The 98,499-nt window shown below is 49.0% G+C and carries 85 protein-coding genes, 2 pseudogenes and 2 riboswitches; of the genes and pseudogenes, 29 read left to right on the forward strand and 58 right to left on the reverse strand.

The features are described from left to right. Positions 1-102: 102 nt before the first annotated feature. Entirely contained in the window at positions 103-3,393 is a 3,291-nt protein-coding gene (locus DW826_RS08425) for a DUF5107 domain-containing protein (RefSeq protein WP_117484694.1), read from the reverse strand. A gap of 365 nt (positions 3,394-3,758) precedes the next feature. Here DW826_RS08425 and DW826_RS08435 point away from each other — a divergent pair, with 365 nt between their 5' ends. Then, positions 3,759-4,616 (forward strand): AraC family transcriptional regulator, encoded by an 858-nt coding sequence (locus DW826_RS08435; protein ID WP_117484692.1) that lies wholly within the window; start codon positions 3,759-3,761, stop codon positions 4,614-4,616. A gap of 89 nt (positions 4,617-4,705) precedes the next feature. Here the strand turns inward: DW826_RS08435 and DW826_RS08440 are convergent, their stop codons facing one another. The 3 genes from DW826_RS08440 to DW826_RS08450 all read right to left on the reverse strand — a co-directional run bounded on the left by DW826_RS08440 (position 4,706) and on the right by DW826_RS08450 (position 8,381). Beyond that, positions 4,706-5,782 (reverse strand): arabinose ABC transporter substrate-binding protein, encoded by a 1,077-nt coding sequence (locus DW826_RS08440; protein ID WP_242994067.1) that lies wholly within the window; start codon positions 5,780-5,782, stop codon positions 4,706-4,708. Positions 5,783-5,889: 107 nt separating this feature from the next. Continuing rightward, complete coding sequence (locus tag DW826_RS08445; protein ID WP_117484691.1) at positions 5,890-6,876, reverse strand: ABC transporter permease; 987 nt, start codon at positions 6,874-6,876, stop codon at positions 5,890-5,892. Beyond that, positions 6,873-8,381, reverse strand: coding sequence for a sugar ABC transporter ATP-binding protein (locus DW826_RS08450; RefSeq protein WP_117484690.1), 1,509 nt, complete (start codon positions 8,379-8,381; stop codon positions 6,873-6,875). The genes DW826_RS08445 and DW826_RS08450 overlap by 4 nt, the downstream gene beginning before the upstream one ends. 246 nt (positions 8,382-8,627) lie before the next feature. Here DW826_RS08450 and DW826_RS08455 point away from each other — a divergent pair, with 246 nt between their 5' ends. Continuing rightward, on the forward strand, positions 8,628-9,758 hold the full coding sequence (locus DW826_RS08455) for an aldose epimerase family protein (RefSeq protein ID WP_117484689.1): 1,131 nt from the start codon (positions 8,628-8,630) through the stop codon (positions 9,756-9,758). Positions 9,759-9,951: 193 nt separating this feature from the next. Here DW826_RS08455 and DW826_RS08460 read toward each other — a convergent pair whose 3' ends face one another. The 13 genes from DW826_RS08460 to DW826_RS08520 form a co-directional block, all read right to left on the reverse strand. Next, the gene (locus tag DW826_RS08460) at positions 9,952-10,266 is read right to left on the reverse strand and encodes a hypothetical protein (RefSeq protein WP_117484688.1); all 315 of its coding nucleotides are present in this window, start codon (positions 10,264-10,266) and stop codon (positions 9,952-9,954) included. A gap of 222 nt (positions 10,267-10,488) precedes the next feature. Next, positions 10,489-10,983, reverse strand: a complete 495-nt coding sequence (nrdG, locus tag DW826_RS08465) for an anaerobic ribonucleoside-triphosphate reductase activating protein (protein WP_117484687.1) — start codon at positions 10,981-10,983, stop codon at positions 10,489-10,491. Positions 10,984-11,157: 174 nt separating this feature from the next. Beyond that, on the reverse strand, positions 11,158-13,290 hold the full coding sequence (nrdD, locus tag DW826_RS08470) for an anaerobic ribonucleoside-triphosphate reductase (protein ID WP_117484686.1): 2,133 nt from the start codon (positions 13,288-13,290) through the stop codon (positions 11,158-11,160). After that, complete coding sequence (gene scpB / locus DW826_RS08475; protein ID WP_117484685.1) at positions 13,287-14,048, reverse strand: SMC-Scp complex subunit ScpB; 762 nt, start codon at positions 14,046-14,048, stop codon at positions 13,287-13,289. The genes nrdD and scpB overlap by 4 nt, the downstream gene beginning before the upstream one ends. Positions 14,049-14,136: 88 nt before the next feature. Beyond that, positions 14,137-14,928, reverse strand: coding sequence for a segregation/condensation protein A (locus DW826_RS08480; RefSeq protein WP_117469603.1), 792 nt, complete (start codon positions 14,926-14,928; stop codon positions 14,137-14,139). A gap of 123 nt (positions 14,929-15,051) precedes the next feature. Then, on the reverse strand, positions 15,052-15,939 hold the full coding sequence (locus DW826_RS08485; protein WP_347472308.1) for a metallophosphoesterase: 888 nt from the start codon (positions 15,937-15,939) through the stop codon (positions 15,052-15,054). A 6-nt stretch (positions 15,940-15,945) separates the two neighbouring features. After that, positions 15,946-16,149, reverse strand: coding sequence for a hypothetical protein (locus DW826_RS08490; protein WP_015554108.1), 204 nt, complete (start codon positions 16,147-16,149; stop codon positions 15,946-15,948). 21 nt (positions 16,150-16,170) lie between these two features. Further along, complete coding sequence (locus tag DW826_RS08495) at positions 16,171-17,550, reverse strand: D-alanyl-D-alanine carboxypeptidase family protein (protein ID WP_117552492.1); 1,380 nt, start codon at positions 17,548-17,550, stop codon at positions 16,171-16,173. Between the two features lie 151 nt (positions 17,551-17,701). Next, positions 17,702-20,908: a DEAD/DEAH box helicase gene (locus tag DW826_RS08500; protein WP_117484683.1), complete on the reverse strand. Its 3,207-nt coding sequence runs from the start codon at positions 20,906-20,908 to the stop codon at positions 17,702-17,704. A gap of 199 nt (positions 20,909-21,107) precedes the next feature. Further along, a complete protein-coding gene (argS, locus tag DW826_RS08505; protein ID WP_117484682.1) occupies positions 21,108-22,874 on the reverse strand; it encodes an arginine--tRNA ligase in 1,767 nt (588 codons plus the stop codon). Between the two features lie 396 nt (positions 22,875-23,270). Next, positions 23,271-25,763: a homocysteine S-methyltransferase family protein gene (locus DW826_RS08510; RefSeq protein ID WP_117552493.1), complete on the reverse strand. Its 2,493-nt coding sequence runs from the start codon at positions 25,761-25,763 to the stop codon at positions 23,271-23,273. Between the two features lie 23 nt (positions 25,764-25,786). After that, positions 25,787-26,428, reverse strand: coding sequence for a vitamin B12 dependent-methionine synthase activation domain-containing protein (locus DW826_RS08515; RefSeq protein ID WP_117513920.1), 642 nt, complete (start codon positions 26,426-26,428; stop codon positions 25,787-25,789). Positions 26,429-26,639: 211 nt separating this feature from the next. Next, the gene (locus DW826_RS08520) at positions 26,640-27,542 is read right to left on the reverse strand and encodes a LysR family transcriptional regulator (RefSeq protein WP_015554102.1); all 903 of its coding nucleotides are present in this window, start codon (positions 27,540-27,542) and stop codon (positions 26,640-26,642) included. A 308-nt stretch (positions 27,543-27,850) separates the two neighbouring features. Here DW826_RS08520 and DW826_RS08525 point away from each other — a divergent pair, with 308 nt between their 5' ends. From DW826_RS08525 to DW826_RS08560, 8 genes are all read left to right on the forward strand, one after another. Next, positions 27,851-29,068, forward strand: a complete 1,218-nt coding sequence (locus DW826_RS08525) for an ABC transporter substrate-binding protein (protein ID WP_117552494.1) — start codon at positions 27,851-27,853, stop codon at positions 29,066-29,068. Positions 29,069-29,216: 148 nt separating this feature from the next. After that, positions 29,217-30,101, forward strand: coding sequence for a branched-chain amino acid ABC transporter permease (locus DW826_RS08530; protein WP_117552495.1), 885 nt, complete (start codon positions 29,217-29,219; stop codon positions 30,099-30,101). 9 nt (positions 30,102-30,110) lie between these two features. Continuing rightward, the gene (locus tag DW826_RS08535; protein ID WP_117552496.1) at positions 30,111-31,187 is read left to right on the forward strand and encodes a branched-chain amino acid ABC transporter permease; all 1,077 of its coding nucleotides are present in this window, start codon (positions 30,111-30,113) and stop codon (positions 31,185-31,187) included. A 1-nt stretch (position 31,188) separates the two neighbouring features. Then, positions 31,189-31,950, forward strand: a complete 762-nt coding sequence (locus DW826_RS08540; protein ID WP_181968029.1) for an ABC transporter ATP-binding protein — start codon at positions 31,189-31,191, stop codon at positions 31,948-31,950. A 13-nt stretch (positions 31,951-31,963) separates the two neighbouring features. Further along, the gene (locus DW826_RS08545; protein ID WP_117552497.1) at positions 31,964-32,674 is read left to right on the forward strand and encodes an ABC transporter ATP-binding protein; all 711 of its coding nucleotides are present in this window, start codon (positions 31,964-31,966) and stop codon (positions 32,672-32,674) included. Positions 32,675-32,844: 170 nt separating this feature from the next. Then, positions 32,845-33,447 (forward strand): cytidylate kinase-like family protein, encoded by a 603-nt coding sequence (locus tag DW826_RS08550; RefSeq protein ID WP_021903917.1) that lies wholly within the window; start codon positions 32,845-32,847, stop codon positions 33,445-33,447. Positions 33,448-33,923: 476 nt separating this feature from the next. After that, positions 33,924-34,934 (forward strand): 3-deoxy-7-phosphoheptulonate synthase, encoded by a 1,011-nt coding sequence (gene aroF / locus DW826_RS08555; RefSeq protein ID WP_117552498.1) that lies wholly within the window; start codon positions 33,924-33,926, stop codon positions 34,932-34,934. Between the two features lie 129 nt (positions 34,935-35,063). Then, a complete protein-coding gene (locus tag DW826_RS08560) occupies positions 35,064-35,420 on the forward strand; it encodes a cupin domain-containing protein (protein WP_117469330.1) in 357 nt (118 codons plus the stop codon). Here DW826_RS08560 and DW826_RS08565 read toward each other — a convergent pair. After that, a complete protein-coding gene (locus DW826_RS08565; RefSeq protein ID WP_117552499.1) occupies positions 35,417-36,787 on the reverse strand; it encodes an MATE family efflux transporter in 1,371 nt (456 codons plus the stop codon). The two genes, DW826_RS08560 and DW826_RS08565, sit on opposite strands and share 4 nt — an antisense overlap. A gap of 182 nt (positions 36,788-36,969) precedes the next feature. Here DW826_RS08565 and DW826_RS08570 point away from each other — a divergent pair, with 182 nt between their 5' ends. From DW826_RS08570 to DW826_RS08580, 3 genes are all read left to right on the forward strand, one after another. Next, positions 36,970-37,812, forward strand: coding sequence for an RNA methyltransferase (locus DW826_RS08570; RefSeq protein WP_117552500.1), 843 nt, complete (start codon positions 36,970-36,972; stop codon positions 37,810-37,812). After that, positions 37,809-39,314: a hypothetical protein gene (locus DW826_RS08575; protein WP_117552501.1), complete on the forward strand. Its 1,506-nt coding sequence runs from the start codon at positions 37,809-37,811 to the stop codon at positions 39,312-39,314. The genes DW826_RS08570 and DW826_RS08575 overlap by 4 nt, the downstream gene beginning before the upstream one ends. A gap of 286 nt (positions 39,315-39,600) precedes the next feature. After that, positions 39,601-40,569 carry an L-lactate dehydrogenase gene (locus tag DW826_RS08580; protein WP_117552502.1) on the forward strand — a complete coding sequence of 323 codons (969 nt, stop codon included), beginning with the start codon at positions 39,601-39,603 and terminating at the stop codon, positions 40,567-40,569. A 153-nt stretch (positions 40,570-40,722) separates the two neighbouring features. Here the strand turns inward: DW826_RS08580 and DW826_RS18955 are convergent, their stop codons facing one another. From DW826_RS18955 to DW826_RS08590, 3 genes and pseudogenes are all read right to left on the reverse strand, one after another. Then, a complete protein-coding gene (locus DW826_RS18955; protein WP_347472310.1) occupies positions 40,723-40,884 on the reverse strand; it encodes a DUF3877 family protein in 162 nt (53 codons plus the stop codon). A 38-nt stretch (positions 40,885-40,922) separates the two neighbouring features. Beyond that, positions 40,923-41,249 (reverse strand): annotated as a pseudogene (locus DW826_RS18960) (DUF3877 family protein); the annotation flags it as partial. A gap of 21 nt (positions 41,250-41,270) precedes the next feature. Beyond that, entirely contained in the window at positions 41,271-42,380 is a 1,110-nt protein-coding gene (locus tag DW826_RS08590) for an aldo/keto reductase (protein ID WP_117552503.1), read from the reverse strand. 322 nt (positions 42,381-42,702) lie between these two features. On the opposite strand from DW826_RS08590, the gene DW826_RS08595 reads away from it, so the two are divergent. After that, on the forward strand, positions 42,703-43,377 hold the full coding sequence (locus tag DW826_RS08595) for a TetR/AcrR family transcriptional regulator (RefSeq protein WP_117552504.1): 675 nt from the start codon (positions 42,703-42,705) through the stop codon (positions 43,375-43,377). Here the strand turns inward: DW826_RS08595 and DW826_RS08600 are convergent. Then, on the reverse strand, positions 43,367-44,281 hold the full coding sequence (locus DW826_RS08600; protein WP_117552505.1) for an AEC family transporter: 915 nt from the start codon (positions 44,279-44,281) through the stop codon (positions 43,367-43,369). The two genes, DW826_RS08595 and DW826_RS08600, sit on opposite strands and share 11 nt — an antisense overlap. Before the next feature lie 669 nt (positions 44,282-44,950). Between DW826_RS08600 and DW826_RS08610 the strand changes: the two genes are divergently transcribed. Together DW826_RS08610 and DW826_RS08615 are read left to right on the forward strand one after the other, a co-directional pair. Further along, positions 44,951-45,520, forward strand: a complete 570-nt coding sequence (locus DW826_RS08610; RefSeq protein WP_117552507.1) for a GNAT family N-acetyltransferase — start codon at positions 44,951-44,953, stop codon at positions 45,518-45,520. Positions 45,521-45,975: 455 nt separating this feature from the next. Further along, positions 45,976-46,656 (forward strand): DUF6198 family protein, encoded by a 681-nt coding sequence (locus tag DW826_RS08615; protein ID WP_117552508.1) that lies wholly within the window; start codon positions 45,976-45,978, stop codon positions 46,654-46,656. 90 nt (positions 46,657-46,746) lie between these two features. On the opposite strand, the gene DW826_RS08620 is transcribed toward DW826_RS08615, so the two are convergent. Together DW826_RS08620 and DW826_RS08625 are read right to left on the reverse strand one after the other, a co-directional pair. Then, the gene (locus tag DW826_RS08620) at positions 46,747-48,234 is read right to left on the reverse strand and encodes an RNA-binding domain-containing protein (protein WP_117552509.1); all 1,488 of its coding nucleotides are present in this window, start codon (positions 48,232-48,234) and stop codon (positions 46,747-46,749) included. A gap of 300 nt (positions 48,235-48,534) precedes the next feature. Then, positions 48,535-49,017, reverse strand: a complete 483-nt coding sequence (locus DW826_RS08625) for a hypothetical protein (protein WP_015554084.1) — start codon at positions 49,015-49,017, stop codon at positions 48,535-48,537. Between the two features lie 546 nt (positions 49,018-49,563). Here DW826_RS08625 and DW826_RS08630 point away from each other — a divergent pair. The 6 genes from DW826_RS08630 to DW826_RS18065 all read left to right on the forward strand — a co-directional run bounded on the left by DW826_RS08630 (position 49,564) and on the right by DW826_RS18065 (position 56,379). Next, the gene (locus tag DW826_RS08630) at positions 49,564-49,986 is read left to right on the forward strand and encodes a MarR family winged helix-turn-helix transcriptional regulator (protein ID WP_117552510.1); all 423 of its coding nucleotides are present in this window, start codon (positions 49,564-49,566) and stop codon (positions 49,984-49,986) included. 97 nt (positions 49,987-50,083) lie between these two features. After that, positions 50,084-51,817 (forward strand): ABC transporter ATP-binding protein, encoded by a 1,734-nt coding sequence (locus tag DW826_RS08635; protein WP_117552511.1) that lies wholly within the window; start codon positions 50,084-50,086, stop codon positions 51,815-51,817. Continuing rightward, positions 51,814-53,718: an ABC transporter ATP-binding protein gene (locus tag DW826_RS08640; RefSeq protein ID WP_117552512.1), complete on the forward strand. Its 1,905-nt coding sequence runs from the start codon at positions 51,814-51,816 to the stop codon at positions 53,716-53,718. Before DW826_RS08635 ends, DW826_RS08640 begins: the two co-directional genes overlap by 4 nt. 569 nt (positions 53,719-54,287) lie before the next feature. Then, positions 54,288-55,037 (forward strand): methyltransferase domain-containing protein, encoded by a 750-nt coding sequence (locus DW826_RS08650; RefSeq protein WP_015554079.1) that lies wholly within the window; start codon positions 54,288-54,290, stop codon positions 55,035-55,037. 318 nt (positions 55,038-55,355) lie between these two features. After that, positions 55,356-55,727, forward strand: a complete 372-nt coding sequence (locus tag DW826_RS08660; protein WP_117552514.1) for a DUF2500 domain-containing protein — start codon at positions 55,356-55,358, stop codon at positions 55,725-55,727. Positions 55,728-55,743: 16 nt separating this feature from the next. Continuing rightward, positions 55,744-56,379: a hypothetical protein gene (locus DW826_RS18065; RefSeq protein WP_147327137.1), complete on the forward strand. Its 636-nt coding sequence runs from the start codon at positions 55,744-55,746 to the stop codon at positions 56,377-56,379. A 797-nt stretch (positions 56,380-57,176) separates the two neighbouring features. Here DW826_RS18065 and DW826_RS18070 read toward each other — a convergent pair. The 8 genes and pseudogenes from DW826_RS18070 to DW826_RS08720 all read right to left on the reverse strand — a co-directional run bounded on the left by DW826_RS18070 (position 57,177) and on the right by DW826_RS08720 (position 62,162). After that, positions 57,177-57,467: a hypothetical protein gene (locus DW826_RS18070; protein WP_147324218.1), complete on the reverse strand. Its 291-nt coding sequence runs from the start codon at positions 57,465-57,467 to the stop codon at positions 57,177-57,179. A gap of 233 nt (positions 57,468-57,700) precedes the next feature. Beyond that, the gene (locus tag DW826_RS08680; RefSeq protein WP_117504723.1) at positions 57,701-58,498 is read right to left on the reverse strand and encodes a hypothetical protein; all 798 of its coding nucleotides are present in this window, start codon (positions 58,496-58,498) and stop codon (positions 57,701-57,703) included. Positions 58,499-58,670: 172 nt separating this feature from the next. Further along, on the reverse strand, positions 58,671-58,955 hold the full coding sequence (locus tag DW826_RS08685; RefSeq protein WP_117471232.1) for a hypothetical protein: 285 nt from the start codon (positions 58,953-58,955) through the stop codon (positions 58,671-58,673). 163 nt (positions 58,956-59,118) lie between these two features. After that, on the reverse strand, positions 59,119-59,928 hold the full coding sequence (locus tag DW826_RS08690) for an epoxyqueuosine reductase (RefSeq protein ID WP_117471233.1): 810 nt from the start codon (positions 59,926-59,928) through the stop codon (positions 59,119-59,121). A gap of 103 nt (positions 59,929-60,031) precedes the next feature. Further along, the gene (locus DW826_RS08695) at positions 60,032-60,220 is read right to left on the reverse strand and encodes a hypothetical protein (RefSeq protein WP_181968030.1); all 189 of its coding nucleotides are present in this window, start codon (positions 60,218-60,220) and stop codon (positions 60,032-60,034) included. Between the two features lie 558 nt (positions 60,221-60,778). Next, complete coding sequence (locus DW826_RS08705; protein ID WP_117552517.1) at positions 60,779-61,153, reverse strand: hypothetical protein; 375 nt, start codon at positions 61,151-61,153, stop codon at positions 60,779-60,781. Positions 61,154-61,189: 36 nt separating this feature from the next. After that, positions 61,190-61,333: pseudogene (locus DW826_RS08710) on the reverse strand (transcriptional regulator); the annotation flags it as partial. Between the two features lie 103 nt (positions 61,334-61,436). Further along, a complete protein-coding gene (locus tag DW826_RS08720; RefSeq protein ID WP_117552518.1) occupies positions 61,437-62,162 on the reverse strand; it encodes an aldo/keto reductase in 726 nt (241 codons plus the stop codon). A 106-nt stretch (positions 62,163-62,268) separates the two neighbouring features. Here DW826_RS08720 and DW826_RS08725 point away from each other — a divergent pair, with 106 nt between their 5' ends. Continuing rightward, positions 62,269-62,670: a MerR family transcriptional regulator gene (locus DW826_RS08725; RefSeq protein WP_117552519.1), complete on the forward strand. Its 402-nt coding sequence runs from the start codon at positions 62,269-62,271 to the stop codon at positions 62,668-62,670. A gap of 383 nt (positions 62,671-63,053) precedes the next feature. On the opposite strand, the gene fliB is transcribed toward DW826_RS08725, so the two are convergent. The 11 genes from fliB to thiE form a co-directional block, all read right to left on the reverse strand. Next, positions 63,054-64,229: a flagellin lysine-N-methylase gene (fliB, locus tag DW826_RS08730; RefSeq protein WP_117552520.1), complete on the reverse strand. Its 1,176-nt coding sequence runs from the start codon at positions 64,227-64,229 to the stop codon at positions 63,054-63,056. Positions 64,230-64,302: 73 nt separating this feature from the next. Continuing rightward, on the reverse strand, positions 64,303-64,818 hold the full coding sequence (locus DW826_RS08735) for a hypothetical protein (RefSeq protein WP_117552521.1): 516 nt from the start codon (positions 64,816-64,818) through the stop codon (positions 64,303-64,305). Between the two features lie 111 nt (positions 64,819-64,929). Then, positions 64,930-66,636, reverse strand: a complete 1,707-nt coding sequence (locus DW826_RS08740) for an AAA family ATPase (protein WP_117552522.1) — start codon at positions 66,634-66,636, stop codon at positions 64,930-64,932. Between the two features lie 50 nt (positions 66,637-66,686). Beyond that, positions 66,687-67,223, reverse strand: a complete 537-nt coding sequence (locus DW826_RS08745) for a methylated-DNA--[protein]-cysteine S-methyltransferase (RefSeq protein WP_117552523.1) — start codon at positions 67,221-67,223, stop codon at positions 66,687-66,689. 54 nt (positions 67,224-67,277) lie between these two features. Next, positions 67,278-68,498 carry a hypothetical protein gene (locus tag DW826_RS08750; protein WP_117552524.1) on the reverse strand — a complete coding sequence of 407 codons (1,221 nt, stop codon included), beginning with the start codon at positions 68,496-68,498 and terminating at the stop codon, positions 67,278-67,280. A 560-nt stretch (positions 68,499-69,058) separates the two neighbouring features. Next, positions 69,059-70,138: an ABC transporter substrate-binding protein gene (locus tag DW826_RS08760; RefSeq protein ID WP_242994068.1), complete on the reverse strand. Its 1,080-nt coding sequence runs from the start codon at positions 70,136-70,138 to the stop codon at positions 69,059-69,061. A 73-nt stretch (positions 70,139-70,211) separates the two neighbouring features. Next, the gene (locus DW826_RS08765) at positions 70,212-70,952 is read right to left on the reverse strand and encodes an ABC transporter permease (protein ID WP_117485407.1); all 741 of its coding nucleotides are present in this window, start codon (positions 70,950-70,952) and stop codon (positions 70,212-70,214) included. 68 nt (positions 70,953-71,020) lie between these two features. Beyond that, a complete protein-coding gene (locus tag DW826_RS08770) occupies positions 71,021-71,773 on the reverse strand; it encodes an ABC transporter ATP-binding protein (RefSeq protein WP_117471241.1) in 753 nt (250 codons plus the stop codon). Between the two features lies 1 nt (position 71,774). Beyond that, a complete protein-coding gene (gene tenA, locus DW826_RS08775) occupies positions 71,775-72,437 on the reverse strand; it encodes a thiaminase II (RefSeq protein ID WP_117552526.1) in 663 nt (220 codons plus the stop codon). Beyond that, entirely contained in the window at positions 72,434-73,243 is an 810-nt protein-coding gene (gene thiD, locus DW826_RS08780) for a bifunctional hydroxymethylpyrimidine kinase/phosphomethylpyrimidine kinase (protein WP_117552527.1), read from the reverse strand. The genes tenA and thiD overlap by 4 nt, the downstream gene beginning before the upstream one ends. A 213-nt stretch (positions 73,244-73,456) precedes the next feature. Next, positions 73,457-74,092, reverse strand: a complete 636-nt coding sequence (thiE, locus tag DW826_RS08785; protein WP_015554065.1) for a thiamine phosphate synthase — start codon at positions 74,090-74,092, stop codon at positions 73,457-73,459. Between the two features lie 68 nt (positions 74,093-74,160). Then, positions 74,161-74,268: riboswitch (TPP riboswitch) on the reverse strand. 636 nt (positions 74,269-74,904) lie between these two features. Here thiE and DW826_RS08795 point away from each other — a divergent pair. The 3 genes from DW826_RS08795 to phnE all read left to right on the forward strand — a co-directional run bounded on the left by DW826_RS08795 (position 74,905) and on the right by phnE (position 78,466). Beyond that, positions 74,905-76,008 (forward strand): phosphate/phosphite/phosphonate ABC transporter substrate-binding protein, encoded by a 1,104-nt coding sequence (locus tag DW826_RS08795; RefSeq protein WP_117552529.1) that lies wholly within the window; start codon positions 74,905-74,907, stop codon positions 76,006-76,008. Positions 76,009-76,057: 49 nt separating this feature from the next. Then, positions 76,058-76,816, forward strand: a complete 759-nt coding sequence (gene phnC / locus DW826_RS08800; protein WP_117552530.1) for a phosphonate ABC transporter ATP-binding protein — start codon at positions 76,058-76,060, stop codon at positions 76,814-76,816. 87 nt (positions 76,817-76,903) lie between these two features. Next, complete coding sequence (gene phnE / locus DW826_RS08805) at positions 76,904-78,466, forward strand: phosphonate ABC transporter, permease protein PhnE (RefSeq protein ID WP_181968031.1); 1,563 nt, start codon at positions 76,904-76,906, stop codon at positions 78,464-78,466. A 194-nt stretch (positions 78,467-78,660) separates the two neighbouring features. Here phnE and DW826_RS08810 read toward each other — a convergent pair whose 3' ends face one another. The 15 genes from DW826_RS08810 to DW826_RS08885 all read right to left on the reverse strand — a co-directional run bounded on the left by DW826_RS08810 (position 78,661) and on the right by DW826_RS08885 (position 95,998). Continuing rightward, entirely contained in the window at positions 78,661-81,444 is a 2,784-nt protein-coding gene (locus DW826_RS08810) for an S-layer homology domain-containing protein (RefSeq protein ID WP_181968032.1), read from the reverse strand. Positions 81,445-81,460: 16 nt separating this feature from the next. After that, positions 81,461-81,760 carry a hypothetical protein gene (locus DW826_RS08815; protein ID WP_117552533.1) on the reverse strand — a complete coding sequence of 100 codons (300 nt, stop codon included), beginning with the start codon at positions 81,758-81,760 and terminating at the stop codon, positions 81,461-81,463. Positions 81,761-81,915: 155 nt separating this feature from the next. Then, positions 81,916-82,539, reverse strand: coding sequence for a PrsW family glutamic-type intramembrane protease (locus tag DW826_RS08820; protein ID WP_117552534.1), 624 nt, complete (start codon positions 82,537-82,539; stop codon positions 81,916-81,918). Continuing rightward, on the reverse strand, positions 82,536-83,162 hold the full coding sequence (locus tag DW826_RS08825) for a histidine kinase (RefSeq protein ID WP_117552535.1): 627 nt from the start codon (positions 83,160-83,162) through the stop codon (positions 82,536-82,538). The genes DW826_RS08820 and DW826_RS08825 overlap by 4 nt, the downstream gene beginning before the upstream one ends. Beyond that, positions 83,146-83,514 (reverse strand): DUF4179 domain-containing protein, encoded by a 369-nt coding sequence (locus DW826_RS08830; RefSeq protein WP_117552536.1) that lies wholly within the window; start codon positions 83,512-83,514, stop codon positions 83,146-83,148. Before DW826_RS08830 ends, DW826_RS08825 begins: the two co-directional genes overlap by 17 nt. Continuing rightward, positions 83,504-84,049, reverse strand: coding sequence for a sigma-70 family RNA polymerase sigma factor (locus DW826_RS08835; protein ID WP_117552537.1), 546 nt, complete (start codon positions 84,047-84,049; stop codon positions 83,504-83,506). Before DW826_RS08835 ends, DW826_RS08830 begins: the two co-directional genes overlap by 11 nt. A 67-nt stretch (positions 84,050-84,116) precedes the next feature. Then, positions 84,117-84,938, reverse strand: a complete 822-nt coding sequence (gene thiM, locus DW826_RS08840; RefSeq protein ID WP_117552538.1) for a hydroxyethylthiazole kinase — start codon at positions 84,936-84,938, stop codon at positions 84,117-84,119. 13 nt (positions 84,939-84,951) lie between these two features. Continuing rightward, positions 84,952-85,470, reverse strand: a complete 519-nt coding sequence (thiW, locus tag DW826_RS08845; protein WP_015554054.1) for an energy coupling factor transporter S component ThiW — start codon at positions 85,468-85,470, stop codon at positions 84,952-84,954. Between the two features lie 435 nt (positions 85,471-85,905). Beyond that, positions 85,906-86,012: riboswitch (TPP riboswitch) on the reverse strand. 46 nt (positions 86,013-86,058) lie between these two features. Beyond that, complete coding sequence (locus tag DW826_RS08850) at positions 86,059-87,318, reverse strand: DNA polymerase IV (RefSeq protein WP_117552539.1); 1,260 nt, start codon at positions 87,316-87,318, stop codon at positions 86,059-86,061. Between the two features lie 122 nt (positions 87,319-87,440). Continuing rightward, a complete protein-coding gene (locus DW826_RS08855) occupies positions 87,441-88,781 on the reverse strand; it encodes an MATE family efflux transporter (RefSeq protein ID WP_117552540.1) in 1,341 nt (446 codons plus the stop codon). A gap of 202 nt (positions 88,782-88,983) precedes the next feature. Next, on the reverse strand, positions 88,984-91,923 hold the full coding sequence (locus DW826_RS08860) for a response regulator (protein ID WP_347472313.1): 2,940 nt from the start codon (positions 91,921-91,923) through the stop codon (positions 88,984-88,986). A gap of 47 nt (positions 91,924-91,970) precedes the next feature. Then, the gene (locus tag DW826_RS08865; RefSeq protein WP_347472314.1) at positions 91,971-93,680 is read right to left on the reverse strand and encodes an extracellular solute-binding protein; all 1,710 of its coding nucleotides are present in this window, start codon (positions 93,678-93,680) and stop codon (positions 91,971-91,973) included. 580 nt (positions 93,681-94,260) lie between these two features. After that, a complete protein-coding gene (locus DW826_RS08875) occupies positions 94,261-94,674 on the reverse strand; it encodes a hypothetical protein (protein WP_002566031.1) in 414 nt (137 codons plus the stop codon). A 38-nt stretch (positions 94,675-94,712) separates the two neighbouring features. Next, positions 94,713-95,513 (reverse strand): helix-turn-helix transcriptional regulator, encoded by an 801-nt coding sequence (locus tag DW826_RS08880; protein WP_117552542.1) that lies wholly within the window; start codon positions 95,511-95,513, stop codon positions 94,713-94,715. A 41-nt stretch (positions 95,514-95,554) separates the two neighbouring features. Continuing rightward, positions 95,555-95,998, reverse strand: a complete 444-nt coding sequence (locus DW826_RS08885; protein ID WP_117552543.1) for a hypothetical protein — start codon at positions 95,996-95,998, stop codon at positions 95,555-95,557. 380 nt (positions 95,999-96,378) lie between these two features. Between DW826_RS08885 and DW826_RS08890 the strand changes: the two genes are divergently transcribed. The 3 genes from DW826_RS08890 (at position 96,379) to mobV (ending at position 98,427) form a co-directional block, all read left to right on the forward strand. Further along, positions 96,379-96,792: a cysteine-rich VLP domain-containing protein gene (locus DW826_RS08890; RefSeq protein ID WP_117552544.1), complete on the forward strand. Its 414-nt coding sequence runs from the start codon at positions 96,379-96,381 to the stop codon at positions 96,790-96,792. Positions 96,793-96,903: 111 nt separating this feature from the next. After that, on the forward strand, positions 96,904-97,299 hold the full coding sequence (locus DW826_RS08895) for a replication initiator protein A (protein ID WP_117552545.1): 396 nt from the start codon (positions 96,904-96,906) through the stop codon (positions 97,297-97,299). A gap of 183 nt (positions 97,300-97,482) precedes the next feature. Next, a complete protein-coding gene (gene mobV / locus DW826_RS08900; RefSeq protein ID WP_117552546.1) occupies positions 97,483-98,427 on the forward strand; it encodes a MobV family relaxase in 945 nt (314 codons plus the stop codon). Positions 98,428-98,499: the final 72 nt, after the last annotated feature.

A 98,499-nucleotide genomic window follows, 5' to 3' on the forward strand; every position in this document is an offset into this window, starting at 1 on the left:
CTAATGTTTTATACGCTATACCCAAAACTCAGAAAGAACCTTGCACAAAATCCATGTCTCTTCTTTTTTCTGTTATGCCTGCGGTAAGACTTTTTCCGGCTTCTATTCTTCCGCCATCTTCAGATAACGCCCCGCATTCAAATGCGTCGGATCAAGCTGCATCGCGTTCCGGAATGCCTCTGCTGCCTTTTCCTTATCTCCGAGTCCCAGATATCCGAGTCCCATCAGATAATAGCAGTGCGTCTTGTTTCTCTTATCCAGGTCATCATCAAAGATCATGAAATCCGGGAGGGAAACTGCAAAGTACTCAACGCGCATCTTGTCATACAGATGGCGCTCTCCGTAGTCGAGCAGACGGTAATATCTCGATTTTGCCTCCACCGGCAGACCAAGTTTCTCTTTTGCAAGTCCCTGATAGTAGATCATGTCGGCCGGCTGGTCATTGTAGTACATCATTCCTGCCGGTTCATCCGTTCCGATCGAAGCTGCCTCATACTCTTCCTTCGCCTCATCGTTCTCCCCGAGATGCTCTTTTGCAAGTCCGAGATAATAATGGATGTGGTTATCCTTCGTTCCTTCCAGCTTTCCTTCCCCGAGGTTCTCCGGATATACCAGCGCCTTCTCAAGGATCTCTTTTGCCTCGCTCCAGTGCTCTTTTGCGATTTCCGCTTTTCCGAGCTCCAGGAGAGAGGTCGTATACTGGGTCGTAACCTTTCCTTCTCCGCCTTCCCACGGATGGAACCGGTGCGCCATGATAAAGTCATATGCCTCTTTATAATGGCCAGAGAGATTTAAGAGCGTGACATATTCGATCATCAGATCATCCCGCTGCATAAAGATCTCTTTTGCCTTTTCATAGCGGGAAAGTCGCTCAGCGACCGGCATTTCCAGTTTCCGGTACAGCTGGTCAAGCTCCAGGAAGATTCTCGCATCGTTCGGTGCAAGTTCTGCTGCCTTTTCCAACGCTGCCTTTGCCTTTTCCGGATCTTCTCTCTTGTTGTAATATGCCAGGGAGAGATTTCTCCATGTGATCGCAAATCCCGGCTTCTTCTCCGCCGCAGTCTCCCAGCAGCTGATCGCCTGATCGTACTGCAGCTTGTCATACCAGAGGTTTCCAAGGTAATAGAATGCATTTGCCCCGTCCGGATCTTGTTTCTGCGCATCGGTCAGAACAAGGATGTCCTCCAGCTTATTCGGGAAGCAGTAATCCGTACTGCAGTTTTCTGCCTCTTTGAGCACTTTCAGGATCTCCTCATGGGAAGCTCCCATCTTTCCGAGATCATATGCTTCATAGTACTTTAACATCGGCCAGCTCTCACTGCATTCGCGGAGTGTATCAACCGCCTTGTCGTATGCCCCGTACTCCGCAAAGTCTCTCGCCGCCATCAGATACGTCTCATGGAAGTTTCTGGAGAGCTTATTGACCTTCGCGCGGATCTCTTCTGCATGGTCCGGATCCAGATATGCGGATTCCAGCATGGAGACATAATCAAACGGGTCGATCGCAAGGTTCTCGCTGACTGCCGCTTTCGCTTCTTCCGTTCTTCCGAGTCTGCCGAGAAGATATGCCCGGAGTCCTCTCGCCTTGATATTGTGCGTATTCTTCACAAGGCCTTTTTCCGCGAGTTCCAGTGCACTCTCAAAGTTTCCTCTCATCGCCTCGATGCACGCCAGGTAATAGAAGCTCATCTCCTGCTGCTCATTGGACCAGGTCGCCTTATAGAATGCATCAAACGCCTCGTCATAGCGCTCCTGATAAAACAGGGATAATCCGAGGTTGTAGTACGGCTCGGAATCATACGGGTTCGGATTCTTCCAGGTCGCACGTTTGATCGCTGTCCGGAAATGTGCCTCAGCAGCCTGAAAACAGCCTCTTCTCATCAGGAGCGAACCGTATGCATTGTTGATCCGGATATCGCCCGGGTCACGTTTCAGACCTTCCAGATAGTATGGGTCCGGGCGGTATGTCGCATGGCGGTACTGCTCAATGTGAAGTCCTGTCAGGAACAGCTCTTCATTTGACATGATCTCCTCCGGATCTTTCGCTGCCTCCGCCGGATCCGGAACCTTCGGGATCTCTTTTTTCGCCGGTGTGTAGGAGATCATCTCTCTCGTTCCGTCGAGAACGCGGACCGTAAGTTTTGTCTCGTCCTCAACAACCTGATCCAGATGCGTCTCAAACGGAGCAACCGGGGAGATCGTTCTCTTTTCATCCAGAAGGACCTGTCCCTCATATGTAAGGATGACTCGGGCATCCGGATATTCCTGCGTTGTGTATGCAGCAACACGGATCCCGCTCTCATCCGCATCAAGTCCGACCATCGCCTCGATGCTGGCGTTCTTTACAGCTCCGACCGTCTTATAAGGCATGAAATACTGGGTAAACCGCTTTTCCTCCATCGGTTTTAACCAGGTGAAATCCGGCTGGTTATCCGTATAGACGCCGGTCATCAGCTCGACATACGGACCATCCTCATCTGTCAGGTTTCGGTCCCAGGCCTTTCCGAAATCGCCGCATCCCCAGGTCCACTGCTTCTTTCCGGGAGAAATATGATGGTCGGCAACATGAAGGATTCCTGCCTGTTTCTGGTAATCGTATCCGCCGACAAAGTTAAAATCACTCTTTTCCGCCATGTAGGAGGTCGGAACCGGAATGTTTTTGTAACGGGAAATGTCAACACCTTCGCTGTAGTCATGTTTGTAATAAATACCCGTTGCGATCGGGAATCTTGAAACGTCACGTTTTCCATGATCCATCACAGCATGGACATCCGGCGGGAAGATCGACTGTGTGTGATCGTTGACCGGGACAGCCGGGTTTGCCCACCAGAGGAAGGTCTGCGGTGTGGAAGTCCGGTTATAGAGCTGACCTTTGATCTCGATATAGGCTTTTCCCGGATAGAGGGTAAAGCTTGTCTCGCCTTTTGTTCCGTACATCTGATCGACGTCGCTGACACGGCATGTCTTTGATCCGTCCGGATTCTCGATCAGAAGATAGTCGACCGGTGAGAAGGTCGTCGGGCGGTGGTGCTGCGGCCAGTTGAACTCGATTCCTCCGCTGATCCACGGACCGCAGAGGCCGACAAGAGCCGGTTTGATCACATGGTTGTAATAGACAAAGTCATAATGATTCGTCTTGTCGTACGCTCTCTGGATCCTGCCTCCGAGCTCCGGAAGGATCATGACTTTCAGATACTCATTTTCCAGCCAGACGGCATGGTACGTCTTATCTTCTTTCTCATCATAAATCTTTTCGATCGTCGGGTACGGATAGATCCGGCCGGAGCTTCCCTGATAAACACGGCTCTCCAAAAACATAGGGTTTTTATCTGCTGCTCCGATCCCATAAGTAGGAATGACCACATTTTCTTCCCAGATCTTCACTCCACTCATAATTCTGACCTCCTGCTGTTTTCTATTCTCGTTCCTGTATTGTACGGAATTTTCAGTTCAGAAAATTCATCTCCCTGAACGGCAACCACATCTCCCTGCTTTCGTTTCAGGAACTCTCTTATTTTTCGTTCTTGCTTATACTATACTGTAATTACTCCTGTTTTTCATTACCTTCAGTTGCCATGTAATTTCAAAAAATTGCTCTCATCATTCTTGACCTTTTTCCCGTTTCTCTTTATAATCGAAACCAGTACTGCGCATCCCGGCTCTTTCATTCCGGAAGTCATCTTCCGCACCATGCGCACATCGTAACCAGCCGTCAGATCCTGCCGGATCCGTCTTTGAAAGGAAGGTGGAAACACTCCATGATCTCTACCGAAAAAGGGATTCTCCCCGGTTCCGACTATTATGTCTATACCCCAAGTGCCCAGGCGCAGTCCTTATTTTTTTATCCGCTGATCATCGGAAATTTTTCCTACAGCGATGATTACAGTCTCCGCCGCACTGCGTTCGACAATTTTCTTCTCATGTACATCAAGCGCGGGGAATGCATCATTGAGCTGAATGATCAGGTATTCCGGGCACTTCCCGGCCAGATCGTATTTCTCGATTGTTATCATCCCCATGCCTACAGAAGCTCGACGCCCTGGGAATGTGAATGGATCCACTTTGACGGTCCTATGGCACGTGCATTTTATCAGGCGATCATGAGCAGTTCCGCTCCGGTCATCAGTCTGAAAGACACCTACCGGTTTGAGCGGTATCTCCATAAGATCTATCTCCGTTTCCGGGAACATCTCCCGTTAAAGGAGGCATTGTTTAACAATTACATTGTCAACATGCTGACCGAACTTTTTGTCAGTCGCGACCACGAACACCCGGAGGCTGTCTCTGGCGGCATCATCGAGGACACGATCACCTACATCAACAATCATCTGACGGAGATCCTGTCCTTAAACGATCTCGCTTCCCAGGCTTCTTTAAGTCCTTTTTATTTCAGTCGTCTTTTCAAAAAAGAGACTGGATTCTCGCCGCATGAATACGTGATCCTGACACGGGTAAACAATGCAAAATATCTTCTGAACTTTTCGGAGATCCCCATCAAGGACGTCTGCTTCCAGACCGGTTTCAGCAGTGAGAGCAGCTTCTGTACCACCTTTAAAAAGGTGACCGGACAGACGCCGACCGAATACCGTCTCGCCTGTAACCAGAATCGAACCTGATCGGATCATATCATGCGAAAAGGGCTGCCGGAATCATTCAGGCAGCCCTTTTTATGAGAGGATTTACAAAAACAGGACTCGGTCTCTTTTTATTCTGCCGCTTTTCCCATTACTTCTTTGTAGTTTTCCGGTGTTACGACAACTGCATCGACTGCTGTCTCCTGCGGAACGTCCTTGCCAGCGATCACATCATACAGAACCTCAACAGAACCGGTTCCTACGGAGTCAGATGAGAAGTATGTTGCTGCCTTCATGCAGGTACCGTCAGCGCCTTTGTTGTTCCACTCGTCTTTTGCCATGTAAGCACCAAGACCTACTACGCATGCATCTGCATCAAGACCTGCACTCTCAAGTGCACGGACAGCACCGATCGTACCTTCCTCGTTTGCACCTGTTACCATCCATTTCTTGATCTCCGGATGTGCTGTGATAACGGATGTCGCCGCTGTGTTTCCTTTATCGGTCGTTCCGTCATAGTCTGCTTTAAAGATTCTTTCTGTCGGGAAGTCCGGGCAGCCTGCTGTGAAGTTATCATACTCACCTTCTGCACGCGGTACGCAGGAAGAAACGGTATCCATTGTCAGGATCAGAAGACCACTTGTCTCATCTTCTACAAGACCGTTGTCTTTTGCATATGCTGCAAGCCAGTCGCCGTTTGCCTGTCCGATGACGTAAGCATTGATTCCTACCCACGGAGCGATCTTTTCACCGGCGTCGTTCTGAAGTGCATCATCGGCTGCAACGATCGGGATGCCTGCTTCTTTACACTTGTCAACGGCAGCCTGGGACATTGTCTGGTCCGGGATACAGGTTACGATTCCCTTTGCCTGGTTTGCGATCGCGTTATCGATTGCTTTCAGGTATTCTTCCGGGCTCATCTTTGCATCTACGAAAATGAATTCATCTCCATTTTCCTCTACTTTCTTCTGTGCTGCTGCGCCCTCATCAATGAACCAGGTCTGGTCGCCGGCTTTGTAAATACCGTAAACAACACCTTTTTCTGATGATCCTGCATCTGCTGCCGCCGTGTCAGCTGCTGCTGCGGTGGTATCAGCTGCTGCCGCTGCTGTTGTTGCGGATGTGTCGGAGCTGCTGCATCCGGCAAGTGCCGTTGCTGTCAATAATGCGGCTGCTGCAAACGCTGCTGTTCTTTTCATCTTTTTCATAATAAAACCCTCCATTTATAAAATTTATTTTGTTTACATAATTGATACAATGATGTTGGGATCAAAAATCCGCTTGCACCGGATTTCCGGCCTTTGGTCCCTGGTATCTACAGGTTCTTCATGGAAGCTGCAAGCAGGTCTTTCTCTCGCTTCTGTTTTCTGATGTAGTCAGTTGTCAGAGCGAAAAGAAGAAGTCCGCCTTTTGCGACATACTGCCAGAAGCTTGGAACGTTTACCATCGTAAGTCCTGTGTTGAAGGACTGGATCAGGATGATACCGAGGATCGTGCCGCCCATGTTGCCGACACCGCCGACGAAGGATACACCGCCGAGGATAACAGCTGTGATCGCATCAAACTCGAGGTTGACGTTTGCGGCCGGCTGTCCGGAGTTCATACGTGCCGCGAATATGATGCCGCCGATCGAGCAGAGGATACCCATCATCACATAACAGGTTGTGATGATCTTTTTCGGATTTAAGCCTGCAAGTCTTGCTGCATCCATGCTGCCGCCGATCGCATATACGCTGCGTCCGAATTTCGTCTTTGCAAGGATGATACCGAATACGACGATGCAGATGATCATGATCCATACAGATACCGGAATGTTTAAGATCCTTGCTTTTCCGAGAAGAAGGAATGTCTTATTGCTGATGGATACCGGTTTTCCTCCGCAGATGATGTAGGCAAATCCACGGATGATGGACTGTGTTACGAGTGTTGCGATGAATGCCTCCAGATGGATCTTGTTGACCATGAATGCATTGAAGAAGCCTACGGCTGCTCCGCAGACGATCGTAACGATCACAGCTGCCGCGAACGGCATTCCCTTTGATACGAGAAGTGCTGCTACAACTCCCGAAAACGCTGCAAGTGAACCAGGAGACAGGTCGTTCTGACCGGCAATGATCAGATATGTATGTCCGACTGCGACCATTCCGACGAGGGATGCCGCGATCAGGATGTTGATCATGTTTGTGACGGACAGGAAGTTTTTATTCAGGCAGGTAAACAATGCAAATACTACAATGATCGCTGCGATCAGAACAAGCTTGTCGCCATCAATATGGATCCTACTTTTTTTCTTTGTACTCATGCTTCTTTTACCTCCCCGATCATTCCCATGCTGAGAAGTGTGCTCTCAGTTGCATCTTCTGCTGAAATCTCACCGACGATCCGCCTTGCACGCATGACGATGATCCGGTCGGATAATCCCATGACTTCCGGCAGTTCGGAAGAGATCAGGATCACGCCGAGTCCCTGTTTTGCGAACTGGCAGATCATCTGGTAAAACTCGGACTTTGCACCGACATCGATTCCTTTTGTCGGTTCATCCAGGATCAGGACCTTCGGATTCGTGCTGATCCAGCGTGCAACGATGCATTTCTGCTGGTTTCCTCCTGACAGCTCCACGATCTTTTTCTTTGCGGAAGGCGTCTTGATCTTGAAATTTTTAATGCCGTCTTCTGCGATCTTTTCTTCCTTCTTTGCATCTACAAAGCCGAGACTGTTGGAGTTTTTGTCCAGCATGGAAATATTGATGTTATCACTGATATCAAGGTTTGAAAGAATTCCCTGAAGTTTTCTGTCCTCCGGTACGAGAACGATCCCGTGTTCCATCGCTTCATGCGGAGATCGGTTCTGGATCATCTTTCCCTCGAGAATGATCTCTCCGCTGCGGATCGGATCCGCGCCGATGATCGCTCTCATGAGTTCTGTCCGTCCTGCACCGACAAGTCCGGAAAATCCAAGCACTTCACCTTTTCTGAGGACGAAGGAATTCTCTTTCACATAGTCGGAAGAAACATTTTTTACTTCCAGGAGAACCTCTCCGATCTCTTTGTTCCTGTCGAGATTTTTGTAGATATCTCCGAGATCACGTCCGACCATCATCCGGATCATCTCCGATTCCGGGACCTCACCGGTCTTTACTGTCGTCACATAATGACCATCCTTGAAGATCGCCACTTTGTCGGTGATCCTCTGGATCTCATCCATTCGGTGAGATACATAGATGATGATCTTGCCTTCCGCTTTCAGCTTTTCGATGATCTTAAACAGAGCATCGATCTCTGAATCGGAAAGGGATGCTGTCGGCTCATCAAAGCAGATTACCTTCAGATTCTCTCTCGAATATGCCTTCATGATCTCGACCATCTGCTGGTAAGCGATACTCAGATCTTTGACTTTTGTCGACGGGTGGATCGGAAGACCAAAATCTTCAATGATCTTTGATGCCATCTGGTTTGCTTTCTGGGTATCGATGAATCCAAAACGGTTGACCGGCATTCTTCCGAGATAAATATTCTCTGCGACCGAAAGCTCCAGAAGAATCTGACGTTCCTGATAGATAACGGAGATTCCTTCTTCGATCGCCTGATGCGGGGACTGGAAATGTTTTTCCACACCGTCCAGCAGATATTTTCCGCTTGTCGGCTGATAATCTCCATTCAGCACTTTCAGAAGTGTGGATTTCCCCGCTCCGTTCTCTCCAAGGAATGCCAGAACCTCGCCTGCATATGCCTTAAACGAAATATTATCCAGTGCTTTTACACCAGGGAAATATTTACAGATGTTCTGAAATTCCAACATACTGCTCATATTGCGTTCCTCCCTTTTTCACTGTCATTTTGAGTCTTTTCTTTTTTCGTACTGTATTGGCAGTCACTTCAGAAGATAATTTCTATTGTGCCTTTCGCTTTATTTACTTTATATTATACCTTTTTTCCAATAATCATCATTATCATCGCTTGCTGTATTGTTTTTAAATCTTGCTCTCATCGTTTTTTTATGTTCTCTTTTTTGTACAAATATTTTAAACTGGAATCAGAAAGGAGATGGCGTATCATGCAGTTAAGTGATAAATTTTTCACATTTGATACCGGAGAAAAATCGCATTTTTTCGACATAATAACCAGTTCAGGACTCTCGCTCTCCCTGTTTTCGATTGGAGCGTCCATTCAAAAAATTGCTTTTAAAGGTAAGAAATGGTCCGACCATCCGGAAACAGACGGGAATGAACTTCCGATCACATTGAGTTCCGGCAATCCTGATTTTTACCGCATCTGTCCGTGTTATGCAGGAGCAACGCTTGCCCCGAATGCCGGAAGGATCTCCGGCTCCTCCATCCTTCTCGGAGGAGAAACGATCCCTCTGACCCCAAACGAAGGTGCGAACCAGCTGCATGGCGGTCCGCATAATCTCTCCGCTCAGAACTGGAACACAGAATTCGTCCGCCAGGATTATGATTCTGTCTCGATCGGATTTTCAGCATTTCTCGCCGACGGCGTCGACGGATATCCGGGAAATCGCACGTTTCATGCGGAATATACGCTCGATGACAGCAACTGGCTGACCATCCGGTACCGGGCATCGACGGACCGGCCGACTTATATCAATATGTCGAATCATACCTACTGGAATCTTTCCGGTGATTTCTCATCTTCCGCGCTTGATGAGACACTCACCGTTTTCGCAAACAATGTCTGCCTGAATAACGAGGAACATATTCCCGTCGAAATCATCCCTATTGCAAGGACGATATTCGATTTTTCCAGCCCGGCTTCTCTTAAAAGCCGGCTGGATTTTCTGCCGCGCGAAGAAAAACTCCGCTCCCGCTGCCGCAGGCAGATTTCCATCGCGCGCGGTTACAACCATGCATTTATCCTGAGCCGTGACCAGACCTCCCGCAGTTTCCGGTCGCTTCCACAGCCTGTAAAAAAAGCATGTATCCTGAGCGATCCTGTTTCCGGACACTCCATCACGCTTTACACAGATGCCCCGGCACTCGTCGTCTATTCCGGCGGATTTCTCGATGATTCCATCGGATTCCCGGACGGCACGCACTCCTGCCCGTCATGCGCCATCGCGCTCGAAGCCCAGGATGTTCCGGATTCCCCACATGTTCTGCCGGAACATTTTTCCATCACAACGCCGGAACATCCGTTTGAGCGGACGATCCGGATCCAGATCCGGTAAATGTCGCAGTAACACTTACAGTTCTGCCGCTGGCAGCTTCTTTCGAATTCCTTGAAATACAAAAAGGGACCTGGCCATCATCTGATATGCCAAATCCCTTTTTCCGTTTATTTGTAACTATTCAGTGCCTTCTCACACCTGCAGGAATCTCCCCACTGAGCTTTCCTTCGGATGCATAGTTTCTGTTATATTGTCACCACCGGATCCAGATCTTCCCGCTGTATTTCCAGTTTCCATACAGCAGCCGTCCAAACAGAGCCAATGCTGTGAGCTCAAAAAAGCGGATCGTCAGGCGGTCGGAACCTGCAAATGTCGTAAGCAGAGTCAGGAATGCAACCAGTGCAAGATACAGGAGATTCATTCCTTGGAAACGGACAAACCGTTCTTTTTCCCGGATCCGGTCATCATTCCGGATCCGCTCATAAGAACGTCCTTTTCCTTTTAAAAGGCGCATTCCGAGTACCGCCCATTCGATCGTTAAAATACAGAATACATATTTCGCCAGCATAGACATTCTTCCTTTCCATGAAAGTTCTCTGCAATTTTCTCTTCTATCCGTCCCATGAGTCTTCATGTTTTCTATGATCTTATTGTATCACATGCCAACGCAGCTGTCACTGTCTCCTTCTGCCTCTCTCCTGCCGTGTACTGTAACAGAAAAAGAGCCGAAGACATGCGCTGGCATTATCTCCGGCTCAGTAAAATCAGGTGTTGTCCCTGATCGTTTGTCCTATTTCGATTGATAGAGCACTACATTTTTATTTTTTAACGTCTGTTTCACATCGATGACTCTCTGGTTCGCGCTGCCTTTCCAGTGCAGGGTCACATCTTTTTCTGCTTCCACGAACGGTCCGTCCACCAGGACATCCACGTTTTTCAGAAACGGAAGATCCAGGATGTCTTCCCACAGAAATCCTGTATACAGCCAGATCGTCTTTTCCGGGAACTTTTCGTGGATTTCTTCGATCAGACTTCCCACTTCTTTCCGGTTCTGCCAGTGAAGCGGATCACCGCCGGAGAATGTCACGCCGGAGATCCAGGATGGCGCCAGCGCCTCGAAAAGTTCCTGCTTTGCCTCCTCGTCAAACGGGAGTCCGCCTTTCACATCCCATGTCACCGGGTTCTGGCAGCCCGGACAGGCATGGCTGCAGCCAGCAAGCCATAAGACGGTGCGCAGGCCGTCGCCGTTTAACATGTCCTCTTTTGTAATGTTGTGGTAGCGCATGAGATCACCTCTTTTTTTATATTTTCACGCAGTGCACATATTCTTGTTTTTATTTCATAAAAACAAGAATCTCTCGGGCGTCCGCCCTATGTAAATTTTGCCAAACAAACCCTTATGCAAGCAAGCTTGCAACGCGTTTGTTTGACAAAAATTACGCACTGCTAACAGTTTCCATCACATCGAACGTCTCTCAGCGATCTCGGCCATCTTTGCGTCGTTTAATCTTGTATCGCCTTTCACACGGGAATAGCTCAGATATCCATTCATCCGGTCGATCTTCGTGAGATTTTTGCTTCCGCAGACCGGACACACATCCATGTTCAGTTCCTCGTGCCCGCAGTCATCGCAGTAGGACAGGGACAGGTTTACGCCCTCGTAGAATCCCATCTTCATGGCACGGCGCACCAAAGAACGGATCGCCTCTTTGTTGTAGTCGATCGGGTACTTCACATACTGGATCTTTCCGCCGTTGGAGAGCTCCCAGAACCGGTGTTCCAGGTTCTGCTTCTCGATCGGGGTAATGTCCTCAGTCACATGGCAGTGGAAGCCGTTGCTGACATACTCGCGGTCGGAGACGTTCTCCACGATCCCGTATTTCTTCCGGAACTGTTTTACCTGAAGTCCGCAGAGATTCTCCGCCGGTGTTGCGTAAATCGCGTAGAGGTTTCCGTCCTGATGCTTGAACTGTTCCACCTTCTCGTTGATATGTTTTAACACCTCGATGGCGAAGGTACCGTCCTCCACCAGGGACTTTCCGTTATAAAGTCTCTGAAGCTCATTGAACGCCGTGATTCCAAAGGACGCCGTCGCCGTCTTTAACAGCGGCTTGATCTTATCGTGAAGCCCTAAATGACCACCATAGAATCCGCCCTCACAGTAGGCAAGCGGATTCGTGGAGGCACGCATCTCTCCCAGATATGCATAGGTCCGGATATGGATCTTCCGGATCAGCTCCAGGTAGTAGTCAAGGACCTCATAAAAATCCCTGCTCTCCTGTCTCGCCTTCGCGAGGATCATCGGAAGATGCAGGCTCACAACGCCCACATTGAAACGTCCCACGAACACCGGAACATCCTTCTCATCCGCCGGTTCCATGCCGCCCCGCTCATACCACGGGGACAGGAACGCGCGGCATCCCATGGGGCTGATGATCTTTCCGTATTTCTTGTACATGCTGGCAATATAGCCTTCACCGGTCAGGGACAGCCAGTCCGGATACATCGTCTTTGAGGAACACTCGATTCCTGCCTCGAAGACGTCCTCCAGCTCTTTTCCCGGTCCGTGGAGGTTATCATCATATAAAAATACAAGCTTCGGGAACAGTACCGGCTTCTTGTGGCCTTCTTTTCCCTGACCTTTCTTTCTGACGTTCAGCATCGTGATAGTGGCCATCTTCGCGAAGCGGCTTGTTCCGGTTCCCGCTGTCATGGTGATAAACGGGTAGTCACCGCGGCTGGAGGAAACAGAGTTAAACTTGTACTCCCATCCCTGGAATCCCTGTTCCATCTCGCGCTGAACGTCGTTCCATGCCACTTCTTTTGCCTTCTCCTCATCGAGGCCAAGGTCAATATACTTTGTGATATACTTTCCGTAAGATTTCTCCGCGTAAGGCGCCAGGATATTCTCCACGTTCGGCACCGTAAAACCGCCATACTGCTGGCTTGCGGCACTCAGGACAATATCGCCGATAACGTCAAAGGCCACATCCAGGGTCTTCGGCTCGTTGTACCAGATATTTCCCATCTCAAATCCGCCGCTTAAGACCTCATTGACATCAAAAAGACAGCAGTTCATGGTATCACGGCGCGCGGACATGTCGTGGATATAGAGATAGCCGTCGCGGCATGCCTGAAGTTCTTCAACGGTCATAAAGAACTTCTGGTATAAGGATTTATTTAACTCGTTGAAGATCAGGCTCCGCTTCGTGGAGACCAGGGCGCTGTCGGTGTTGCTGTTTTCCTTGTCGCCAATATACATGATGGACTGGCTCTTTTTGTAGACCTCGTCCAACATCTGGACGAAATCCTGCTTGTAGTTGCGGTAATCGCGGTAACTCTTTGCGACCACCGGATTGACGCGCTCCAGGGCGCCCTCGACGATATTGTGCATCTGGGCGATCGGCACCTCTGACTGGTCCAGTTCCTCCGCCTTCTCCTCCACGAACTCACAGATAAATTTGCTCTCAGCCTTTGAGAAGATTATCATCGCACGGTTTGCGGACTTGTTCACCGCCGCCAGGACTTTCTGGACATTGAATTCTTCTTTTGTCCCGTCTTTCTTGATCACTTTGATCTCACTGCATTTCATGATATGGAATCCTCCTCATCGGTTTCGCTGTTGTCTTCGCTTTCTATTTCTTTCTCTATCTCTGTATTGCTTATGATTGCGCCACTTTCATTCTCTTCTGTTTTTTCCATTCCAGTTTCCGAATCTACCGGTTCTTCTGCCGTCCCCGCATCCTTTTCCGGCTCATCGATCAGATGACCTTCCTCGTCGATTTTAAGGTTCAGCTCCTCCTCGACCTCGCTCCGGATTTCCTCCCGCTGCTCCACATTCATCTCCGGGAGCTGTTCCGTAGATCCGACTCCGAAGCGGCGCAGAAATTCCTCCGTCGTGGCAAAAAGTGCCGGTCTTCCAGGCGCATCGAGACGGCCCGCCTCATACACCAGGTCATACTCCACAAGGCGGTTCACCGCGTGATCCGACTTTACTCCCCGGATCTTCTCGATATCTGCCTTCGTCACCGGCTGCTTGTAGGCGATGATCGCCAGCGTCTCCATCACCACGTCCGACAGCACCTGCTTCTTTGGTGTCGCCGCCACGCGGATCAGATGTTCATAATAGTCGGTGCGGCTGCACATCTGGTAGCTGTCATCGAGACGCACGATCTGCATGCCCGCCTTTCTCTTGTCATATTTCTCCTTCAGGCGCTCCACGGCCTGGATGGCCGTCTCCTCATCCGATTCCAACGCTGCCGCAAGCTGGCGGATCTCCACAGACTGCCCCATGGTAAACAGCACGGACTCCACAACGGACTCCTGCTTTTTCAGATTTTCCACTCTCATTCATTTTCCTCCACAGTGGTATTCTCCTACTCATACTGGTAACGGAACTGTCCGATTTTTTACAGTCCCGCGCAGTAAATGCGCAAACCTACTGAGCAGTTGTGACATCGATAGCAATATCCTCTTCTTCGCCTTCCGGCTCAAGAGATTCTATGCACATGTCGTCAAAGAGATGTTCCTGGGTCAGATGGATCTTCCCCACCTTCATGAGCTCTAAAAGTGCCAGGAACGTCACGACGACCTCTGTCTTGTCGTTCTGCTTTTCCAGCATCTGCCGGAAGCTGAATTTCCGGTGCTTTCTGGCATATCCCAGAACAGAGGTGATCTTGTCCTCCAGACTCACCGGATCTTTTTTGATGGTTCCGAAGGTGCTGCGGACCGGGTCGATCTTATCCTGCTGCCGCTTCATCACCGACTCGAAGATCTTCTGAAGCTTCGTGAGCGTCACTCCATCCAGGAGCTTGTCGAGATCCACCGGCTCTGCATATTCCTTGACCTCCGGCGGGATCGTCGGATCCTTGTAGAACACCCGGTCCGCCCCGGACTCCATGTCCTTAAGTTCCTCCGACATCAGCCGGTATTTCTTATATTCCAGGAGACGCATCACAAGTTCCGCTCTCGGATCTTCCTCCTCGCCCTCCTCATTCACTTCTTTCGGCAGCAGCATCCGCGCCTTGATGTCGAGAAGCGTCGCCGCCATCACAAGGAATTCGCTGACCACATCCAGATTTTCCTCATCCATCTGCCGCACGTACTCCATATACTGGTCCGTGATCTCGGCGATCGGGATATCATAGATATTCACTTTGTTTTTTTCAATCAGATGGAGAAGAAGATCCAGCGGACCTTCAAACTTTTCCAGTTTGTACGATAATTCCATATGCACCTCAAGTATGTTTTCACAGTCTTCCATTCAGAAAACCCATGTCCAACAATTCGATATATAACCGCAAAAAAGAATGTGCGTATGCACACTCTTCATCACGCCGTTCACATTTTGTCCCTACTGCTGCGTATCAGCCCCGCAGAGCCTCACAACAACCACCTGTGGTTTATCATTCAGCCTGATATTGATCGAGTGGGTCCCAAGTCCCCGTCCGACGATCATCCGGCTCTTTTCTCTTCCTTTTCCCGGAAGTTCAAAATATCCCGCGCAGCGCGGATAAAAAAACTGGTACTGGGGTGTCATGACTCCGCCCACAAGCGGAAGCCGGATGGTTCCGCCATGAAAATGTCCGGAAAGTGTGAGATCCGCTCCCCACGCCGCATACTCCTCAAAAAACAGCGGAGAATGGGCCAGAAGAAGACAGAACTTTTCAGGGTCCGGCTCTCCCATGGTCTCCTTCAAAAGACCCTCAGGGATCTCTCCCGACCGCGGCAGATAGGCGATCTTTGGAAGATCGAGGCCATAGACCCTGATATCGCTGTCGAGGTCCGCCGCCTCGTTGGAGAGATAACGGATCCCTGCATTTTCCAGGGCTGTCCGATAATTCTCATAAGTCTCACCGTAAATCTCAGATTTCCATAGCATCCGGCTCTCATGATTTCCATTTCCGCAATATACCGGAAACTCCTTCGCAAGCTCTGTCAGAAGCGCCAGCGGGATCCTGACATCAGAATTTCCCCTCTTTGCGACCATTCCGTCCCCGCCAAAAAGCACGGCATCCGGTTTCACCTTCCGCACGGTCTCAAGCAGACGGCTGTTCTCTTCCCCGAATTCTTTATTGTGGAGATCAGTCAGGAAGACGATGGTCTTTCCCTGTCCGTGGATCTTCTCCGAGGCGATCCGGTACTCTTCCGTTACAAGGCAGTCCCTCTCATACCGGGAACGTGCCAGGCAGCCGGCCCCAAAAGCCATGACACCGGCTGCCAGAAACACTGCTGTTCCCAAATCGGATTACTCCTCCTCAAATACGCGGATCCCGCGCTCAACAACGCCTGCGAATGCCTGTGCATAGCTCTTGTACTCCGGATGCTTTGCGATGATCTTATCCATAACTTCCTTCATCTCTCCGCTGATGATGACGGTGCATCCTGCTGCCTTCTTATTTGTGGAACGGTTCTCGTACACGTCCTGCATTACTTTTACTCTTTCTTTCATGATCAATACTCCTTTTTATTTTTACTGTACCCATGCGCCGTCTGCGCCGACCACATACTTGTTATCGATCGTGGTATTTTTCGCGATCTTTCCCTCCGCGTCGAGATAGAACCACTTACCGGAATCCTGTCTCCATGCGCTCTTTACCATCTTTCCGTTTGTCTCAAAATAGTGCCACTCGGTGCCGAACATCTTCCATCCGGTTACCATCTTTCCGTCCGTATCAAAACCGAAATCAGCGGCATCGATCGTGTAGATCGTTCCGACTGCCTTTGTTCCGTCGGCAAACTCGTATCTCCAGCTGCCGTTATCCTGTACCCAGTGTCCGGCAGTTGTCTGCTTTCCTGCGGATGTGCTTCCGGACTTCTCTGTATTGACATACTGATAGCCATAGTCCAGCATCTTCTTTGTATCCTCATAGTGGGTGCTCTTGGATTTTAAGATCACCGCGACCATACGGACGCCGTTTTTCTCCACGCAGGTCACAAGAGTATTTCCTGCCTTGGAAGTATATCCCGTCTTTCCGCCGACGATTCCCGCATAATATCTGGAATCGTTCGGGTAGAGCATCTTGTGGCCCGGAGTGATGGTTCTTGCCGCAGCTGCCTTTGTCGCCGGGAACTTGTAGCTCAGTGTGGAATCGATCTCGCAGAGCGTCTTATTTGCGAAGTCCGCAGCTGCGATCTTCGCCATATCGCGGCATGTAGTATACTGCTGATCGGAGTTTAAGCCGTTTGGATTCACGAAATGTGTGTTCGTACAGCCGAGCTCCGCCGCTCTCGCGTTCATGAGCTCCGCGAAGGCGGAAATACTGCCGGAGACATGCTCCGCGAGTCCGTTTGCGACCTCATTGGCAGATTTTAAAAGCAGGGCATAGAGGCTGTCCTTCACGGAGACCTGGTCGCCCTCCACGAGTCCGATCTTCACAGCTCCGGACTCCAGGTTTGTGACTGCTGTCTTTGAGAATGTCACCTTGTCGTCCAGATTTGCTTTTTCCAGCACGAGAAGCGCTGTCATAAGCTTTGTGGTGCTGGCCGGAGCAAGCTTCTCATCGGCATTCTTCTCGAAGAGAACTCTTCCGTTCGTCACATCGTAGAGGATTCCGGCCTCCGCGGAGATCGTCGGCTTTGCGATGGCATCCGCTGCCGCTTTTGCCTCTGCGCTCACCTGGCTCTGACCGGTTGTGTTTGTTGTATTATTTGATGTATTGGGCTTGCTGTCCTCATATCCCGGACCGCCCTCGTTTCCAGCCTGGGGATTCTGGGTCGTGTTTGTCGTCTGTTTGTTCTGGCTGGTGGCCTGTTTATCGCTGTCCCGGATGATCGTAGCCGCCTGCACCGGCTGTGCCGCAAAAATGGCACACGCAAGTGCGACCGGGATAAATCTGTTCATTTTTCTCATTTTTCTTTCCTCCTTTTCCTTCTCTATGCTACCATAGACCCACCGAAAAAGCTTTGCAATTTTCTGTCGATTTTCTTATGTCGCTTCAAGCGTTCCCGTCTACGTCTCGCGCTGACAGGAACCGTATGTCCGTCTGATACGGGCATATCGCTTATATATCTTCGTCCAGCATACGAATGAGGTCTTCTCTCGTGATACTGCTGAGCGCTCCTGTTCCTTCCGTCACCACGGTATCCGCCAGATCCCGCTTCATCTCCTGAAGCTTCAGGATATTCTCCTCGATGGTGTGCTTCGTGATAAGTTTGAATACGGAGACCTGGTTCTCCTGTCCGATCCTGTGGGCGCGGTCTGTGGCCTGGTTCTGTGCCGCCACGTTCCACCACGGATCGTAGTGGATCACCACATCCGCCGCAGTGAGGTTTAATCCGGTTCCTCCGGCCTTCAGTGAGATTAAGAACACCATCACATCGTCCTTCTGGAACGAAGACGCCATCTGCACGCGGTCCCGCTTCGGCGTGGAGCCGGTGAGCAGGTAGAACGGGATCTTCTCCTTCTTTAAGCGCTTCGCGATGATCTCAAGCATCGATGTAAACTGGGAGAACAGGAGGATCTTATGTCCCGCAGATGTTCCGTTTAAGAGAAGCTCCATACAGGTATCGAGCTTCGCGGATCCACCTTTGTAGCCGTCAAAGCATAGAGACGGCTCGCAGCAGATCTGGCGCAGACGCATGAGCTCCGCGAGGATCTGCATCCGCTCTTTTCCATAATCTCCGTCAGTTCCCTCCATGAGCTGTTCCTTTAAGGAAGCTGCCGCCGCCGTGTAGAGGTCTTTCTGTTCGCCCTCCATGTTGGAGTAGAGAACCGTCTCTAATTTATCCGGAAGTTCCTTTAAGACATCTTTCTTTAAACGCCTCAAAATAAACGGTCCCGTAAGCTTTTTTAACTGAACCAGGACATTTGGATCCTGATCCCTCACGATCGGCATCTCAAACGCACGCTTAAACTTCTGTGACGTGAATAAAAATCCCGGCATCAGGAAGTCAAAGATACTCCAGAGTTCCCCAAGATGGTTCTCAATGGGTGTTCCTGTCAGGGCAAATCTCGTCTTTGCCGGAACAGCCTTCACGGATTTCGCTGCCTGTGTGGAGGAATTCTTGATGTACTGGGCCTCGTCAATGATCTCGAAGCGGAATTCCTTTTCATGGTACCAGAGAATATCGCGCTTTAAGAGGTCGTAGGACGTAATGATCACATCCGGGCGCTCCTTCTCATAAGCTGCGAACATCTCCTCGCGCTCTGCCTGGTTCCCCGCCGCCGTCATGATCTTAAGCTCCGGGGCGAACTGGGCAAACTCGTTCTCCCAGTTGTATACCAGGGATGCCGGACACACCACGAGAGACGTGCCGCCGTTCTCTGCCTTTTCATCCAGCAAAAGGGCGATGACCTGGATCGTCTTTCCCAGACCCATCTCGTCCGCAAGGATTCCGCCGAAGCCGTAGGCATCCAGGCTCTTTAACCATCGGTAGCCCACCTTCTGGTAGCTTCGAAGCGTCGATGCAAGGCGTTTCGGTATCTCATAATCGCTGTCCTCCACGTCCTTCATGCCACGGACCACAGCCTTGAACAGCTGGTCGCGGTACACGCTGACGCTCTTATCCTCTTTTAACGCCGCGTCCAGGAACATAGCGCGGTATGCAGGGAGTTTTATCGTGTCGGAACCCACAAGTTCCTTCGCGACACCGAGCTGTTCCGCGATCTTTGCGACCGTGAGAAGTCCGCCATCCCCCAGAGTCAGGAAATCGCCGTTCTTCATCCGGTAAAAGCTCTTTTTCTTTCCGTAAGCCGCCAGCACCGCAGCGAGTTCTTCCCGCGGAAGCGCCCCAGTGTCTACCTCAAGTTCCAGCCATCTTCCCAGCGTCCGTACCTGGACCGATGTGCTCACCGGCGGCAGGACGCGGATCTTCTTGAAGGACTCGGACACGAACACATCCCCGGTATCCATGAATTTCTTCATGCCCTCGGAGATCAGACGATATACCGCCTCATCGTCATTCTTGATCACGAGGTTTCCGGATCCGTCTTCCGTATACTTAAAGTAGGTGGTGATCAGCTGGCTCACCTTGAATTCTCCCGGGACATCCCGGCAGATCTCTTTCGGGACATTCTCGTCCGCCAGCGGGTGAAAGGAGAAATCGCCGTAGGCGAGCTCTGGACGCAGGGTGACGGTTCCAGCGGCATCGCTGTCAAAATAGAAGGAGGCCTTCAATTCCTTCGGGCGGTAGCTCTCGAGATCCACGCCCTCGGAGCGGATCAGTCCGAAAGGCTCCAGCTTTCTCAAAACTCTCTCATAAAAGAGCGGCATGTCCCGGTCATTGACGGAAACTTCATTTTCCGCGTCAAGCCCCATGACCATGTATTCCATGAATACGGTCAGGCACTCCGTGTAGTCTGGATCGCAGCGGCAGATCGATTCCTGGTCCGCGATAAATAAGGACTTTTCACCGGAAAAGGCCATAATGTCCTTGTCAACAGTGACCTTGATTCCGTCCCGTCCCTCTTTCTTTACAACAGCGGTAAATGTAGGATTTTCCCGTTTTACCGTCAGCATTCTCTTTTTCTTCCGGTAATCCTCACACTCGATGGTCTGACTGTCCATGATGGCAAAGAACCGCTCTCGTCCGGCTTTTCCCAGGATCAGTTCTTTTAACGCCGGCTCTGCTTCCATGGAAAACCGGCCGCTTCCGCGGTACTGTTCCCTGAAGAAACCGACGCGCTCCATGATGAGAAGCGCCAACGCCCGGCTCTCCTCATCAAAAGCCTGAAGACTGTGATGGAACGCCAGCCCTTTTCCGTACTGGACAAGGCTCATGGTTTCCATCGCCTTCGCGAAGGCTGTCAAATCCTTCACCGGGTACTGTTTTTCACGGCCCACCGTGAAGCGGACCCGCACCTGGTCTCTTGAGATCGTAACGATAGGGATCAGACGGTAATGTCCCTCCTCGGAGGCCCCCATGATCCGGCTCACCTCGCGGTTCGTGTACTCCCGGACCATAAACCGGACTTTCTGGGATGTGGAGACCGGATGTTTCGACTCCCTGCTCTCTCTCCGGAGCCATTCCGCAAGCAGGGCATGGGCATGCGGGCACATGGGGATCCCGTCGGGTCCCTGTGTGCAGGATACTCCGCAAAAGCCGAGATTTCTTCCCGTTTTACTGATATGCGAACAAGAGTAGTCAAAATTCTGACTACCCTTGCGCAGGATACGGACACGGTATTCATCCTCCCCGTCCATGACGGTTCCCCTGATCTCTGTCTCGCCTTTCCAGAAGGTTTCGGCAGTAAGTTCCGTTACTTCCATATCATTCCGTCCCCCCGGTTTGTTTTATTGCTTTCCAGCCCTGAAACGGATCGTTCCGCACTTCGTGCTCCCACGATCCTAACTTCATTCGCAATCCAGCCTGTCGGCTTACTTGCTCATGAAGTTTTGCCTGTCATATGTCTATGCATCTGTGCAGGCAAGCCTGCCCTTCTGCATAGCCGCATGACAGGCTGTTTCATCACATCCGTTCCGGTGCGCTGAATCCCAGAACGTTAATGCATGTCATTAACACATCACGTGTTAACGTAACAAGGCTGATGTACCCCGCCTGTTTCTTCCTGTCTTCCTCAGCGATGATCTTCGTCTCATGATAGAAGTGATTTAACGCATTTGAGAGTTCGTAAATGTAAGCGCAGATCTTATGCGGCGCAAGCTCCTCGAAGCAGGTAAGCATCACATCGCTGTACCGGGAAAGAGCGAGCATCAAGGTCTTCTCCGGCTCAGCAGACGATGGAAGGATCTCGCCGCTCTCTGTATTTTCACAGGTATCACTGTATTTCTTTAAGATGGAGTTGATTCTCGCGATCGTGTAGAGAACATACGGACCTGTATTTCCCTCAAAGGAAGTAAATCTGTCGATATCGAAGACATAGTCCTTTGTGGCCTGGTTAGAGAGATCGCCGTATTTTAAGGCAGCGAGACCTACGATCTCAGCCGTTTTTTTCGCCTCATCCTCAGAAACGGTACGGTTCTCCATGATACGGTTGTAAGCCGCCTCATCGATATCCGCGATCAGGTTCTCAAGACGCATAACGCCGCCTTCTCTCGTCTTAAACGGCTTTCCGTCCTTTCCATTCATGGTACCGAAGCCGACAAAATCCATCTTCCGGTCTGCCGGAACGATCCCTGCCTTCTTTGCGACACGGAAGACCTGTGTGAAGTGGAGTTCCTGGCGCTTATCTACGACATAGATATAGTGGTCCGGTTTGAAATCTTCTTCTCTCTCAACGATGGTCGCAAGGTCGGAAGTCGCGTAGAGGGCCGCGCCATCGGATTTTCTTACGATACACGGCGGAAGCTCCTTGGTATCGGTCGGCTCGGCGATATCAACAACGAGAGCACCCTGGCTCTCATATGCAAGTCCTTTATCCTGGAGGTCCTTGATCAGGCCCGGGATATACGGCTGCGCGTCGCTCTCACCTTTCCACAGGTCGAAATCCACGTCAAGGTTTGCGTAGTTTCTCTTTAAATCTTTTAAGGAAACATTCATGATATGCTTCCAGATCGCACGGTACGGCGCGTATCCGCTCTGAAGCTTGAAGGTCGCCTCCTGGGCGCGCTCCTTGAATGCCTCGTCAACCTTGGATTTTCCGCTGGCTGCCGGGTAGATCTCCTCAAGCTCAGAGATCGTAAACGGCGCTTCCTCCGGATACTCTCCGGTAAAGCTCTCGTCAAAGTACGGAAGTTCCGGCTTTCTGTCCTTTAATTCCTCGATGATAAGACCCATCTGGAGTCCCCAGTCACCGAGATGAACGTCTCCGATGACCTTGTGGCCCACAAATCGTCCCATACGCTTTAACGCCTCACCGATCACCGCGGAACGGAGATGTCCGACGTGGAGCGGCTTTGCGACGTTTGCTCCGCCGTAGTCGATAACGATTGTCTCCGGCTTCTCGACCTCGTCCATTCCGAGCTTCTTTGCACCCTTCATTCCGTTCATGTAGCCGGAAAGGAAAGCCGGGTCTAATTTCAAGTTGATGAATCCCGGCATAACGGCATTCACTTCTTCAAATACTTCGCTGTCTTTTAACTGTTCTACTACACCGTTCGCGATATCGATCGGTTTCTTTTTATATGTCTTTGCGGCTGCCATCGCGCCGTTGCACTGGTATTCGCAGAGATCCGGGCGGTTGGACAGAGTCACTTTCGCAAAGTTCTCATCGTAACCGTTCGCCGCAAAAGCTTTTTTCATCTCATCCGTGATGATATCCAGAATTTTTTTCATCTGATTTTCTCCTTTTTTAGCGTGCCAGTCTGCATCATTTTCCCGCGCCATACCAAAAACATGGCAATTGCAGACACAGACTTATACAGTAACTATCATTATACCGTATCGCGGTAGAAAAATCCATAGTTCTGTTGATATTTTTGTTATCGCCCACGCATGACATAAACAGGAACCGATCCTGCCGATAGTTCGAATTTCAACGCGACAAAACCCACGACTGTCACTGGATTATACGGCATTTTCACTCCAGAAACCTCCTGCCCGTGTGCAGAAAGAAATAGGAGCTGTTTTCGGTTATGGTCTGAACACGTCATGGGCAGGCATATTGGGGAGGAACAGAGAACTGCCAGGTTTCAATGAGAGACCTGGCAGTTGAAAATATCATCTTATCTTTTACGCTTCCCCGATCACGCTCGTCGCGAAATTCACTGATGCCATCGCGTCCTTACAATAGGTATCCGCCCCGATGGCATCTGCATACTCCTGTGTCAGGACTGCACCGCCAACCATGACCTTCACCCATGGTGCATCCTTCCGGAGCGCCTTGATGGTGTCCTCCATTGCCGGAACCGTTGTCGTCATGAGGGCACTGAGTCCCACCACCGGCACGTGCTCCTTCACCGCCGCTTCCACGATGGTCTCTGGCGGCACATCGCGTCCGAGATCCATCACGTCAAAACTGTAGTTCTCCAGAAGGACCTTTACGATATTCTTTCCGATATCGTGAATATCGCCTTTAACTGTGGCGAGGATCACTTTTCCCTTTTTCTCCTGAACCTCACCGCTGGCCTCCATGGACTCCTTCACGACGGCGAACGCTGCCTTCGCCGCCTCCGCACTCATCAAAAGCTGCGGGAGGAACACGGTTCCGGCTTCAAAGCCTTTTCCTACCTCGTCGAGGGCCGGAATCATATCCGTATTGATGAGCTCTAAGGCATCCGTGTCCTTCAAGGCGAGTTTCGCTGCATCGGCTGCCGCCTGAGACATTCCCTTTACAATGCTCTTTTTTAACGCAGATCCGGTATCTGCCGCGCCTGTGCCTGTGCCGGACGTATTTCCGGCCCCATTGCTGTTTCCTGCGCCTGCCGCTCCACTCACCCAGGCTGCCTGGTTCACCGCCGCCGCCTTTAAGATCTCTTTCTGTCTCTTCTTCTCCGCTTCCTTCGGACCATAGATTCCCACATATCCCGCGCAGTTCTCATCCTGAGCTGACAGCACAAGGAAGCTGTCATAGGCCTGCATCATGGCTTCCAGATTCGGATTCACGATCCCCGCAGAAAGTCCGTTCTGCATTGCGAGAAGGAAGAAAGAAGAGTTGATGTTCTCACGCATCGGAAGGCCGAAGGACACGTTGGAGACACCGAGGACTGTCTTTCCTCCAAGCTCATCCCGCACTCTTCTCACGGTCTCCAGCGTTGTGAGCGCCCCGTTCTTATCGGAGCTCACCGCCATGCAGAGACAGTCCACGAGAATATCCTTTTTCGGGATCCCGTAGGATGCCGCTGTCTCGTATATCTTTCTCGCAACAGCAAGTCGTCCGTCCGCCGTCTCCGGAATTCCGTTCTCATCGAGAGCCAGAGCAACCACCACACCGCCATAATGCTTTACCAGCGGGAAGATCTGCTCCATGACCTCTTTCTTTCCGTTTACCGAGTTGATCAGCGGTTTTCCGTTGTAGATCCTGAGCGCCCGCTTCATGGCCACCGGGTCGGAGGTGTCGATCTGAAGAGGCAGATCCAGAACACCCTGAAGTTCCTTTACCACATCCACCATCATCTGGGGTTCATCGATCCCCGGAAGTCCCACATTGACATCCAGAACATCGGCGCGGCTCTCCTGCTGGGCAACACCCATGGATAAAATATAGGTCAGATCCTTATCCTTCAACGCCTGCTTGAATTTCGGCTTTCCCGTCGGGTTGATCCGCTCCCCGATCAGGATCGGTCTGCCGCCGAATGTCACCGCGTGGGAGTAGGAGGAGATCACCGTGCGGTTTTTGTCCGTAATTTCACAGACAGGAATATCATCGCAGGCAAGCTTTGTCTTATGGATGTGTTCCGGTGTCGTTCCGCAGCAGCCGCCGAGTACCGTCGCCCCGTTTCTCGCCATCTCCTGCATCGCCGTGGCAAACTCATCGGCATCGATGTCGTAAACGGTCTTTCCGCCCTCGCTTCTCGGCAGTCCCGCATTTGGGTTGACGAGGATCGGGGAGGAGGACACCTTCGCCATATCTCTCATAAACGGCAGCAGCTGGATCGGCCCGAGACCACAGTTTAAACCGATCACATCGGCTCCCAGTCCCTCTAAGAGTGCCGTCACAGACTCCACGTTGCCCCCGGTCAGCATTTTTCCCTTTTCATCCAGCGTGACGGTCGCAAATACCGGCAGATCACTGTTCTCCTTCGCCGCCAGGACTGCCGCTTTCAGCTCATATCCGTCGCCCATGGTCTCGATGATCACAAGATCCGCGCCAGCCGCTTTTCCGATGAGGACTACCTCTTTATATGCCTCATAGGTGTCCTCAAACTCCAGATCACCGTATGGCTTTAAGAGTTTTCCCGTCGGTCCCATGTCCAGAGCCGCGTAACCATGTCCGGCCGCCGCGATGGCGTTTTTTGCATTTCGAACCGCCGCCGTCACGATCTCTTTTACGGAATATCCATCCTCCGCTTTAAATTTAAAATGGTTGGCGCCGAAGGTATTCGTCGTCACCACGTCAGATCCCGCATTGAGGTACTCCCTGTGGATCTCCGTGATGATCTCCGGTCTGGAAAGATTCCATGTTTCCGGGAGTTCGCCGGGCTTCAGACCCCGGGCCTGCAAAAGGCTTCCCATACCTCCGTCAAAATAAATTCGTCTCTCCTTCATCAGTTCCAGAATTCCCATGGCTCTCTCCTATCTTCTTCAACTTATCTTCTGAACGCGCAGTCTTTCTTTCCGCACGCCTCGCAACCCTCGATCACACAGGCTGCCGGTGCCCGGCTCACCCCGATCACCGCCGTCACCGACTTCGACGGCATCATCAGATAACCCTCTGTCAGTGTGATCCCGATCCGCTTTCCTGCCTCCAGTCCGTCAAGGATCTGTTTCTGGGCCGATAGCGGAAAATCTCCGTAACCCGGTGAAAATCTTGGTCTCAGATAAAGCCCTTTTTCCAGATACTCCTTTTTCCACATGGCATTCAGTTCATTGCAGTACGCCTCCACCATTGCGGCGGCAGCGGCCTGCATGACCACTGCTTTCGCGACAGAAAGCTTTCCGTACCGGGCGAGAAGTCTGTCTACCTCCGCCCCCACTGTGACCGCCATCACAAGCACGGAATCACAGCCGGACAGGTTCTTTTTTAAGTTTGCGCTCTTTACCCGGAAGCAGCCGCCATCGACGGTTCCGTCCTCTTCCACAGAGAGCGGATACTCCCGCACAAGGTGCCTGAACTCCGCTGCGCGTTCCGCTTCCCGGATGCATTCCTCCAAAAGCCGTTCCGTCTCCGGATCCGGTTCATGTTTTCCAAGCCCCAGATATCGGAGCGCTTCTTTTCTGTCCGTTTGCATGATTTGAACGAGTTCCTTCCTTATTATAATAGATCGTATAACCGGCAGTTAAGCTTCCCATAACCAGAGGTTAAACTATTTCTCTTCCTATGATCTGTCCGCATATCCTTTCCCTGACAGATCTTTATCAGCATATCACGTCTGATCCGCCATCGTCCAATATATCCACCATGTGTCTGGTTATAGGTTTTTCTTATTGCCATTCAGCATGCTACATGCCTTCAAATTTCCGGATCTCCTCCAGATACTTCTGTCCCAACGGGCTCAGGGCGATCCCTTTTCTCTTTAAGTATCCGATGGTCATGACCTCGTCGGACTTTAATTTCACCGCCCAGTAATCGGAACCGTTTAAATTATCACAAAGGATTCCAGAACAGAGGGTATATCCGTTAAGGCCTACCATCAGATTTAACAAGGTCGCCCGGTCATTGGCCTTGATCAGCTGTTTATAGCTGTAAGTGCTCAGCACCTCCTCCGCAAAATAGAAGGAGTTGTAATTTCCCTGTTCAAAGGAAAGACACGGATACTCCTGAAGCTCCTCGATGGTGATCTCCTTCTGGTTCGCTAACGGATGGCCTTTCCAGAGATATACATAGATCCCGCAGTCCATAAGCGGGCAGAATTCCAGGTCGGACTCATCGAAAAGCTTTGTGAGCACTTTCCGGTTGAAATCGTTCAGATACAGGATCCCGATCTCACTCCTGAACGTCTTCACATCCTCAATGACCTCATAGGTCTTCTCCTCCCGGACCGCGAACTCGTACTCATCCATACCGAACTGCTTTACCATCTCGATAAACGCGTTTACCGCGAATGTGTAATGCTGCATGGAAACGCCGAATTTCTTCTTCACGTTCTTTTTCTCAATATATCTGGATTCCATCAGCTTATACTGTTCCGTTACCTGTCTCGCGTAGCCTAAGAACTCCTGTCCTTCCGGTGTCAGGACAACGCCGCGGTTGCTTCTCTTAAAAAGCTCTGTCCCGATCTCATTTTCCAGCTCCTTGAGCGCCAACGAAAGGCTGGGCTGGGATATGAAAAGAAGCTTCGCCGCTTCATTCATGGAACCGGTATCCGCGATGGTGATCACATACTTTAACTGCGTCAGCGTCATAACACGTCTCCTTTCGGGTGGATCCGGGCCTGTTGTTTTCCCTTCCCGGCTCCTGATATGTCAAATTTTATCCACTGTGAGTCATTTTGTCAATCCGAACCGCCATTCCGCAAAGGCACACCAGCTCTGGTCGTTGCGGTCCATGCGCTGCTGGGCCAAACTGCAACATTTTTTTGTTAAAAAATTAATTTGCTTGACATTCTGAAACAAACTCCCTATAATTCAAAATAATCTTTAACCGCTTCACTGCAACTCAACAGAGCGTTGAACGGTTATCATGATAACAAGTTCCAGAGGAGGAATCAATTATGAAAAAAAGAGTTTTAAGTTTAAGCCTTGCACTTGCAATGGCTGCTTCTTTAACTGCCTGCGGAAGCTCATCTTCCACAACCGAGACAACTGCCGTTGCAGCAGCTGACGCGACAACAGCCGCTGCTGGCGCTTCCAGCGAAGCATCTTCCGACAAAGTATTCAAGATCGGCGGTATCGGCCCGGTCACAGGCGCGGCTGCTGTATATGGTCTCGCAGTTAAGAACGGCGCACAGATCGCTGTTGATGAGATCAACGCTGACGGCGGTATCAACGGATACCAGATCGAGTTTAATTTCCAGGATGACGAGCACGACTCCGAGAAATCCGTCAATGCCTACAACACATTAAAAGACTGGGGCATGCAGGTTCTCATGGGAACTGTAACCTCCGCTCCGTGTGTAGCTGTTGCAGATAAGACGAATGCTGACAATATGTTCCAGATCACACCGTCCGGCTCTTCTGTTGAGTGTGCGCAGAACCCGAACGTGTTCCGTGTATGCTTCTCAGATCCGGATCAGGGTGCTGCATCCGCAACTTACATTGCTGAGAACAAGCTTGCGGAAAAGATCGCAGTGATCTACGACAGCTCCGATGTATACTCCAGCGGTATCTACGAGAAATTCGCTGCTGAGGCTGCAAACCAGGGTCTTGAGATCGTGGACGCCGAGGCATTCACAGCAGATTCCAACAAGGACTTCTCCACACAGCTCCAGAAGGCAAAGGACGCAGGCGCTGACCTCGTATTCCTTCCGATCTACTACACAGAGGCATCCCTGATCCTCAAGCAGGCTGACACCATGGGCTACGCTCCGAAATTCTTCGGCTGCGACGGTATGGACGGTATCCTTCAGGTTGAGAACTTTGATACAAAGCTTGCTGAAGGTTTAATGCTCTTAACTCCGTTTGCTGCTGACGCCCAGGATGAGCTTACCCAGAAATTTGTAACTTCTTACAAAGAGAACTATGGCGAGACTCCGATCCAGTTCGCTGCTGACGCATATGACGCGATCTACGCGATCAAAGCTGCCATGGAAGAGGCTGACATCACACCGGAGACATCTGTAAGCGATACCTGCGATAAGATGAAAGAGGCTATGTTAAAGATCAAAGTCAATGGTCTTACCGGTGAAGACATGACGTGGACAGAGGATGGCGAACCGCACAAGGCACCGAAGGCTGTCAAAGTCGTAGACGGCGCATATCAGGCGATGTAATCGATCATTTAAGAATGGCATCATGTTAAGAGGATTGTCGCTTCGGCAATCCTCTTGTTTCTTTCACGGCCCTGCGTTGTGATGTTTCCAGACCGTTCCCCGAAAAACTGGCCCACAGCCAATGAAAACATACCGAGGTGTAAAATTTATGACGGGTTTTATCAACTACTTAATCAATGGAATCAGCCTTGGCAGTGTCTACGCGATCATCGCGCTTGGATACACCATGGTCTATGGAATCGCGAAAATGTTAAACTTCGCCCATGGCGATATCATCATGGTCGGAAGCTACGTGGTCTTTATCACGACACACAGTATGGGAATGCCGGTCTTCTTAAGCGTTCTCCTTTCTGTCATCGTGTGTACCGTGCTCGGTATCGTCATTGAGCGTGTCGCCTACAAACCGCTGCGTGACGCTTCTCCGCTGTCCGTCCTGATCACGGCTATCGGCGTCAGCTACTTATTACAGAACATCGCTCTCCTCTTATTCGGAGCCGACACAAAGTCCTTTACCTCTGTCGTAACGATCCCGGCTCTGAAGTTCGCGGACGGTGCCATCACAGTGACCGGTGAGACTCTCGTGACGATCGTTTCCTGTATCGTGATCATGATCGGACTTACCACCTTTATCAACAGGACGAAGGCCGGCCAGGCCATGCTCGCCGTATCGGAAGACCGCGGTGCCGCCACCCTGATGGGGGTAAACGTAAACGGAACCATCGCGCTCACATTTGCGATCGGCTCCGCCCTCGCTGCCGTGGCCGGTGTTTTACTCTGCTCCGCCTATCCGTCCCTGACTCCTTACACAGGATCCATGCCCGGCATCAAAGCCTTCGTGGCAGCCGTATTCGGCGGAATCGGTTCCATCCCCGGCGCGTTGATCGGCGGAATCCTTCTGGGAATCATTGAGATCCTGTCAAAAGCATATATTTCTTCCCAGCTCTCCGACGCGATCGTATTCTCCGTCCTGATCATCGTCCTCTTAGTACGTCCGACCGGAATCCTGGGCAAAAAACTGAACGAGAAAGTGTAGGTGATTCCCATGAAAAGTACAGCAAAAAAGAAACTCTTTATCAACAATATGATCACGCTCGGCATGGTCGTTGCTGCCTGGATCATCATGGAAGTGCTCATGGGCACCGGACATGTATCCAGCCTTTTAAAGGGACTCCTCGTTCCTTTCTGTATCTACGTGATCATGGCGGTTTCCTTAAACCTGACCGTCGGAATCCTCGGTGAGCTGAGCCTCGGACATGCAGGATTTATGTGTGTCGGTGCCTTCTCCGGCGCCCTCTTCTCCAAGTGCATGAAGGGCACGATCGATCCAACTGTAAGCCTTGTGATCGCCATCTTTGTCGGCGCTGCCGTCGCTGCCGTTTTCGGCATTCTGATCGGTATTCCGGTCCTGCGTCTGCGCGGTGACTATCTCGCCATCGTGACTCTTGCCTTCGGCGAGATCATCAAGAACCTTGTAAACGCCGTATTCCTCGGACGCGACGCTGACGGTTTCCATATCTCCTTCAAGGACTCCATGTCCTTAGGCTTAAAGGACGGCGGCGAAGTCCTCATCAAGGGTCCTCAGGGGATCACAGGAACTCCGCAGGCAGCTACCTTCACGATCGGCATCATTCTTGTCCTGATCACACTGATCATCGTCATGAACCTTGTAAATTCCAGAACCGGCCGCGCGATCATGTCCATCCGTGACAACCGCATCGCCGCTGAGTCCATCGGAATCAACATCACAAAATACAAGCTGCTGGCGTTCAGCATCTCCGCTGCTCTGGCAGGCGTTGCAGGCGTTCTCTATGCCCACAACCTTACGACACTTACTGCTCTCCCGAAGAACTTCGGCTACAACATGTCCATCATGATCCTTGTATACGTAGTTCTCGGCGGAATCGGAAGCATCCGTGGATCCGTGATCTCAACCGTTATCCTCTACCTGCTCCCGGAGCTTTTAAGAGGTTTAAACAACTACCGTATGCTGATTTACGCCATCGTCCTGATCCTCGCGATGCTCTTCAACTCCGCTCCGCAGTTCATCACGCTCCGCAAGCGGATCTTCGGCGGCTTAAAACCGCAGCATGCTGCCCATTCCGGAAAGGAGGAAGCTTAAAATGTCAGACATGTTAAATGTAAAAGGATTAAGCATCTCCTTCGGAGGCTTAAAGGCTGTCAACAATTTTGCCATCAACATTGAAAAAGGCCAGCTCTACGGTCTCATCGGACCGAACGGTGCCGGAAAGACCACGATCTTCAACCTTCTGACAGGTGTTTACAAGCCGGATACAGGAACGATCCTCTTAGACGGCCAGAACCTTACAGGAAAGTCCACTACCGACATCAACAAAGCCGGTATCGCCCGTACGTTCCAGAACATCCGCCTTTTTAAGGACCTCTCCGTTCTCGACAACGTAAAGGCCGGACTCCACAACCACCACACCTACTCCACTCTTGAGGGAATTCTCCGCCTTCCGCGGTATTACAAGGTGGAAAAAGAGATGGACGAGAAGGCCATGGAACTCTTAAAGGTATTCGGACTTGACGGAGAATGTGATTTCAAGGCCTCCAACCTTCCTTACGGAAAACAGAGAAAGCTCGAGATCGCCCGCGCCCTTGCGACGAAGCCGAAGCTTCTTCTTCTCGATGAGCCGGCTGCCGGCATGAACCCCAATGAGACCGCGGAGCTGATGGAGACGATCCGCTTCGTCCGCGACCATTTCGGAATGACGATCCTCTTAATCGAGCACGACATGAAGCTCGTCAGCGGTATCTGTGAGCGTCTTACCGTCTTAAACTTTGGTCAGGTCCTCTGCACAGGTCCTACTCAGGACGTCTTAAGCAATCCGGAAGTTATCAAAGCTTATCTCGGTGAATAGGAGGAGAACAATCATGGCAATGTTAGAAGTAAGAGATCTGGAAGTCTACTACGGCGTGATCCAGGCGTTAAAAGGAATCTCCTTCGATGTAAATCAGGGAGAGATCGTCGCTCTGATCGGTGCCAACGGTGCCGGAAAGACGACAACACTGCACACCGTGACGGGTCTTTTGAGCGCCCGTTCCGGACATATCATGTACGAAGGAACCGACATCACAAAGGTCCCTGGCTACAAGCTCGTCAGCATGGGAATCGCCCATGTTCCGGAGGGACGCCGCGTCTTCTCCACCCTCACCGTTCTCCAGAATCTGAAGCTCGGTGCCTACACAAGAAAAGATAAGGCAGAGATGGATGCGACGCTCAATATGATCTATCAGCGTTTCCCGCGTTTAAAGGAGCGTGTGAACCAGCCGGCCGGTACTCTCTCCGGCGGTGAGCAGCAGATGCTCGCCATGGGGCGCGCCCTCATGAGCCATCCGAAGCTCATCGTTCTCGACGAGCCGTCCATGGGGCTGTCTCCGATCTATGTAAATGAAGTCTTCGACATCATCCAGAGCATCAACCGCGACGGCGTGACGGTTCTCTTAGTCGAGCAGAACGCGAAAAAAGCGCTCTCCATCGCAAATCAGGCGTATGTACTGGAGACCGGTAAGATCGTTTTGAGCGGCGACGCGAAGCAGCTCATGAATGATGATAAGGTTAAGAAGGCTTATTTGAGTGAATAATCAGAAGTTACGGTCTGTGCCTGGCACGGACCGTATTCTTTTTCTTACAAATATGTGAATCCATGAAAATTATGTAACGTTTTGACGGATTTTATGGTATACTCTTAGCAGACAGCACTGAAACTGTGCAGAAAAAAGAAGAAAAATCATGTACAGGGGAGGAAGATATTATGAGCAAAGTCATTACAGTCAGCCGCGAGCTCGGCAGCGGAGGCCGCGAGGTCGGTCTTCGTCTCGCAAAAAAACTCGGCATTCCTTTTTACGATAAAGAACTCATCGCCATGGCGGCCGAGGACAGCAATATCTCGGAAGATCTTTTTCATGCGAACGATGAAGTGATCGCCGGTCAGAAACGGATCAACTACGATGATTATGCCACTGTGGATCCTTTCTCACCTGTATACGAAGTCCCGGTCTCCGACCAGCTCTTCGTGATCCAGTCGAAGATCATCCAGCGGCTTGCCGCAAACGGTCCCTGCGTGATCATTGGCAGATGCTCCGATGTGATCGTCGAGGACGCTTTCCGCATCTTTATCTGCTCCAGCTTCAAAAAGCGTGTGGAGCGGATCCAGGGACTTGAGAAGGAGCCGGAGGATCTTAAAAAGCTTGAAAGCCGCATCCGCGCTGTGGACGCAAAGCGCCGGGATTACTACCAGTATTACAGCGGAAATGAATGGGGCAAACCGAAGAACTATGACCTCTGCTTAAACAGCGGCACGCTCGGGATCGAGCGGTGTGTGGAGATCATTGCGAATTCAGTCACTTTGGAATAGCAGGAATTCTCTTTATTGCATAAAAGCGTAAAACTTCAACTTATTGAATTTTTCTGTTGACAAATCCGCCCGACAGCGCTATGATAGCTTCAGCAGCCGGAGAGAATGAATCCGGCGGTAATCTTCAGAGAGGAGAACAGCAGATATGAAGAACCAGATGATGAATCTCTTTGCATCCTATTCTTTTTATTATTTTCCGGGCTATTATTACTGCGCGGACTGTTTCTGCTGCAAAAAACAACCCTCTCCGACCGAAGGTCTTTAGATCCTTCGGAAACGTAAAAGAAAATGCGGAGCCGGTGTTTGCGATTGCAGCAGACACCGGCTTTTTTGTTTCCGGATACCCTCAAACGTATGCATGAAACAGTTCCTGTTTTTCGGCTACGGTACCAGCCGAATACAGGAATATCCATTTTCCAGAGCGTTTTTATAAAGCAAACCCAACCTAAACCTGTCATATAAAGGAGAATAGGATTATGATCATTATTTTAAAGAGAAATGCCAACAAAGAGAAAGTAGAGAATTTAAAGACAGAGCTTGTAAATCAGGGATTTAAGCTCCATCTCTCCGAAGGAACCGAGGCATCCCTCATCGGTCTCATCGGTGACACAAGCCGGATCCATGAAGACTGGTTAAAGGCCAACGACGTCGTTGAGGATGTCCGCAGGATCCGTGAGCCGTATAAGAAGGCAAACCGCTCCATGCACCCGGACGACACAGTCATCGATGTCTGCGGCAGAAAGATCGGCGGCGGCAGCTTTCAGGTCATCGCAGGCCCCTGCTCCATCGAGACAAAGGAACAGATCACAGAGGTTGCTGAGGACGTAAAGCGTTCCGGCGCAGCCTTCCTCCGCGGCGGTGCTTTCAAACCGAGAACTTCCCCGTATGCGTTCCAGGGTCTTCACGAGCAGGGTCTTGACCTTCTCTTAGAGGCAAAGAAAGCCACCGGTCTCCCGGTAGTCACAGAGATCATGAGCGCGGAGCATCTTCCGCTCTTTGACGACGTTGACATCATACAGGTCGGCGCAAGAAACATGCAGAACTTCGAGCTTTTGAAGGTCCTTGGAAAGATCGACAAGCCGATCCTCTTAAAACGCGGTCTTGCAAACTCCTTAGACGAGCTTCTGATGAGTGCGGAGTACATCATGGCAGGCGGAAATGAAAAAGTCATCCTCTGCGAACGCGGCATCCGCACCTTTGAGACTTCCTACAGAAATACGCTGGATATCTCCGCGATCCCGATGTTAAAGAAAAAGACCCATCTTCCGGTCATCGTCGACCCGAGCCATGCGGCAGGCATCCGCTTCATGGTGGAGCCGCTTGCCATGGCAGCTATCGCAGCCGGAGCCGATGGTCTCATGATCGAGGTCCACAATAACCCTGAGAAGGCCCTCTGCGACGGTGCCCAGTCCCTGACGCCAGAAATGTTCGACCATCTGATGAAAAAAGTCGATAAAGCTGCAGATTTCTTCCACTCTCTCGGTTAATCGTTGTTCTTTTCCTGAATATGCAGTATAATATTTAAATCACACCGCAATGAAACGGCAGGTCGGCGCTGAAAATGCGCCGGCCTGCCGGACGGTTGCAGACTATTAAGATTCATGGAGGTTCACACGATGGTCAGAAACACTGAAACTGCTTTTGTTCCAAATCTGCGCGGAGGCGACGGAACGATCGAGATCCGTCATATCTTAAACAAGGATGAGCTCATGGGACACGCGTCCATGTACGCCCACGTGATCATCCCGGCCCACGCCAGCATCGGATTCCACCAGCATGTGGAAAACACCGAGCCGTACTACGTTCTCAAGGGAAAGGGAATCTTTGAGGACAACGATCACACCGAGACCGAGATCCACCCGGGCGATGTCTGTGTCATCGAGGTTGGCCAGAGCCACGCGATCAAAAATCCTTTTGATGAGCCGCTTGAGATCATGGCACTTGTGATCAATGAGCGTGGAAAAGAGATCTAAACCCGCGCGTCCCAGTCCATCCGAAGCAGGAACACGATAAAGATGATCGAACTCAGCGTCCACGTCAGCGGGTACGCTGAGGAGATCGTCCGGAAGACGGGAATGATCCGGATCGCGATCGTCACGTAGAGCACGCGGATACCGCACCAGCAGATCAGCATCGTAAACATCGGGACAATGGATTTTCCCACGCCGCGGAGTACTCCCGTCGCGCAGTTGGAAAACGCCAGCAGAAAGAAAAACAAGGCAACCGTTCTTCCGTGGATCGTTCCGAATTCGATCGCTTCCGGCACATCCACAAAGATCCGAAGCAGGATCGGAACCCAGATAAAAAGACAGATTCCTACAAGCTCCGCCATCGCCATTCCGAACGCCACACCCATCACGGAACCTTTCTTCGCGCGATCCGCTTTCCCGGCACCGAGATTCTGGCTCACAAAGGTTGTCAGCGCCATGGACATGCTCATGATCGGAAGAAAGGCAATCCCCTCAAGCTTCGCGAAGGCCCCCTGTCCGGAGATTGCAAAAGCTCCGAAGGTATTGATGTTTGACTGGACCACAAGATTTCCGACACTGATCACGGAGTTCTGGAGTCCCGTCGGAAGTCCCTGTGTGATCACCTGACGGATCATGGAGCCGTTGAAGCGAAGCTCCTTAAAATGGATCGTCGCAGCCCCTCCATCCTTCACCATGCGGATCATGCATAATAAAACACTCAATCCCTGGGCGATCACCGTGGCAACAGCAGCGCCTGCGGCACTCCACTGAAATCCCGCCACAAAGATCAGATCCAGGATCATATTCACTATAGAAGAAAAGATCAGATAATACAGGGGATGGACACTGTCCCCCACTGCCCTCATGATGTTCATGCATATATTGTACATGATGACGGTGGAGACACCGGCAAAATAGATTCCGAAGTACAGTCTCGCCTCCACCATCACGCTGTCCGGCGTGTTGAGCCAGCCGAGAAGGATCGGAACAAAAAGCAAACCGATGAGCGTCGCGAAAACCGAGAACACGATTCCCAGAAGAAAGTTTGTGTGCACCGCGCACCGTAATTTTTCCTCATCCTGTGCCCCGAAATATTTCGAGATTACGACACCGCCGCCCACAGCGATCCCGGCAAAAAACGTGATCACCGACATATTCACATTTGATGATAAGCTCACCGCCGCGAAGGCATCATTGCTCGCGAAATTTCCGACGACCCAGGCATCCGCCATATTGTAAAGCTGCTGTAAAAGCTGTCCTAAAAAGATCGGGATCATAAACCTGAAAAGTCCTCGTCCGATCGGACCTTCTGTCAGATTCCCATCCTTCTTCCCACTACCGGCTCCTGCCCTTTTCCGGACTAATCCCATGCCATTTCCTCCCTCAGTATCAGACCATTCGTCCTTCATATGCTTTAGGTATTGTCCGCATAGTACGGACTTTTGTCGTTTAAGTGACACATTGTAACTAAAATAATCGTATCATGTATGACCAGGGATGTCAAGTGACGGAACGGTCCCTGATCTTATGAAAACCAAAGGAGACTTTTCTTATGCCGCAGATCAAAAAAATCACTGATCTCACAGCACCGGAACTCGATCTTTTTTCCAGATATTCCGAGTCCCAGCTTTTCCATATCAATGAACCGAAACCGGGGATCTTCATCGCAGAAAGCCCAAATGTGATCGAGCGCGCCCTCAATGCCGGGTATGAACCGCTCGCTGTCCTCATCGAAGAAAAACAGGCCGACGACCTGATCCCGAAGCTCTTTTTTGCTTACCCGGAGCTTCCTGTGTACACCGCGAAATTCGATCTCCTGACAAATCTCACCGGCTTTGCCTTAACCCGCGGCCTGCTCTGCGCCATGAAGCGAAAGAGCCTGCCGTCTGTGGCGGAGATCTGTGAGGGAAAACACCGGATCGCTGTCCTTGAGAATGTCATGAATCCCACAAATATCGGGGCGATCTTCCGCTCTGCCGCGGCCCTTGGAATGGACGCGGTACTCCTGACCTCCGGCTGCAGCGATCCCCTCTACCGGAGAGCTGCCAGAGTCAGCATGGGAACTGTCTTCCAGATCCCGTGGACCTTTTTTCCGAAAAACGCGGATCTCTCCTGCGGCGGACTTGAAACACTCCGATCTTTGGGATTTCAGACGGCTGCCATGGCACTGAAGGAAGATTCCGTTTCCATTGATGATCCGAAGCTTCTTGATGCCGAAAAACTCGCCGTGATCTTAGGAACCGAAGGGGACGGCCTCGCCTCCGCAACCATCGGCGGGTGCGATCATACGGTCATGATCCCGATGGCCCATGGGGTAGATTCGCTGAATGTGGCGGCAGCCAGCGCGGTGGCATTTTGGGAGTTGACGAAAAACAGAAAGGATATGATATCATGAAAAAACAGGCATTATTCTGCATGGTTCTTGCAGGTACTCTTATAGTCGGAGGATGCAGTCAAAAAGCTGCTGACTCCACCGCTGCCACCGCGCGGGTGATCGAAACGTCCGACTCCGCTCCGGCTGACAAACCGGACGGCGCTCCGGGAGAAAACTCCGATAAACCCGGAAATCCGCCGGATGGGGCTCAGGGAAGCCTGGATGGAAAACAGGCACCGCCGGACGGCGGAAACGGAGGTCCGGGAGACCCGGGCGGACAGAACGCAGCTCCGACATCCTATACGGCAGTCTCAAGCTACTCCACCGATACCGAGGAGGATGGGAAGACCTACACCTCCACAGGAGCTGATGAGAGCGCAGTTCTCGTCACCGACGGCGCGAACGTCACCTTAAAAAATTTCACGATGGACTGCAATTCCTCCGACAGCACCGGAGGCGATAATTCCAGCTTTTACGGAACCGGTGCCGCAGCACTTGCCGCCAACGGCAGCCTGACACTGACCGGCGGCACCATCACTACCGATGCAAAAGGCGGTGCAGGTGTCTTCAGCTACGGCAACGGCAAAGTCACCGTATCCGACACCACCATCACCACAAAACAGGATACCTCCGGCGGTATCCATGTGGCAGGGGGCGGCACACTCACTGCCACGAACCTCACCGTTGAGACAAACGGTGAATCCTCCGCAGCGATCCGGAGCGACCGCGGCGGCGGTACCATAACCGTCGATGGCGGAACCTACACCTCCAGGGGAACCGGCTCCCCGGCAGTCTACTGTACCGCCGACATTACCGTCAACAACGCGGCGCTCACTGCTGAAAACTCTGAGGCTGTCTGCATCGAGGGTCTGAACTCCCTCTCTCTCACAAACTGCTCTCTCTCCGGAAACATTCCGGAAAATGAACAGAATGACTGCGACTGGACCGTCATCCTCTATCAGAGCATGTCCGGTGACTCAGAAGTCGGCGAAAGCAAATTTTCCATGGACGGTGGCAGCCTGACCTCCTTAAACGGCGGCCTCTTTTATACGACAAACACGGAGAGTTCCTTCTATCTTAAGAATGTGGACATCACCTACTCCCCGTCCAATAACTTTTTCTTAAAATGCACAGGAAATGCCAACAAACGCGGCTGGGGCCAGTCCGGAAATAATGGTGCCGACTGCACCTTTACCGCAGATTCCCAGGAAATGAGCGGCAACATCCTCTGGGACAGCATCAGTAATCTGGATCTGAAGCTCACAAACGGCACCATCTTGACAGGTTCCATCCTTCAGGACGAGACAAACGCCGGTGACGGCGGTAACGGAACCTGCAATGTCACGATCGACGCCCTCTCCGCCTGGACCGTAACCGGAAACAGCACCGTCACCTCCCTCACCTGTAACGGCTCCATCACAGGCGATGACGGCAAAAGCGTGACGATCGCCGGCACAGACGGCACTGTATTTGTGCAGGGTACTGGCAAATATACGATCACGACCGGTTCCTACAACGAGTAAATTTTAAGCTTTGACCTTCTGTTATTTTTTTAACAATTTCTTCCATTTTCGTTGTATCCACAACATACATTTTATTTTGGTTATGCTATACTAAGCCCATCGCATAGCAAACCACGTAACTGTTCAGTGCCTCACAGTTACATGCAAAAATCCATTCCAAATCGGCTTCGCCGATGGGATTTTTGCCTTCAAGCCTGTGTTTTATTACGGTCAGCGCAGCGAGTGCGCAGACCTACTGAACAGTTACCAAACCAACACAATTTTGCAAATACAGGAGGTACCCCATATGACTCAGACCATCAATCCAAGAAAAGCAGCGATCATCGGCTGCGGTTTCGTTGGCTCCGCCACTGCCTTCACTCTTATGCAGAGCCGCCTCTTCTCCGAGCTTGTCCTTTTAGACGCCAACGAAGCGAAAGCCGACGGCGAGGCAAAGGATATCGCCCACGGGATCCCCTTCGCCGGTCAGATGAAGATCTATGCCGGAACCTACGATGACATCGCCGACTCCGCCATCATTATCATCACCGCCGGTGCCAATCAGAAACCAGGCGAAACAAGATTGGATCTCGTCCATAAAAACGTAGCCATCTATAAAAGCATCATTCCGGAGATCTCCAGACGCGGCTTTCAGGGCATTCTCCTCATCGTCTCCAACCCGGTAGACATCCTGACCTACACGGCCCTGAAGCTCTCCGGCTTCCCGGAAAACCGTGTCATCGGTTCCGGCACGGTCTTAGACACTGCCCGCTTAAAATATGCCTTAAGTGAACATTTAGGTGTCGACAGCCGCAGCGTCCACTCCTTCATCATCGGTGAACATGGTGACAGCGAGATCGCCGCGTGGAGCAGTACCAACGTATCCGGAATCCCGTTAAACACCTTCTGTGAGATGCGCGGCCACTATAACCATGATGCCGCCATGGACCGCATCGCTGAAGAGGTAAAAAACAGCGCCTACGACATTATCTCCAAAAAACAGGCCACCTACTACGGGATCGCCATGAGCGTCAAACGGATCTGCGAATGCATCATCCGAAACGAACGCTCCATTCTCCCGATCTCCTCCATGATGCATGGAGAATACGGGATCAGCGGCATCTCCCTCAGCATGCCGGCGATCGTGGGACTCAACGGGATCGAGACCCACGTTCCGATCTCACTGGACGCAGATGAAGCAGAAAAACTCCGGGAATCCGCCGAGACCCTGAAAAAAATAGCTGCAGAGCTTGATCTCTCCACAGCCATCAGCTAACCTTATATCATCTGCCGGGCGCGGCAACGACAGATTTTTAACCTAACAAGGGGAAACACGCTTCGCGAGTTTCCCCTTGTTATCGCGACAGTCGCCAAGGTCTCGCGCAAGCGCGGACTTTGGCTCGTTGTTCGCGACATTCTTTTTTTACAACTACTGTAATTCCGCGTAATCCTCCGGCAAAAACCGGTGGTAGATCAGATGACAGCCCTCGTCCTTAAAGCAGTAATAATACCGGTCCGGAATCCCATCCGCAAAGTGGAAGGCCCAGTCGAAATCTCCATCTTCGATCTTCTCAAACACCGGCTGGACCACTGACGGAAAAGTTCTCTGATCTCCTCAAGGCTGCATCCATGCGTCCCGACGAGATCCACCAGATCCTGAATAAATTCCCGCCCTTTCATCTGCTCATGCACATAGACACTTCCGGTCTCCGGAATCAGAAAGCAGAACCGGTCTCCCTTCACCGTCACGCGGACTTCTCCCAATGTCTCCTTCATATGCGCCCCAAGACCGTTCAGACGCACCTTCATCTTCTCCGCCGTATCCTCACTCCCGAAAAAGTGGTTCAGCGTGGACACCGGATAATAAAGCCGTATCACTTCCGGCCGGAATCCCAGCTTCGCCTGCTGCTCCTTCACCAGATCGATCAGATTCTCTTCCAGTCTTAGAAATTCCATCCTGTCCCATTCTCCTTCTTTTTACGCCTTCACATCAAATACATCCGCAACATCACAGAGCAGCTTGCGAATCTCAAGATGCTGCGGACATACCTTCTCGCACTTTCCGCACTTGATACAATCCGACGCTTTTCCGTTGTTTCGTGTATGGACCCTATAATAGACATTTGAATTCGTATTCTGGTAGATCTTCTTCGCGTTCATGCACGCAAACAGATCCGGGATCGAAATCTTCTTCGGACATCCGTCGACACAATAGCGGCATCCGGTACACGGGATCAGGTTCTTTCCGCGGAAGATCTCGCGCACCTTCTCGACCGCCTTCATCTCCCTCTCGTCAAGGGGCCTGAAGTCCTTCATGAAACTCACATTTTCCTTCATCTGCTCCAGACTGCTCATTCCGGAAAGGACCATCATGATACCCGGAAATCCCGCCGCGTAACGGATCGCGTAGGTAGCCGGACTGCCGCCGTGAAGCTCCTCAAAAACTGCCTTCGCATCATCCGGAAGATTAGCAAGACTTCCGCCGCGGACCGGTTCCATAACGATCACCTGTTTTCCATGCTTTCTGCAGATCTCATAGCATTTCCCGGCCTGAACTGCCGGATCGTCGAAGTCCGCATAGTTAAACTGGATCTGGACGACTTCGATCTGCGGATACTCCGTTAAGATCTGCTCAAGGACCTCCGCGCGGTCATGGAAAGAAATTCCAAAGTGGCGGATTTTACCCTCTTCCTTAAAGGTTAAAGCCGTCTCATACGCATGGCATTCCTTAAACTTCGGATAGTTTCCCATTCCCTGGGAATGCATCAGATAGAAATCAAAATAGTCTACACCGCAGCGCTCCAGCTGTGACTCAAAAAACGGGCGGATGTCCTCTTCCTTCCCAAAATAAGCGGCCGTCAGCTTATTTGTAAGAATGTAGCTCTCCCTCGGATAACGGCTCGTCAGGCAGTTTTTGACCGCAAGCTCACTTCTCTCACCGATGTAGCCGTGAGCCGTATCAAAGTAGTTGAATCCCTGATCCAGAAAATAATCCACCATCTGGGAAACCTGCGCCTCATCGATCTCTTCCCCGATCATAGGGAAACGCATACATCCGAAACCAAAATTCTTTTTTATCTTATCCATGCTGTTCTCCTTTTCTGAATAGATCCGGCACAGGCGGTGAATGTCTTCACTGCTGCGTCCCAATCATACTCCTGCCTTTTCTCCGGCTGATCCGTCGTCCACTTTTCACGGTCCGGCAACGGCCGCTGCTGCATTAAGTAACATCTTGTAACTTATTTTGATGATAGCATACGCCCACTCCCTTGTCAAGCGAATGAAAATCAATTATAATGATGATAGCATACTATCTGCGGTCAGTTTAAACTAACTTTCAGATTTCTACCGGCCGACCGGATCCTATTGATCGCCGGGAACTACATCAGACCTTCAGGAGGTGAATTCCATGACAGATTTCGTGCGAGCGCGAAGTGAAGAACAGAAACAGGCCAGGATGGCAGAAATCAAGGCCGCGGCGGACGAGCTCTTCTGCTCTGTCCCCTACCAGGAGATCACCCTCTCCACCATTGCCGGAAAGCTGTCCTGGACGCGGGCAAACCTTTATAAATATGTAACGACGAAGGAAGAGATCTATCTTGAGATCTGCTCCGATAAAATGCAGTCCTATTTTGACGATCTGCTCGCAGCATTTCCCAATGAGAAACCATTTACCCCGGATCAATGGGCTGCTGCCTGGGCAGATGTCCTGAACGCGCACCGTGACTATCTCCGCTACAGCGATATCCTCTGTACGATCATCGAGGTCCATGTTACTGCATGCCGCCTTGCCAGCTTCAAAACAAGCTACCATGCACACCGTGATGCCTTTGTCAGGCTCATGGAAGTCCGTCTCGGCCTTAGCTCCCATGATGCCAGCGAAGTCTTCCTCTCCGTCCTGTACCACGCTGCCGGTCTATGTGGAAGCTGCCACTCCAATCCAGTTATGCTGGAGGCTATGAAAATAGCCGGAATCCCCTATAAAAAACGTGATTTCCGGCTCAACATGTATGAATTTATCCGAATGAACCTCTGGTACTATCTCTCCGGTCCTGCCGGAGAAAATTCCTGCGTCACACCGTAAGAATATAGCACCAGACCGGAAGTGTGATCAGTGAGACGACCGTCGAAAAGACAACGATCTTCGTTGCAAGGCGGTCGTCTTTTCCATATTTGACTGCGAGAACAACGCTCGTGCTCGCTGCCGGCATCGCGGACAGGATCACACAGACCGCTGTGATCAGCTGATCAATGTGAAACAGGCGGCAGCTCGCCAGAACGATGACAGGAATCAGGAACAGCCTGATAAACGTGTAGTAATAAACTTCTCTCGTAAACACCTCTTTAAACGGGATTTCCGCGAGCGTACACCCGATCAGAAGCATCGCGCAGAACGTGTTCGCCCCGGCGACCGTCCGGACTGTCTGGTTCACAAATCCGGGAAGCTGGAACTGGGATACCAGAAGTACCATGCCGGTAAAGATTCCGATGATACATGGATGTGTCACAACCTTCTTTAAAAGCTCTTTCTTCGTCGGCGCCTCCGTAAAATAAGTGAGCCCCACCGACCACATGAAGATTCTCGTCGGAATCGTGTAGACCGCCGCATACATGATTCCCAGATCTCCGAAGATTCCCTCAGCGATGGCATTTCCGAGGATGCCGGCATTTGAGACGATTGTCGCATACTGCAAAACCTTTTTTCTCTCCTCACTCCAGCCCGGATACAGCACACGGCTTAAAAGATTCGAAAAGATCTGGATCAGAAACGAGATCACGATCACTTCCAGCGTCAGCTTCAGAATATCCATGCTGAATTCCATCTGGAATGACTTCACGATGCTTGCGGGAAGCGTCACATTCATCACGAGACTGCTGATCAGCGCCTTCCCGCTCTTATCGATCATCCCGCTCTTCCTGAGATACCATCCCAGCGCAAGGATGCAGAACATCATTCCCTGCATATTAAATAAACTTGTAAAATCCATCACGTACTCCTTTATTACAAACTGACGTTATTGTACTGCTCCAAATCGAATCTTGTCAATTTAAATTCTTTTCCATCCATAAACTCGTGATGCCCAGCAAAACCCGAATCATTCCGCCCATGCCAGTTTCCAGCATCGATTAGCATCTTTACCACAATGTCAAGTGTTCAAGTCGAACGTCCGTGAGACTTGACGGGTGATTTTTGCCATGGCTCAACACTGAAAAGAGGTGTGGGGCTTCTCGACTGAGATAAATCATATTGTACATTTACTCATGTTGTGATAACATCAGCTCATAGATCTTGAATAAATTGAGGTATTATCAAAATGATCACAGGATTCATTCGCTTAATCGCACCACTCCTTTTTAATCCGGTTTTTATTGGATTTATAGTTATCTTCTTTCTCATTTGCTGTGTTTTATTAATTGGAAAAAAAGAAACATCTTTTTTTCGATACCTAATATATGCGTATGTTATCATTTGTTTATTGTTTTTTATTTTTTTACTATGGTGTGTAATTGGTTTTGGTAATAGCACACCCAAAGCTGATCCTATTCCATATTTTATAAAATAATAAATTTTCATCAAAGAAATGGGGTTGTTACATTAACACCCCACTGGTAGTACACTGATTTCAATTTATACATCTCACGAAGGAGGTCCCAACATGGAAACCAACATCACCGTAAGAAACGCAAAATTATCCGACGCTCCGAGAATCCTTGATATCTACACCTATTATGTAGAAAACACCGTGATCACCTTTGAATACGATGTTCCTTCCCTTGAAGAATTTGAGAACCGCATGATCGATATCATGAAAAAATATCCTTATCTCGTCATCGAACGTGACGGCAGGATCGAAGGCTACGCCTACGCCCATGCTTTCGTCGGCCGCGCCGCCTACGACTGGGCCAGTGAGCTCACGATCTATCTGGATCACAATGCAAAGAAATGCGGGCTTGGCAGAAAACTCTATGAAGCTCTGGCTGAGCGGCTCAAAGACATGGGAGTTCTGAATCTTTATGCCTGCATCGGATACCCGAAGGTTGAGAACGAGTATTTAAATAAGAACAGTGCCCAGTTCCATGAGCACCTTGGATTCCGTCTTTGCGGGACTTTTGAGAACTGCGGGTATAAGTTTAACCGGTGGTATGATATGATCTGGATGGAGAAGATCATTGGGGAACATAGGTCGGATCAGGCGGCGGTGAAGCCGTATTCCTATACTGAATAATTTGGCGAGAGGTACGCGCAGGGAGGACCCGGGGCGCGGACACTTGAGGGATTGCGGGAGGGTTCCTCTAAGCTTGCCGAAGAATGCTAAGGACGGAGGACATGTGCCACAACTCGCTTCGCTCAGACAAGTGGCACATGTCCTCCAACGCATTCTCCGGCGAGCCAAGAGGAAGCCAGCTCCCTTCACCCAGGCGGTTCGTGCCCCAGGTCTTCCCTGCGCTGTGTACTGGCGGAATGTAGGAAAGGCGGTTGCCTGTTTCCTTCATCAAACAATCGGTACCTAAGTTTTCTCCGTATTAGGGAGTCTGTTTGCAGAACACAGGCAGTACATGCTAAGTTCCTCTCTGCGCAGGGGCTGACCAGCTGAAGAAAAGGACTTGCACATCTTGTTTTAGCACGCTACAATGGTAAACGTTCGATTTTGACATAATATAAGCTTACAGGAGATGTGACATGAATACAAATGAACGAACTGATAAGCGCCCTGTCTGGCGCGGTGAACTTGCTCTTCTTATTGTGATTTTGATCAACAGTTTTGGTGTTGTCTTAATGCTGGACTCCGGCGCCGGAATTTCGGCGATCTCCAGCGTTCCGTACGCTTTTTCTGAATCCTTCCCGGCTCTGACGCTCGGAACCTGGACTTATATCTTTCAGGGGATTCTCGTAGCTGCCCTCATGATCTTACGGAAAAAGTTTGTTCCAACATACCTGTTCAGCTTTGTCGTAGGCTTTGCTTTCAGTAAAATGTTAGATGTCTACAAGGCAGCTCTCGCAGGACTTGCGATGGGACTCGGATACCAGATCGTCTACTTTATCGTGAGCTACCTGGTTCTCTGTCTCGGAATCGCCCTCTCCAACCGCTGCGGACTCCCGATCGTCCCGACAGACCTGTTCCCGAGAGAAGTATCCCCGATCCTCAACGTCGCTTACTCAAAAGTCAAAATCACCTTTGACGTAACCTGCCTCGCCGTGACAGCTGGACTGACCTTCTTCTTCCTCGGTCATATCAAAGGTCTTGGAATCGGAACAATCCTTGCCGCATTTACAATGGGTAAGGTCATCGGCATGATCGGAAATATTCTGGATAAACATTTCCGGTTTGTGTCATTCCTGACAGAAAAAAATAAAGCATAAATAATATAAAAAAGCCGCTTATGCTCAATAGGTCATATCCTATCATAGAGAGCACAGACGGCTTTTTTCTAATCTGCTACATATAACGCACTATAAAGGTTTTTGAATTATCCAATTTGCTTTTCTCTTTGTTCCATTCTGTACCAATACACCCTTTTCCTGCAAAGAAGCGAACATTCGAGAAATCGTTCTTTTTGACACACCGATTTTCTCTGCATAATATGCCTGCGTCGCAAACGGCTTTTTCTCTATAATCTGCAACAACTTTTCTACCTGTGCGTGTTCCTTATTAAGCGGTACTTCAACGCCATTAGTGCCATTTCTGGTACTATCAGCGCCATTTTCAACGCCATTAACGCCATTTTCAATATTGTTGGCGTTAATCATGGCGCTATTTGTATCAATCTGCCCCCGATAAATATTAATACGCAAATCAACTTCACCACCAATAAACTCTGGCTCTCGCAATCCAGCAGATTTTATTCTATCAATAATTCTTGGAATGCCGCTTCCCCAATGCTCGATCAGGTTCATATAAGCAAATGCATGAGCGAGAGCTTCATTTCTGATTTTGGAATAACCCTCTTTCATACGCTCCATAGTTTGTCCCATTGGCAGTTTTCCCGGAGAAGTAATTTCCAACCGGTTGTCATATACCGCAACCTGTATCGTACCATGATCCAGGTAACTGCGATGCACCATGGCATTGATAATCAACTCACGAATGGCATCCGGTGGAATCTCATAAATATCCTGCCGATAAATTCCTACAATGGTAGCACCCAGATGAATATTTCTCAGGACAAACTGAAATGCTTCATCTATCTGCTCCCAAAGCGGTCCGGTATATTCTCTGCGGTCAACAAATACCGCTTTCGTTGTACCTTTAAATACGCCACATTGCGTTGTAACATGAAGTCCACCGTTGCCGGTCAAAATAGCAAAAGCATTAGACGGATAATCTTTTCCATCGCGCTCGATCAGAACTCCCCAGGAACGCAGCTGCTGTCTGCCAACATCTTTGATGGATGCTTTCTGTTCCTCATTATGGGCATTCTTAACTGCCTGCTCCTTCATTGCTTTGCAAAGAGCTTCGATATCTTCGTCTGTGATATTCAGCCCGGGGCACAAAGTCTGATCATAGTAACGGTTGCTACCCTCAAACAGTAATTCCTTTATCATGTACTCATCAGCAAGGCGAGTAGTTCCAGCAACTCGGACATATACACCACAATCTCTTCCAAGAGCTTTGATATAATATGGTCGCTGTCTGCCCTCAGAAATCTCTACCACAATAACAGTCTTACCATCAATCGTCTGTAAAGTAATATCCGGGATGATTACCGGTTCACAACTGTCTGATACAGCATTGGCAATGGCATCCATTTTCTTGAACACATCTTCATTGTCAAAGCCGATAACTTCTCTGGTTTTATCCGCAATTCCGAAAATGATCTTTCCTCCGGTTCCATTTGCAAAAGCAACCACCGATTTCATATATTTAATGCTTTTCTCAGGCAAGTTCTCTTTGTACTCTACATTTTTCGATTCTCCTGCAAGAATTTCTTCTATAGTCATTGTAACACCTCGCTTTCACCTTGCTATACAGTACATATTTTTTTATATCTCTTCTTCCTTAGCGTTTCCGTTTATTCTTTTTATCATATCACATAACTGTACATAGTACAATTATACTTTCTTATTCAGATTATCACTTTACAAATTAGGCTAAATCGAATTTTTTATGTTGAATTTTCTATACGAAAAAGCCGCCTGAGCTTTCTCTCCCATAGGTTCATAATCCTATCACAGAGAAAGACCAGACGGCTTTTTCTTATCTACGCTGCAATTTGTACCGCAGCTTTCTTTTCTGAATTCTTACGCTAACACAGTCCCTTCCGGAAATGCGCCACGGAACACCTTGCGGACAAGCGGTCCTGCGACGATGAGCTGGAACGGCAGCGCCATTACAAAATTCTTTGGGATATTCGTGAGCCAGATGATCAGCAGAGGGCCGAAGTTTCTGCTCTTTACGCAGCCCTCAAGGGCACCGTAGAGGGACATGATGATAACCATCGGAACCACCATGGAGCAGGAAACCGCGATCACCTTGTGGAGTACCGGACTCTCCGGCTTTACAAGAAAACGGAACGCGAATCCCTTCGCCGGTCCGGAAACCACGAACCAGTCCATGCACATTGCAAACACATAGGCGATCGGGAATCCGATCCAGGCCTCGCGGATCGTTGTGAGGTTTAACGCTCCCATGTGAAGTGTTACGTTGTAGATGCTCATCCAGAGCACCATGGTAAAACACATTAATACTGTGTAGATCAGACTTTCTCTCTTATTTCTTGGCATACATCTTCTCCTTTTTCAACCTGTAAATTCCTGTGAAAACGCCGTGGACATAAGAACCGTCTCTGACCATTCCTTCCGGACATATGACAGAAAAAAACAGCGAAGCCAACAAAACTCGTTGCGACTCCACTGCTCTTTTCGTGTACATCTCACTGCGTTCTCAATCTCTATGTGAACGCAGTATACAATATTTTTATATCGCTTCGTAAGTACTTTTTTCCACAAAACACCAATTTTGTATACTTGCACAAAACTTTAGCCCAATTCTATCATTTCATTATTCACATTCATCCTATCCCCATCGTGACGTCCATGGAATTCTTAAGCTGTCCCCACTTTCTTCCGCAAACCTCAGCTTTTTCATCATCGATCACAATTTCTTCACAATTTTCCCATTGACATTCCCCCACAAAAGCCTTATTATACTTAGCAAGCTAATAATTTAGTTTGCTAAGTATCCGGCAGACGATCAAATCACAGCTTTTTATCTCTGTCGAGAAGACTCCCACCTCTTTTGGGTGGTGGGTATAAGGGGGAACTTGATCTATGAAAGAAACCGTTGGACGCAGTGTGGGAATGCTCTCCAACCTGATCCGCAGGCACTTCAGTACCTTTTCTTTTCATGATACCTTAAGCGGCACGCAAGGAAAAACGCTTCATTTTATTCTGGCGCGCGGGCAGGAATGTGATGTCTTCCAGAAAGATATCGAAGAGGAGTACAGTCTCAGACCACCGACCGCCACAAAGCTCTTAAAGGATATGGAAAAAAGCGGACTGATCTACCGGGAGGCAGTTCCTTATGATGCCCGCCTAAAACGCATTGTCGCTACTGAAAAAGCCATGCAGTATCAGGAACTGATCCACCAGAGTCTGGAAGAAACCGAAGATCGTCTGACCTCCGGAATATCTTCTCAGGATCTCGCCGTGTTTTTCAGGGTCATCAACCAGATGATCCGAAATATGTCCTGAATATCCGGACGGGTCCCACCTGCAGAACCTGCATGTTCTCCGCATCAGGAGCTTTTGCGGGATCGCAAATTTTATATGGAAATGAGGTAAATCATTCATGGTTAAAACACTTTTAAAAAGCGTGCGCCAGTACAAACGCGTGTCCATCGAGACACCGCTGTTTGTCACCATGGAAGTCATTCTGGAATGTACGATTCCTCTCATCATGTCTAAGCTTATCGATGACATGACCGGATCTTCCATGGCACCGATCTTAAAATACGGCGCCCTCTTACTGGTCCTTGCGACCCTTTCCCTGCTCTTCGGCGTTCTCTCGGCGAGAGCGGCTGCTACAGCCGGGTGCGGACTCGCAAAGAACTTAAGAAGAGATCTCTACTTTAAGACCCAGGACTTCGCCTTTGCAGACATCGACAAGTTCTCCTCCTCCTCTCTCGTGACGAGGATGACGACAGATGTCTCGAACGTTCAGAACGCCTACCAGATGCTGATCCGCATGGCAGTCCGTGCCCCGCTTATGACAGTCTTTTCCGTCATCATGAGCATGAGCATCAATGTCCGGATGTCCTTCATCTTTCTGGCACTTCTCCCGGTTCTTGCAGCGGCACTGTTTGGCATCTTCTTCTATGTCCACCCGATCTTTAAGCGGATCTTCAAGAAATACGATGCCTTAAATAACTCCGTCCAGGAGAACGTCGGCGGCATCCGTGTCGTAAAATCCTTCGTCCGCGAAGATTACGAGAAGAAGAAATTCGAAAACGCTGCCGAGGAGGTGCGAAAAGACTTCACGATGGCAGAAAAGATCCTCGCCTTAAATAACCCGGTGATGACCTTCTGCATCTATGTTTCAATGCTTTTAGTAAGCTTTTTCGGCGCGAAGCTCATCATCGGCACCGGAGGCAGCGAGCTTTCCACCGGGGAACTTTCTTCCCTGATCAGCTACGGCGTCCAGATCCTCACGTCCATGATGATGCTGTCCATGGTATTCGTTATGTGCAGCATGGCCCAGGAATCCGGCGACCGTATTGCCGAAGTCCTGAATCATGAGAGCGTTTTACGATCCCCGGAAAACGGAGCAACAGATGTAAAGGACGGCAGCGTCGAGTTCGACCATGTTTCCTTCCGCTATTCCGGAAAGAACAAAAAATTTGCCCTGACTGACATTGATCTTAAGATTCCGTCCGGTTCCACCATCGGTATCATCGGCGGTACCGGCTCCGCAAAGACAACATTGATCCAGCTCATCCCACGTCTCTACGATGTGACGGTGGGCGCGGTGAAGGTCGGTGGACGCGATGTGCGTGAGTACGATCTTCAGGCCCTCCGTGACGCTGTGGCTGTCGTTCTCCAGAAGAACGTCCTATTCTCCGGAACGATCAAGGAAAACCTCCGCTGGGGCAATAAGAACGCCACAGACGAGGAGCTGATCCACGCATGCCGATTAGCGCAGGCGGACGAGTTCGTCACACAATTTCCGGATGGATATGACACCTATATCGAACAGGGTGGAACGAACGTCTCCGGCGGCCAGAAGCAGCGTCTCTGTATCGCGAGAGCGATCTTAAAGAAACCGAAGATCCTGATCCTGGACGATTCCACTTCCGCTGTGGATACTAAAACAGATGCCCTGATCCGTCAGGCATTTAAACATGAGCTTCCGGACACCACAAAGATCATCATCGCCCAGCGTGTCTCCTCTGTTCAGGACGCAGACCGCATCCTCGTCATGGATGGCGGGCGGATCGTGGAATCCGGAACCCACGAAGAACTTCTCGCCTTAAACGGTATTTACAGAGAAGTCAATGATTCCCAGACAAAGAGCAAGGAGGCATGATCATGGAAAAACAGAATAAGAAAAATGGCACCTTCGGCCGCCTGCTCCGCTACATTTACAAGAACTACCGGGTGTACATGATCACCGTGATCATCTGCATCATCATCGCCGCAGCTGCCTCCGTGGTCCAGACCGTATTTTTACAGCGGCTCATCGATACCTGCATTCTTCCGGGACTGGAGAACGGATTTGAGAGCATCCGGCAGCCGTTCATGCAGACGATCCTCTCAATGGTCACCCTGTATGTGTTCGGTGTCGCGGCTGCCTTCACCTACACCCACCTCATGGCGACCGTGACACAGGGGACATTAAAGCACCTGCGTGTGGACATGTTCGATAAGATGCAGTCCCTGCCGATCAAGTATTTTGACACCCACGCCCACGGCGATATCATGAGTACCTACACAAACGATACCGACGCGATCCGCCAGCTGATCGGCCAGTCACTTCCGATGGTCTTCCAGTCTTCTCTCACGATCACCGTCATGTTCCTCATGATGATCTATTACAGCGTCTGGATGACTCTCGTTGTGTGCCTCTTCTCCGCTCTCATGCTGACCGTCACGAAGAAATTCGGCGGTGCAAGCTCCCGCTACATGATGGCACAGCAGAGATCCCTCGCGAAGGAGGAAGGTTTCATCGAGGAGATGATCCAGGGACAGAAGGTCGTCAAGGTCTTCTGCCATGAGGACGAGTGTAAGAAGGATTTTGACAAGTTAAACGAGCAGCTTTTCTCCGACGGTGAGATGGCAAACCGATATGGCAACTCTTTGATGCCGATCTTAAATAACGTGGGCAACCTGATGTATGTGGTCCTCGCCATTGTCGGCGGACTCCTCGTATATCTCAAAGCCCCGAACTTAAGTCTCAGCGGCTCCGGTGTTGTCACCATCGGCGTGATCGTTTCCTTCCTTGGAATGGCAAGACAGCTCTCCCAGACCATCGGTCAGGCATCCATGCAGGTCTCCATGATCGCCATGGGTCTTGCGGGCGCTTCCCGTGTTTTTGCGCTGATCGATGAGAAGCCGGAGGAAGATGAGGGTTATGTGACTCTTGTGCGCGCTGAATGGGGCGCTGACGGCACGTTAAAGGAGACAAATGATAAGAACGGGATCTGGGCATGGAAGCATCCGCACAAAGCGGAGGGAACCGTCACCTATACTCCATTAAAAGGCGATATCCGCTTAGAGGATGTTGATTTCGGATACACACCAGAAAAACTGGTTCTCCATAACATCACCCTCTACGCGAAGCCCGGCCAGAAGATCGCCTTCGTCGGCGCCACAGGTGCCGGTAAGACGACCATCACGAACCTGATCAACCGGTTTTATGATATTCCGGACGGCAAGATCCGGTACGACGGGATCAATATCACAAAGATCCGGAAACCGGATCTCAGGCGGTCTCTCGGCGTTGTTCTTCAGGATGTGAATCTCTTTACGGGTACGGTTATGGAGAATATCCGTTATGGACGGCTGGATGCCACCGATGAAGAATGTATGGCGGCTGCAAGACTTGCAAATGCGGATGATTTTATCCAGAGACTTCCGGAGGGTTACAATACGATGCTGACCGGCAACGGCGCCAGCCTTTCCCAGGGGCAGAGACAGCTCATCTCGATCGCACGAGCCGCTGTCGCGGATCCACCTGTGATGATCTTAGACGAGGCGACGAGCTCGATCGATACGAGAACAGAGGCGCTGGTTCAGGAGGGAATGGACAACCTGATGATGGGACGCACGGTGTTTGTGATCGCCCACAGACTTTCTACGGTACGCAACAGTAAGGCGATCATGGTTTTGGATCACGGGCATATCATTGAGCGCGGGGATCATGAGACGTTGATCGCGCAGAAGGGTGTGTATTATCAGTTGTATACTGGGGCGTTTGAGTTGGAATGATGGCTCTTGGCCTGTAGATTTCAGCTTAGATGTTGACTTGGAATGTAATTTAGAACGTACTTTAAAGGGCCTGCTGCACTGGCAAATAGAATGCTGGTGGGGCAGGCTTTTTTGTAGCTATGTATATGGAAGAATATGTGAGGGCAGGTTCTGTGGGTTGATTCATTGTGGCGGGGGATGCGCCGGGATGGGATGTACGATGCGGGAAGTAATACTGGAATCCCATTTTGCGGATGATATCTAATACATTGAGGATATATCCGAACAGCCTTGTATTCCCAAAGAGCGTATCGATGAGTTGGACAGCCTCTGTCATCCGTTATCATTTCAACGAAGATGCAAGGGAAACAATGCAGGAGAAGATTAACCGGACGCTGGTTACAGAAGCAAACCGAATGGCAGTTTATTAAAATTATGTAGATGTAATTGAAGAAAAAACATGATATTATGTGAGTAACAAATCGGAATTGACCGAGCTGAAAGAGAAGGATGCTTGTTGCCCGAAAGACAAGAAGATGGAAGTAGAAGAAAACAAAAAATAATTTTTTATATGAAAGGCTGGTTGCAGAATGTCAAAACAAAATATTTATGATAATGATTTATTTTACGAAAACTTCGAGAAAATACGTAGCAAAGAAATCAATTTTAATGATATTATTGAGACACCAATAATATTAGGAATGATACCTGAACTATATAAAAAGAAAGTATTAGATATTGGATGTGGTATGGGGCAACATGCACTTCAATATTCAAAGAAGGGGGCGTTATCCGTTCTTGGAATTGATATATCGGAAAAAATGTTAGCATATGCAAGAAAAAATAATGCTGCCTCTAATATTGAATACAGAAGACTGGCTTTTGAAGAATTGGATGATTTAGAGGAAAAGTTTGATGTTATTACAAGTTCATTGGCTTTTGATTATGTAGAAAATTTTGAAAGGCTTATGAAACAGATTTATAGTCACTTGAATGAAAATGGCAAATGTGTTTTTTCGATGTCACACCCAATAAGTACAGCATATGATGGGACTTTTGACAGATATACCAGAACCGAAACTGGAGAAAGATTATATGCTAATCTACGAAATTACGGAATAGAGGGTAAGCGTGTTATTCATTGGGTAGTAGATGAATATGAACTTTATCATAGAACGATTTCAACATTAATAAATGATATTGTTTCTGCTGGATTTATCATTGAGGAATGTCAGGAATCAAAAGTACCAGAATCAATTAGAGAAAAGCGAGCAGATATGTTTGGAGGAGTTATTCATCAACCAGACTTTATTTTTTTTAGGTGTGGAAAGAAAAATTAATATTTTATCTATGTAAAGAACCCGACAAATTCCAGTTTGTTGAAGTCAAAAGAATTGAGCAGTGTATCGCGGAGGTGATGATATGAATAAACTCTACGATTTCTTAAAATGTATGATCTATGCGAGTTTTTATGTGATTGTGATTAAAACGAGTATGGATTTCTATGAGTACAAGCGCTTTCCGAAACTATACGAACAGAATTCTGCGCCTTGGTATACAGAAGCATTACTGTATAGCGCTGCCTCGCTTTTCGTGATTGTTGTATATGCTGTGCTCAGGGGAATCGTTAGACGCAAGATTAAGAAGGGGTGAGTGATATGTTTATGCTGTTTGAATATATGTTTCCAATTATCTTCGTGATCGTTTTCGGTATGATCATCTTTCAGTTTGTGACCGGAATCAGAACATGGCACAAAAACAATCAGTCACCGCGTCTGTCGGTGAGTGCAACCATCGTCGCAAAGCGTGAAAATATCACACATCATAGCCATGCAAATGCGGGTGACCTGTCTGGAGCTCATGGCTTTCATTCGACTTCAAGTACCAGCTACTATGTCACGTTTCAGGTAGAGAGCGGTGACCGGATGGAACTACAGGTTTCAGGAAGAGAATATGGAATGCTGGCGGAAGGAGATATCGGAAAACTCACTTTCCAAGGGATGAGATATCTGTCATTTGAGCGCGTGTGATTCAGGAGGTGATAACATGAAAAAACGATTTATAATGCTCGGGATTGTCTGCTTGTTTATGACCGGCTGCCAGACTGCTCAGAAGACGATACCGGAAATAACTACGATTGCCCCTGCAGATTCTGCACATGAAGAAACAGAGACAAATAAAGAAGAACGTGCAGAAGATACATCGGTAGCAGTAAAGTCGCTGAAAATTGGAAGTTCAAAAGGAAATCCGGATGATCTATCATCCTCGTATCAAACCATACAGATTCACTCCGATCATAACAACTGCAATTCCAACAAACACCGAATAAACCACCTTGCTCCCCCTGGATTCCGTATTTCTAATGCAAAACACAAGATAACAGATCCAGACAATATAAGCGACAAACAGCAGGCCGCTCCTATAAAAAAGCATCGCCGAAAAGAACAAGGTGTTAACTGCTTTCATACCATTCTCAGAAAATATAAGCTCCTTTATTTTCCTCATAGCCGTCACCTCCATGAATTTCGCCGATGCATTCACTCTTTTCCAATGTTTCATTCAACAATAGCTAAAACTGATCCAGTTCAAGATTCATCCCTGACATATCTGCGCTTGTTCACTAATATGCCAACTACTGTAAAAATAATAATAGTTACAATCCAATACTCTACGCATGGATGATGGTAAAGTGAATATTTTTGTTCCAAGGACATTTCTGCTGTTATTTTTAATATGTTCTTATACTTAATGCAATCTCCAAAAAATTGACCAATTAATATTCCAAACAAATTTCCAAATGTTATTGAAAATGAAACTATATATTTCTTACAATAAAGCAGTACAGTGGAGAAAATCCAAACATATAAATAATGGTGTGTTGCTGTCCATTGAAACAAATATAATTTGGAAAGAACAGTTTGGGACAAAAGGTAAAGCGCAACATATATAATAATCGTAATAAAATATTTCTTTTGAGAGGACAACATTTTTCTCCTCCCCCTTCCCATTACCAAGCAGTTTCCAGACTTTCACCAGTTGAAAATATTCGATGACAGACACACAAACAATGTTCAAGGGTTTATCATTGACTTTTGATTATTAATTTAATGTTCCACTCCTATACTTAAAATTAGATGGGAAATAATATATCTCAGTCGTATTTTTTCCTCCTATTGAGTTCCATATATAAATTTTATATGTGAAACTGGAATAGACAATAGTCCCGCCATCCTCTAATACTTGTTTGCTCCACGGGAAAAATAAAAACCAGGAAACAATAAGAGTTATTACTACAGTCCATAGTATACAATGTTTTTTCATTTTGTCCCCTCCATTTCCCTTTGATTTTGTGAACCAGTGTACAAGTTCTCCATTCATATCACGATCAAACAGCTTTTATGGTGATGCGTTTTTTCTTCTTTGCTCATCTATCAACCATACTATTTATGTATTGAATAATTACCGCGTCATCTCCTATTTCAGACCGAATGTTGAAATGGAAATTCATTATTCAAAATAATAATTAAACCTGAACTTTTTACAGTATAACGAACACTTCGCTTGCCAGAATAGTCAATATTATAACTTTGTTCTCCTGAACGTGATTGCGGAGTTATGTATATTTTCTTTGGGGTTATATCCTTTATTAATTGAGTAAGTCCGCTTCTTTCTTCTTCTGTCAAAGTCTGGTTGTGATAGATTCCTTTATAATCATACCATTCAATGGAAACGGTATCAGAATCATCCGGCCAATTTCCTTTTAAACTCATGTTATTCCAAAGCAAATAAACTATCAGTAGGCACAGAATAGATATTAATGCAATTATGCGTATCTTTTTAATCAGGATCATCTCCATTCTTTAAATGGTGAGTATCACGTTTTCAAGACTAGAAGTAACGACATAATGATTAGGATACTGCGAAAATGGTTCATCACCAGGCAGAAATATAATCTGCATAAACTAGCTCCTTGTAATATTACAAAAAGTAATTACTTTCTTTATTACTGTAATGTGATATGCCCTAACACCCATTCAATGTATTGATCATATTCTTTTTCTATATTAACCACGAGTAATTTATGATCTACTACCATTGCATAACAGTCCGACCAGTCATATTTTGATCCCGGGCAATAATATGTGGAATTTCCTCCAATATCTTTTTTCGTGAATATGTCCGGATTGCTTTTTATTACAGCGTTCAGTTGTTCTTCGCCATTGTCCGAATCATATGTTGCCAACTTTACCTGAAATCTATCGCTATCTATCTCACATTCATATGTTACTGCCGTATAGCTCTTTGCCACAGAAACAGTTTTATCTACTGCGCTGAACGATCCATTATCTAAATTGCTTTCCTTGTTAAAATTAAGCACAAAAATATCCATGCTGTTGTTTGCTGAAAAATCCTCTATAGAACCATACTCTGTGTTTACTATAGATTCTGTGATATTCTCATCTTCATCTCTTTGAAATATTTCAGATAACATCTGGGTATTGTGCGCTCCTACACCAGTTAATGTTAATCCCACTGCTAGAATGAAAATAAGAATAGATTCTGCTATGCACCATTTATCTTTCGATAAGACTGTTTTAAGTTCAGGATATGTTCGCTTTAAATGGTATAGGCGAAAAATACCGGCTATGAACCAGATCACCGCAACCCCAACAATACTATTGGATAAAAAATCACCTTTTATTATTTCTAATGAGAGTAAAATTTTTTTTATATACAGGCTCACCAAGATACAGCACATCCCAAAAAGAAAAACTCTCCATGTTTTTATTGATTTATCCATAATAGTGACCTCCTTATCCGGGGGCATTCATCTTAACGGGGCTTTGTTAATTATATTTTTCCTCTGTCTCATTCAGGGACTGATAAAACTGTTCCAGTTCAGAATCAATCGATTCATCCATGACATATTTCTGCCTGTTCACTGTGATGTTTTCCCCGCAAAAAATAATATCCTATTGATATGTTTCCGTTGTTATAATGGCTCTTTTGCTCCAGCCAGATGAGTTGATGATTGAAAATACAGGTTTCTTTTTTCTTTCATTAAACAGACTCGTAAATTCTTCGATCTCCTGCCGGTCTGTTATTCTCTTTTTATAAGGTGGGGATACGAGTATGATCTCGGTGACTTTTTCTGCGTTTAAATCATCAAGCTTAGTTATTTTTCCAACAAAAACTACTATGCCTATGATGATCAGAACAAAAATGATATATCTTATTTTAATTTTCTTCTTGCTCATACTGCCTCCTCTCCGGGGGGCAGTCCACTTTGCGCTTTTCTCTTATTTAAATTATATTTCAATTGCTGTTTTTTTTCAATATACTTCCGTATATCTTCATAATTTGTAATATATTATTTATATTTTAGTTAATTATCTGTAATTTTATGTTCTATATGCAACATCACTGCCCATTTTCCGATTCACCGATACCTTTCCTTTCAATCTCTTCAAGCACCCACTCCGCCATATCACGAACCTCACAATATTCATCCTGACATACTTTTTTAATAACCGGAAGGTATTTCGGATCATAGTTATTTAACATCGCGTTCAGCGCATTCGTTTTATACCGCCACTCTTTCCCCTGCGGAATATACCAGAGTTTGGGCTGCACGACGGATCGCAGCCAGCTGTATTCCGCCAGAACGATCTCTGTATCCGTAAAATGGCTGCTCCACGCTTCGAGTTCTGGGAATTCTTCTGTATCTTTCCATGCTTTTCTATTATGGGGCCATGCATCCTGGCAGGCATCGCAGCCGTAGATCCATTTTTCGAATTTGTTCTGCAGCGGTTCCGTCCTTAGATCCCAGCCATCCCATGTTGTCAGGCAGGAAACGCAGGTGTTTCTGCACATCATGTACGGCGCTTCCAATGATTCTGTCGGACAGGATCGCATGCACAGGTTACATTTCTCAGCGCATGGTCTGATCTGATTCTCCACAATGTACTGAAGCGGCTCATCAATTAAAAAAGCCTCCAGATACTGATAAGACCCTTTCTCGGTATAAAAGAAATTGTTTTTTCGTATGATTCCAATTCCCGCCTTCATTCCTGCCCACCGCAGAGCTGTAATTCCAAAGTCTCTGTCAGTCGCCACCTGAAGACCGCAGTCTGCAAGGTATTTTTCAAATGCCACGCTTGTCTTATAACCTTCTGAATCTGTATGTCTTCTTCCGTCTGTCAGATAATATTTTGCAACACGACCTTTCATTCTTTGTCCCCACCTAATTTCTTTTTCTTCCAACTGAGTTTGCCACCGGCAGCTTCCGGTGACAATAGCAGTAAAAAAGTGCGTACTCACCTCATAAGCAGCTTTACCAGTTCTTTTTTTCTTTGCTGCTGTCATGCTGCGATTTGCGCTCCTCAACCATTTTTACAAACCACTCCACCATTGCTGGATCCTGATGTGAGAAAAAAGCACTTGTGGCAGTATCCATCTGTGAAATCTGGTTCATATCATTCTCATCAAGCGCAAAGTCAAATACATTAAAGTTTTCAATCATACGTTAAGTCAGTTTACAAGGAACTACACGCAGACCACGAAACAGGGGCTGCTGACAACAAATAAAGGCTGAGTATCACGCACCGGGAAAGTGCGAGATATTCAGCCTGTTTTGTTGTCCGGGGTTTCCAAAGGGTATCCCTGTGGCACACGACTTTGCTTGCAAAGTGTAGTGTGTTATACGCTCTGTCGGCGTTGCCGTGAAAACGCCATGGCCGCCGGGGAGGGCAAGGGCATTTGAAACGGCAGGAAAACAGGGCTGTGATTGCGTGGCGTAGAGCCGCAAGAGCAGGGCTGGTTTCGTCAGCAGACAGGGCGTATATGAAAGCCTCCGTCCCTCGTCCTACGCCGAACTTAGGGACAAAACATCCCGAACTTGTGGACACACTCCCGGAAAAATTGAAATGGGCGGGAAGTCGTTTTAGGGCTTTCCCGCCTTGATTGCCCATTAGCAAAGTCGGGCAGGACTGTCAACGGCGGCGCATTTATGCGCCGTTCATCTTGACCGTTGACTGGCTCGGCTGGTTTTGCTATCTCCTCGATAAATGGGAAATTGAGCTTATCTAATATAGTCAGCGTCTAAAAGCGGTATCGTTTCCGGATTTTGTTTTACCCATGCGATGGCACAGCTACATAGTACTGTGGTCAGGTTGTCATCTATAAAGCCTTTATCTCCGTTATCTTTTAAAAGATGTACTAAAAGTTCTGCGGAGCTTAAATCGTCTCCACTAAACCCATTACCTAATTGGACATATCTCAAAAAAGCGTCCAACATTTTTTTAAAATCTTCATCCCAGTTAATACAACCATTATCTAAAAATTCATACTCTATTCTTCCAGCAATTCTAATAACTTCTCCTTGTACCGTTTCCGCTTTTCCCTCTGGCGGAACAAGCAAATCCCAAAACGATTGAAATTCTTCTTTCTCTGTCATTGTAATCTCCTCCATAAATCCATATTTGTTGTTCTCTTATTTCCTCCACCGCTGGGGGTTCGGATTTTTCAGCAAGTCTGACTTCTGTGCAATCTTTTTCAGCCACTTCTTTTCTTCCTCGGACAGCTTCTTCAAATTCAATTTGAGCCGCTTGCAGATAAACGCCAGCGATGCTTGCTTTGACGACAAGCGGCGGGTGGTAGACTTGATGATTACCACCATAGCAGCCACAAGCGACAGTTTGAATATCACATGGAAAATCTGACGGGCGTAACCCCTCCCGTCAGATACCTACTCTGTGTAGTCCCTTGTAAACTGTACTTTCTTTATGTACAGACTTCGGAATTACGATCACACCTCTTTGGATATGCCAGCGGAGCATTACCTGGGCTGTTGTTTTTCCATATTTCTGTCCAATCGTTTTCAGGACTTCATTCTCAAAAAGACCGTTTCTTCCTTCGCCAAATGGTGCCCACGCTTCCAGCCGGATATCATATTTGTCTGCCCATTCTTTTAATGTTTTCTGCTGGTTAAGGGGATGCGTTTCCATCTGATTTACCATTGGCTTAATATTTGTGAAGTTTGCAAATTCTACCATGCGGTCTGTATAATGATTGGAGATACCGATTGCATGGAGTTTTCCTTCTTTGTACAGTTCTTCCAAAGCACGCCATACGCCGTAAGTATCACCAAACGGCTGATGCAGCAGCATCAGATCCAGATAATCTGTACGCAGTTTTTCCACAGATTCCAGCACAGATTTTTTACACTCTTCATATCCGAAATGTTCGATCCATACCTTGGAGGTTAAAAATATTTCTTTTCTGTCAATTCCTGACTTTTCAATAGCCTTTCCAACCTCCTCTTCATTAAAATAACTCTGGGCAGTATCAATGCTGCGATATCCCACTTCCAATGCATCCCGCACGCATCGTTCACACTCATCTTTCGTAACCTGATATATTCCATTTGTTCTCCCCCTGCCTGTTGATTCATTTTTTTTCATCATGCTATAATCCTACCAGCCGGTAGCTGCTACCGGTCAAGGACTTTTTGAGATCCAAGCTGTTAAATTCAGCATTTTGAATTTAATTTTATGTTTTTAGGAGAATGTTATGTATTCCATGAAAGAGGCCTGCAAATTAACCGATATGACCTACGAAAATTTGAAATTTTATTGCAACGAAGGACTTGTTTCCAATGTAAAAAGGGATAAAAGAAATTATCGGGTGTTTGATGATCACGATATTAAATGGATCCAGAGTTTAAACTGCCTGAAAAATTGCGGTATGAGCATTGCTGAAATGAAAGAGTATCTCGCACTTTGCCTTGAAGGAGAAAAATCTATTCCAACGCGAAAAATTATTCTGCAAAATAAAAGAGAAGCTCTGCTTCAGTCTATCGAAAAATTTCAGCAGGCTGTCGCATTTATTGACTGGAAGCAGAGCTTCTATGATAAAGTCTTGTCTGGGGAAATGATGTATTATAGTAATTTACTGCCTGAATTAAGAGAATAACCCCTCGCTTTCAGCTCAGTCAATTCCCAGCGCCGATGAGTCTCCGGGCACAGGCGCGCCTGGATCCCGGGAGCTGGCTTCCTCTTGGCTCGCAGGAAAATGCGTTGGAAGACAGGGAACACTTGTCTGAGCGTCAGCGAGTTGTGTTCCCTGTTCTCCGTCCTTAGCATTTTTCTGCAAGCTTAGAGGAACCCTTCCGGAATCCCACTAAGCGTCTGCGCCCGGAGACTCATTGGCGCGTACCTCTTGCAAAAAATGTATAAAGAAAGCAAACTCGTTTCCTTAATATTGAAATCCCCCAAAAACAAAATCATTCAGAACCAGATCAAAATGCAGCGATATGTCCGGCTCCGATCACACGAAAAGACCGGATGAAATCATCTCTATTCATCCTCCAACATACATCCTTCCGGCGCATACATCCCAAACAGCCAGTCCTCCAGCGCATTCAGGTTATCATCGGAGTGCTCGATCTCCCTCGCGTACCGCCAGGAGAGTTCCTCCACATCCTGCATGGACAGTTTTTTTCCATTTTCCATCCAACGGACGATCAAAAATTCCTGAATCCACCGGACAGAGAACAGCGCCAGCTCCAGTTTGGAACAGACCATATCGTCATAGACGGCTCCGCAGAAATATGTATAGACAAAGAACATTAAAAGCTGTTCGCCCAGATTTTCCCACTCTTCTTTATGGCTGCTCAGCGCCCCATACATCCGGTGAAATTCCTCACAGATCTTAAAATATTCCTCTTTGCTTCCCTGATACAGCCACTTTTCCGCTCCGTCAAGCACTTGATCCCACTCCGGGCGCAGACGTTCCAGACCGTAAAGCACCTGAAGTTCTTCCTTCTGCCACTCCCACTGATGAAAAGATGCCGCATCCACGCCCTTTTCTGAGAGACTTTCCGATATAAACTCCCGCAAGGTTCCATCCCTGTGATGGCGTTCGCATTCCTGAAGCAGATCATCGATCTCAAACTCTCTTCCTTCCTCCATACAGATCTGGTATCTCTCCGCCAGCTGCTCGCACGCTGCCATACGCAGTGTCAGCGGCAAATTTCGATCCTGTAAAACAGAGAAAAGAACATCTCTGGTGTCTTCCAGTCTCGAAAACATCATAAAATCAAACTCGTCAAAATCATCTTCCTCGTCCGTCTCCTCCTCTATGAACCGCACCGGCTCCTTGCAGGAAAGAATGATCTTCGCCGCCTCCGGGCAGGAAAGGGACAGGGATAATTCCCTGAGTCCCTCAAATTCCTCCGTGTGTCTCGGATAAAGGCGGCAGGTATCGCAGAGCGCGTCCGGTCCCAGTGCCTTATAGAGATCACACAGATTCTCATCATTCAAAAACGCGCACCGCCTGTCATTCTGACAGAAGCACTCCTCTTCCCAGTTGATCGAATTATGCAGACGTTTTCTAAACTCCCCCTGCACGCTTTTATACTTCTCAAGAGAATCCTCATCGATCATGATCTGCCATCCCGCACAGCAGGTATCCGGGCAGTCTCCGGCCGTACAGACAAATTTATCGTAAAAATGTGGTTTCAAATATCGCATCGTTTATTTTCCTTTCTGAATCACATAACTCTCCAACTGCAGCTTTTCTTCCGGCGCATATCTGCATCTGCCGTTAATGATATTCCCTGTAATAATCATCCGGATCTCCGTATTTTAAAACAGCTTCCTGCTGTTCTTCATCACTCAGACTCCTCATAAACAGCCAGTTTTCCTCATACATATAATGCGGATACCGAAATCTCGTTCTCACAAATGTATTCGTTACATACAGGGCAATGTGTTCATCATACTGTTCCACTTTCTGCTCAAATCCAAGACTGTAAAGAAACCAGTTCCATGCAAAAAACAGGAACAGAAAAACCGCCGCCACGATCACCGGTATCCTGATAATCCTTCTCATCCAGCCGTCGAATTTCTTTCTGTTCCACGCCAGCAAAAAAAATGTCCCCGCTGTCAGCACGATCTGCCAGAACACGCAGAGCCCAAGTGCAATGGCGATCGCCCTGTCAGGGATATAATACCAGCCATCACGCAGCCATTTTTCGCCTGAAAAAAAGAGAATTGTGACCACACCGATCACACCTGCTGCAGCCAGCAGTATATAGAGCCATTTTTTCTGTATTTTCATGCCGCACCTCAACGAAATCTAAATTCTTGACCTTGGGACCCGCCAAAAACAGGTGTAATGCAAAATTATCACATTTCTACACTACACCCATCCATCATTAACACCAATCAATTATAAGTTTCCGGAAGTCATCGCTTTACAACGTTTCTTACAGAAGGCAATTCCGTAAAGAGTGATATCCTTTCGCCCATCATTTAAAAGATATTCCTGATAACCCCGGTCATTGATCTGATCCAGCGCCGCCTTGCAGGCCTGCTCCATCTCATCGTAATTCTTCGTATATTTCAGTTCCACAACAATGCCTGCATTCGGATCTTCCGTTTCCACAATAATATCCGCAAATCCCTCTCCTGCCTCGACATTAGATTTTACAAGCCAGTCTTCATTTCCCGTCAAAATACCAACAAGAAGGTTATGATACGAGATTTCTTTTTTCCCTTCTCCCGTTTTTATATCAAAAACACTGATGGAATTGCTCATGATCCGATTAAGATATATCTCAACTCCGTCCGTATTTCCCTCTTCAAAAGCATTCCAGAAAGCAGTTAACTGCTCCGTATTGCTGAAGATCGACTTTTTAAACCACTCCTGGATCTGCAATTTAAACACTTCACAAATCTCCCGGTTTGGTATCACGAGCCTGTACGCGCCATCCTCTGTCATTCCCGCCTGCGTGAGATATCCAGTCGTAAATAGAACACTCCAAAGATTTTCGATGCTGTTATCGATCTCATCATATGTGAGATCAAGACGGAGCGTCTTCTCAATTGCATTCCCGGCAATCAACTGTTCGATCTCATTCCGGGTCGTTCTGTTTGCCTTGTCTACAAAGCGCTTTACAAGGTCATTCCCGCTGGTATTGATCCAGTATGCTTCTGGTCTTGCATTCGGATCGTCCTTGATTCGGTCGATATGATTAATGACATCCCACGGACAGTACACGTCAACATTGCCAAAACGATAACCGTCGTACCATTCCTTCGTTTCCGAAAATCTCGCTTCCAAGTGATAATCTGCGAGAAGTTTCTGTACTTCTTTATCTGTAAAACCAAACTGTTCATCAAACCGCGAATCCGTAATCGACAGGATCTTAAAATTATTTAATCCCGTAAAAATACTCTCTTTAGAAACCCTGAGACATCCAGTCAATACTGCAAAGGCTAAAGCCTCATTTGTTTTCAGTGCCCTTCCGAACAGCGCCCGGATCAAAGCGACCATCTCCCGATAATAACCATGCTGAAAGGCCTTATCAAGTGGTACATCATATTCATCGATCAGAATAACCGTCTTCTGACTAAAATGTTTATATAGAAGTTCGGAAAGCGTCTGCAGAGAACCGTACAGTACATCATCACTCATCTGATAATGCCCATCTGCAAATGCAGTCAACACTCTATATTTTTCCCTGTCACGATCCGATAAATTTGTGTCCTTTGCCAAAAAAGGAAACCTCTCTGCCTCCCTCGCAATGAGTTCGACCATCTGATATTTCGCTGTATCAAAATTCAATCCCTCTGCATTTTTTAATGAAAGAAAGATCACCGGGTACTTTCCCATATGTTCAGAACAAATCTTTTCATTGGCACAAATATGGAGTCCGTCAAAAAGCGACCGGTCCGTCCCGATTTCAAAGAAATATTTCAGCATGCTCATATTGAGTGTTTTTCCAAAACGGCGCGGACGGGTAAATAAATTAACTTCCCCCCAACTCGAAAAGAGCTGCTCGATCAGGCTCGTCTTATCGACATAGTAGAATCCATTTCGACGGATCTTTTCAAAATTATCGATGCCAACCGGCAGTTTTAAAAATTCATCCATGATATCAGCTCCTTCCGTTACTTTATAGCTAATTACATCTTTATTTCCCACTACAGCGCCGTCCCTTTCTTCGGCACAAACATCCCAGACATATCCGTCCGTTCCAGTTTCAGCAGCCCGATCTTCTTCTCGATTCCGCCCGCATACCCAGTGAGGCTGCCGTTCGTTCCGACCACCCGATGGCACGGAATCAGGATCGAGATTGGATTATGACCGACCGCGCCCCCAACAGCCTGGGCAGACATGGTCTTTTTCCCGGACATCTCAGCGACTTTCCTGCCGATCTCCCCGTATGTCATGGTCTTTCCATATGGGATCATAAGCAGGATCTTCCATACCTTTTTCTGGAACTCTGAGCCCTCCGGCGCCAGCGGCGGAAGAAACTCCGGTTCTTTCCCGGCAAAATAAAGATCCAGCCACTCTTTCGTCTGCTTCAAAACAGGCGTCTCCTTATCTTCCGTCTCTTTCTTATCCAATCCAGAAGCAAAATATTTCTGTCCCTCAAACCAGACTCCCTTTAACACTTCTTCATCCGCCGCCAGATAAAGGATTCCAAGCGGTGAATCATAGTGCGATACAAAGATCATATTCTGTTTCTCCTTAAAATTATCATATCCGCCAGTTATTTTGTGTCTTCTTTATCATGCTCTCTTTCCAAGCCATACAGCCACCCCGAAATGCACCAGGCAGACCGCTGCTCCCAATACAAACACCCACTCCGGACCGACAAACTTCCAGACAGCGCCTAAAAGCCCGGAGACCGTCACTGCCAGCACATGATCCACACTGAGCCCAAACGACAGGTTCTCCATCACGTCCGCCGGAGAGTCGCTGAGTTTTTTCATTAACATCACATGGACCGCGTTAAAATGATCCGCGATCATAATAAAAATATATGCCGTGAACGCTAAGATCTGCTCCACTCTTCCTGCAAACACACCGGACGTGATCCCATGGACCGCCCAGGCTGCATACAGAAAGATCGCCCCGATCGTCACGCTCTCCAGAACAAGCCCCTTTTTCACACCATGCAGATCGAGAAATTTCCCGATCTGCGGAGCAAACATACTGCTGCCAAAATGCGCCACGATTCCAAGAAGCGCCACCGTATCTGCCCCCATCGCAAGGAGCTCGATAATGATCCACGGTGCAAACACCAGACGCATCCGTTTCTGGAAACCATAAACCCCTGTAACGATATAATAAGGAATGTATTTCTTCTTAAGCGGCAGTCCTTTTTTCTTCTCATCATGCTTCCGCACATCAAGGGCCGGAACCTCTCTTCTCAGTCTCCACAGGAAGAATAACGCCGCCGCAACGACCACAAGAGACACACAGAACGACGGAACGACTGATCTGTCCGCCCGGAACCAGAACGCCCCGTACCGGAATCCGATAAATACAAGCAGCGATGCCGCCATAGATCCCATCGTCGCATATCCCCGATATTTTCCGAGAAACGTTCCCGTCTTCCCCTCATCCGCGAGATCCATCGCGATCGCATCCCGGACCGGCATGACAATATGATCCCCGAGAGAATAGGTAAACACAAACAGCTGCATTAAGAGATATCCCGGAGATAAAAGTCCAAGGACAAACATTCCCACCGCGTACAGGCAGAAGCTGATCATCGCCAACGTCAGATTCCCACATCCCGACAGTGCCGCGATCACAAACACTCCCACAACTCCCGGCAGCTCCCTCGGGATCTCCAAAAGCCCCCTCTGCACCGAGTCCACCTGATACACGCCCTTAAAATAGTTCGAGATAATGCTGCCGCCAAATCCGTTCGCAAACGTAAACAAAACAAAAGCGATCAAAAACAGCCGCCTTGCCCTCTCCTTCTTCATCTGTTCTGTCATAACCTTCCTCCCATTCAATCTCGTCAATATCCAGCACAAGACTGCCGCTGGACGCGGATGCCTGATTTTCAAGAACCGAAACAGCACAGTTTCCTCCATCCAGGTATCTCTTTTTTCTTCGAAAAACGTTATCTAACCCCAATTATAATACATATCTTCCATATGAACAAGCGTTCTTTCCCACAGTGACAACCAGATCATACATTCTCCAGATCTATCCTTACGCCTCCAACCTCCAGCGCAGGTCAGCCTCCGGCTCCGGGTGCCTGATTTACAGGCCTAGCTTCCTCTTGGCTCGCAGGAAAATGCGTTGGAGGAAATGGGTCGCTTGTCTGAGCGAAGCGAGTTGCGTCCCATTTTCTCCGCCCTTAGCATTTTTCTGCAAGCATAGAGGAACCGCCTGGAAATCGACAGCACCAGGAGCTGGAAGCTGACCTGCGCGTACTTCCGCCAAGTTGACCCACTCTCTCTTTTCCTGACTCAGACCATAAAAATACCGGAACAGCAGTCTCCCCGCCATCCCGGTATTTCTCAATTCCTATAAGATTTCCCCAAGGAACCTACTCCCCGAGGTCCACCATCACATCAGAAACCTCAACCTTCTGATCGATCAGTCCACTCTCAAGCATCCAGTCGATGTTCTCCTGCCAGCACTCCTCCGTCTGTGTCAGGAACGGAACATCCTCCGTCTCCATAAGCGGCAGCAGAGTCTCACAGGATTTCTCCTCAACGCTCTGTGTCAGCGGGAAATTCTCCTCATTCTGGTTGTTCATGAGGATCGCGAGGCAGCCGTCCGGATCCTTCTTAAAGTCCTCAAAGCCCTTTGCAGATGCACGTAAAAAGCCCTTTAAGACCTCCGGCTCACTCTCGATCATCTCATTATTTGCGAGGAACACTTCCTCATAATAATTCGGAATGCCATATCCGTTTGCCATGAAATAATTGACATCAAAGCCCTCTTCCTCCAGCTGCGGAACCTCATGGTTCACAAGGCAGCCGATGGTGGCATCCACGTTTCCGGTAGTCATGGAGCTCATCAGGTCAAATCCAACGTCGATCAGATTTACATCTGACGCGTCCGCGCCCACATACTCCATCATGGTCTTCACAATAGACTCACTGAGAGCTGTTCCGCCGTATCCAACTGTCTTTCCGACAAGATCGGACGGGCTTGTAATATTCTTATCCTTTAAAGAAAGTACAATGCTCAACGGAGACTGCACGATCGCACCGATGGACTTGATCTTCGTTCCCTGATTTGCAACCGCTTGGATCACATCCTGCTGATAATACATTCCGATCTCCGCCTTGCCGGCAGCGACAAGTGCCAGAGCATCATTCGCATTCGCCGGGAAGCGGACCTTCACATCAAGTCCCTCTTCCGCATAATATCCGCGCTCGATGGCGGTGTAGATAAAGGTGTGGATCGCGTTCGGATACCAGTCCAATACCACGTTGACCTCACGGAGATCCTTTTTCTCATCAGAAGCAGCCGCTGTCTCTGCCGCGCTGCTGTTGTCCGCTGAAGCCGCTGCCGTCGTCTCCGCTGTCTTTGTCTCACTCTTACCGCATCCTGCAAGTACTGTCATACTGAAAGCCGCAGCCATCACCGCTGCAGCGATTCTCATTCCTTTTTTCATGTCATTTCCTTTCGTTATCAAAATAATTTGTCCTGCTCTTTCACTGGTCAGCCAGAATTTCATGTTGTATTTTCTACTCATTTCTCCAGTGAATGATCCGTTTTTCAAGCAGTGTGACCACCCAGACAGCCGCCATCGCTGCCACCGATAACAATAAGATCGGTGCGAACACGCCGGCTCCATCAAGCTGTGTCATCATCCTCCTGCTGAAGTATCCAAGTCCGCTCTGAGCTCCCAGCCATTCACCGATGGCCGCTCCGATGATCGATAACGGAACCGCCATCTTGATTGCTGAGAAAAAGCAGGGCAGGACAGCCGGAACCTTTAACTTCATAAAAATCTGGCGTTTATCCGCGCCAAAGGTAAACAAGAGCTCTTCCATCTCCGTCTTCACCGACTTAAATCCGTCGAATACCGTGATCGTGATCGGGAAAAATGTGATCAGCACCGTCACAAGCACCTTGCTCCAGATCGTGTATCCGAACCAGAGTACAAAAAGCGGTGCCAGAGCTGTTGTCGGAATCGTCTGCGACGCGATGATAAGCGGATAAAGTGCCTTTTCCGCTGTCTCGCTGGCATCCATCAGAACGGCCAGACCAAGGCCAAGAATAATGGAGATCAGAAGTCCGATCCCCACCACCGACATCGTTGCCGGAAGGTGTGCCTTAAATAACGGACCTCTAAGCTCCCAGAGCCGTACCACCACCTGGGTCGGTGACGGCAGGATATACGCCGCGTCGATCCCCATAGCCGCCGCCTGCCAGAAGATCAGCAGAGCTGCCACCAGAATCGCCGCCGGAAGATTCGTACTCAGAACATTATGGGTCTGTCCGCGCGAAGCCCCGGAAGGAACCCGCGCATGATCCTTCTTCATCTTCTTACTCATGACGTCTCCTTCCTCAGCATACCGATCAGCTCCTCCTTCAGGGACAGTATCTCCGGTTTCCGAAGCTCGTCCCTGGATCTCGGATATTCTGCCGGAACATCAATGGACCGCAGATGGGTGATCGGTGATTCCTCTACAACCAGGATCCGGCTGGACAAAAAGACCGCTTCCTCCACATCGTGCGTGATAAAAAGGACTGTCTTTTTCTCCCTCTCCCACTGCTCTAAAAGCCATTCCCGCATGGAGATCCTCGTCAGGTAATCGAGGGCGGAAAACGGCTCATCGAGGAGCAGAAGGTCGGAACCTGTGAGCACCGTTCTCGCAAATGCCGCTCTCTGGCGCATGCCGCCGGAAAGCTCCTTCGGCGTCTTGTCACCCCAGTCCTTAAGACCAACGGATTCCAGCGCCGCATCCGCCTTCTCTCTCATCTCCGTTTTCGAATATCCGCCCCGGATCTCCATCGGCAGCAGGAGATTCTCCCGCACGGTCCGCCACGGAAATAAAAGATCCTGCTGTGGCATGTATCCGCAGTAGTTTCTCTTCTTCTCTATGGACTCACCGTCCACCAGAATCTCGCCGGAAGCCGGCAGAAGAAGCTTGTTCACAAGCCGGAAGATCGTACTCTTACCACAGCCGGAAGCGCCGATGACGGACACGAATTCCCCGTCCTGTACATCGAAGGAGAGGTGGTCAATGATGGAGAAATCTTCCACATCATATTGAAAGCTTACATTGTCAAATTTCAGCATCCTACTGCCTCATTTCCCATGCCATATCCCAGAATGCCGCCTCGTAGCGGGAGCATGCTGTAAAGATGTCCACAAGATGCTGTTTCTGCTTCTCGGTATAGTCCTCCGTCAGACGGTTCATCAGGTCTGCCAGAACCTCATTGTCCTCATGGTAGGAATCGGACGCATATCCGCTGACCCATTCCCCATAGAACTCATGCTTATCTGCAGCCGGATACTCCGCAAGGATCTTCTTCGCGATAAACTCATAGCTCAACGCGCAGGAAAGGATCGCCGCCATGACCTCCGCCTCTCCTTCCTCGTAAGCGACACGAAGCATATAGGAGGTATAGGACAGATTATCAAGAGCGACCGTTGTCTGCTCTGCCTCCTCCTTCGCGATTCCGAGTCTCGTCATGTACGCGCGGTGGATATCCATCTCACCGTCCAGGATCGAATGGGTATAACCCGCGAACAGGCGCATAGCGTCGAGGTTTTTCGCCTTCGCCGTGCCGATGGAAAATACCTTTGTATAGTCAAGAAGATACAGATAATCCTGTATCATATAATATTTGAATTTTTCATGATCCAGACTGCCGTCCGCGATTCCCTTTACAAAGGGCATCTCGTTATAGCCGTCCCAGATCTCCTTTGTTGCCTCTAAAAGGCGTTCTGTCATCGTCATACATGTTCCTCCGCAAATCCTTTTCCGCGGAAATCAAATCCGTGGTCCATCGGTCCGGATCCATGTCCGAGGTCCAGCATGGCTGCCAGCGCTCCGGAGATGTAAGCTTTCGCGCGTTCCACCGCTGTATCGAGGTCATAGCCCTTCGCCAGATTGGAGGCGATGGCGCTCGATAAGGTACAGCCGGTTCCGTGGGTGTTCGGGTTGTCGATCCGCTTACCGTTGAACCAGCGGTAGCTGCCGTCGCGGTATAACAGGTCGTTGGCATCATTCAACTGATGACCGCCCTTGCAGAGGACCGCGCAGTGATATGTCTCACTGATCTGTTTTGCCGCCGCGATCATGTCCTCGGCGGACTTTACTTCCATCCCTGATAAAACCTCTGTCTCCGGGATATTCGGGGTCAGGACCGCCGCCATCGGAAACAGATATTCTTTTAATGTGCCGATGGCATCGTCACTGATCAGCTTTGATCCGCTTGTCGCCACCATGACCGGGTCCACAACGATATTTTCTGCTTTGTGTTCATGAAGCTTCTTTGCGATAGACTTGATCAGTCCCGCGGAAGAAACCATTCCGATCTTTACCGCGTCCGGACGAATGTCCGTAAATACGCTGTCGATCTCCTGTTCCAGGAATTCCGGTGTTACCTCGAAAATCCCCTGGACGCCGGTCGTGTTCTGGGCCGTCAGTGCTGTGATCGCGCTCATTCCGTATACTCCGTTTGCGATCATCGTCTTTAAGTCGGCCTGGATGCCGGCGCCTCCGCTGGAATCGCTTCCAGCGATCGTTAATGCTGTCTTCATCATAAAAACTCCTTTCAGGCATCAATAACTTTTTATTAGGCGACGCAAGGTGGTGCCCCCAATGTGCCGCCGCGGAAGTGTTTTCCGCTTGATCTATTCCAAAACCCAGAGGGAAAATTGCTACTCTGTGAATTTAGAATTCATATTTTCAGGCAAGTAGTATTTTTCTTCTGGCTTATTGGCTTGTTTGAATGTAGTGTTTAAAAAATTATATTATAAGATTTCTCTTACCGCCTCTTTCAGTTCTCGTGTCGCCTTCTCAATATCCTCTGCCGCAAAGATCGCGCTGACGACTGCGACACCATCCACACCGGTTCCCTTAAGGGGCTCCAGACGGTCCTTATTGATTCCACCGATGGCGACTACCGGGATATCCACCGCCTGACAGACCGCAGAAAGCGCCTCCGGTGTCACCGCTGTTGCGTCCTTTTTTGTTCCTGTCGGATACATCGCTCCGACGCCGAGGTAATCTGCCCCGTGCTTTTTCGCGAGAAGTGCCTGCTCCACATTCTTACAGGAAACACCGATGATCTTATCCGGTCCCAGCTTTTCTCTCACTTTTCCCGCTTCCATATCGCTCTGTCCCACATGAACGCCGTCCGCGTCCACCTTAAGGGCGATATCCACGTTGTCGTTGATCACAAAGGGAACATGATATTCGGCACAGAGCTTCTTAATCTTCTTCGCCTCTTCCAAAAATTTCTCCTCATCCAGCTCTTTTTCCCTCAGCTGAACAAAGGTCGCGCCGCCCTTTAAAGCCTTTTCCACCTGGCTCTCCAGAGTCTCACCGTTTAACCACGCGCGGTCCGTCACCGCGTAGAGCAGCATATCTTCCGGTCTGCAGTTCATATCTTCTACCTCCTAAAAATTTCCTGTTACTAAAAAAGGAGACACCCGCAGGTATCTCCACTTCTACTCTTTCTCTTCAGCAGCTTCCTACGTTGGCATGATCCAAATCAGGTATACGGGTCTTGGCGATGCAGCCAACTCTCAGTCTGATCCGTCAGGCTCCCCGGTCTGTTTATTTTCTTTTTTTGACAAGATTTACTATATACTTTCTGCGCGGAAAAGTCAAGTTTGCACCCGGTTTCGTACATGATTTCAAGACTGCGAATTTTGCATGGATCCATCGATATTTTTCATATATTCCATGCAGCCTGCTTACAGCCCTGTGTTCTCCGCCTACTGCTTTATCCCGGCAGACCTTCCAGAAATTTCCTCTCTTGCCTTTTTCCATCTCCTGTGCTACAATCCAAATCGGTTAACGGAATGCAGCATGAGGGGGAGCGCCCTGGTGCTGCGATCAATTCAATCACTTGATGACGAAGACCAGATTGCGAGGGAGCCCGTGTTCCGGGCTGAGAGGATCCCAGAAAGGATCGACCGTCCCATGCCTCGGATTCATGTCCGCGGCTTGTCAGCATTCTGCCTGAAAGTCATTTTTACGGCATGCTGCAGAAGGCATGCCTTTTTCTTTATCCGCCTGTTTCACCCGGATCCAAGGCTGCTGAACGTGTTCTGTTTCATTTTATCCGGAACGATCACGCTCTCACTGTGTCCTGACCATTGGCGGATATTGAAACTATTTCACCGTATTTCCCGGTGTCCCATTCTTTCAGCAGAAAATATATTCTGCCCTGACGGGCTATGGAGGTATTATTATGAGAAAATTTGTTGTACCGGCTCTCTCCCTGGCGCTCTGCCTCGGACTCACCACAGGATGTTCCTCTTCTAAGACAGACGCGGCAGCGGCTTCCAAGGAAGAGACAACAGCTGCCGCATCCGCAGAAAGCGCTGCTGAGACGACTGCTTCCGCTGAGACGAAATCCATCGATTCCTTAAAGATCGCGTTCTCCCCGTACGCGGATGCAGATACGATCACCACAGCCACAGAGCCGTTAGAAAACCTTTTAAAAGAGACACTGCTTGAAAAAGGCTACGATGTCAAAAACATCGACATGACCGTCGGAACAAGCTACACCGCTGTCGGTGAGGCACTGAGCGCAGGAAGCGCTGATATCGGCTTCATCTCTGGAGGAAACTATGTCCTGTTCTCCGATGACTGCGACGTTCTCCTCACAGCTCTCCGCTACGCCATCAACAAGGACTCCGAGGATCCGAAGGAATGGAACGACGGCACCATTGAAGAGAATACCGACGCCATGAGCACCTACTACCGCTCTGTGATCCTCGCAGGACCGAGCGAAAAGGGACAGGAGCTTCTCGCAAAGGTCAACAACGGCGAGGAACTCACCTGGGATGACTTAAACAGTGCCACATGGGCAGTCATGGGTCCGACCTCCGCGTCCGGGTACATTTACCCGTCCTTATGGTTAAACGAGCGCTACGGAAAGACCATCGCTGACCTCGCGAACGCGGTCCAGTCTGATTCCTACACCACCTCCCTCGCCCGCCTCGCCTCCGGACAGGCAGACCTCATGGTCTCCTATGGCCATATCCGCACAAAATATGCGCCGGACTGGAAAGAGAAATTCGGCGGTACTGATGATATGGTAAAGCAGACAGGCATCATCGGCGTCACAGAGGGAATCTACAACGATATGATCGCATACAGCAAAACTTCCGAGCTCATGCAGGACGCTGATTTCCGTCAGGCTCTCGGTGATTCCTTCATCGAGATCGCAGGAACCGATGAAGGCAAAGACATCATCAAAGTCTTCAGTCAGGTCGGCTACGAGTGGGGCGATGACGCGAACTATGACGGGGAACGCGCCGCACAGGAAATGCTGAAAGCTATGAACTAAACAGGTTCCAGTTTTTTACTGAATCATTATTTGTAAGGCAGGTATCTTCATGGAAATCGTTCTTCAGAACGTCGGAAAACAATTTAAAAACGGGACCCGCGCCCTGGATCATGTGACGTTTACCGTCCCCCAGGGCGAGTTCGTCTCCGTGATCGGTCCGTCCGGAGCCGGAAAAACCACACTGTTCCGGATCTTAAACGGCATGGAGACGCCGGGGGACGGGGCTGTCCTTTTTGATGGCTGCAGCATAGCGTCCATGTCCGGAACCGCCAGAAAGAATGTGAAGAGATCCATCGGCACCATCTATCAGGATTTCTGTCTCGTGGAAAATTCCACCTGCCTTGCAAATGTGCTCACCGCCTGTCTGCCGGATATGGGATTTTTCCCCGCTGTGTTCGGAGTTTACGGGAAAGAGCGGCGGGCAGAAGCCCTGAAGTTTCTTGACCGCGTGGGACTCTCCGAGAAGTCGGAGGAACCGGTAAAAAATCTCTCCGGCGGGCAGAAACAGCGCGCCGCCATCGCGAGAGCCCTTATGCGTCATCCAAAGGTTCTCTTGGCCGACGAGCCCGCCGCGTCCCTGGACCCGGTCACCGGGCGGCAGATCCTGACACTTTTAAAGGAGATCCAGAAAAAGGACGGCGTCACGATTCTTATGAACAGCCATAACCTTGAATTCTCCCAGGAGTTTTCCGACCGGATCATCGGACTGAAGGATGGAAATGTGGTTTTTGATGGAACGCCATCGGAAATGAATGAGGAAATCCTGAGAAACATTTATATCAGTCTCGAAGACTCCCACCTGTCTTAGGTTATGAATAATAGAACTCTGCTATTTATGCGTTTATCCGTCCCAACGGATCCTTGCAGAGAAACATTTCAGAGGAGGAAGCAATCCATGTACAGAAACCGAAAAAAATATATAAAACCTGCCAGCTGGATCCTCTTCCTTCTCTGCTTTTACGCCGCCGCGTCCTTTACCGGATGCGATCCGGCTCTTTTTGTTTCAAGGAGCTCCCATCTTTCAGATCTGGCGGCCGACATGCTGCGGCCGGATCTCTCCTATTTTCCAAAGATCCTGCTACCGCTCTTTTACACGGTCCAGATGTCCGTGACCGGTACTGTGACCGGATCCGCTCTGGCGCTGATCGTTTCCCCTTTTGGCGCCGTATCCCTGCATTTTCCGTCATGGGCAAGGCGTTTTCTGCGTCTCCTGATCCAGGTACTCCGGTCTTTTCCGGCGCTGATCCTGGCACTCGCCGCAACCTTTCTCTTCGGACTCGGAACCTTCGCGGGAACCTTCGCCATCACGCTCTACACCTTTGCGATCATGACCAAGCTCACCTATGAGGATGCAGAACACGCGGACACCGCTCCGTATCAGGCCCTTATCTCTATGGGCTGCGCCCGTTTCCCGGCATTTATCCATGCGGTCCTGCCGGAAATTTTGCCCGCGTTTCTGACAAACGCCCTGTACCTCTTTGAGACGAATGTTCGGCACAGCTCCATTCTCGGATACGTTGGGGCAGGCGGGATCGGCCTGATCTTAAATGAAAAGATCTCCTGGCGGGAATTCCACAAGGTCGGAACGATCCTGCTGCTGCTCTTTCTCACCGTCTGTGTGATCGAGTCCGCGAACCGGTATTTTACGTCAATGATCCACAGCGGACAGATCACAGAACTTTTTTCAGGCAGCAAGGACCTGTCTAAAAAGCCCCGTATCTCTGGACGGATGATCCTTTTCGGTTTTGCAGTGCTCTTCCTCTTCTGCCTCGCGACACAGACTCCGCCGGATTTTTCAAGAACAAGTGCCGCGGCGTTAAAAAGTATGGCAGCCGGACTCACACATCCGGACTGGACCTTCTTTTTCTCCGCAGAGAAAGACGGGCTTGTCTACCTTCTCCTTGAAACCATCTGCATTGCCATTGTCGGAACAGCCATCGGTGCTTTTCTTGCCGCACCTCTCGCCTTTCTCAACACAAGACGCTTTGTCCCGGCACCGGCCGCTTTTTTCTTTAACCTGATTATCATGGCGATCCGGTCGATCCCGTTTCTGATCTATGGTCTGATCTTTATCCGGGTCTCCGGTCCCGGCGCCTTCACAGGTGTCCTGACGTTAGCAGTCTGCAGCATCGGACTTCTCACAAAGCGCTTCACTGAATGTCTGGAGGCCATCGATCCCGGCCCGTACCGGGCGCTCCTCGCCATGGGTGTCCACCCGGTTCCAGCCATCTGCCACAGCGTTCTCCCACAGATCGCCCCGGCGTTCTGCTCCGCCGTCCTATACCGCTTTGACGTCAATATCCGTGAGGCGTCTGTTCTCGGACTCGTGGGCGCAGGCGGGATCGGCGCACCGTTGATCTTCGCGATGAACCAGTACGACTGGAATAAGGCCGGTGCGATCCTTTTGGGACTGATTCTGCTTGTGTGGGGTGTGGATATTCTGTCTTCACGCAGATAAAATAAATCCCTGCTCATTCATCTCTTTTTAGGACTGTTTCCAGAAATTCCATTCTGCCCAAGAATGTACATTCTACGACTGACGTCCAGCATGAACTACATAGATTTTGTAAATAGTAAAAAGACCTTTTGACACAAAATAACCAACGATGTCAAAAGGTCTTTTATTCATTTTTGACCCGGACAAACAAGTCATCAGCCGCCTGTCCTCTTCACCCATTCTGTCGCGCCTGTCGACGCAGCAACAGGTTTCAGTCCCTGTTTTTCTACAAATTGGTGGAGCATCTCCGCAGTCTCAGCGCGGGTAATAGTGCCCTTCAGATCAGGAAGATCGATGCCGTCTGCCATGCCACTCTGTGTGGTATCATAACCCCTGAGCTGTGCGTAGCGATAAAAGATCGATGCAAGCTGTTCGCGCGTAACAGGATCATCCGGACCAAATTTCTTGCCGTCAAGGTCTCCCATAATGCCGTTTTGCTGTGCCCATGTTACCGCATCGTAAAACCCTACGGTACCGGGACCGTACTCCACATCGGTAAAGCGGTTCTTTCCCTCAACAGCAGGGCTGCCCGCCATACGGTAGAAAATCACCGCGATCTGAGCACGGGTGATATTGGTGTTCGGCGCAAATGTCACCGCACTGGTGCCTGACATCAATCCCTTTTCATAGACAAATATCACATCCTTATAAAACTGATCATTTCCATACACATCCGTAAATGGATTCGCCCCTGCGTTTGGATCGCTCTTTATCCACCCGGCGTAAACCGTCCTGTTTCCGATCATCCTGAGTTCTGTGATCCTCTGTGTCAATTCCTGATCGGAATACCAGCCGGTAAAATCATAGCCCTCACGGGTCGGAATATGATCGGAAAGGCTGACTGTCTTACCGTAGGTTCCCCCGATTGTACTTATGCCGCCGCCACCGTTCGCATGAAGGTTCAGAGTATAGCTGGTGGTATCGCCGCTGCTGCCGGAACTGCTGCTGTCCTTTTTCGGGGGCGTCGGGGTCGTTGGAATCGTCGGGATTGTCGGTGTCGTCGGTGTCGTCGGTGTCGTCGGGGTCGTCGGTGTCGTCGGGGTCGTCGGTGTCGTCGGGGTTGTCGGGGTCGTCGGGGACGCCGGATCCTTCGGTACCACCTGTCCTGCCGCAATTCTGATACCACAGCCCTTACAATAGGTGTCCCCCGTATAGCCATCCGCGCTGGCAGTGGCCTCAACTCTGCCGCGCACCTCGGTGCCGCCCGTGTGGTGATCTGGATTCAGCTCCCCATAAGCCGCGCCGCAGACAGAACACACCGCCTGGTCTTTGCAGGTGGCTGTTCCGCCGGAGTGATCTTCCCTGACATCCTCTGCCTCACAGTGGGAACATTTCTTCCAGTGCTGGATTTCATTATGCTGCTGCACATTGAAATCATGACTCAGCGCATCCATCGTTTCTGATTTTGTTGTGGAGCAGACTGTGCAGGTATAGGTTTTCTGACCTGCGGTTGTACAGGTAGGCTGTATTGTCACTTCGCCGCTATCCCACTTATGTGTTGATTCTTCACCGATGACATTACAGTTTGAGCATTTCTTCCAATGTTTGCCGGCATCGCTCTGCCATTCGCCCCATGCGTGAATACACACCGCAAGTCTCCAGCTGGCATAAAGCACCACATTCTCCGTAACAGGAAAGGTCTCTCCCGGGCATCCCGCTTTCTTTCCATCAGGATTGTCCAGCGCCCAGTGATCAAGGATCGCTGATTGATATGTAAAACCAGACTCCGGAAGAACATAATTCCCGGATATGCCTTCAACTGACTCCATATATCCCGGTGCTCCGTCTCCATCAAAAGAGACCGTGTAAGTTTCGCCCTTTACCTTCCATTTTTTCCATGCAGCTGCAAATTTGTCTTTATACGCGTCAGGAACATATATCGTCAGATTCTCAGGCCATGATTCATCGGGCAGATAAGGCAGATAAAATGCCAATGACAACTCTGCTTCATCCGGATCTTTCCAATGGGTGTGAACTTGCCCAAGTTGCGGGCATTTATGAAACGCGAAGGGCATCACCTTTTTGACACTATTTGGAATATCAATCTGCCTGAGGGTGTTACAGTCATAAAAAGCGGAACTCCCTATTGTTGTGACTGTTTTTGGAATTTGCACCTCACTGAGTCTTATGCATTTACTAAATGCATGTTGTCCAATCGTTGTCACTCCTTCCTCTATGACCACCTTGTCAATCTCAGACTTTTTGTCCTCCCAGGGACACCTTTTACCGGAACTAGTATTGTCGAAATCAGGCATTTCCCCTTTACCGGATATCGTAATGGTCTTATTGTCTCTGCTGATCGTCCATTTAATGTCTGTGCCGAGGATAGGATTCTGGATGTCAGGAAACGGTCCATACAGCACCGCGGCAACCTTCAGATAGCGAGCGATATCAAGTACGACCGAGTCCTCAACGGAAAGCTGTATCATTGCGTCCTCAACAGCCTTAAACTGAAGCCTTATCTCCTCGATGTTATCGTTATTGATATCCGTTACGTCCGGCAAAGCATCGATCATTTCCTGTGCGCGATAGATAGAAGAGACTTTCCGCGCATTGGACCGGGTTGCGATTGCTTTATTTTTCATAAGCGCTTTCGCTGTGATTGGATTTCTTTCGCTGTCATATTGACAATTTAATTCTTTCGTGATGCAGCCGCTTTCCTCACTGCATACATGGCGGCACTCGGTGGCCTCCACCGCGTCAGATGAGGTGGCTGCAGATCCCGTTATCTCCTTCTGCGGATAACATTCCGGCGTATGCTCATGGACACATTTTTCCATCCACGTATAACACTCCCGGGTATGTTCATGGCTGCCCGCTCCTTTTCTCATTTCTGCTGCCAATACAGGCACAGAAACTAAAGAAAGCATCGTACAGATGCAGAGCAGTGCCGCATAGATCCGTTCTCTTTGTTTCTTTTGTTTTTCTGGCTTTCTCATTGATTTTCCCCCATTTCTATGGTATCTGTTTCCTTTTTCTGAACTTGATATAGAAAGCAGTGAGCACAACTGCCGCGGTAAAGGAAATGACCGCTTCCAGCACATATCCGCCCACACCCTCATGCAGCAGGATCGCCCCGTACATTCCCGCGGCATCCATCGGCTGGCTCTGCACCGTCCCTACCGTTCCCAGAAGAGACAAAAACAGCAGAGCGCACAGTGCCGACAGACTGCGAATGCTTCGCCGCGCCTGTCGGCGGCGAGATTCCACTATCCGCTCTTTTGCCAGCGCAACACGCTTTTGTGTATCGTACATGCACACAAAACCTCCTTTCTGAACACTCAGCTTAAGGGTCTTTCACTTATATAGGTACAAAAATCCGGAAAAACTCTCACCCGGGAAGCAGATTTTTCAAAAAAAAATGAGAGCTGCGTAAAAACAGCTCCCAAAAATCACAAAATAAAGTTATATTACGGTGTCAGACGGCGGGCGATCAGCTTTCCCGCTGCCAAAATCACTACAGGCAGAACATAGGCAGCATACTGCACTGCGCCGCCATAAGCGATCAGCAGATTATAGAGCGCGTGAAACGTGATGGCTGCTCCCAGCAGACCGCAGGTTCCGGCAATCTTCAGCCAGGTCCGCTGCCACACATACGCGAGGCCTCCGCCTACAATGGCTCCGCAGATCACATGCATCGCTCCTGTTCCGATCCCCCGGAAAAAAATAAAGGAAAAATGTCCGGCTCCATTTTGGATCAGGTAGCAGATATTTTCAAAGGTGGCAAAGGAAAGAGCTGTGATCACAGCGGAGATTTTGATCTGTTCCGTCTTTGGCTCAAATATCAGAAGATAAAAGAGCAGAGGCAGAAGCTTCATGACTTCCTCCACCACCGGGGCGATCTCCGCAGTGGCGGCAAAGGTATCCGCACCATAAAGTGCAGCGAAAAAGGTATTGATATAAGCGGAAAGAAGACACGCCCCCATTCCTACAAGGCAGAACAGAAAGAATTTTGTCTGCCGTTTTCCCATGCACAGGGCGGCGATCAGTAACGGCGATGCCATACAGATAAAAACATTTTCAATATACGTCATTCCTGCACCGCCTTTCCCATTGCCGGCAGCAAAGCGAGCAAGCAGCCTGCCAGCAGAAGATCAAACCAGCAGTATGGGCTGAAAATGGAATCTCCCGGCCAGAAGCAGCCAGAAGTCCAGAGGGCATATTCTAATGTCACATAGCAAAGGACCCATATATGAAAATATTTCATACTATTTGCAGTTCCCCTCTGCCTTCTGGCATAGGCAAGTCCCCGGATAGAAAAACAGGAAACAATGATCATCATACCGCACCAGAGCAGATTGGAGAGGATATCTCCAAATGTGCAGTAAAACATGCACAGCGGAACACCGATCAGGACGGCACTTAAGGCCTTCCTGCACGGAAATCTCCGTTCTTCTTCCGAAGAAAGCGTGTATTGCAGCATAGAAAGGAAAATGACACTTGCTACCCAGCCGAACTCTGACACATAAAAGACCTGCGGCGTTTTGGAAAATAAGAGCAGATACAGCGTCCAGTAGAGGGATCCAAGGAAGAAACAGCCATAAAAACAGGTCAGCAGGAAATACTCCTGTTTCCGGCTTTTCAGATACCGGATACCGCCCAGGAAAAAGCCTAACAGGGTAACCGCGGCTTGCAAGAGGTTACTGATGACTTCCATCTGTATTTTCCCCCTTTTGCTCCCCTGTCTGTTCTTCTTCGTTCAGTCTACGGATGCGGAAACATAACACCGTCACGCACACGCCGAGAACAAAAGCGAGCAGTCCGACCACGATATATCCAAGTGCGGTGCTGCCGCCTAACATCGTCGCCGCTGTTTCCAAGCCAGAAGAAGTTCCCATCTCAATCCGGCTGACAGTATCAGGCATGGAAAGGGAAACACCTACGATCACCGCAAGACATGCGGCCACGCAGCAAACTGCTGCAGCCCATTCTCTCCGCAGTCTTTTTTTGTATTCTTTTTCCGCAATACGACGTTTTACTTCCGCGATCCGTTCCTCATTACTTCGCATTGGTAATTCCCTCCCGCTCCAGTAATCCACGCAGACGCGCTTTTCCCCGGTATACCATATTGGTGATCTGCTTCTCACTTTTTCCCATGACCTCAGCGGCCTGCCGATAGCTCATTCCCTCAAAATAGGTCAGATAAAGAGCTTCCCGGTAATCCGTCTTCAGCTCATCCATACAGATATGCAGGATCTGATCCCGTTCCTTTGTCCGAATGACCTCTTCCACCAACGTCTTTCCATCCGGCTCTTCCGTCAGGTCATCAAGGCTGAAGAAAAGCCGATGTCTGCTTTTATGGCGCAGAGCCATGTGCCGCGCTGCTTTATACAGATAAGCCTTAAGACCGCCGTCCTGGATGCGTGGCTTTTTTGTGAACAGATAGGAAAAGACTTCGATCATCAGGTCCTCCGCTTCGTGGACATCATGCAGATAGCCATTGATGTATAAGGTCAGCGGGTTACCGTATTTTCTCATTAAAGCCTCAAGTCCTGCTTCATCGCCGCGCAGATACTGTCTGTAAAGTTCTTCATCAATGACCATGCTGTTCATTTCCTTCTGTCTGAAATACTATACACAGTATATGTGGGCATCGGCATAATTTCAAGTCCTATTTTACTTCAAACTTCGCCCCGTGCTCCAGCTCATCCCCGTCCATATGATAGATCGCGTCGATAATATAATTCCGGTATGTTGCGTTCCCGTCCTGCGATGTCAGCCGTTCATGGGCGATCTCCCCTGCGAGTCCCATGGCACAGACTGCCGCTGCTGCCGCCTCAAGCGGATGCTCCTGATTTGCAGTCACAAATGCTGCTGTAAGAGCAGAAAGCTGGCAGCCGGTTCCCGTGATGGAGGACATCATCGGATGGCCATTGTAGATGCAGTACGCTTTTTTTGCGTCCGCCACGAGATCAATAGCGCCTGTGACCGCGATCACAGCTCCTGTCCTCTCTGCGAATTTCTTCACGAATGCCACCGCCTCATCAAGGTTATCTTCGGTTACACGGTCTGCGATATCCGCATCCACGCCCTTTGTGGTCCCTGTTCCCACCGCAAGTGTCTTGATCTCAGAGATATTTCCGCGGATCACGGCGAATTTTACCGCTTTTAAAAGTTCGTTGGCCGTCGATGTCCGGAGTGTCGATGCCCCGACGCCCACCGGATCCAGCACTGCCGGGTGTCCCAGCTCATTGGCCCGCGCTCCCGCAATCTTCATAGACTCGATGGTACGGCTGTTCAGCGTACCGATATTGATATTGAGGCCTGCGCAGATCGTCTGGATCTCCGCGACCTCCTCCTTGTCGTCCGCCATGATCGGGGAAGCCCCGCAGGCCAGAACCATATTTGCGCAGTCATTGACCGTCACATAGTTCGTAATATTGTGGATCAGCGGGCTCTTCTCCCGCACCTGATCAAACATCTGTTTTAACATGCTTCTCTCTCCTCTACTGTCCCATTGCTTCCTGCATCCCTGCAAGGATATTGGCTTTCTTTAAGCTATAGATCAGCACACCGCTGATCACGGCACCTCCGGCAGTTGAAACAAGGAACGGGATCACATATGCGTAAAATGCCAGACCTGCCGCGCTCTTTCCCATAAGGAAGACCGCTACCGGATAGGCCGTGAGTCCGCCAAGAACAGAGGTTCCAAATACCTCACCGATCAGTGTCGCCGGAATATTCTGTGTCTTCTGATACACAAGCCCGCAGATCAGCGCGCCGAACATACTGCCCGGGAATGCCATCAGGCTTCCAAGTCCCAGAAGATTCCGGATCAGCGCCGCCGCGAATGCCGCGCCCAGTCCGTATCCCGGTCCTAAGAGGACTGCACAGAGAATATTCACCATATGCTGTACCGGGGAACACTTGCTCCCGAATACCGGGAATGAAAATAAGCTTCCTGCCACTGCGACTGCACAGAAAACAGCTGCCACCGCTAATTTTTTCGTATTTGTCTGTTTCATGTTTTATTCCGCGTGACCGTTCCTTTCTTCGGACCGTCACACATTCCTCCTTTGAAAATTTTCCGCAGCCGCAAAGCTTCCCTTGCGGCCGTATTTTTAGGAAACGGCTGTACGACAACAGCGCTTCCACAGGTGAAGTACCATGTACTCCACATAAAAATGTACAGTTCCCCTTTCCGGATCACTGTATGGAAGGCGGTCGATGCTTACTGGCATCCTCTCACGCCGGAACACGGCTTCCCATCGCTGATCTCATACAAAGCCCAGGGCGCTCCCCCTCGGCCCGCCGCCTGCTGGCGGATCCCGTTTTCTCCTTTCAAAGTATGGTTTTGTTACTGTTTTTTCTGCCACCTGTTTCGGAAACACAATGATCCCAAATTTTTTAAATCAGATGACATAAAAACAGGAGACACCCATCACGGCATGTCCCCTGTAAAAATTCATATCATGACTTCCTACGGCGGCATTATCCGCATCAGGTTAAAGGGTCGAAGTTTGAGCACTTCCTCTCAGCCCGCCAACGAGCTCCCCTGTTTTTTGTAAGACTTATTATAGCGCATCTTTGAAAATTTGCAAGTAAAGAATTTTCTATTTTTCTTTTTCCTTCTTTATCCGCACATCCTGATCCATCTGCGCTTTCGCCTTTCTCGCAACCTTCCCGGCCGTACTCATCGTACTGCCCCGGACGATCATTCCATTCCCAAAACGCCTGCGGATATCGTCGAACGCCTCATCTGCTTTCTTCTGTTTTTCCCGCTCCTTGGGATTCTCAAACAGGGAGATCTGTCTGAAATCATCCGTTGTAAGATCCGTCAGCGCCATTCCGATCAGCCGCAAAGGCTCACACTTCCAACATTCATATAACAGCTTTTTCACCTGCGCAAAGATCTCCTCCGTCACATCCGTGGGATCCTCAAACGCCCTCTGATGTGATCTTGTCTTAAAATCCAGTGTCCGATAAGTCACCGCCACACAGCTGCACTTTTTCCCGTCCCTGCGCATCCTTGCAGCCACCACATCACACTGGGCAAGCAGAAGCGCCAGTGCCTGCTCATACGTCACAAGATCCTCTTCCACGGTCGTCTCCGCGCTGTAGCCCTTCGCTTCCTCCCGCTCCGCACGAACCGGGGAATCGTCGATGCCGTTGGCATACCGATAAAGCTGATGCCCGGTCTTTTCTCCCAGGATCCGCTTGATCTCCGCCTCTCCGCTCCGCGCCATATCGCCGATGGTCTTAATTCCTTCCTGTAAGAGTCTTTGCTCCGATGCCTTTCCAAGGAACAGAAGATCCCGCACCGGAAGTGGCCACAGCTTTTCCGGGATCTCAGCCGGAAACAATGTATGTACCTTATCCGGTTTTTCAAAATCCGATGCCATCTTCGCCAACAGCTTATTCGTTCCGATCCCGACATTCACCGTAAAGCCCAGCTCATCCCGGATCTTATCCTTGATCTCGTGGGCCACCGCCACCGGATCCGGATAGATCAGATGGGTACCGGTCATATCGAGAAACACCTCGTCGATCGAAAACGATTCCATCGCAGGCGCATAGGATGCGCAGATTTCCTTAAACGCCCGGGAACACCTCTGATACAGCGCAAAATCACCCGGTACGCACACGAGATCCGGACATTTCCGCAACGCCAGAGCCACAGGTTCCCCTGTCGTCACCCCATATTTTTTCGCCGGGATCGATTTTGCCACAACGATGCTGCGCCTTAGCTTCGGATCCCCACCGATACAGGACGGGATCTCCCGAAGATCCGGCAGCCCCTCCTTTACGCGCTTCGCCGCCTCCCAGGAGAGGAAGGCGCTGTTCACATCCACATGAAATATCAACCGTTCCATACTGTTTTCCTCATACCAGAGCTTTCTGAGACTTCCGTCTCCTCATTCGGTCAGGCACTGCAAAGGAAACCTTTCTATATCATGCCTCATCATGCCTCAGCTCATCCTGCCGCACTGCCTGCTCACACGCTTTTTTCTCTCATGATCCAGAAAAACGTGCACGTAAATATAATTCCCTTTACGATCGACGTGGACGTAAGCGCCCACCAGATTCCGTCAAGCCCCATGATACCGCTAAGAACGATGGCAAGCGGTATTCTGGCACTCGTGAGCACAATACTGATCACGCTGCAGAGTCTCGTTCTTCCGAGTCCCGACAGTGCTCCGATCGTCGTCAGCTCCACGCACATAAATGCCTCGCTGAATCCAATGATCACGAGATAGCCCACAGCTGTCGCAACCGCCTTCGGCTCATGGAAGAAGATATCCGCGATCGCATTTGGGAAACAGATAAATACGGCGGAGACCAGCACTCCCCAGATTCCGACCGTCCACAGGGATACCTGATATCCTTTCCGGACGCGTTCTCTCTCCCCGGCCCCATAGTTCTGGGCCACAAACGCGTTTAACGCAGCTGCAAAGCCATCAGCCGTATTCCAGGAGATCGATTCGATCTGACCGCCAACTCTCTGCGTTGCCACTGCCTCCGCACCGTATCCGGACACCATTCGCGTCAGGATCATGGAAATCCCGCAGTACGCCATGCCCTGGAGCGCGGTTGGAATTCCGATCCTGCAGATTCCCCTTAAAAATTCAACAGGGATCTTCGCAAAGAGCCGGGTTCCTTTTAACACATTCTCCTTCTTCCGCGCAATGATCCCAAGAATCATGATACTCATCACGATCGCCTGAGCTGTCACCGTAGCGATCGCTGCCCCGGTCACACCAAGTCTCGGAAATGGTCCCGGTCCGAGGATCAGGACCGGATCCAGGATCATGTTTGTCACAAGTCCGATAAGATTTGCCATAAACGGCGTTTTTGAGTCTCCCTGAGCCGTATAGAGTCCCGTGAGTGTCAATGTCAAAAATGAAAATACGATCAGTCCGCAGGCGATCTTTGTGTAAGCCAGCGCTGCCGCCTGGGCCTCCGCATCTTCAAGTCTGAAAAATCCCACCATCTGATTGACAAATATGAGACAGAGGACCGCATACGCGATTCCCATTGCCGCTGAAAGCTGCACTGCAGCCTGAGCAAATCCGTGGGCTTTTTCCCGGTCCCCTCGCCCGATACATTGTGCCACCTGAACCTGTCCGCCCATTCTCGCCATGGACGCCAGCCCCTGCGAAAGCCAGGTAAACATTCCCCCGACGCCGACTCCCGCTACTGCCTTTGATCCCAGAAGACCGATCCATGCCATGTCCGTAATGTTGTAAAGCGTCCCCAGAAATGCCGATGCCATGATCGGGATAGCGAGCTTCACCAGGGTCTTCATGATAGGTCCCTTTGTTAAATTTCCTTCCATACCCCAAATTCCTCATATATTTTTTTGATTGTCCAGTATTTCTATTATAGCTGATTTCTTCTACGATGCAAACATATCTTTTCCTTGTTTACATTCTACCATATCTCTCAATGTACAGCAAACGCTAGTTCTGTATCTTGATAAAAATTTTGGCACACCTGACTCATCAAAGTAACGAGAACGCGGTGTGCCATTTTTCCCTTTATATATGTGTTTTTTCTGATACTACGGACGCCTGATTCAGATTCTTCTGCAACATGGCAATCAATTCCTCAATAACTATTGGCTTGGATAAGAATCCATCCATGCCGCATTCCAGCGCTTTCTTTCTGTCTTCATCAAACGCATTTGCAGTCATGGCAAGAATTGTAATCCCCGCCAGTGCCGGATTATCCAGAGCACGGATCGCCTTAGTGGCTTCATATCCATTCATTACCGGCATCTGTACATCCATCAGCACCAGATGATAATCGCCCGGCTTCGAATTCTTAACCTTCTCCACTGTTTCTGCCCCATTTTCTGCAGTATCAACCAGGAAGCCATATTCATTAAGAAGCTCCACCGCAATTTCACTGTTCAGTTCATTGTCTTCCGCAAGCAGTATACATTTTCCTCTGAAATCTGAGCCTGCCGTCGGAAGAATTGACTTCTCCGGCTCGTCCTGGCTCTGACCGATAACAGTCATCAAAGTCTCTCTGATATCTGACATAAACAGAGGTTTCGCGCAGAATGCAGTTACCCCTGCTTCTCTGGCTTCCACTTCAATATCTGACCAATCATAAGCCGTCAGGATAATGATCGGCGTATCATCTCCAAGACTACGGATCTGTCTGGTAACCTCAATGCCATTCATATCCGGCAGCCGCCAGTCGATAATATAAGCATGGAATGCATCCCCAAGCTCCATAGACTGCCGTGCACGGAGGACGGCCTCCTTACCGGAAAGTGTCCATTCTGAACGCATTCCAACCTTCACCAGCATCTTTGTCACACTGTCACAGGTATTAAAATCGTCGTCTGCAACCAATGCCTTAAGACCTTCCAGCTCTGCAATCTTCTCTATACGGTGATTCCCGGACTGGATCCGGAATGGCAGACGAACAATAAATTCGGTGCCTTTCCCCTGTTCGGTCTGAACCTCAATGGTGCCGCCCATCATATCCACGATATTCTTGGTAATGGCCATGCCAAGTCCTGTGCCCTGAGTCCTGCTCACAGTGGAAGTCCGCTCCCGCTCAAAAGGAGAAAAGAGCTTCTGTACAAATTCCTGGCTCATGCCGATTCCATTATCCTTTACCCGGATCTCGTACAGTTCACTGCCTCTTTGGAGTCCCGGGAACTGTTTCAGCCGGACAGAAACCGTTCCGCCTGCAGGAGTAAACTTGATCGCATTAGACAAAAGATTCAGCAGCACCTGATTTAAACGTGTCCTGTCACAATAGACATCCTCATTGGTAATATCCATTGCATCCATATAAAGATCCAGCTGTTTCGCATGGACCTGCCCGCTGATAATGGTCTTCAGATCATGAAGCACATCCGACAGACTGACCTCCGTTTCTTCCAGATGGAGCTTTCCGCTCTCGATCCGGCTCATATCCAGGATATCATTGATCAGTGAAAGCAGATGGTTACTGGAAGAAAGGATCTTACCCAGATAATCCCGAACCCTGTTTTTGTCATCAATATTGCTTACAGCCAGTGTAGTAAAGCCGATGATCGCATTCATTGGTGTCCGGATATCGTGAGACATGTTGGAAAGGAACGTACTCTTTGCCCTATTTGCAGTCTCCGCCGCACGTACTGCCTCAGAAAATGCGCGGTTCATTTTCCTGTCCGAGGTACGGTCCGACATAACCAGGATATATTTCTTTTTCCCATTTACCTCACTGCCCATTGCAATATTATGGAACCAGCGTTTTTCCCCCGTTTTCTGATGAACATATTCAAAATCCCATTCTTTTTGTTCATGAACCTGGATTTTCTCCAGATAATTTTTCTCCGGATCTTCATTCTCCCCTGAATGCAGTTTCCCAAGAATCCTAATATCATTACGGATCTGTTCTACTGTAATTCCCAGCAGCTTTTCCACATTCGGGCTGACGTAATCTGCCTGATATGTTTTTGCATCCAGCATCAGGAAAACATCATTCACATTCATTGACAGCTTTTGAAACAGCTCGTCCCTGTACAGGATCTGCGTATCCTTTTTCCTGAGGCTTGTCCTGTTTTTTTGGATGATAAGGCTGATAAAAAATGCGGCAATACAGAATACAACCACACTTACAAGAAGCATCGTACTGCGCTGCAGACTGTTCATACTGGCATTGACGATCTCCGCCTGTACAAGTCCCAGAAATATCCAGTCCTGGATATCTGATTTTTCATAAACCAGATAATAGTTCCTTCCATCCAGATTCAGCAGCATCGCATCTGCATGGCCGGAACTGAACTTATCCGAAAGTTCAAGGATCTCTTTTTCAGACATACTGGAATGCTCTCTCAGAATGCCGAAGAAATTATACACATTCCCCCATGACTCAGAAGAATGATCGACTACAACACGGCCATCCGGATGAACAACAAAACTCTGGGCATTTCCATTAAATGCAGAAATATTCAGCACATCTACGATATCAGAGTTTTCATAAGCAATGGCAATTGCATCATATTCAAATCCCTGATAAGTTCCGTGAGCCTTAGGTGTGGCAAAAACAAGCATCTGGGGTCTTCCGGGAACTGCGGCGTTCGCAATAACATCATTTCCCTGCCGGATGTCCTCTTCAATATTTTCCTGTAATCCAAGGTATCCGGTTTCCCCTGTCACCATCTTATAGTTTCCGTCGGCTGACAGAAAAAAGAAATCCAAAAATCCGGCATCTTCCTGCGCTTTCTTTATATGATCACGAATTTCATCTTCGCTGTAGGTATTCTGCAGATTCTCACCCCACATATGAAGATATGTCAGATTCTTATTTGTCAACTCCCTCAGCATATTATCAGACTGATGAAAGACCTCCGTCAGATGGGAAACACTTTCCTCATAAACAATTTTCGACACAAAATCAAAATATCGAAAACCCATCAAAACAATTCCCAATAAAACAACTGTAAAGACAGCTATCCGTAATCGTTTTCTCATAACAGTTTTTTCTCTGCCTTTATTATGATCCTTAATATCCATTCTTCTCACCTCAGGGTCATGTAGTCTTCAGGCTCTGCAAGAACGGCATTGCCATCTGAAACATATCCTGTCCAGGCGTATTTCACAGTGGTATCTCCTCCATCAAACACAGGATTCTCATCTGTGGGATAAGCCTCCATATGTTTTGGTATCGCCAGGCAGGTTACCGTGAAGGTATCATTATCCTGAACTTTTTTTCCATCCTTTGTAACTTTGCTCAATGTGTAGCCACTATCGTTTTCTTTGACTTCCACAGAAATGCCGCTGAGCACAGGCAGAGAGCCCCGGTTAAACGGAATAAATCCGCCCTCATAGCCTTCAACAAAGTTTTTGACTGTCTCTTTCAGTTCGGCTCCGCTCATCTTGCTGCTGTAAGCCGAAAGATCGTTTGGCATGATCATTTCACCCGCCATTTTTCCAGTATAACCAGCCTTCAATACGTTTCCCGTAAAGCTGTTTCCGGTTGCGATCAGCACATCCGTCCCATAGATGCCACGCAGAGTGTTTGCCATAACAGAATATGCCGCATTGCCCCCATTGCTATGAAAGCGGTTGGAATAGGATTTCTGTGAATCCAGAACGATATCCCCAGAAGCAGATTCTTCCTCAAGAAGCTGGGCATTAAATGACTGATAAGCCTGCCCTGCATTGTATTCTCCTGAGATCATCTTAGACACCACATCCTTGGAAACAGAGAAAAAGTCATTTGACGCAATGCGGATATACATATGGTTTTCCTCGATCACAGGTTTCACATCTTTCAGATATTCCGTAAGCTTGAGATCCACATCCTGGCTGTAGCTTAACAGATCCTGTCCATCATAAATGATCCGGTTCTGTGCATCCTCCGACAGCATTGTGTTCAGCACCTTCATTGCTTTCTTTCGACGTGTCTCATCCTGTGTCAGATCGCGGTTTAAAGCCACCTGGAAATATGGCGTAGTCATAATCCACTTTTCACCGTTCTCCTGAAAGAATGGAAGAAATGTTGTGTTTATGCCCTGATCCTGAAACATTTTTACACCGGAAGAGCTGCCAAAGTACATGGAAAGCTTGCCACTTTGATACATCTCAACTATATCATCATAACTCAGATTCAGATCATCCTGACTCAGCCCTGTATCCTGAATAAACTGTTCCATACGTTCAAAAGCCTCCGGCCAGACGGTATCGTCCAGACCTTCTCTCTTTGTACTTTCCGGGTCACTGTAGGTCGTCCGCCACTTGCGTCCGTCTACAGAAGACAGCTCTGAAGCAGACAATCCCTGCAGTGTTTCCATACAGGTATAATCATAATGATAGTCTGCAGTAAACCCACGGATCCCCACTTTGTCAAATGCCTCGCAAGCAGAGACAAAGCTTTCATAGTCTGTCGGCAACGGGATATCATATTTTTCAAAAAGGTCTTTGTTCACTATAAAGCCATGGGCATCTGCACACACCGGAAGCCAGTTTACGCTTCCATCCTCGTTCATAAAATTGCTGAGGTATGTATCATAGACAGCACCTGCCTCATTGGTTGTGGAAAGGTCCATCAGACTGTCTTTCAACGGACTTGCATCATGCAGTGAAAAACGACAGCAGGTGATAATATCCGGCAATCCACCGTTTTCCTTAAGAAACCTGTAGAAATCCAGATCATTATTCCCTACTACAAATTCAACATTGATATCCGGAAGCTGTTCCTGGATGTATGGTGCATATTTTTCATACAGGTTAGGTCAGTTTACAAGGAACTACACGCAGACTGTGAAACGGGCTGCTGACAACAAACGGCGGTATGCTCCCGGAAAGGGCAGCATACCGCCGTTTGTTGTCTGGGGTTTCCAAAGGGGTTCCCCCTTTGGCACACGACTTTGCTTGCAAAGTGTAGTGTGTTATACGCTCTGTCGGCGTTGCCGTGAAAATACCGTTGCCGCCGGGGAGGGCAATGGCATTTGAAGCGGCAGGAAAACGGGGCTGTGATTGCGTGGCGTGGAGCCACAAGCGCAGGGCTGGTTTCATCAGCAGACAGGGCGTATATGAATGCCCCCGTCCCTCGTCCTACGCCGAACTATGGGACAAAGTGTCCCAGACGGATAGCCACACTTACGAAAAAACAGACGGATTTTTCTCTCAAAATTGAAATGGGCGGGAAGCCATTTTAGGGCTTTCCCGCCTTGATTGCCCATCAGCAAAGACGGGCGATACTGTCAACGGCGGCGCATTTGTGCGCCGTTCATCTTGACCGTTGACTGGCTCGGCTGGCTTTGCTATTTTCCCGGTAAGTGAGAATGGGAATAGGTATGTATCATATTATTTTATCATAATTCCATCTGGCAAAATAATATCGCCATCATCTCCACTCACATCAAAAAATCCAACCTTGTGTTTTTGAGCTAAACTACGCATAAGTTCATACGCCTCGTCTGCCACCGACCAAGAAAACGCAGCGTAAATTACATTATACCCAATACTGTAATCAACCATATGCAACTCCAAATTTTCATCGTCATCAAGAGCATCGTCATTCGGTGCATATTCCCCATTCATGGGCGGGAATTTTTCTTTCATTTCCATAAACCAGTTTTGTAAAGCCGGAGAAGAAACACTAATCGTTTGGTAATCATGTTCTTCCTCCCATTCCATTTGCTTTTCATACCATGCCATAAACTCTTTTTTTGTGGTAGGTGCTTTTGTTCTCTCAAAAACCATCAAATCATAACTCATATTGATAACTCCTTTCAGATTTCTTGTTTATCGCTCTCTTATTTTCTCCCCCGCTGTGGGTTCGGATTTTTCAGCAAGTCCGACTTCTGCGCAATCCTTTTCAGCCACTTTCTTTCTTCTTCCGACAGCTTCCCGTAGTTCAGCTTGAGCCGCTTGCAGATAAACGCCAGCGACGCTTGCTCCGGGTCGCTACCCTCTTTGGCGGTTTCCTCGGCGGTCTGCAAAAAATCTTCCAGTGGGTTATCCTCCGGGACGCTGAAAAAATCGTCCTTATGTGTTTCCCGCAGGTCGAGGGCTATCTTGTTTATGTCCTGCTGTATCACATAGCGGCAAAAGCTGTCATCGTCAATATGGGCGGTGACAAGCTGCCGTAACTGCGGGTCAGTCAGGCCGGGATTGTGCTGCTTCATAATCGTTGCGCTCATAATATCCACAATGGCATTTGCGCTCTGTATCTGCTTGACTGCCGTTCCGTTCACATAGATTTCAAGGTCAGCCATGAGCCGGGGGAAATCCGGGTGTACCGCCAGCTCACACAAGAGGGAAGTATCCACCCGCCCACTTTTCAATAGTTCAATCATATCATCACTCAAGCGCAGGTCTGCAAGATCGGCGTTTGGGTGATTTTTTGTTTTAGAGCGTCCCAGCAGGTAATCAACGGTCACGTCGTAAAACTTCGCCAGCTGGATAAGGGCATGGTGGCTGATGTCTTTGAGATTGTCTCCCTCATAACTGCCTAAAGCAGATTTGGAAAGGTGAGTTTCCTCCGCAAGCTGTTCCAGCGTCAGCCCACGCTCCACACGCAGGTCTTTCAATCGTTCTTGTATGGAAAGTTCCATGCTCTCCCTCCTTGTCTGCTTGATAAACTGAAAGTTGTAGATTAGTCCCACACGATTTCCAAACAATTAAAGTTTTCTGGAATTGGTGGTACACACGAATAAATATTTAATTCAGATGCCTTTATTGTAATTACTCCGTCAGAGCATAGCCATTCGCAATTTACTAATTTTTCTAATTCCGTAGGCAAAATGGTTGTGCAAATCACGATTGAATCTCCTGCAAGAACTAATTCTTCTGCCCCATTGTTTTCTACGATTTCTGTATCATCGTGCAGAGCAACACGCACCCACGCTATGTTAGGCATTAACTCAATCTTTTGTAGCATATCCCATATTTCAGAAAGAGTCGGTCGCCCAAATTCCCGTTGGTTCGGAGCAATGGAGTCCTCTTCTGTATTTCCATTGAAAAATTCATCGAGCGTTAGTAATGGAAAACGTTCTTCATTTTCTTCCAATATTTTTTTGAATGTACCCAACTCTATCATAATCACAATTCTCCTTTCAAATTTCGATTTCCTGTTCCGTCATTTTTATTGTATCACAATTCCGAGAGCATGGAAATAGGCAGTTTTTTTGGCGGATTTCCTACCTTTCGGATATACGGGACGGGCGGTCATTTAGGTGTAGACTTAGGATAGTTCATCGATGAGCTGCACCTTGAAAACCAAATGACCGTCCGAAAAGGAATACCCCGGCAGGGGAAGCACCGCAAGGAGCCAACTTCTGGACACTTTGCCCAGAGGTCACTTCGGGACAACTTGTCCCGAAGCTGTGGGGAGCGTGCCAACGCCGGAACACGCCGCAGAAATGGGGCAGGAAGCCTTTTCGGGGAGAGCGGCAACGGAAAGCAAAATGGAGGAAACACATGAGAGAGAACCCATATAAACGACTGCCGCCCATAGAGCGCAAGCAGGACAGTTCCCTTTACCGCATGACACCGGCACAGAGGAAACAGGCAAACGCCCTGATCCGCCGGGAGTGCTGTTGCTGTGAGGACGGCAACTGCATTGTCCTTGACGATGGGGACACCTGCACCTGCCCGCAGACGGTTTCTTTCTCGGTCTGCTGTAAGTGGTTCCGCTGGGCGGTTTTGCCGCTGGACGGGACGCTGGAAGCGGAGATTTTCCGGGATAAAGACTTGAAACGCTGTGCGGTCTGCGGCAGAGTGTTCGTCCCCAAATCCAACCGGGCAAAATACTGCCCCGGCTGTGCCGCCAGAGTTCACAGGCGGCAGAAAACAGAAAGTGAACGGAAAAGGAGGTCTGCTGTGGACAGTTAGGAGTGAAAAAAGCCTTGATTTATCAGGCTTTGCAAGCCCCAAAACGGGGCAGGTGGTATAAAGTATCGCCCGCCCCGGAAAACGGGCTTCTAACTGTCCACAAAACACACTATGACAAACACGATTTATATTCATCAACCGGAGAAATCGGTCAGCTTCACCCGGCTCCCGAATTTTCTCTTTGAAGCCCCCACATTCAAACCCCTGTCCAACGAAGCAAAGGTACTGTATGCCTTTATCCTGCGCCGAACAGACCTGTCCCGGAAAAACGGCTGGGCAGATGAATACGGGCGCATTTACCTCTACTATCCCATCAACGAGGTGGTAGAGCTACTCCACTGCGGACGGCAGAAAGCGGTCAACACCCTGCGGGAGCTGCAATACGCCGGACTGGTGGAAATCCAGAAGCAGGGCTGTGGAAAACCCAACCGTATTTACCCAAAATCCTACGAAGCGGTTCCAAACACCGACTTCAAGAAATCCGGTTATGGAACGCCGGAGGACTGAAAACCGCACCCCACAAGTACGATAATCAATCCTCTTGAAGTACGAAAATCGGACGGTATATAGAAATACAGAGATAAAAATATTGATTTATATTCTATCCATTCCCTTCCTATCCGAGATATTTTCTGCGGGATTTTCCTGTGGAAAAGTCCCGGAAAGGAACGGAATGGGGAAAGGAGCAGAATGGCACAACACGCAATTTTGCGGTTTGAGAAACACAAGGGCAACCCGGCAAAGCCGCTGGAAGCCCATCACGAACGGCAGAAAGAGCAATACGCCAGCAACCCCGACATTGACACCAGCCGGAGCAAATACAACTTCCATATCGTCAAGCCGGAGGGCAGGTACTATCATTTTATTCAAAACCGTATCGAACAGGTCGGTTGCCGTACAAGGAAAGACAGCACCCGGTTTGTCGATACGCTCATTACCGCCAGCCCAGAGTTTTTTAAGAAGAAGTCGCCAAAGGAGATACAAGCGTTTTTCCAGAGGGCGGCAGACTTCCTCATCGGGCGGGTAGGCAGGGAAAATATCGTGTCAGCCGTGGTACACATGGACGAGAAAACACCCCACCTGCATTTGGTCTTTGTCCCTCTGACAGAGGACAACCGCTTGTGTGCAAAGGAGATTATCGGGAACAGAGCCAACCTCACAAAATGGCAGGACGATTTTCACGCTTATATGGTGGAGAAATATCCCGACTTGGAGCGTGGGGAAAGTGCCAGCAAGACAGGCAGGAAGCATATCCCCACCCGTCTGTTCAAGCAGGCGGTCAATCTCTCCAAACAGGCAAGAGCCATTGAAGCCACGCTTGACGATATTACCCCGTTCAACGCCGGAAAGAAGAAAGAGGAAGCCCTCTCCCTGCTGAAAAAGTGGTTTCCGCAGATGGAGAACTTCTCCGGCCAGCTCAAAAAATACAAGGTCACAATCAATGACCTGTTAGCGGAAAACGAAAAGCTGGAAGCAAGGGCAAAAGCCAGTGAAAAAGGCAAGATGAAAGATACGATGGAACGGGCAAAGCTGAAAAGCGAACTGGACAATTTACAGCGGCTGGTTGACCGTATCCCGCCGGATATACTGGCGGAACTGAAACGGCAGAAGCGGCAGCATGGAAAGGAAAGGTGATTTTATAAGTACCACTATCAGATACAAAAAGGATGAAGTGCTATACTAACGTTGTAACAGTAGTGGCTAATA

It is taken from the genome of Clostridium sp. AM34-11AC (assembly GCF_003435375.1).
Lineage (GTDB): Bacteria > Bacillota > Clostridia > Lachnospirales > Lachnospiraceae > Pilosibacter > Pilosibacter fragilis.

Coding starts and splice junctions, on each gene's coding strand:
- DW826_RS08880 (WP_117552542.1), bottom strand. CDS start 95,513: ATGGAACTTTCCATACAAGAACGATTGAAAGACCTGCGTGTGGAGCGT.
- DW826_RS08535 (WP_117552496.1), top strand. CDS start 30,111: ATGAAAAGTACAGCAAAAAAGAAACTCTTTATCAACAATATGATCACG.
- nrdD (WP_117484686.1), bottom strand. CDS start 13,290: ATGAAATGCAGTGAGATCAAAGTGATCAAGAAAGACGGGACAAAAGAA.
- DW826_RS08820 (WP_117552534.1), bottom strand. CDS start 82,539: ATGACGTATATTGAAAATGTTTTTATCTGTATGGCATCGCCGTTACTG.
- DW826_RS08515 (WP_117513920.1), bottom strand. CDS start 26,428: ATGCAAACGGACAGAAAAGAAGCGCTCCGATATCTGGGGCTTGGAAAA.
- DW826_RS08590 (WP_117552503.1), bottom strand. CDS start 42,380: ATGGATAAGATAAAAAAGAATTTTGGTTTCGGATGTATGCGTTTCCCT.
- DW826_RS08660 (WP_117552514.1), top strand. CDS start 55,356: ATGTTTATGCTGTTTGAATATATGTTTCCAATTATCTTCGTGATCGTT.
- DW826_RS08450 (WP_117484690.1), bottom strand. CDS start 8,381: ATGAGCAGTATGTTGGAATTTCAGAACATCTGTAAATATTTCCCTGGT.
- nrdG (WP_117484687.1), bottom strand. CDS start 10,983: ATGCGCTACCACAACATTACAAAAGAGGACATGTTAAACGGCGACGGC.
- DW826_RS08460 (WP_117484688.1), bottom strand. CDS start 10,266: ATGCTGGCGAAATATGTATTCTGTATTTTAACGATCGAATGGGCGGTA.
- DW826_RS08545 (WP_117552497.1), top strand. CDS start 31,964: ATGGCAATGTTAGAAGTAAGAGATCTGGAAGTCTACTACGGCGTGATC.
- DW826_RS08575 (WP_117552501.1), top strand. CDS start 37,809: ATGAAAAAACAGGCATTATTCTGCATGGTTCTTGCAGGTACTCTTATA.
- DW826_RS08600 (WP_117552505.1), bottom strand. CDS start 44,281: ATGGATTTTACAAGTTTATTTAATATGCAGGGAATGATGTTCTGCATC.
- scpB (WP_117484685.1), bottom strand. CDS start 14,048: ATGAGAGTGGAAAATCTGAAAAAGCAGGAGTCCGTTGTGGAGTCCGTG.
- DW826_RS08895 (WP_117552545.1), top strand. CDS start 96,904: ATGACAAACACGATTTATATTCATCAACCGGAGAAATCGGTCAGCTTC.
- DW826_RS08815 (WP_117552533.1), bottom strand. CDS start 81,760: ATGTACGATACACAAAAGCGTGTTGCGCTGGCAAAAGAGCGGATAGTG.
- DW826_RS08455 (WP_117484689.1), top strand. CDS start 8,628: ATGCAGTTAAGTGATAAATTTTTCACATTTGATACCGGAGAAAAATCG.
- DW826_RS08620 (WP_117552509.1), bottom strand. CDS start 48,234: ATGACTATAGAAGAAATTCTTGCAGGAGAATCGAAAAATGTAGAGTAC.
- DW826_RS08740 (WP_117552522.1), bottom strand. CDS start 66,636: ATGGATGAATTTTTAAAACTGCCGGTTGGCATCGATAATTTTGAAAAG.
- DW826_RS08630 (WP_117552510.1), top strand. CDS start 49,564: ATGAAAGAAACCGTTGGACGCAGTGTGGGAATGCTCTCCAACCTGATC.
- DW826_RS08560 (WP_117469330.1), top strand. CDS start 35,064: ATGGTCAGAAACACTGAAACTGCTTTTGTTCCAAATCTGCGCGGAGGC.
- DW826_RS08595 (WP_117552504.1), top strand. CDS start 42,703: ATGACAGATTTCGTGCGAGCGCGAAGTGAAGAACAGAAACAGGCCAGG.
- DW826_RS08680 (WP_117504723.1), bottom strand. CDS start 58,498: ATGGATAAATCAATAAAAACATGGAGAGTTTTTCTTTTTGGGATGTGC.
- DW826_RS08435 (WP_117484692.1), top strand. CDS start 3,759: ATGATCTCTACCGAAAAAGGGATTCTCCCCGGTTCCGACTATTATGTC.
- DW826_RS08480 (WP_117469603.1), bottom strand. CDS start 14,928: ATGGAATTATCGTACAAACTGGAAAAGTTTGAAGGTCCGCTGGATCTT.
- DW826_RS08570 (WP_117552500.1), top strand. CDS start 36,970: ATGCCGCAGATCAAAAAAATCACTGATCTCACAGCACCGGAACTCGAT.
- DW826_RS08690 (WP_117471233.1), bottom strand. CDS start 59,928: ATGAAAGGTCGTGTTGCAAAATATTATCTGACAGACGGAAGAAGACAT.
- fliB (WP_117552520.1), bottom strand. CDS start 64,229: ATGCGATATTTGAAACCACATTTTTACGATAAATTTGTCTGTACGGCC.
- thiW (WP_015554054.1), bottom strand. CDS start 85,470: ATGAAACAGACAAATACGAAAAAATTAGCGGTGGCAGCTGTTTTCTGT.
- aroF (WP_117552498.1), top strand. CDS start 33,924: ATGATCATTATTTTAAAGAGAAATGCCAACAAAGAGAAAGTAGAGAAT.
- argS (WP_117484682.1), bottom strand. CDS start 22,874: ATGAAAAAAATTCTGGATATCATCACGGATGAGATGAAAAAAGCTTTT.
- DW826_RS08875 (WP_002566031.1), bottom strand. CDS start 94,674: ATGAGTTATGATTTGATGGTTTTTGAGAGAACAAAAGCACCTACCACA.
- DW826_RS08580 (WP_117552502.1), top strand. CDS start 39,601: ATGACTCAGACCATCAATCCAAGAAAAGCAGCGATCATCGGCTGCGGT.
- DW826_RS08500 (WP_117484683.1), bottom strand. CDS start 20,908: ATGGAAGTAACGGAACTTACTGCCGAAACCTTCTGGAAAGGCGAGACA.
- DW826_RS08890 (WP_117552544.1), top strand. CDS start 96,379: ATGAGAGAGAACCCATATAAACGACTGCCGCCCATAGAGCGCAAGCAG.
- DW826_RS08490 (WP_015554108.1), bottom strand. CDS start 16,149: ATGAAAGAAAGAGTAAAAGTAATGCAGGACGTGTACGAGAACCGTTCC.
- DW826_RS08550 (WP_021903917.1), top strand. CDS start 32,845: ATGAGCAAAGTCATTACAGTCAGCCGCGAGCTCGGCAGCGGAGGCCGC.
- DW826_RS08885 (WP_117552543.1), bottom strand. CDS start 95,998: ATGATAGAGTTGGGTACATTCAAAAAAATATTGGAAGAAAATGAAGAA.
- DW826_RS08760 (WP_242994068.1), bottom strand. CDS start 70,138: ATGAAAAAAGGAATGAGAATCGCTGCAGCGGTGATGGCTGCGGCTTTC.
- DW826_RS08745 (WP_117552523.1), bottom strand. CDS start 67,223: ATGATCTTTGTATCGCACTATGATTCACCGCTTGGAATCCTTTATCTG.
- thiD (WP_117552527.1), bottom strand. CDS start 73,243: ATGAAGACAGCATTAACGATCGCTGGAAGCGATTCCAGCGGAGGCGCC.
- phnC (WP_117552530.1), top strand. CDS start 76,058: ATGGAAATCGTTCTTCAGAACGTCGGAAAACAATTTAAAAACGGGACC.
- DW826_RS18065 (WP_147327137.1), top strand. CDS start 55,744: ATGAAAAAACGATTTATAATGCTCGGGATTGTCTGCTTGTTTATGACC.
- DW826_RS08860 (WP_347472313.1), bottom strand. CDS start 91,923: ATGAGAAAACGATTACGGATAGCTGTCTTTACAGTTGTTTTATTGGGA.
- DW826_RS08445 (WP_117484691.1), bottom strand. CDS start 6,876: ATGAGTACAAAGAAAAAAAGTAGGATCCATATTGATGGCGACAAGCTT.
- DW826_RS08520 (WP_015554102.1), bottom strand. CDS start 27,542: ATGACGCTGACGCAGTTAAAGTATGTGATCACCATCGCGGATACCGGT.
- DW826_RS08610 (WP_117552507.1), top strand. CDS start 44,951: ATGGAAACCAACATCACCGTAAGAAACGCAAAATTATCCGACGCTCCG.
- DW826_RS08720 (WP_117552518.1), bottom strand. CDS start 62,162: ATGATGAAAAAAAATGAATCAACAGGCAGGGGGAGAACAAATGGAATA.
- DW826_RS08540 (WP_181968029.1), top strand. CDS start 31,189: ATGTCAGACATGTTAAATGTAAAAGGATTAAGCATCTCCTTCGGAGGC.
- DW826_RS08850 (WP_117552539.1), bottom strand. CDS start 87,318: ATGGAACGGTTGATATTTCATGTGGATGTGAACAGCGCCTTCCTCTCC.
- DW826_RS08625 (WP_015554084.1), bottom strand. CDS start 49,017: ATGCCAAGAAATAAGAGAGAAAGTCTGATCTACACAGTATTAATGTGT.
- DW826_RS08855 (WP_117552540.1), bottom strand. CDS start 88,781: ATGGAAGGAAATTTAACAAAGGGACCTATCATGAAGACCCTGGTGAAG.
- DW826_RS08685 (WP_117471232.1), bottom strand. CDS start 58,955: ATGAGCAAGAAGAAAATTAAAATAAGATATATCATTTTTGTTCTGATC.
- DW826_RS08525 (WP_117552494.1), top strand. CDS start 27,851: ATGAAAAAAAGAGTTTTAAGTTTAAGCCTTGCACTTGCAATGGCTGCT.
- DW826_RS08795 (WP_117552529.1), top strand. CDS start 74,905: ATGAGAAAATTTGTTGTACCGGCTCTCTCCCTGGCGCTCTGCCTCGGA.
- DW826_RS08425 (WP_117484694.1), bottom strand. CDS start 3,393: ATGAGTGGAGTGAAGATCTGGGAAGAAAATGTGGTCATTCCTACTTAT.
- DW826_RS08705 (WP_117552517.1), bottom strand. CDS start 61,153: ATGACAGAGAAAGAAGAATTTCAATCGTTTTGGGATTTGCTTGTTCCG.
- DW826_RS08640 (WP_117552512.1), top strand. CDS start 51,814: ATGATCATGGAAAAACAGAATAAGAAAAATGGCACCTTCGGCCGCCTG.
- DW826_RS08835 (WP_117552537.1), bottom strand. CDS start 84,049: ATGGTCATTGATGAAGAACTTTACAGACAGTATCTGCGCGGCGATGAA.
- thiM (WP_117552538.1), bottom strand. CDS start 84,938: ATGTTAAAACAGATGTTTGATCAGGTGCGGGAGAAGAGCCCGCTGATC.
- DW826_RS08695 (WP_181968030.1), bottom strand. CDS start 60,220: ATGATTGAAAACTTTAATGTATTTGACTTTGCGCTTGATGAGAATGAT.
- DW826_RS08750 (WP_117552524.1), bottom strand. CDS start 68,498: ATGACAGAACAGATGAAGAAGGAGAGGGCAAGGCGGCTGTTTTTGATC.
- phnE (WP_181968031.1), top strand. CDS start 76,904: ATGTACAGAAACCGAAAAAAATATATAAAACCTGCCAGCTGGATCCTC.
- DW826_RS08615 (WP_117552508.1), top strand. CDS start 45,976: ATGAATACAAATGAACGAACTGATAAGCGCCCTGTCTGGCGCGGTGAA.
- DW826_RS08510 (WP_117552493.1), bottom strand. CDS start 25,763: ATGGGAATTCTGGAACTGATGAAGGAGAGACGAATTTATTTTGACGGA.
- DW826_RS08725 (WP_117552519.1), top strand. CDS start 62,269: ATGTATTCCATGAAAGAGGCCTGCAAATTAACCGATATGACCTACGAA.
- DW826_RS08650 (WP_015554079.1), top strand. CDS start 54,288: ATGTCAAAACAAAATATTTATGATAATGATTTATTTTACGAAAACTTC.
- thiE (WP_015554065.1), bottom strand. CDS start 74,092: ATGAACTGCAGACCGGAAGATATGCTGCTCTACGCGGTGACGGACCGC.
- DW826_RS08770 (WP_117471241.1), bottom strand. CDS start 71,773: ATGCTGAAATTTGACAATGTAAGCTTTCAATATGATGTGGAAGATTTC.
- mobV (WP_117552546.1), top strand. CDS start 97,483: ATGGCACAACACGCAATTTTGCGGTTTGAGAAACACAAGGGCAACCCG.
- DW826_RS08440 (WP_242994067.1), bottom strand. CDS start 5,782: ATGAAAAAGATGAAAAGAACAGCAGCGTTTGCAGCAGCCGCATTATTG.
- tenA (WP_117552526.1), bottom strand. CDS start 72,437: ATGACGATGACAGAACGCCTTTTAGAGGCAACAAAGGAGATCTGGGAC.
- DW826_RS08830 (WP_117552536.1), bottom strand. CDS start 83,514: ATGCGAAGTAATGAGGAACGGATCGCGGAAGTAAAACGTCGTATTGCG.
- DW826_RS08530 (WP_117552495.1), top strand. CDS start 29,217: ATGACGGGTTTTATCAACTACTTAATCAATGGAATCAGCCTTGGCAGT.
- DW826_RS08810 (WP_181968032.1), bottom strand. CDS start 81,444: ATGAGAAAGCCAGAAAAACAAAAGAAACAAAGAGAACGGATCTATGCG.
- DW826_RS08495 (WP_117552492.1), bottom strand. CDS start 17,550: ATGAGAAAAATGAACAGATTTATCCCGGTCGCACTTGCGTGTGCCATT.
- DW826_RS08735 (WP_117552521.1), bottom strand. CDS start 64,818: ATGAAAATACAGAAAAAATGGCTCTATATACTGCTGGCTGCAGCAGGT.
- DW826_RS08565 (WP_117552499.1), bottom strand. CDS start 36,787: ATGGGATTAGTCCGGAAAAGGGCAGGAGCCGGTAGTGGGAAGAAGGAT.
- DW826_RS08825 (WP_117552535.1), bottom strand. CDS start 83,162: ATGGAAGTCATCAGTAACCTCTTGCAAGCCGCGGTTACCCTGTTAGGC.
- DW826_RS08635 (WP_117552511.1), top strand. CDS start 50,084: ATGGTTAAAACACTTTTAAAAAGCGTGCGCCAGTACAAACGCGTGTCC.
- DW826_RS18070 (WP_147324218.1), bottom strand. CDS start 57,467: ATGAGTTTAAAAGGAAATTGGCCGGATGATTCTGATACCGTTTCCATT.